The sequence below is a fragment of the Burkholderia pseudomultivorans genome, assembly GCF_001718415.1.
In the GTDB taxonomy this organism is placed as follows: Bacteria; Pseudomonadota; Gammaproteobacteria; order Burkholderiales; family Burkholderiaceae; genus Burkholderia; species Burkholderia pseudomultivorans_A.
Genome location: NZ_CP013378.1, coordinates 2,232,493 through 2,345,497, shown reverse-complemented (window position 1 = coordinate 2,345,497; position 113,005 = coordinate 2,232,493). Strand labels below are relative to the sequence as shown.

Annotated in this window: 108 protein-coding genes, 3 tRNA genes, 1 other RNA gene and 1 riboswitch (2 of these 113 running past the window's edge); of the genes, 54 read left to right on the top strand and 58 right to left on the bottom strand. The window is 68.1% G+C overall.

Annotation, left to right across the window (positions count from 1 at the left end):
• The 4 genes from WS57_RS23210 to WS57_RS23195 all read right to left on the bottom strand — a co-directional run.
• A protein-coding gene (locus tag WS57_RS23210; RefSeq protein WP_040126949.1) for a beta-ketoacyl-ACP synthase III crosses the window boundary here: on the bottom strand, positions 1-471 show its 5' end (the start). 519 nt of this gene lie to the left of the window's left edge; 471 of the gene's 990 nt are visible here — the first part of the coding sequence; the start codon lies at positions 469-471; its stop codon lies off the left edge, out of view.
• Positions 472-1,578: a phosphate acyltransferase PlsX gene (gene plsX, locus WS57_RS23205; RefSeq protein WP_059481549.1), complete on the bottom strand. Its 1,107-nt coding sequence runs from the start codon at positions 1,576-1,578 to the stop codon at positions 472-474.
• Positions 1,579-1,707: 129 nt separating this feature from the next.
• Positions 1,708-1,887: a 50S ribosomal protein L32 gene (rpmF, locus tag WS57_RS23200; protein ID WP_006051932.1), complete on the bottom strand. Its 180-nt coding sequence runs from the start codon at positions 1,885-1,887 to the stop codon at positions 1,708-1,710.
• Positions 1,888-1,985: 98 nt separating this feature from the next.
• Complete coding sequence (locus WS57_RS23195; RefSeq protein ID WP_009692232.1) at positions 1,986-2,621, bottom strand: DUF177 domain-containing protein; 636 nt, start codon at positions 2,619-2,621, stop codon at positions 1,986-1,988.
• A 194-nt stretch (positions 2,622-2,815) separates the two neighbouring features.
• Between WS57_RS23195 and WS57_RS23190 the strand changes: the two genes are divergently transcribed.
• Positions 2,816-3,445: a Maf-like protein gene (locus WS57_RS23190; RefSeq protein WP_069244897.1), complete on the top strand. Its 630-nt coding sequence runs from the start codon at positions 2,816-2,818 to the stop codon at positions 3,443-3,445.
• Positions 3,442-4,164 carry an SAM-dependent methyltransferase gene (locus tag WS57_RS23185; protein WP_040126946.1) on the top strand — a complete coding sequence of 241 codons (723 nt, stop codon included), beginning with the start codon at positions 3,442-3,444 and terminating at the stop codon, positions 4,162-4,164. The genes WS57_RS23190 and WS57_RS23185 overlap by 4 nt, the downstream gene beginning before the upstream one ends.
• Positions 4,165-4,249: 85 nt before the next feature.
• On the opposite strand, the gene WS57_RS23180 is transcribed toward WS57_RS23185, so the two are convergent.
• The 4 genes from WS57_RS23180 to WS57_RS23165 are packed head-to-tail and all read right to left on the bottom strand — an operon-like array spanning position 4,250 to position 7,319.
• A complete protein-coding gene (locus WS57_RS23180; RefSeq protein ID WP_040126945.1) occupies positions 4,250-5,242 on the bottom strand; it encodes a S49 family peptidase in 993 nt (330 codons plus the stop codon).
• A 12-nt stretch (positions 5,243-5,254) separates the two neighbouring features.
• On the bottom strand, positions 5,255-5,653 hold the full coding sequence (locus WS57_RS23175; protein ID WP_040126944.1) for a Rieske (2Fe-2S) protein: 399 nt from the start codon (positions 5,651-5,653) through the stop codon (positions 5,255-5,257).
• Positions 5,650-6,309: an HAD-IA family hydrolase gene (locus tag WS57_RS23170; RefSeq protein WP_040126943.1), complete on the bottom strand. Its 660-nt coding sequence runs from the start codon at positions 6,307-6,309 to the stop codon at positions 5,650-5,652. Before WS57_RS23170 ends, WS57_RS23175 begins: the two co-directional genes overlap by 4 nt.
• A gap of 5 nt (positions 6,310-6,314) precedes the next feature.
• Entirely contained in the window at positions 6,315-7,319 is a 1,005-nt protein-coding gene (locus WS57_RS23165) for an RluA family pseudouridine synthase (protein WP_040126942.1), read from the bottom strand.
• A gap of 722 nt (positions 7,320-8,041) precedes the next feature.
• On the opposite strand from WS57_RS23165, the gene WS57_RS23160 reads away from it, so the two are divergent.
• The 6 genes from WS57_RS23160 to WS57_RS23135 all read left to right on the top strand — a co-directional run bounded on the left by WS57_RS23160 (position 8,042) and on the right by WS57_RS23135 (position 15,273).
• Positions 8,042-11,182, top strand: a complete 3,141-nt coding sequence (locus tag WS57_RS23160) for an Rne/Rng family ribonuclease (RefSeq protein WP_069244896.1) — start codon at positions 8,042-8,044, stop codon at positions 11,180-11,182.
• Positions 11,183-11,316: 134 nt separating this feature from the next.
• Positions 11,317-12,429: a GTP 3',8-cyclase MoaA gene (gene moaA, locus WS57_RS23155; RefSeq protein ID WP_059515428.1), complete on the top strand. Its 1,113-nt coding sequence runs from the start codon at positions 11,317-11,319 to the stop codon at positions 12,427-12,429.
• Positions 12,430-12,448: 19 nt separating this feature from the next.
• On the top strand, positions 12,449-13,066 hold the full coding sequence (gene mobA, locus WS57_RS23150; RefSeq protein WP_059515426.1) for a molybdenum cofactor guanylyltransferase MobA: 618 nt from the start codon (positions 12,449-12,451) through the stop codon (positions 13,064-13,066).
• A gap of 111 nt (positions 13,067-13,177) precedes the next feature.
• On the top strand, positions 13,178-14,476 hold the full coding sequence (glp, locus tag WS57_RS23145) for a gephyrin-like molybdotransferase Glp (RefSeq protein ID WP_069244895.1): 1,299 nt from the start codon (positions 13,178-13,180) through the stop codon (positions 14,474-14,476).
• Between the two features lie 39 nt (positions 14,477-14,515).
• The gene (locus WS57_RS23140; RefSeq protein ID WP_006401288.1) at positions 14,516-14,791 is read left to right on the top strand and encodes a hypothetical protein; all 276 of its coding nucleotides are present in this window, start codon (positions 14,516-14,518) and stop codon (positions 14,789-14,791) included.
• Positions 14,788-15,273, top strand: coding sequence for a GNAT family N-acetyltransferase (locus WS57_RS23135; protein ID WP_009695171.1), 486 nt, complete (start codon positions 14,788-14,790; stop codon positions 15,271-15,273). The genes WS57_RS23140 and WS57_RS23135 overlap by 4 nt, the downstream gene beginning before the upstream one ends.
• 103 nt (positions 15,274-15,376) lie before the next feature.
• Here the strand turns inward: WS57_RS23135 and rmuC are convergent, their stop codons facing one another.
• The 5 genes from rmuC to pncB all read right to left on the bottom strand — a co-directional run bounded on the left by rmuC (position 15,377) and on the right by pncB (position 21,363).
• Entirely contained in the window at positions 15,377-16,864 is a 1,488-nt protein-coding gene (rmuC, locus tag WS57_RS23130) for a DNA recombination protein RmuC (protein WP_059605535.1), read from the bottom strand.
• A complete protein-coding gene (locus WS57_RS23125; RefSeq protein WP_059515477.1) occupies positions 16,861-17,850 on the bottom strand; it encodes a 2-hydroxyacid dehydrogenase in 990 nt (329 codons plus the stop codon). The genes rmuC and WS57_RS23125 overlap by 4 nt, the downstream gene beginning before the upstream one ends.
• Positions 17,851-17,931: 81 nt before the next feature.
• Positions 17,932-19,362 carry a sodium:proton antiporter gene (locus tag WS57_RS23120; RefSeq protein ID WP_009688969.1) on the bottom strand — a complete coding sequence of 477 codons (1,431 nt, stop codon included), beginning with the start codon at positions 19,360-19,362 and terminating at the stop codon, positions 17,932-17,934.
• A 50-nt stretch (positions 19,363-19,412) separates the two neighbouring features.
• Positions 19,413-20,075, bottom strand: a complete 663-nt coding sequence (locus tag WS57_RS23115) for a LutC/YkgG family protein (RefSeq protein WP_059481562.1) — start codon at positions 20,073-20,075, stop codon at positions 19,413-19,415.
• An 88-nt stretch (positions 20,076-20,163) separates the two neighbouring features.
• A complete protein-coding gene (gene pncB / locus WS57_RS23110) occupies positions 20,164-21,363 on the bottom strand; it encodes a nicotinate phosphoribosyltransferase (protein ID WP_009688971.1) in 1,200 nt (399 codons plus the stop codon).
• 308 nt (positions 21,364-21,671) lie between these two features.
• Between pncB and fdxA the strand changes: the two genes are divergently transcribed.
• The 8 genes from fdxA to WS57_RS23070 all read left to right on the top strand — a co-directional run bounded on the left by fdxA (position 21,672) and on the right by WS57_RS23070 (position 26,104).
• Positions 21,672-21,995, top strand: a complete 324-nt coding sequence (gene fdxA, locus WS57_RS23105; protein WP_009688972.1) for a ferredoxin FdxA — start codon at positions 21,672-21,674, stop codon at positions 21,993-21,995.
• Positions 21,996-22,100: 105 nt separating this feature from the next.
• A tRNA-Asn gene (locus tag WS57_RS23100) sits at positions 22,101-22,176 on the top strand.
• Positions 22,177-22,246: 70 nt separating this feature from the next.
• A tRNA-Asn gene (locus tag WS57_RS23095) sits at positions 22,247-22,322 on the top strand.
• Between the two features lie 111 nt (positions 22,323-22,433).
• Positions 22,434-22,916, top strand: a complete 483-nt coding sequence (locus WS57_RS23090) for a CreA family protein (protein ID WP_009688973.1) — start codon at positions 22,434-22,436, stop codon at positions 22,914-22,916.
• A gap of 55 nt (positions 22,917-22,971) precedes the next feature.
• Entirely contained in the window at positions 22,972-23,874 is a 903-nt protein-coding gene (locus tag WS57_RS23085) for an AraC family transcriptional regulator (protein ID WP_069244894.1), read from the top strand.
• Between the two features lie 282 nt (positions 23,875-24,156).
• Positions 24,157-24,834, top strand: a complete 678-nt coding sequence (locus tag WS57_RS23080; protein WP_419468991.1) for an AzlC family ABC transporter permease — start codon at positions 24,157-24,159, stop codon at positions 24,832-24,834.
• Entirely contained in the window at positions 24,831-25,169 is a 339-nt protein-coding gene (locus WS57_RS23075) for an AzlD domain-containing protein (RefSeq protein ID WP_069244893.1), read from the top strand. Before WS57_RS23080 ends, WS57_RS23075 begins: the two co-directional genes overlap by 4 nt.
• Positions 25,170-25,330: 161 nt before the next feature.
• On the top strand, positions 25,331-26,104 hold the full coding sequence (locus WS57_RS23070; protein WP_009689168.1) for a DUF4088 family protein: 774 nt from the start codon (positions 25,331-25,333) through the stop codon (positions 26,102-26,104).
• A gap of 117 nt (positions 26,105-26,221) precedes the next feature.
• On the opposite strand, the gene WS57_RS23065 is transcribed toward WS57_RS23070, so the two are convergent.
• Positions 26,222-26,623, bottom strand: a complete 402-nt coding sequence (locus WS57_RS23065; RefSeq protein ID WP_040126929.1) for a hypothetical protein — start codon at positions 26,621-26,623, stop codon at positions 26,222-26,224.
• Between the two features lie 269 nt (positions 26,624-26,892).
• Here WS57_RS23065 and WS57_RS23060 point away from each other — a divergent pair, with 269 nt between their 5' ends.
• From WS57_RS23060 to fumC, 3 genes are all read left to right on the top strand, one after another.
• Positions 26,893-27,111, top strand: coding sequence for an RNA-binding S4 domain-containing protein (locus tag WS57_RS23060; protein WP_009694644.1), 219 nt, complete (start codon positions 26,893-26,895; stop codon positions 27,109-27,111).
• 147 nt (positions 27,112-27,258) lie between these two features.
• Complete coding sequence (gene norM / locus WS57_RS23055) at positions 27,259-28,647, top strand: multidrug efflux MATE transporter NorM (protein WP_009694643.1); 1,389 nt, start codon at positions 27,259-27,261, stop codon at positions 28,645-28,647.
• Positions 28,648-28,788: 141 nt separating this feature from the next.
• Positions 28,789-30,183, top strand: coding sequence for a class II fumarate hydratase (gene fumC / locus WS57_RS23050; RefSeq protein ID WP_059515414.1), 1,395 nt, complete (start codon positions 28,789-28,791; stop codon positions 30,181-30,183).
• An 89-nt stretch (positions 30,184-30,272) separates the two neighbouring features.
• On the opposite strand, the gene WS57_RS23045 is transcribed toward fumC, so the two are convergent.
• Positions 30,273-30,785, bottom strand: coding sequence for an acyl-CoA thioesterase (locus tag WS57_RS23045; RefSeq protein ID WP_009694641.1), 513 nt, complete (start codon positions 30,783-30,785; stop codon positions 30,273-30,275).
• Positions 30,786-30,895: 110 nt separating this feature from the next.
• On the bottom strand, positions 30,896-31,036 hold the full coding sequence (locus tag WS57_RS37685; RefSeq protein WP_167361737.1) for a hypothetical protein: 141 nt from the start codon (positions 31,034-31,036) through the stop codon (positions 30,896-30,898).
• 212 nt (positions 31,037-31,248) lie between these two features.
• Here WS57_RS37685 and WS57_RS23035 point away from each other — a divergent pair, with 212 nt between their 5' ends.
• Together WS57_RS23035 and WS57_RS23030 are read left to right on the top strand one after the other, a co-directional pair.
• Positions 31,249-31,956: an ArsR/SmtB family transcription factor gene (locus tag WS57_RS23035; RefSeq protein WP_040128777.1), complete on the top strand. Its 708-nt coding sequence runs from the start codon at positions 31,249-31,251 to the stop codon at positions 31,954-31,956.
• 162 nt (positions 31,957-32,118) lie between these two features.
• Entirely contained in the window at positions 32,119-34,692 is a 2,574-nt protein-coding gene (locus WS57_RS23030) for a DUF6600 domain-containing protein (protein ID WP_069244892.1), read from the top strand.
• A gap of 82 nt (positions 34,693-34,774) precedes the next feature.
• Here the strand turns inward: WS57_RS23030 and WS57_RS23025 are convergent, their stop codons facing one another.
• Together WS57_RS23025 and WS57_RS23020 are read right to left on the bottom strand one after the other, a co-directional pair.
• The gene (locus WS57_RS23025; RefSeq protein ID WP_009692266.1) at positions 34,775-35,746 is read right to left on the bottom strand and encodes a thymidylate synthase; all 972 of its coding nucleotides are present in this window, start codon (positions 35,744-35,746) and stop codon (positions 34,775-34,777) included.
• 41 nt (positions 35,747-35,787) lie between these two features.
• On the bottom strand, positions 35,788-37,191 hold the full coding sequence (locus tag WS57_RS23020; RefSeq protein ID WP_059515408.1) for a sigma-54 dependent transcriptional regulator: 1,404 nt from the start codon (positions 37,189-37,191) through the stop codon (positions 35,788-35,790).
• 487 nt (positions 37,192-37,678) lie between these two features.
• Here WS57_RS23020 and WS57_RS23015 point away from each other — a divergent pair, with 487 nt between their 5' ends.
• Together WS57_RS23015 and WS57_RS23010 are read left to right on the top strand one after the other, a co-directional pair.
• On the top strand, positions 37,679-38,002 hold the full coding sequence (locus tag WS57_RS23015; protein ID WP_059515406.1) for a hypothetical protein: 324 nt from the start codon (positions 37,679-37,681) through the stop codon (positions 38,000-38,002).
• A gap of 214 nt (positions 38,003-38,216) precedes the next feature.
• On the top strand, positions 38,217-38,717 hold the full coding sequence (locus WS57_RS23010; RefSeq protein WP_009692262.1) for a dihydrofolate reductase: 501 nt from the start codon (positions 38,217-38,219) through the stop codon (positions 38,715-38,717).
• Between the two features lie 111 nt (positions 38,718-38,828).
• Here WS57_RS23010 and pmbA read toward each other — a convergent pair whose 3' ends face one another.
• The gene (pmbA, locus tag WS57_RS23005; protein WP_040126922.1) at positions 38,829-40,199 is read right to left on the bottom strand and encodes a metalloprotease PmbA; all 1,371 of its coding nucleotides are present in this window, start codon (positions 40,197-40,199) and stop codon (positions 38,829-38,831) included.
• Positions 40,200-40,326: 127 nt separating this feature from the next.
• On the opposite strand from pmbA, the gene yjgA reads away from it, so the two are divergent.
• The gene (gene yjgA, locus WS57_RS23000) at positions 40,327-40,929 is read left to right on the top strand and encodes a ribosome biogenesis factor YjgA (RefSeq protein WP_009691469.1); all 603 of its coding nucleotides are present in this window, start codon (positions 40,327-40,329) and stop codon (positions 40,927-40,929) included.
• Positions 40,913-41,530 (top strand): molybdopterin adenylyltransferase, encoded by a 618-nt coding sequence (gene mog / locus WS57_RS22995; RefSeq protein ID WP_009691468.1) that lies wholly within the window; start codon positions 40,913-40,915, stop codon positions 41,528-41,530. Before yjgA ends, mog begins: the two co-directional genes overlap by 17 nt.
• Positions 41,531-41,546: 16 nt before the next feature.
• Here the strand turns inward: mog and orn are convergent, their stop codons facing one another.
• On the bottom strand, positions 41,547-42,173 hold the full coding sequence (gene orn, locus WS57_RS22990) for an oligoribonuclease (protein WP_009691467.1): 627 nt from the start codon (positions 42,171-42,173) through the stop codon (positions 41,547-41,549).
• A gap of 117 nt (positions 42,174-42,290) precedes the next feature.
• Between orn and WS57_RS22985 the strand changes: the two genes are divergently transcribed.
• From WS57_RS22985 to WS57_RS22975, 3 genes are all read left to right on the top strand, one after another.
• A complete protein-coding gene (locus WS57_RS22985) occupies positions 42,291-43,553 on the top strand; it encodes a M48 family metallopeptidase (RefSeq protein ID WP_040126919.1) in 1,263 nt (420 codons plus the stop codon).
• Complete coding sequence (gene rsgA / locus WS57_RS22980; RefSeq protein ID WP_009691464.1) at positions 43,550-44,494, top strand: ribosome small subunit-dependent GTPase A; 945 nt, start codon at positions 43,550-43,552, stop codon at positions 44,492-44,494. The genes WS57_RS22985 and rsgA overlap by 4 nt, the downstream gene beginning before the upstream one ends.
• Positions 44,495-44,572: 78 nt before the next feature.
• A complete protein-coding gene (locus WS57_RS22975; RefSeq protein ID WP_009691463.1) occupies positions 44,573-44,890 on the top strand; it encodes a DUF2007 domain-containing protein in 318 nt (105 codons plus the stop codon).
• Between the two features lie 66 nt (positions 44,891-44,956).
• Here WS57_RS22975 and WS57_RS22970 read toward each other — a convergent pair whose 3' ends face one another.
• The 6 genes from WS57_RS22970 to rpsP form a co-directional block, all read right to left on the bottom strand.
• Positions 44,957-45,895 carry a CobD/CbiB family protein gene (locus WS57_RS22970; protein WP_009691462.1) on the bottom strand — a complete coding sequence of 313 codons (939 nt, stop codon included), beginning with the start codon at positions 45,893-45,895 and terminating at the stop codon, positions 44,957-44,959.
• A 120-nt stretch (positions 45,896-46,015) separates the two neighbouring features.
• Positions 46,016-46,702, bottom strand: a complete 687-nt coding sequence (locus tag WS57_RS22965; RefSeq protein ID WP_069244891.1) for a CoA pyrophosphatase — start codon at positions 46,700-46,702, stop codon at positions 46,016-46,018.
• A gap of 86 nt (positions 46,703-46,788) precedes the next feature.
• Positions 46,789-47,181, bottom strand: a complete 393-nt coding sequence (rplS, locus tag WS57_RS22960; RefSeq protein WP_040126915.1) for a 50S ribosomal protein L19 — start codon at positions 47,179-47,181, stop codon at positions 46,789-46,791.
• A 133-nt stretch (positions 47,182-47,314) separates the two neighbouring features.
• Positions 47,315-48,109, bottom strand: a complete 795-nt coding sequence (trmD, locus tag WS57_RS22955; RefSeq protein ID WP_040126914.1) for a tRNA (guanosine(37)-N1)-methyltransferase TrmD — start codon at positions 48,107-48,109, stop codon at positions 47,315-47,317.
• Between the two features lies 1 nt (position 48,110).
• Positions 48,111-48,788 (bottom strand): ribosome maturation factor RimM, encoded by a 678-nt coding sequence (gene rimM / locus WS57_RS22950; protein ID WP_009691458.1) that lies wholly within the window; start codon positions 48,786-48,788, stop codon positions 48,111-48,113.
• 42 nt (positions 48,789-48,830) lie between these two features.
• Positions 48,831-49,085 carry a 30S ribosomal protein S16 gene (gene rpsP / locus WS57_RS22945; RefSeq protein ID WP_006400702.1) on the bottom strand — a complete coding sequence of 85 codons (255 nt, stop codon included), beginning with the start codon at positions 49,083-49,085 and terminating at the stop codon, positions 48,831-48,833.
• A gap of 154 nt (positions 49,086-49,239) precedes the next feature.
• Here rpsP and WS57_RS22940 point away from each other — a divergent pair, with 154 nt between their 5' ends.
• Together WS57_RS22940 and WS57_RS22935 are read left to right on the top strand one after the other, a co-directional pair.
• Positions 49,240-50,379 carry a PQQ-dependent sugar dehydrogenase gene (locus WS57_RS22940; RefSeq protein ID WP_069244890.1) on the top strand — a complete coding sequence of 380 codons (1,140 nt, stop codon included), beginning with the start codon at positions 49,240-49,242 and terminating at the stop codon, positions 50,377-50,379.
• Positions 50,380-50,488: 109 nt separating this feature from the next.
• A complete protein-coding gene (locus WS57_RS22935; RefSeq protein WP_009691455.1) occupies positions 50,489-50,956 on the top strand; it encodes an NINE protein in 468 nt (155 codons plus the stop codon).
• Between the two features lie 12 nt (positions 50,957-50,968).
• On the opposite strand, the gene WS57_RS22930 is transcribed toward WS57_RS22935, so the two are convergent.
• The gene (locus WS57_RS22930) at positions 50,969-52,135 is read right to left on the bottom strand and encodes a PA0069 family radical SAM protein (RefSeq protein ID WP_069244889.1); all 1,167 of its coding nucleotides are present in this window, start codon (positions 52,133-52,135) and stop codon (positions 50,969-50,971) included.
• Between the two features lie 113 nt (positions 52,136-52,248).
• Entirely contained in the window at positions 52,249-52,737 is a 489-nt protein-coding gene (locus tag WS57_RS22925) for an Lrp/AsnC ligand binding domain-containing protein (protein WP_009691452.1), read from the bottom strand.
• A 145-nt stretch (positions 52,738-52,882) separates the two neighbouring features.
• Here WS57_RS22925 and WS57_RS22920 point away from each other — a divergent pair, with 145 nt between their 5' ends.
• Positions 52,883-54,169, top strand: a complete 1,287-nt coding sequence (locus tag WS57_RS22920; RefSeq protein ID WP_059515394.1) for a D-amino acid dehydrogenase — start codon at positions 52,883-52,885, stop codon at positions 54,167-54,169.
• Between the two features lie 247 nt (positions 54,170-54,416).
• On the opposite strand, the gene WS57_RS22915 is transcribed toward WS57_RS22920, so the two are convergent.
• From WS57_RS22915 to WS57_RS22895, 5 genes are all read right to left on the bottom strand, one after another.
• Positions 54,417-55,352: an electron transfer flavoprotein subunit alpha/FixB family protein gene (locus tag WS57_RS22915; protein ID WP_040126908.1), complete on the bottom strand. Its 936-nt coding sequence runs from the start codon at positions 55,350-55,352 to the stop codon at positions 54,417-54,419.
• Between the two features lie 15 nt (positions 55,353-55,367).
• Positions 55,368-56,117: an electron transfer flavoprotein subunit beta/FixA family protein gene (locus WS57_RS22910; protein WP_040126907.1), complete on the bottom strand. Its 750-nt coding sequence runs from the start codon at positions 56,115-56,117 to the stop codon at positions 55,368-55,370.
• A gap of 229 nt (positions 56,118-56,346) precedes the next feature.
• A complete protein-coding gene (locus tag WS57_RS22905) occupies positions 56,347-57,144 on the bottom strand; it encodes a MetQ/NlpA family ABC transporter substrate-binding protein (protein ID WP_059600598.1) in 798 nt (265 codons plus the stop codon).
• Positions 57,145-57,171: 27 nt separating this feature from the next.
• A complete protein-coding gene (locus WS57_RS22900) occupies positions 57,172-57,825 on the bottom strand; it encodes a methionine ABC transporter permease (protein ID WP_006414357.1) in 654 nt (217 codons plus the stop codon).
• A complete protein-coding gene (locus WS57_RS22895; RefSeq protein WP_040126905.1) occupies positions 57,815-58,849 on the bottom strand; it encodes a methionine ABC transporter ATP-binding protein in 1,035 nt (344 codons plus the stop codon). Before WS57_RS22895 ends, WS57_RS22900 begins: the two co-directional genes overlap by 11 nt.
• 214 nt (positions 58,850-59,063) lie before the next feature.
• Between WS57_RS22895 and WS57_RS22890 the strand changes: the two genes are divergently transcribed.
• Positions 59,064-59,972, top strand: a complete 909-nt coding sequence (locus WS57_RS22890) for an alpha/beta hydrolase (RefSeq protein ID WP_059516746.1) — start codon at positions 59,064-59,066, stop codon at positions 59,970-59,972.
• 37 nt (positions 59,973-60,009) lie between these two features.
• On the opposite strand, the gene WS57_RS22885 is transcribed toward WS57_RS22890, so the two are convergent.
• A complete protein-coding gene (locus WS57_RS22885) occupies positions 60,010-60,933 on the bottom strand; it encodes a histone deacetylase family protein (protein WP_009688954.1) in 924 nt (307 codons plus the stop codon).
• Positions 60,934-60,978: 45 nt separating this feature from the next.
• Here WS57_RS22885 and mltB point away from each other — a divergent pair, with 45 nt between their 5' ends.
• Complete coding sequence (gene mltB / locus WS57_RS22880) at positions 60,979-62,328, top strand: lytic murein transglycosylase B (RefSeq protein ID WP_081056803.1); 1,350 nt, start codon at positions 60,979-60,981, stop codon at positions 62,326-62,328.
• An 89-nt stretch (positions 62,329-62,417) separates the two neighbouring features.
• On the opposite strand, the gene cysM is transcribed toward mltB, so the two are convergent.
• The 16 genes from cysM to gyrA all read right to left on the bottom strand — a co-directional run bounded on the left by cysM (position 62,418) and on the right by gyrA (position 80,166).
• Positions 62,418-63,320, bottom strand: a complete 903-nt coding sequence (gene cysM, locus WS57_RS22875) for a cysteine synthase CysM (protein WP_040126902.1) — start codon at positions 63,318-63,320, stop codon at positions 62,418-62,420.
• A gap of 203 nt (positions 63,321-63,523) precedes the next feature.
• Positions 63,524-63,853: a ComEA family DNA-binding protein gene (locus WS57_RS22870; protein ID WP_009688958.1), complete on the bottom strand. Its 330-nt coding sequence runs from the start codon at positions 63,851-63,853 to the stop codon at positions 63,524-63,526.
• Between the two features lie 74 nt (positions 63,854-63,927).
• Positions 63,928-64,920 (bottom strand): ADP-glyceromanno-heptose 6-epimerase, encoded by a 993-nt coding sequence (gene rfaD / locus WS57_RS22865; protein ID WP_009688959.1) that lies wholly within the window; start codon positions 64,918-64,920, stop codon positions 63,928-63,930.
• 63 nt (positions 64,921-64,983) lie between these two features.
• Positions 64,984-65,934, bottom strand: a complete 951-nt coding sequence (rfaE1, locus tag WS57_RS22860) for a D-glycero-beta-D-manno-heptose-7-phosphate kinase (RefSeq protein WP_059516748.1) — start codon at positions 65,932-65,934, stop codon at positions 64,984-64,986.
• Between the two features lie 7 nt (positions 65,935-65,941).
• Positions 65,942-67,330, bottom strand: coding sequence for a UDP-glucose dehydrogenase family protein (locus WS57_RS22855; protein ID WP_059516750.1), 1,389 nt, complete (start codon positions 67,328-67,330; stop codon positions 65,942-65,944).
• Positions 67,331-67,420: 90 nt separating this feature from the next.
• Positions 67,421-68,593: a lipopolysaccharide assembly protein LapB gene (lapB, locus tag WS57_RS22850; protein ID WP_059516752.1), complete on the bottom strand. Its 1,173-nt coding sequence runs from the start codon at positions 68,591-68,593 to the stop codon at positions 67,421-67,423.
• A gap of 53 nt (positions 68,594-68,646) precedes the next feature.
• A complete protein-coding gene (locus WS57_RS22845; RefSeq protein WP_009694034.1) occupies positions 68,647-68,940 on the bottom strand; it encodes a lipopolysaccharide assembly protein LapA domain-containing protein in 294 nt (97 codons plus the stop codon).
• 218 nt (positions 68,941-69,158) lie between these two features.
• Entirely contained in the window at positions 69,159-69,482 is a 324-nt protein-coding gene (locus WS57_RS22840; RefSeq protein WP_006486894.1) for an integration host factor subunit beta, read from the bottom strand.
• Between the two features lie 22 nt (positions 69,483-69,504).
• Positions 69,505-71,217: a 30S ribosomal protein S1 gene (gene rpsA / locus WS57_RS22835; protein ID WP_009694035.1), complete on the bottom strand. Its 1,713-nt coding sequence runs from the start codon at positions 71,215-71,217 to the stop codon at positions 69,505-69,507.
• Positions 71,218-71,359: 142 nt separating this feature from the next.
• The gene (cmk, locus tag WS57_RS22830; protein ID WP_040126898.1) at positions 71,360-72,046 is read right to left on the bottom strand and encodes a (d)CMP kinase; all 687 of its coding nucleotides are present in this window, start codon (positions 72,044-72,046) and stop codon (positions 71,360-71,362) included.
• Between the two features lie 12 nt (positions 72,047-72,058).
• On the bottom strand, positions 72,059-73,363 hold the full coding sequence (gene aroA / locus WS57_RS22825; RefSeq protein WP_009694037.1) for a 3-phosphoshikimate 1-carboxyvinyltransferase: 1,305 nt from the start codon (positions 73,361-73,363) through the stop codon (positions 72,059-72,061).
• 13 nt (positions 73,364-73,376) lie between these two features.
• Positions 73,377-74,303, bottom strand: a complete 927-nt coding sequence (locus WS57_RS22820) for a prephenate dehydrogenase (RefSeq protein WP_069244888.1) — start codon at positions 74,301-74,303, stop codon at positions 73,377-73,379.
• Between the two features lie 186 nt (positions 74,304-74,489).
• Positions 74,490-75,572 (bottom strand): prephenate dehydratase, encoded by a 1,083-nt coding sequence (gene pheA, locus WS57_RS22815; RefSeq protein ID WP_009695476.1) that lies wholly within the window; start codon positions 75,570-75,572, stop codon positions 74,490-74,492.
• A gap of 33 nt (positions 75,573-75,605) precedes the next feature.
• Complete coding sequence (gene serC / locus WS57_RS22810; protein ID WP_009695475.1) at positions 75,606-76,688, bottom strand: 3-phosphoserine/phosphohydroxythreonine transaminase; 1,083 nt, start codon at positions 76,686-76,688, stop codon at positions 75,606-75,608.
• 171 nt (positions 76,689-76,859) lie between these two features.
• A complete protein-coding gene (locus tag WS57_RS22805) occupies positions 76,860-77,459 on the bottom strand; it encodes a DUF2059 domain-containing protein (RefSeq protein ID WP_009695474.1) in 600 nt (199 codons plus the stop codon).
• 103 nt (positions 77,460-77,562) lie between these two features.
• Entirely contained in the window at positions 77,563-80,166 is a 2,604-nt protein-coding gene (gyrA, locus tag WS57_RS22800) for a DNA gyrase subunit A (RefSeq protein ID WP_040126894.1), read from the bottom strand.
• A 527-nt stretch (positions 80,167-80,693) separates the two neighbouring features.
• Here gyrA and ompA point away from each other — a divergent pair.
• From ompA to ssrA, 4 genes are all read left to right on the top strand, one after another.
• On the top strand, positions 80,694-81,362 hold the full coding sequence (gene ompA, locus WS57_RS22795; protein WP_040126893.1) for an outer membrane protein OmpA: 669 nt from the start codon (positions 80,694-80,696) through the stop codon (positions 81,360-81,362).
• A 145-nt stretch (positions 81,363-81,507) separates the two neighbouring features.
• Positions 81,508-82,206, top strand: coding sequence for a bifunctional 2-polyprenyl-6-hydroxyphenol methylase/3-demethylubiquinol 3-O-methyltransferase UbiG (gene ubiG, locus WS57_RS22790; protein WP_009695471.1), 699 nt, complete (start codon positions 81,508-81,510; stop codon positions 82,204-82,206).
• A 13-nt stretch (positions 82,207-82,219) separates the two neighbouring features.
• Entirely contained in the window at positions 82,220-82,936 is a 717-nt protein-coding gene (gph, locus tag WS57_RS22785) for a phosphoglycolate phosphatase (protein ID WP_059600603.1), read from the top strand.
• 17 nt (positions 82,937-82,953) lie between these two features.
• Positions 82,954-83,323: a transfer-messenger RNA gene (gene ssrA / locus WS57_RS22780) on the top strand.
• 265 nt (positions 83,324-83,588) lie between these two features.
• Here the strand turns inward: ssrA and WS57_RS22775 are convergent.
• From WS57_RS22775 to WS57_RS22765, 3 genes are all read right to left on the bottom strand, one after another.
• Complete coding sequence (locus tag WS57_RS22775; protein WP_009691587.1) at positions 83,589-83,939, bottom strand: DUF4148 domain-containing protein; 351 nt, start codon at positions 83,937-83,939, stop codon at positions 83,589-83,591.
• A gap of 276 nt (positions 83,940-84,215) precedes the next feature.
• Positions 84,216-84,485, bottom strand: a complete 270-nt coding sequence (locus WS57_RS22770) for a hypothetical protein (protein WP_069244887.1) — start codon at positions 84,483-84,485, stop codon at positions 84,216-84,218.
• Between the two features lie 101 nt (positions 84,486-84,586).
• Positions 84,587-85,693, bottom strand: a complete 1,107-nt coding sequence (locus WS57_RS22765) for a substrate-binding domain-containing protein (protein WP_059516782.1) — start codon at positions 85,691-85,693, stop codon at positions 84,587-84,589.
• 131 nt (positions 85,694-85,824) lie between these two features.
• On the opposite strand from WS57_RS22765, the gene WS57_RS22760 reads away from it, so the two are divergent.
• The 4 genes from WS57_RS22760 to WS57_RS22745 are packed head-to-tail and all read left to right on the top strand — an operon-like array spanning position 85,825 to position 91,112.
• On the top strand, positions 85,825-86,313 hold the full coding sequence (locus WS57_RS22760; protein WP_069244886.1) for an NAD(P)H-dependent oxidoreductase subunit E: 489 nt from the start codon (positions 85,825-85,827) through the stop codon (positions 86,311-86,313).
• Complete coding sequence (locus WS57_RS22755) at positions 86,310-87,887, top strand: formate dehydrogenase beta subunit (RefSeq protein ID WP_069244885.1); 1,578 nt, start codon at positions 86,310-86,312, stop codon at positions 87,885-87,887. The genes WS57_RS22760 and WS57_RS22755 overlap by 4 nt, the downstream gene beginning before the upstream one ends.
• 17 nt (positions 87,888-87,904) lie before the next feature.
• A complete protein-coding gene (gene fdhF / locus WS57_RS22750; protein WP_069244884.1) occupies positions 87,905-90,853 on the top strand; it encodes a formate dehydrogenase subunit alpha in 2,949 nt (982 codons plus the stop codon).
• Positions 90,854-90,860: 7 nt separating this feature from the next.
• Positions 90,861-91,112, top strand: a complete 252-nt coding sequence (locus WS57_RS22745) for a formate dehydrogenase subunit delta (RefSeq protein ID WP_040126886.1) — start codon at positions 90,861-90,863, stop codon at positions 91,110-91,112.
• Positions 91,113-91,119: 7 nt separating this feature from the next.
• Here the strand turns inward: WS57_RS22745 and WS57_RS22740 are convergent, their stop codons facing one another.
• On the bottom strand, positions 91,120-92,766 hold the full coding sequence (locus WS57_RS22740; protein WP_059600608.1) for an FAD-dependent monooxygenase: 1,647 nt from the start codon (positions 92,764-92,766) through the stop codon (positions 91,120-91,122).
• 349 nt (positions 92,767-93,115) lie between these two features.
• On the opposite strand from WS57_RS22740, the gene WS57_RS22735 reads away from it, so the two are divergent.
• Positions 93,116-94,960: a tetratricopeptide repeat protein gene (locus tag WS57_RS22735; protein ID WP_419469143.1), complete on the top strand. Its 1,845-nt coding sequence runs from the start codon at positions 93,116-93,118 to the stop codon at positions 94,958-94,960.
• A 724-nt stretch (positions 94,961-95,684) separates the two neighbouring features.
• On the opposite strand, the gene WS57_RS22730 is transcribed toward WS57_RS22735, so the two are convergent.
• The 3 genes from WS57_RS22730 to WS57_RS22720 all read right to left on the bottom strand — a co-directional run bounded on the left by WS57_RS22730 (position 95,685) and on the right by WS57_RS22720 (position 99,305).
• A complete protein-coding gene (locus WS57_RS22730) occupies positions 95,685-96,980 on the bottom strand; it encodes an MFS transporter (protein WP_059518064.1) in 1,296 nt (431 codons plus the stop codon).
• 286 nt (positions 96,981-97,266) lie between these two features.
• On the bottom strand, positions 97,267-97,989 hold the full coding sequence (locus WS57_RS22725; RefSeq protein WP_069244882.1) for a DUF2968 domain-containing protein: 723 nt from the start codon (positions 97,987-97,989) through the stop codon (positions 97,267-97,269).
• A 116-nt stretch (positions 97,990-98,105) separates the two neighbouring features.
• Positions 98,106-99,305, bottom strand: coding sequence for a gamma-glutamyl-gamma-aminobutyrate hydrolase family protein (locus tag WS57_RS22720; RefSeq protein ID WP_059602597.1), 1,200 nt, complete (start codon positions 99,303-99,305; stop codon positions 98,106-98,108).
• Between the two features lie 281 nt (positions 99,306-99,586).
• Here WS57_RS22720 and WS57_RS22715 point away from each other — a divergent pair, with 281 nt between their 5' ends.
• The 8 genes from WS57_RS22715 (at position 99,587) to WS57_RS22680 (ending at position 107,539) form a co-directional block, all read left to right on the top strand.
• Positions 99,587-100,264: a GntR family transcriptional regulator gene (locus tag WS57_RS22715; RefSeq protein WP_059517951.1), complete on the top strand. Its 678-nt coding sequence runs from the start codon at positions 99,587-99,589 to the stop codon at positions 100,262-100,264.
• A 7-nt stretch (positions 100,265-100,271) separates the two neighbouring features.
• Positions 100,272-101,648, top strand: a complete 1,377-nt coding sequence (locus WS57_RS22710; RefSeq protein ID WP_069244881.1) for an amidase — start codon at positions 100,272-100,274, stop codon at positions 101,646-101,648.
• A 138-nt stretch (positions 101,649-101,786) separates the two neighbouring features.
• Positions 101,787-102,302 (top strand): disulfide bond formation protein B, encoded by a 516-nt coding sequence (locus WS57_RS22705; protein ID WP_069244880.1) that lies wholly within the window; start codon positions 101,787-101,789, stop codon positions 102,300-102,302.
• Positions 102,303-102,978: 676 nt separating this feature from the next.
• Positions 102,979-103,983: a xanthine dehydrogenase accessory protein XdhC gene (xdhC, locus tag WS57_RS22700; RefSeq protein WP_059517955.1), complete on the top strand. Its 1,005-nt coding sequence runs from the start codon at positions 102,979-102,981 to the stop codon at positions 103,981-103,983.
• Positions 103,984-104,001: 18 nt separating this feature from the next.
• Positions 104,002-105,027 (top strand): adenosine deaminase, encoded by a 1,026-nt coding sequence (locus WS57_RS22695; protein WP_009695155.1) that lies wholly within the window; start codon positions 104,002-104,004, stop codon positions 105,025-105,027.
• 26 nt (positions 105,028-105,053) lie between these two features.
• On the top strand, positions 105,054-105,353 hold the full coding sequence (locus tag WS57_RS22690; protein WP_059517958.1) for a hypothetical protein: 300 nt from the start codon (positions 105,054-105,056) through the stop codon (positions 105,351-105,353).
• Entirely contained in the window at positions 105,350-106,669 is a 1,320-nt protein-coding gene (guaD, locus tag WS57_RS22685; RefSeq protein ID WP_069244879.1) for a guanine deaminase, read from the top strand. Before WS57_RS22690 ends, guaD begins: the two co-directional genes overlap by 4 nt.
• 83 nt (positions 106,670-106,752) lie before the next feature.
• Positions 106,753-106,889: riboswitch (yybP-ykoY riboswitch) on the top strand.
• Between the two features lie 77 nt (positions 106,890-106,966).
• Positions 106,967-107,539, top strand: coding sequence for a TMEM165/GDT1 family protein (locus WS57_RS22680; RefSeq protein WP_009687442.1), 573 nt, complete (start codon positions 106,967-106,969; stop codon positions 107,537-107,539).
• Positions 107,540-107,584: 45 nt separating this feature from the next.
• Here WS57_RS22680 and WS57_RS22675 read toward each other — a convergent pair whose 3' ends face one another.
• Positions 107,585-108,286: a DUF4136 domain-containing protein gene (locus tag WS57_RS22675; protein ID WP_059481739.1), complete on the bottom strand. Its 702-nt coding sequence runs from the start codon at positions 108,284-108,286 to the stop codon at positions 107,585-107,587.
• A gap of 186 nt (positions 108,287-108,472) precedes the next feature.
• Here WS57_RS22675 and pepN point away from each other — a divergent pair, with 186 nt between their 5' ends.
• The 4 genes from pepN to WS57_RS22655 all read left to right on the top strand — a co-directional run.
• Positions 108,473-111,166, top strand: coding sequence for an aminopeptidase N (pepN, locus tag WS57_RS22670; RefSeq protein WP_059602596.1), 2,694 nt, complete (start codon positions 108,473-108,475; stop codon positions 111,164-111,166).
• A 263-nt stretch (positions 111,167-111,429) separates the two neighbouring features.
• The gene (locus WS57_RS22665) at positions 111,430-112,443 is read left to right on the top strand and encodes a class 1 fructose-bisphosphatase (protein WP_009690045.1); all 1,014 of its coding nucleotides are present in this window, start codon (positions 111,430-111,432) and stop codon (positions 112,441-112,443) included.
• Positions 112,444-112,652: 209 nt separating this feature from the next.
• A tRNA-Thr gene (locus WS57_RS22660) sits at positions 112,653-112,728 on the top strand.
• Between the two features lie 159 nt (positions 112,729-112,887).
• Positions 112,888-113,005, top strand: the 5' end (the start) of a protein-coding gene (locus WS57_RS22655) for a helix-turn-helix transcriptional regulator (RefSeq protein WP_009690046.1). The gene runs 692 nt beyond the window's last position; 118 of the gene's 810 nt are visible here — the first part of the coding sequence; it begins with the start codon at positions 112,888-112,890; its stop codon lies off the right edge, out of view.

Genomic DNA, 113,005 nt, shown 5'->3' with positions numbered 1-113,005 from the left:
GAGAATCCGGGAGAACGTCTCGGCGCCGATCACGAGCGCCGTGCGGTGCTGGCCGCTGCGGATGAAGCTGTCGGCCGTCGCCATCGCATACGCAAAACCCGAGCACACGGCCTGCACGTCGAATGCCGCGCCGCCGTTCTTGATGCCGAGCTTGTTCTGCAGCAGGCATGCGGTGCTCGGGAACACGAAATCGGGGGTCGAAGTCGCGACGATGATCAGGTCGATCGACTGCGGATCGATGCCGGCAGCCTCGATCGCGCGACGCGATGCCTCGAGCGCCAGATCGCTCGTCGTGACGTCCGGTGCGGCGAAATGGCGCGCGTGGATGCCGGTGCGCGCGACGATCCATTCATCGCTCGTCTCGATGCCTTCCTGCGCGAGACGATCGGTGAGCTGCTGGTTCGTGACACGGTCGGGCGGCAGGTAGCTGCCCGTGCCGAGCACGCGGGAATAGAGAGTCGATTGGGCCATTTATGCTTTAGAGGATTGCGCAGCGGAAGGTTCGGCGTGGTGGCCTGCGGCCGGGCTCGTCTGGCCCGCGCTGCCCGGGTCGGGCTCGCCGTCGCCGAGCGACGCCGAATTGTCCGCCATCGCGCGCGCGAGGCGCTCCAGCACGCCGTTTTTGACGGCATCATACCCGCGTTTGATTGCCCACTCAAACGCGTAGGCATCGGCGGAACCGTGGCTCTTGATCACGAGGCTCCTGAGCCCCAGCAGCGCCGCGCCATTGTACTGGCGGTGGTCGACGCGCTTCTTGAAACGCATCAGGACCGGCAGCGCGAGCAGCGCCATCAGCTTCGACAGCAGCGAGCGGCCGAACTCCTCGCGGATGATGTCGGACAGCATCTGCGCGAGCCCTTCCGACGTCTTCAGCGCGACGTTGCCGACGAAGCCGTCGCAGACGATCACGTCGACCGTGCCCTTGTAGATGTCGTTGCCTTCGACGTTGCCGCGGAAATTCAGCGTACTCGCGCGCAGCAGCTCGCCGGCGCGCTTGATCGTCTCGTTGCCCTTGATGACCTCTTCGCCGATGTTGAGCAGACCGATCGTCGGCCGCTCCTTGCCTTCGAGCGCGGCCACGAGCGCATGCCCCATCTCCGCGAACTGCAGCAGATGCTGCGGCTCGCAGTCGACGTTCGCGCCGAGGTCCAGCATCATCGTGTAGCCGGTCGGGTTCGGCAGCGCGAACGCGATCGCGGGCCGCTCGATGCCGGGCAGCGTCTTGAGTACGTAACGGGAAACGGCCATCAGCGCGCCGGTATTGCCGGCGGAGATGCAGGCCTGGGCCGCGCCGTCCTTCACGTGGTTCAGCGCGACGCGCATCGAAGAATCCTTCTTCTTGCGCAGCGCGACTTCGACAGGATCGTCCATCGCCACGACTTCGGTGGCGGGCACGATGGTCAGCGCGGGATCGTCGAGGGCTTTCAGCTTCTTGAGCTGGGCGCGAATCGCGCCTTCGATGCCGACGAGCATCAGGTGCGCATCGGGATGCGCACGAACGAACTTGACTGCCGCGGGAACGGTCACGGACGGGCCGTGGTCGCCTCCCATGCAATCGATTGTGAGCTTTACTGTCATGGAATGCGACGAATTTCAGGCACAAAAAAGCGGCAGTTGAATGCCGCCTTTTTGTTGCGCCAGGAAAGTGTCAAGCGAACCACTTGTCACGCGAACGAGCATCGTAGCGCGCAACGCGTGACTTGACGCTTAGTCGTTCTTCGTCTTGACGACTTTCTTGCCGCGGTAGTAGCCGTTCGGGCTGACGTGGTGACGCAGGTGCACTTCACCCGTGCTCGGCTCGACTGCCAGCGGCGCTGCCGTCAGGAAATCGTGCGAACGGTGCATGCCGCGCTTCGACGGCGACTTCTTGTTTTGCTGGACTGCCATGACTAACTCCTAAAAATTTTCCGGATTCTAACACAGCCCGATCCGGCGCTTGACTACCCTGGCCCCACGGCCCTTACGCCTTCCCGCGCCACAACTGCTTAGTGTTTCTTGCTGCCGTCCCCGTCCTTCTTCAACGCTTCCAGCGCTGCGAACGGATTCGGCCGTTTGCCTTCGTCCCCGGTTTCGCCGGATTCTTCATCCGCCTCCTCCGTGGGACCGCTCGCACCCGACACGAGGCTTTCGTGAACCGCCGGGCAAACCTCGTGCTTGGGCACGAGCGGCAGCGAAAGCAGCAACTCCTCCTCGATCAAGTCGACGAGATCGAACTGGCGCGAGCCCACGATCACATCGGCTTCATCGTCGTCGAGCGGAAATTCCTCGGCTTCTTCTTCGGTCGCAACGATCCGGTACACCATGTCGACGTCGAACGCCTGATCGTACGGGGCCATGCAGCGCTGGCACGTGAGCCATGCGTGGCCGTGCAGCGCGAGGCGCAGATACGGCTGCTGCCCTTCGGTGCCGTCGTCCTGCAGCTCCTTCTGGGTGAACCCTTCCGCCTGCCAGGTGAAGACCGTGTCGCGATCGGGCGCGTCCGCCGGCACTTCGTTCAACATGCGCGGCAGTTGCGAAAGGTGCACCGCGCCGGCGGCCTGCCGCCCGCTGCGAGCAAACTCGAACAGGTCGACCGCGTGCGGATCGAGCGATGCCGCAGGTTTGCCAGAAGAAGTGTTCATGTGCGCTCCTGCTTCAGGGTGACATCCGGATCCGGCCTGGCGCCGCATACTTCCGAAGACTCGACAGGCGCTTCAACAGAGCCTGCCGATGAAAAGCGGGAAAGCATACCTGTTTTACCTTTTTCAGTCAATCACTTAAGCTTGCGTCCGCGCAACCCCGCGCAAGCCCCGACGACTCACCGATCCAACCGACCATGCCGGATACCGTTTGCCGCCCGCCGCGGCTGATTCTCGCCTCCAGTTCCCGCTACCGCCGCGCGCTGCTCGAGCGCCTCGCCGTACCGTTCGACGTCGTGTCGCCCGACCTCGACGAAACCCCGCTCGACGGCGAAACGCCCGCCGCGACCGCGCTGCGCCTGGCCGGCGCGAAGGCGCGCGCCGTCGCCGCGACGGTCGACGCGCCGGACGGCGTGCTCGTGATCGGGTCGGACCAGGTCGCGACCTTCGACGGGCTGCAGATCGGCAAGCCCGGCACGCACGAACGCGCGCTCGCGCAGCTCGTGTCGATGCAGGGCCGCGAGGTCGAATTCCACAGCGCGCTCTGCCTGTACGACAGCCGCACCGGCGAAGCGCAGACCGAGGACGTCGTCACGCGCGTGCGCTTTCGCACGCTGCCCGAAGCCGAACTCGACGCCTACCTGCGCGCGGAAACCCCGTACGACGTCGCCGGCAGCGCGAAGTCCGAAGGGCTCGGCATCGCGCTGCTCGACGCGATCGACTCGAACGACCCGACCGCGCTGGTCGGCCTGCCGCTGATCGCGCTCACGCGGATGCTGCGCGCCGCGGGCTATCCGCTGTTTGCCGCCCCGGGAGCACGCGCATGACCGCCGGCACGCTGTACCTCGTCCCGAACACGCTCGGCGAAGGCGACGACGCGATGCTCGCCGCCGTGCTGCCGGCAGCCGTGCAGGCGCGCGCCGGCACGCTCGGCTACTACATCGGCGAGAATGCGAAGACGACCCGCGCGTTCCTGAAGAAGATCGGCACGACGCGGCCGATCCAGGAAATCGAGATCCGCGAGCTGAACGTGAACACGCCGGCCGGCGAGATCGACCGGCTGCTCGCGCCGGTGCTGGCCGGCGCGGATGCGGGGCTGGTGTCGGAGGCCGGCTGCCCGGCCGTCGCCGATCCCGGTGCGCTGCTGGTGCGCCGCGCGCACGAGCGCGGCGTGAAGGTCGTGCCGCTCGTCGGGCCGAGCTCGATCCTGCTGGCGCTGATGGCGTCGGGTCTGAACGGCCAGAGCTTCGCGTTCAACGGCTACCTGCCGGTCGACGCCGCCGCGCGCGCGAAGCGCCTGCGCGAGCTGGAGCAGCTGTCGCGCAAGGCACGCCAGACGCAGATCTTCATCGAGACGCCGTACCGGAACCAGGCAATGCTCGACACGCTCGTCGCGACCTGCGCGCCGTCGACGCAGATCTGCGTCGCGGCCGACCTGACGCTGGCGACCGAGACGATCGCGAGCCGCACGGCCGCAGAATGGAAAAAGGCGCCTGCGCCGAATCTGCACAAGCGCCCCGCGATCTTCCTGCTGCTCGCGAATTGACGGCGGCGCCGGCTTGCGGCGCGGGTTGCGCGCCCGTTTGCCGCGGCGCCGGCGTTCAGCCAGCGGCTCGCGGCCGCTCGGCCGTTCAACGCAGATGGATCGACGCGCCGGTCGCCGTCAGCGCCTTCATCGCCGCCCCGCCGACCGCTGCGCCGAACTTGCGCGCGACGCGATTGGTCAGGCTTTCCTTCACCGTATAGTCGACGAGGTCCGGCGCCTTCAGCACGTCGCGCGCGACCGTGTCGGTCGTGCCGTAGCCGTCGGCCAGGCCCAGCTCGACGCTCTTCTCGCCGGTCCAGAACAGGCCCGAGAACATGTCCGGCGTTTCGTGCAGCCGCTTGCCGCGGCCGTCCTTCACCGCCTTGATGAACTGCGCGTGGACCTGGTCGAGCAGTTCCTGCGCGTGCGCATCCATCTTCGGCGTCTCCGGCGAGAACGGGTCGTAGAAGCCCTTGTTTTCGCCCGACGTGTGCAGCCGGCGCTGGACGCCGAGCTTGTCCATCAGGCCCGTGAAGCCGAAGCCGTCCATCAGCACGCCGATCGAGCCGACGATGCTCGCCTTGTCCACGAAGATCTTGTCGGCCGCGGACGCGATGTAATAGCCGCCCGAGGCGCACATGTCGGTCACCACGACATACAGCGGCTTGTCCGGATACTTGGCGCGCAGCCGCCTGATCTCGTCGTACACCATGCCGGCCTGCACCGGGCTGCCGCCCGGGCTGTTGATCCGCAGCACGACGCCGGCCGTGCCGTCGTCGTCGAATGCGGCGTCGAGCGCGGTATTGATGTCGTCGGCGTTCGCGTTGGTGCCCGCCGCGATTTCACCGTCGATCGTCACGAGCGCCGTGTGGCGCCCGCTCGACGAGAACTTCGCGTCGCTCGAGAAATCGATCAGCGCAAACGCGAGCAGCACCAATACGGCCAGGAACGCGAAGCGGAAGAAGATCTTCCAGCGCCGCGCCGCACGCTGCTCCTTGACGGCGGCCAGCGCGACGCGTTCGAGCACCGCGCGCTCCCAGTTCGGCTCGCGGCTGTCGGGACGGGAAGAGGAATCGGGGAAATTCGGTTGGTCGGCCATGCGCAGTCGTGATCAGTCGTTCGTGGCGGGACGCAGGTCGGCGTCGGGCAGCCAGAATACCGCACGCCCGTCGGGCGTGTCGCGCTCGTCGACCTCGACCGGCCGCAGACGGCCGCCGCGGCACGGGCCGCCGACGCACCTGCCGGTGTTCGGCTCGTAGATCGCGCCGTGCGTCGCGCACATCAGGTAGAGCCCCGACGACTCGAAGAACTGCCCTTCGGCCCAGTCCAGCTCCATCGGCACGTGCGCGCAGCGGTTCAGGTAGCCGTATGCGCGGCCGTCGTAGCGGACGAAGAACACGACGGCCTGCTCGCCGCGCAGCGTCGCGTCGACCCGCACGCCGGCGCCGCCGTCGACCAGCGCATCGGACGCGCACACGCGCACCGCATCCGCGTCGGGCACCGCGCTCATGCGTGCTCCCGCAGCCATTCGGCCAGCGCGTTGACGTCCGGCGCGACGAAGCGCGGCGTCAGCGCGGCCAGCGCGTCAGCGGTGTGCGCGCCGTACGCGACGCCGATGCCGGCCGCCCCGGCGCTCGCGGCCATCTGCAGGTCGTGCGTCGTGTCGCCGATCATCACGGTCCGCTTCAGATCCTGCCCCAGTTCGCGGGACAATTCCTGCAGCATCGCCGGATGCGGCTTCGAGAAGGTCTCGTCCGCGCAGCGCGTGGCGTCGAACAGGCTCGTCAGCTTCGACTGGTCGAGCACGCGGTTCAGGCCGACGCGCCCCTTGCCGGTCGCGACCGCGAGCAGATAACCGGTGTCGCGCAATTCGGCGAGCAGTTCGCGCACGCCGGCGAACAGCTCGATGCGCTGATCGTCCAGCAGATAGTGATAGCGGTAGCGCTCGGCGAGCCGCGGGTAGTCGGACGGATCGAGGGTCGGAGCCGTGATCTGCAGCGCATCGCGCAGGCCGAGGCCGATCACGTAGCGGGCCGATTCGTCGGACGGCCTGGGCAGACCGAGATCGCGGCACGCGGCCTGGATGCTGTACGCGATATGCGCAGTCGAATCCATCAGCGTGCCGTCCCAGTCGAAGACGATCAGATCAAATTGCTGTCGGGCCATGCGGTTCAGGCGGTATCGCGCAAAGCGCTGAGTTGGTCAAGAAAACGCCGGCACTCGTCCGGCAACGGCGCATCGAACTGCAGCGGCTCGCCGGTCAGCGGATGGGCGAGCCGCAGCCGGTGCGCATGCAGGAACATGCGCTTGAGCGACGGTTGCGCGTTCGCGCGGGCCAGCGCCTTGTTCAGCGCGAAATCGCCGTACTTGGCGTCGCCGGCGATCGGCAGGCCGAGATGCGCGAGGTGTACGCGAATCTGATGGGTCCGACCCGTTTTGAGTTCCGCTTCGACGAGCGCATAGTCGGGCCAGCGCTCGACCAGGTTGAACACCGTATGCGAGGCGAGCCCGTCGTCCTGCACACGCACGCGCCGCTCGCCTTCGGGAGTCGTGTACTTGAACAGCGGCGCCTTCACCGCGCGGCGGCGGCCCCAGTCCGGCTGCCATTCGCCGTGCCCGCACGCGTAATAGCGCTTGTCCATCCGGTTTTCGCGGATCTGCTCGTGCAGGCCGACCAGCGCCGAGCGCTTTTTCGCGAGCATCAGCACGCCGGAGGTCTCGCGGTCGAGCCGGTGCACGAGTTCGAGGAATTTCGCGCGCGGGCGCGCCTGCCGGAGCTGCTCGATCACGCCGAACGCGACGCCGCTGCCGCCGTGCACGGCGACGCCGGCCGGCTTGTCGATCACGAGCATCGCGTCGTCTTCGTACAGCACGTCGAAATGCGCGGGCGGCACGACGGGCGCGTCGGCGCGCGCCAGATCGGCTGCCGCCACCCGCACCGGCGGCACGCGCACCAGATCACCGAACGCGAGCCGGTACTGCGCGTCGACCCGGCCCTTGTTCACGCGCACTTCGCCGCTGCGCAGGATCCGGTAGATATGGCTTTTCGGCACGCCTTTACAGACGCGCAACAGGAAATTGTCGATACGCTGACCGGCCGCACTTTCGTCGATCTCGATCATCGATACCTGGCCGCTTGCGACCGAATTCTGGGATATTTTGCCTAACTCATTCATACTGAATATAATTTTGCCCAGCCTGACGTTGCGGGCGGCCTGAAGGCCGACCCCGACCCAACCGGGCAAGGCGCAAGCGCAAACCGTCATTTTACTTGCGCCGGGGGTCTGCTGCTCGCCCCTTATCAAAGAGAGCAGCAAGTTGCACGCACGGCGCCGCCCGTCGGCAAGGATCGCGCCCACAGGCGGATTCGGTCGGCAAGGCGCCGCGGTAACGGAAAGTTGGTTGAAAAGAATTTGATTGGCAGCCCGACGGCGCGAAGTGCGTCCGAGCAGGCTGCCGTTTGCGAAAATTACGGCGTTGCGCCCGATTTGGCCCCGCGAAGCGTGCGGGGCTTGGCGACGTCAAACCAAGGAAGTACACCCCAGGCGGGAAAGTCGGGCTGGATTCGATACTCCCCGCTGCGGCCCAAGCCGCAGCATCTGCCGCCCGTCGGCGCGCGCGACGCATTGCGCGCGCCCGTGGCAATGCCGGTCTCAGGCTTAGCGCGCTTTCGCAGCGTGCGGTGTGTGGACGCCGTGCTTTGAAGCCGTGTTCGCAGGTGCCCTTTGGCCGCCGGTCCCGTCGTTCGGGGCCCAAGCGCCTCTTCAGGCAATTCTCCCCGCCATCGTTCCCGCTCCAGCGTGCTCGTGACAACACAACAAGGCGCGGCCTGCCGTCGTCCCCGTCTTCGCGACTGACAACCGCGAAGCGCCGCCGGTAGAGCCGCCTGGAGTCGTTCATGAAACGCATGCTGTTCAATGCGACGCAGCAGGAGGAGCTGCGCGTCGCCATCGTCGACGGGCAAAAGCTCATCGACATCGACATCGAGACAGCCGGGCGCGAACAGCGCAAAGGCAATATCTACAAAGGTGTCATCACCCGCATCGAGCCGTCGCTCGAAGCCTGCTTCGTCAACTACGGCGAAGACCGCCACGGCTTCCTGCCGTTCAAGGAAGTCGCCCGCCAGTACTTCAAGGAAGGCGTCGACATGCGCTCCGCGCGCATCCAGGACGCGCTGCGCGAAGGCCAGGAGCTGATCGTCCAGGTCGAGAAGGAGGAGCGCGGCAACAAGGGCGCGGCCCTCACGACCTTCATCTCGCTCGCCGGCCGCTACCTCGTGCTGATGCCGAACAATCCGCGCGGCGGCGGCGTGTCGCGCCGGATCGAAGGCGACGAGCGCCAGGAACTGCGCGAGACCATGGCGCAGCTGCAGATTCCCGACGGCATGAGCATGATCGCCCGCACCGCGGGCATCGGCCGCAGCGCCGAGGAACTGCAGTGGGACCTGAACTACCTGCTGCAACTGTGGCGCGCGATCGAAGCGGCATCGCAAAACGGTCATCCCGGCCAGCCGATGCTGATCTACCTGGAATCGAGCCTCGTGATCCGCGCGATCCGGGACTATTTCCAGCCCGACATCGGCGAAATCCTGATCGACACGACCGAGATCTACGACCAGGCCCGTGCATTCATGGATATCGTGATGCCGGACAATGTCAGCAAGGTGAAGCGCTACCACGACGACGTGCCGCTCTTCTCCCGCTTCCAGATCGAGCACCAGATCGAGACCGCGTACTCGCGCACGGTGCCGCTGCCCTCGGGCGGCGCGATCGTGATCGACCACACCGAAGCGCTCGTCGCGATCGACGTGAACTCGGCCCGCGCGACCAAGGGCGCGGACATCGAGGAAACGGCGACCCGCACCAACCTCGAAGCGGCCGACGAAGTCGCCCGCCAGCTGCGCCTGCGCGACCTCGGCGGCCTGATCGTGATCGATTTCATCGACATGGAATCGGCGAAGAGCCAGCGCGAGGTCGAGCAGCGCCTGAAGGACGCGCTCAAGCACGACCGTGCGCGCGTGCAGATGGGCAAGATCTCGCGCTTCGGCCTGATGGAGCTGTCGCGCCAGCGCCTGCGTCCGGCGCTGTCGGAAGGCAGCCACGTGACCTGCCCGCGCTGCAACGGCACGGGCCACATCCGCGACACCGAATCGTCCGCGCTGCAAGTGCTGCGGATCATTCAGGAAGAAGCGATGAAGGAAAACACCGCGGCGATCCACTGCCAGGTGCCGGTCGAGGTGACCGCCTTCCTGCTCAACGAAAAGCGCCAGGAAATCAACAAGATCGAGTCGCGCTTCAAGGTCGGCATCGTGCTGATCCCGAACAAGCACCTCGATACGCCGCACTACAAGCTCGAGCGCCTGCGCCACGATGACGCACGCCTCGACGATCCGCGCGCCTCGTGGAAGATGGCCGAGGAAGCGGCGCGCGAACTGGAGTCGGAAACCGGCTACAGCAAGCGCGCGGCCGACGTGAAGCCGAAGCAGGAAGCCGCGGTCAAGGGCATCACGCCCGAGCGTCCGGCCCCGAGCCCGGCGCCGCAACGCGCAGCCGAACCGGTTGCACCGGCCCCGGTGCCCGCACCCGCCCCGGTGGCGAGCGGCGGCTTCGTCGGCTGGCTGAAGGGGCTGTTCGGCCTGTCGCCGGCTCCGGCGCCCGCGCCGGTCGCACCGGCGCCGGCACCGGCGAAGGAGCAGGCTGCCCGTCCGGCCCGCGGCGAGCGTACCGAGAAGACCGAGCAGCGCGGTGAGCGCGGCGGCGATCGCAATCGCAACCGCCGTGGCGGCAACGCCCAGCAGGCGCAAGGCGGTCGCGACCAGGCCGCAGCCGGTCGCGGCCAGCCGCAGCGCCAGGAACGCGAAGGCAAGGAAGCGCGCGAGCCGCGTGAAAATCGCGAAGGTCGCGAAGGTCGGGAGGGCCGTGAAGGCCGCGAAGGCCGTGGCCAGCGCGAAGGTCGTGAAGGCCGCGAGCCGCGTGAAAACCGCGAGCCGCGCGAAGCCCGCGAGAACCGCGAACCGCGCGAGCGCGTCGAGCAGCCGGAAGCCGTCGAGGCAGCCGGCCGCGGCGAGCGCCAGGAGCGCGGTGAGCGTCGCGAACGCGGCGAGCGCCGCAAGCCGACCCAGCACGCGGCCACGCTCGAGACCGTCAACCGCGGCGAAAGCCATCCGGAACAGGACGAAGCCGACAAGGTCGCGGCAACCGCCCTGCCCGGCGCCGATGCGGCAGCCGACACCGAAGCCGCCGGCGAGGAACGCCGTCGTCGCCGTCGCGGCCGTCGCGGCGGCCGTCGCGAGCGCGAGGATGAAGGCGCAGTCGCCGGCGGTGCCGAAGGCACGGACGGCGAAGCCGCAGCGCAGGCGGTGACGCCGGCTGCCGAACCGGCGCATGCGGCCGCTCCGGCAGCCGTGGCCGCCGTGGCAGCAGCAGGCGCCGTCGTCGCGGAAGCGGTCGAACAGCACGCCGAGCCGGTGGCTCCGGTCGTTGCCGAGACCCAGCCGGTACCGGCTGCGGTCGAGGCGGCACCGGTCGCGGCGGCGGAACCCGCCGTCGTCGAAGCAGCGGCGCCGGCTGCACCGGCCGTCGAGGCCGAAGCCGGCCCCGCTCCGGTCGCGGTTTCGCCGACCGACGCGTTCGAAGTGCCGGCTGCACCGGCAGCCCCGGTAGCCCCGGCTGCAGTCGAAGCGCCGCAAGCCGCGCCGGTCGCCGCACCGGCACCGGCCGTCGCACCCGAAGCCGCACCGGCAGTTGTCGAGCCGGTTCGCGTCGAAGCGGTGCCGGTCGAGCCCGTCGCGGCCGCCGCTGCACCGGAGCCGGCACCGGCTCCGGCGCCCGCCATCGCCCCGGCGCCTGCTTCGGCAAGCCTCGAGGTCGTGCTCGAGCAGGCCGGCCTCGTGTGGGTGAACACGGACGCCGAGAAGTTCCGCGCGGCGCAGGAAGCCGCGGCGCGACTGCCGCGTCCGGTCCGCGCGCCGCGCGAACGCAAGCCGCTGCCGCCGGTCGATGCGACCCCGATGCAGCAGGTCGAAACGATGCATCGCTAAGCGGCGCATCGCATGACCCGGAAAAGCCCCGCCGCCGGCGGGGCTTTTTCATGTCCGGGGCCTGCGGGTTTCCGCCCCGGGCCTCGACGCGGGCAACCCGCTAAAATAGAAGCTTGGCTCGCACTTCTTTCGACATGTCCCGACGCATCATTCCCCTAGCCGACGTCAGCGGCGTACCCGACGTTTCCGGCGTTGCGCACGCGCCGGACGGCACGCTGGCCGACACGTTCGCCAGGCCGCTGCGCGACCTGCGCATCTCGGTGACGGACCGCTGTAACTTCCGTTGCGTGTACTGCATGCCGCGCGCGGTGTTCGACAAGGACTATCCGTTCCTGCCGCACAGCGCGCTGCTCACGCACGAGGAAATCGAGCGCGTCGCGCGGATCTTCGTCGCGCACGGCGTCGAGAAGATCCGCATCACGGGCGGCGAGCCGCTGCTGCGCAAGAACCTCGAATTCCTGATCGAGCGTCTCGCGCGCCTGACGACGCGCGACGGCCGTCCGCTCGACCTGACGCTGACGACCAACGGCTCGCTGCTGGCGCGCAAGGCGCGCGCACTGAAGGACGCCGGCCTCACGCGCGTGACGGTCAGCCTCGACGCGCTCGACGACACCCTGTTCCGGCGCATGAACGACGCCGATTTCGCGAGCGCCGACGTGCTCGACGGGATCTTCGCCGCGCAGGCCGCGGGCCTCGCCCCCGTCAAGGTGAACATGGTCGTCAAGCGCGGCACGAACGACGGCGAGATCCTGCCGATGGCCGAGCGTTTTCGCGGCACCGGCGTGATCCTGCGCTTCATCGAATACATGGACGTCGGCACCTCGAACGGCTGGAACATGACCGAGGTGCTGCCGTCCGCCGACGTCGTCGCGCGGATCGCCGAGCATTTCCCGCTCGTGCCGCTCGAGGCGCATACGGCGGCCGAGACCGCGCAGCGCTGGGGCTATGCGGACGGCAGCGGCGAGATCGGCGTGATCTCGAGCGTCACGCAGGCGTTCTGCGGAGACTGCACGCGCGCCCGGCTGTCGACCGAAGGCAAGCTGTACCTGTGCCTGTTCGCATCGGCCGGCCACGACCTGCGCGCGCTCGTGCGCGGCGGCGCGACCGACGCCGAGATCGCGACCGCGATCGCCCGCATCTGGCAGGCCCGCACCGACCGCTATTCGCAGCTGCGCGGCAGCGCAGCGGCGGCGGACGCGCCCGACGGCGAGCGCAAGCGCGTCGAAATGTCCTACATCGGCGGCTGACGCGCGCCGCCTTCGCCCGATGACCGCTTCCCGCGCCCCGTCGATCGCCGGCCTGCTGCTCGCCGGCGGGCGCGCGACGCGCATGGACGGCGTCGACAAGGGCCTGCAGCTGCTCGACGACACGCCGCTCGCACTGCATGTGCTGCGCCGGCTCGCGCCGCAGGTCGACGAACTGCTGATCAGCGCGAACCGCCATCCCGACCGCTATGCCGAGCTCGGCGCGCCGTTCGACGCGCGCGTCGTACCGGATCTGACGCCCGATTTCCCCGGCCCGCTCGCGGGGCTGCTCGCCGGCATGCGCGCGGCGCGCGCGCCGCTCGTCGCGTGCGCACCCTGCGATTCGCCGTTCCTGCCGGCCGACCTCGTCGCGCGGCTGCGCACGGCGCTCGACGCGCAGCACGCCGACATCGCGATGGCGGTGAGCGTCGATGCGCAGCACGCGCGCGCGCCGCAGCCGACTTTCGCGCTGCTGCGCACGTCGCTGGCCGACGATCTCGCCGCGCGCCTCACGGCCGGCGACCGCAAGGTGCGTGCGTGGTACGCACGCCACAAGACGGTCGAAGTCGAGTTTCGCGACGAGCGTGCGTTTTACAATGCCAACTCCTGGCAGGAACTGGCCGCGCTTGCCCGTCGCTGACGGCGCCGGCACCGTTCCCGCGCGCCGCCCGCCGCTCGCGACCCCGCGCTGATGCGCCCTTCTCGCGCCACCGGCCACGAACCCGATACGCCTTGCGGCGCAGTCCGACTGATGATCACGCAATCCTCGCCCGCCTCCCGCTCCGCACCCGATTCCGACGCACCGCTGTCGCTCGCGGACGCGCAGGCGCTCGCATGCCGCTTCGCGGTGCCGGTCGACGCGTGCGACACGGTGCCGCTGCGCGACGCGCTCGACCGCGTGCTTGCGACCGACGTGAACGCGCCGTTCGACATGCCCGCGTACGACAACTCGGCGATGGACGGCTATGCATTCGACGCGAGCGCCTGCCCGTCCGCACCGACGCAGCGCGAGATCGTGCTGGCCGTCGCCGGCACCGCGTTCGCCGGTCATCCGTTCGACGGCGCCGTGCCGGCCGGCGCATGCATCCGCATCATGACGGGCGCGCCGATGCCGGCCGGCTGCGACACGGTGATTCCGCAGGAGCGCGTGCGCGTCGACGGCGACACGATTCGCTTCGCCGCGCACGACGTCGCGCGCGGCGCGAACTGCCGCAAGGCCGGCGAGGATCTCGCGCGCGGCGCCTGCGCGCTCGCCGCGGGCCGCATCCTGCGCCCGTCCGACCTCGGCCTGCTCGCGTCGTTCGGCGTCACGCACGTCGCGGTGCGCCGCCGCGTGCGCGTCGCCGTATTCTCGACCGGCGACGAATTGCGCGAACCGGGCGCCACGCTCGAGCGCGGCACGCTGTATGACAGCAATCGCGGCATGCTGGTCGCGATGCTCGAACGGCGGCACGTCGACGTACTCGATCTCGGCATCGTGCGCGACGATCCGGCCGCGCTCGAAACCGCGCTGCGCGACGCCGTCGCCGCGCAGGCCGACGCGGTGATCACGTCGGGCGGCGTATCGGTCGGCGAAGCCGACTTCACGCGCGACGTGATGGCGCGGCTCGGCGACGTCAGGTTCGCGAGCCTCGCGCTGCGGCCCGGGCGGCCGCTCGCATGCGGCACGCTCGCGCGCCCGGCCGGCGCCGCGGGCCACGCGCTGTTCTTCGGGCTGCCCGGCAACCCGGTCGCCTCGGCCGTGACGTTCTACGCGATCGTGCGCCCCGCGCTGCTGACGCTGGCCGGCGCGCACGTACCGCCGCCGGCGATGTACACGGCGCTCAGCACGCAGGCGCTGAAGAAGCGCCCGGGCCGCACCGAATACCTGCGCGGCATCGCGACGCGCGCCGCCGACGGCGGCTGGCAGGTCGCGCCGGCCGGCTCGCAGAGCTCCGCGTCGCTGAGCGGGCTGGCGGCCGCCAACTGTTTCATCGTCCTGGGCCACGATACCGCGGCAGTCGACGCGGGCGCCCCGGTCGACATCCTGCCGCTCGACGGCCTGATCTGAATTCAACTATCGGCATCTCTCTACGGGGGCAATCCGCACATGAAAAAACAAATCTCGTCGATCGCCGCGGGGCAGACCGCGAAAGCGCTGATCCTCGTCTATCTGACGTTCAGCGTGCCGATCGTGCTGCTCGGCATCCTGGTCGCCTATGTCCGCTACGGGATGGTCGAACTGAGCACGATCCTGAGCGCGCTGCTGCTGAATGCGATCCTCGGCTTCGTGCTGCTGTGGATCGCGTGCCATGCGTACAACTGGGTCGCATCGCGCTTCGGCGGCATCGAAATCGTGCTGTCCGATCCGCCGGAGGAAGCGTGAGCGAGATGCCGCTGATCCGCGCGGCCGAAGCGCGCGACGTCGGCGCGATGCTCGCGCTGATGCGCGAGCTGGCCGAATTCGAGCAGCTCACGCACCTGTTCGTCGCGACCGAGGCCGATCTCGCCGACGCGCTGTTCGGCGCCCATCCCGCCGCCGAAGCGCTGGTGGCCGAGCGCGACGGCGCGCTCGTCGCGTACGCGCTGTTCTTCCACAACTATTCGACGTTCGTCGGCCGCCGCGGCCTGTATCTCGAGGACCTGTACGTGCAGCCGTCGCAGCGCGGCACGGGCCTCGGCACCGCGATGCTGAAGCGGCTCGCGGCGCTGGCCGTCGAGCGCCGCTGCGCACGCTTCGAATGGTCGGTGCTCGACTGGAACCAGCCGGCGATCGAGTTCTACGAGAAGATGGGCGCGACCGTGCTGCCCGAATGGCGCATCGTGCGCATGACGGGCGACGCGCTGGACACGCTCGCCGGACGTTGAGCGGCAGGCGCCGCCCTTCGGCCTCCGCAAACAGAAAAGCGCCCGATCGGCGCGAGCCGGTTCGGGCGCTTTCGGCCGGGCCGGCCTTGCGTCGCGGCGAGCATCAGGCTTCGTCCGCGTCGGCCCCTTCCGCTGCGTCGGCCGCTTCCGCGCCGAGCAAGCCGCCTGCCGCGTCGCCCGGCAGCGCCTCGACCTGCTTCAGCTTGCGGTTCATCACGCGCGTGCGCTGCTCGGCGGCTTCGATCGAGCGCGTGACCGTTTCGAGCTGCGACTTGGTGCGCGCGAGCACGTCGCCGAACTTGCCGAACTCCGTCTTCACCGCGCCGAGCACCTGCCACACCTCGCTCGAGCGCTTCTCGATCGCCAGCGTGCGGAACCCCATCTGCAGGCTGTTCAGCAGCGCGGTCAGCGTGGTCGGGCCGGCCACCGTCACGCGGTAGTCGCGCTGCAGCAGGTCGGTCAGCCCCGGACGACGTAGGATCTCCGCGTAAAGCCCTTCGGTCGGCAGGAACAGCAGCGCGAAATCGGTCGTGTGCGGTGGCGCGACGTACTTCTCGGCGATCGTGCGCGCCTCGAGCCGCACGCGCGCCTCGAGCGCGCGCGCCGCGTCTTCGACCGCCACCGCATCCGCGCGCTCCTGCGCATCGATCAGCCGCTCGTAATCCTCGCGCGGGAATTTCGCGTCGATCGGCAGCCACACCGGCGCCGCATCGCGCGCGCCGGCGTCGCGGCCCGGCAGCCGGATCGCGAATTCGACGCGCTCGCTGCTCTTCGGCACCGTCGCGACGTTCTTCGCATACTGGTCGGGCGTCAGCATCTGTTCGAGCAGCGCCTCGAGCTGCACTTCGCCCCAGGTGCCGCGCGTCTTCACGTTGGTCAGCACCTTCTTCAGGTCGCCGACGCCGGCCGCCAGCGTCTGCATCTCGCCGAGGCCGCGATGCACCTGTTCGAGCCGGTCCGACACGAGCTTGAACGATTCGCCGAGCCGCTGCTCGAGCGTCGCGTGCAGCTTCTCATCGACGGTGCGGCGCATTTCCTCGAGCTTCGCCGCGTTGTTCGTCTCGATTTCCTTCAGCCGCTGTTCGAGCGTCGCACGCACCTCGCCGATCCGGCGGTCGTTCGCCTCGGTCAGCTGCGTGAGCTGCCGGTGCAGCGTGTCGCCGAACAGCCGCAGCGCGGCCGTCTGCTCCTCGCGCGCCTGCTGCGCCTGGCGCTGCACGCTCTCGCGCATCGCGTCGAACTGCTGCGCGTTGCCCGCGACGAGCTTGCCGAGCTGCTGCGCGAAGCCCTCGATCTGGTTGTTCTGCACGGTCGCGACGCTCGTCAGCTGCGCGGCGAGCGTTTGCTGAAGCTGCGCGAAACTGCCGGCCAGCTCGGTGCGCGAACCGCGCGCGTTCTCGACGATCTCGCCGCGCAGCTCGCGTTCGAGCCGCTCGACCGCGCGCGCCTGCGCGTGCGCGGCGTCCTCGATCTGGTCGCCGAGCATGGCCGCGTCGTCGTGGCGGCCGCCGCCGCGCACGATCGCGACGATCGCCACCGCCAGCGCGACGGCCAGCACGACGAGCGTCGCCAGCAACAACGTGATCGTCATGCGCGCGGCTTCCCGATCACGTCAGGGTTGATCGGATTCGGCGGCTGCCCCGCGCGCGGCCCTTCGCCCAGCGCGGCGATCAGGTTGTCGGCGGCGAGATTGGCCATCGCGCGACGGGTCTTTTCGGTCGCGCTCGCGATGTGCGGCGTCAGCACGACGTTCGGCACTTCGAGCAGCGCCGGATGCACGGTCGGCTCGCCTTCGTACACGTCGAGGCCGGCCGCGGCGATCGTCCCGTCGCGCAGTGCGACGGCCAGCGCCGCGTCGTCGACGATCCCGCCGCGCGCGATGTTCGTCAGCGTCGCGGTGGGCTTCATCTTCGCGAGTTCGGCCGCGCCGATCGTGTGATGGTTCTCCTTCGTATACGGCAGCACGAGCACGACGTGATCGGCGCGCGCGAGCAGCGCGTCCTTCGACACGTATTCGGCGTTCAGTTCGGCCTCGATCTCCGGCGCGACGCGCGAGCGGTTGTGATAGAGCACCTGCATCCCGAAGCCGCGCGCACGCCGCGCGAGCGCCTGGCCGATGCGGCCCATGCCGATCACGCCGAGCGTCGAGCCGTAGATGTCGCTGCCGAGAAAGCCGTCGTACGCCCACTTCCGCCAGTGACCGGCGCGCAGCCAGTGCTCCGACTCGGCGATCCGGCGCGCGGCCGCCATCATCAGCGCCCAGCCGAAATCGGCCGTCGACTCGTTCAGCACGTCCGGCGTGTTGGTGCCGAGCACGTTCGCCGCGTTGAACGCCGCCATGTCGAAGTTGTTGTAGCCGACCGCCATGTTCGACACGACGCGCAGCCGCGGCGCCGCCGCGAGCGTCGCCGCGCCGACCGGATCGCCCGCCGTCAGCGCGCCGTCCTTGTCGGCCAGGCGCGCGGCGAGCGCGTCGGGTGCGAGGGCATCGCCATTGTTCCAATCGACCTCGAAATACTGCTCGAGCCGCTCGATCACGTCCGGAAAGATCGGACGTGCGACCAGAATCTTCTGCATCGCCATCTCCGCATGCCGCGGACCGCGCCCCGGCGCGCCATGCGCCGCCGGGACCGCCCGCGCGGGTTGAAATTTGTCAGCCTACGCCGTGAAGAAGATCCACGACGTCAGCACGAACACCGGTACCAATACGACGACCGCCCAGCCGAGATACGCGAAAAAGCTCGGCATCCTCACGCCGCGCGACTCCGCGATCGCCTTCACCATGAAGTTCGGCGCGTTGCCGATATAGCTGTTCGCGCCCATGAACACCGCGCCGGCGGAAATCGCCGCGAGCGTCGTCGCGCCGGTCGTCATCAGCGTCTGCGCGTCGCCGCCCGCGAGGTTGAAGAACACCAGGTAGGTCGGCGCGTTGTCGAGGAACGACGACAGCAGGCCCGTCGCCCAGAAGTACATCGCGTCGATCGGCCGGCCGTCCGGCCCGGTGACGAGATGGACGATCTGCGCGAACGCGCCGTCCGCGCCCGCGCGCAGGATCACGATCACCGGCGCGATCGTCACGAAGATCCCCGCGAACAGTTTCGCGACTTCCTCGATCGGCGCCCAGTTGAACGCGTTGCCCTCGCGCGCGGAGCGCGGCGTCAGCGCGAGCGACGCGAGCGTCACGCCGAGCAGCGCGACGTCGCGCACGAGATTCTGCAGCGCGACGTGCGTCCCCCACACGTCGAACGTGATGCCCGGCTTCCAGACGCCGCTCATCAGCACGAGACCGACCACGGCCGCGAGCAGCACGAAGTTGATCTTGCCGTCGATCGACAGCGCGACGCCGTCGGGCGTCGGGTCGAGCGCGGCCGGCCGCTCCTCGCCGCCCTTCCGGTAGAAATACGTGTCGAGCGCGAAGAACAGCGCCAGCAGCACCGCGCAGATGAACAGCATCGGCAGCGCGAGGTGGGTGGTCGTCCAGAAGAAGCTCACGCCGTTCAGGAAGCCGAGGAACAGCGGCGGATCGCCGAGCGGCGACAGCGAGCCGCCCGCGTTCGCGACGAGGAAGATGAAGAAGATCACGACATGCACGACGTGCTTGCGGTTGTCGTTCGCGCGCAGCAGCGGCCGGATCAGCAGCATCGCGGCGCCGGTCGTGCCCATCACGCTCGCGAGCAGCGTGCCGAGCGCGAGGATCGCGGTATTGAGCTTCGGCGTGCCGTGCAGGTTGCCGTTCACGCAGATGCCGCCCGCGACCGTATACAGCGCGGTCAGCAGCACGATGAACGGAATGTATTCCTCGAGCAGCGCGTGCACGAGCGTACCGAACGCGGTGCCCGCGCCGAACGCGAACGCGAACGGCACCAGGAACGCGACCGCCCACGCGGCGGCGATCTTGCCGAAATGGTGATGCCAGAACACCGGCGCGACGAGCGGGAACAGCGCGATGGACAGCAGGATCCCGGCGAACGGGATGCCCCAGAGTGCGGACAGCGTGGCGCCGTCGAGTGTAGCGGCCGATGCGAGCGCGGGAACCGCGCCGAGCGCGGCCCCCGACGCCATGCCCGCCCACGCGGCATGTCGTTTCATGCGGAGTCTTCCTTTGTTGTTGATGAGTGTCGGTGAAGGCGACGCGCGCTTCATGCGCCGCGCACGACGATCGCGTGCACGCGATACGGGCCGTGCGCACCCAGCACGATGGTCTGCTCGATGTCGCCCGTGCGCGACGGGCCGGATACGAAATTGACCGCACGCGGCAATTCGCCGCGCTCCGCGCGGATCAGCGCGAACGCGTCCTCGTGGCCGGCGACGATGCGCGATGCCGGCACGATCGCGATATGCGTTTCCGGCAGCAGGCCCGCGGATGCATAGGTGTCCGGACCGGACAACAGCACGAGCGAGCCGGTTTCCGCGGTCGCGCAAAAGCAACCGGTCAGGCCGACGAGATCGCCGTCGGCGGGCTTGCGGCATTCGACGGACAGCCCCGCGGCCGCCCAGTCCAGCTCGGCCAGCGTGCGCCACGCGACGGCGCGCGTCGGCAAGCCGTGCCCGGCCAGATAGCGGGCGACGGCAGCCGGCACGTCGGCGAGCGCCGCGACTTCGTCGACGGTGGTCGCCATGCGGGCCGCCTCCTGCGCGAATGCGGCGACGAGATCGGCCGGTGCGGGCGGACGCGGCCCCTGCGGATGTCGGGCGAGGTAGTCGGCGACGCCGTCGCGTTCCGCCGCATCCGGCTCGGCCGCGCGGCCCTGCGCCGCACGGATGCGCGCGAGGATGTTGCGACGGGCAGCGGAAGTGTCCATGAAGCGTCCTCGTGACGTTGGCGTTCGATACCCGCGGATTATACCGGCCGCCCCTTGCGTCACGCACTTCCGGCCGAACGGCCGGCGCCTACTTCGACGCGTCGTCGTCCACCGGCTGCGCGATGCCGAACACCTGGCGCAGGTACGCGAGATACGCCTTGTCGTCGCACATGCTCTTGCCCGGCGAATCCGACAGCTTCGCGACCGGCTGGCCGTTGCAGCGAACCATCTTGATCACGATCTGCAGCGGCACGTAGCCGAGGTCGTTGGTCAGGTTCGTGCCGACGCCGAACGCGAGCTTGCAGCGGCCGCGGAACCGTTCGTACAACTGCAGGACCTTCGGGATGTCGAGCGCGTCCGAGAACACCAGCACCTTGGTACGCGGGTCGCAGCGGTTCGCCTCGTAATGGCGGATCATCCGCTCGCCCCACTCGAACGGGTCGCCCGAGTCGTGGCGCGCGCCGTCGAACAGCTTGCAGAAGTACATGTCGAAGTCGTTCAGGAACGCGTCCATCCCGTAGACGTCCGACAGCGCGATCCCGAGATCGCCGCGGTATTCCTTCGCCCACATCTCGAAGCCGTAGGTCTGCGAATCGCGCAGCCGCGGGCCGAGCGCCTGGCAGGCCTGCAGGTATTCGTGCGCCATCGTGCCGAGCGGCGTGAGGCCGTGCTTCATCGCGTAGAACACGTTGCTGGTGCCCGCGAACTGCGGGCCGAGCCCGTCGCGCAGCGTCAGCGCGACCTCCTCGTGCCAGACCTTCGAGAAGCGCCGGCGCGTGCCGTAGTCGGCAATCTTGCAGTCGGCGAATTCGGGTTTCGCGCCGAGCAGCTTGATCTTCTCGCGCATCCGTTCGCGGCCTTCGCGATAGTCGGGCGTGCTCTGCGTGTTGCGGAAATAGACTTCGTTGACGATCGCGAGCACCGGAATCTCGAACAGGATCGTGTGCAGCCACGGGCCCTTGATCTCGATGTCGATCTCGCCGTTGCCCTTCGGCGAAGGCGTGATCGAAATGTACTTCTCGTTCAGGTGGAACAGCGCGAGGAAATCGATGAAGTCGCTCTTGATGAAGCGCATCCGCCGCAGGTAGTCGAGTTCGACGTCGGAGAACCGCAGCGCGCACAGCCCGCGCACCTCGTCGCGGATCTCGTCGATGTACGGCACGAGATCGACGCCGGGCGTGCGGCACTTGAAACGATATTCGACGCTTGCGGCCGGGAAGTGATGCAGGACGACCTGCATCATCGTGAATTTGTAGAGATCCGTGTCGAGCAGCGAAGTGATGATCATGATGACGGCACCGCCAGTAGCGTGACAGGGTCGGCGCACCGCGCGCCGCCCGGCCTGTCGGCCATGTTACCCGAATGCGTGCCCGACCATCGTGAAACCGCCTCCCCCCGTCGCGTCGCACGCGCGCGCCGCGCGCGGCGCCGGCGGTACCGGACACGCTTCCCGGGCGATGTTCCATAAACTAATCACGAAACGGTATAAGCCGGAAAGCCGACCAGCCCATGCGGGTTTTGCGCTTCAGTTACAATGCCGCTTTTGGCGCAAACGCCACCCCATATATACCGACACCGCCAAGCAGGAGCGTTTTAATGACTCACGTTGTGACCGAAGGCTGCATCAAGTGCAAATACACGGATTGCGTGGATGTGTGCCCGGTGGATTGCTTCCGTGAAGGTCCCAACTTTCTCGCCATCGATCCGGACGAGTGCATCGACTGCGCCGTGTGCGTGGCCGAGTGCCCGACCAATGCGATCTATGCCGAAGAAGACGTTCCGGGCGACCAGCAACAGTTCACCGCGCTGAATGCCGAGCTGGCGAAGAACTGGCCGTCGATCACGAAGACGAAGCCGGCGCCGGCCGACGCGGACGAGTGGAAGGACGTGCAGGACAAGCTGCACCTGCTCGAGCGCTGATCGAACGGCGGGCCTGCAAAAAATTTTTTGAGCATCGTCGCTCAAAAGTATTGACAGGTTAGCCAACGCTCCATACAATCTCGTTTCTCTGCTGTTGTTGTTTGTTCCCCGATAGCTCAGTCGGTAGAGCGCCGGACTGTTAATCCGTAGGTCCCTGGTTCGAGCCCAGGTCGGGGAGCCAAAAACACCAAGGCCCGTTGCAGGTAGACGGGTTTTTTAGTGACAACGCAACTGCAGATGTACCGATTTATTCCCCGATAGCTCAGTCGGTAGAGCGCCGGACTGTTAATCCGTAGGTCCCTGGTTCGAGCCCAGGTCGGGGAGCCAGACAGCGAAAGGCCCGTCATTCGACGGGCCTTTTGTTTTTCCGGTGCCGTTCCGCCGCCCGGTGTCGCGCATGCTAGAGTTTCTGTCCCGCATTCGCCTCCGGTTCCGTCGATGAAGCACCGTTTCCTTTCCGCCGCGTCCGCCCTCCTCGTCTCCGCCTTTGCCGCCGCGCCGCTCGCGCATGCGGAGGAAGTCGGCAGCGTCAACACTCATTTCCGCGTGACGGGCTCCGATCGGGTGGTCGTCGAAGCGTACGACGACCCGCTCGTGAGCGGCGTGACCTGCTACGTGTCGCGCGCGCGCACCGGCGGCATCAAGGGCACGCTCGGCGTCGCCGAGGATCCGAGCGAAGCGTCGATCGCGTGCCGCCAGGTCGGCCCGATCAGCTTCAAGGAACCGCTCAAACAGCAGACCGACGTGTTCAGCGAACGCATGTCGTTCATCTTCAAGACGCTGCATGTCGTGCGCGTGGTCGACAAGAAGCGCAACACGCTCGTCTACCTGACCTACAGCGACCGCATCGTCAGCGGCAGCCCGAAAAACTCGGTCACCGCGGTGCCGATGCCGGCCGGCACGACGATTCCGGTCAAGTAAGCCGCGCCTGCGCGCGAGCGATACACTGTCGGTTCGACCGCTCCCGCGCCCGACCATGCCCGCCTCCCGCCTTCGAGACGCCGCCCGCTACTGGCGCACGCCGCTGCTGCCCGACGCGGATCTGCTCACGGCCACCTATCGCGACCATGCGTTCGCGCCGCACTGGCACGACGCGTACACGATTCCCGTGATCCTCGAAGGCGCGGAGCGCTTCACCTATCGCGGCAACGGCTACGTCGCGGAAACGGGCAGCGTGCCCGTAATCAACCCCGGCGAAGTGCACACGGGCTCGCGTGCAGTCGACGAAGGCTGGTGCTATCGCGTCAGCTATGTGCCCGTCGAGTTCATCCGCGCGCTCGCCGACGCGATCGTCGGCCGTCCGCAGGATGCGCCGTGGTTCGCGCCCGGCGTGATCCGCGACGCCGATCTCGCGGCGCGGCTCGCGCTCGCGCACCGGATGATGGAAGCCGGCAGCGAACAGGTGCGGACCTCGCACGCGCACACGGAGCCGACCGACAGCGGGCCGCCGTCCGGCGCGCCGCGCATCTACGATCCGCTCGCCGCCGAAACCGCGATGCTCGACGCGCTGTCGACGCTGATCGTGCGTCATGCGGACGTGCGGCCGCAACCGGCACCGCTCGCGGCCGACGAGCCGCGCGTCGCAGCGATGCGCGAGCGGCTCGCCGCCGATCTCGCCGGCACGGTGACGCTCGCCGACGTCGCGCAGGCGGCCGGATTGTCGCCCTTCCACGCGGCCCGGCTGTTCACGCGCGAGACCGGCATGCCGCCGCATGCCTGGCGCAACCAGTTGCGGCTGCAGCGCGCGCTCGCGCCGCTACGTGCGGGCGCGCCGGTCGCCGAGGTCGCGGCGGCCAGCGGCTTCGTCGACCAGAGCCATTTCACGCGGCACTTCAAGCGGATGTTCGGCGTGCCGCCCGGACGCTGGCAGGCGCGCTGACGCGGCAACGCCGGCGTCACGACCGGCCGTGTCACCGCCCGCTCCGCAGCCCGTGTCGCAGCCCACCTCGCAACCCGCCGCGCAGCCGCTTCGCCCGCCCGCGCCCGACGCCGTCGGCGCCCCGTCGAAACACCGCCACCCCGCCGCAAGAACGTACAAGCCGCCCGCGCGCCCGCCCGCTATCCTTCCGCACATGGAGGAGGCATCTTGAATTCGATACCGCGACCACCCGCGCGGCGCCCGCTCGACGAATGGCTCGACGGCGCGCGCGACACGATTCCGATGATGGTCGGCGCCGCCCCGTTCGGCGTGATCTTCGGCACGCTCGTCGCCGGCGGCCCGCTCGCCGCGTGGCACGGCGTGCTGATGTCGCTCGCCGTGTTCGCGGGCTCCGCGCAGTTCATCGCGCTCGGCCTGATCGCCGGCAGCGCGAGCTTCATCGTCGTGCTCGCGACCACGCTGATCGTGAACCTGCGCCATCTGCTGTACAGCGCGACGCTCGCGCCGTACGTCGCGCACCTGCCGCTGCGCTGGCGCGCGACGCTCGGCGCGCTGATGACCGACGAGGTGTTCGCGGTCGCGTACGCGCACTACCGTCACTTCCCGCCCGGCACGATCGGCCCCCACTACTTCTTCGGCTCGGGGCTCGCGATGTACCTGAACTGGCAGGTCTGGACGCTCGCGGGCATCGGCTTCGGCGCGGCGTTCCCCGGGCTGCAGTCGCTCGGTCTCGACTTTGCGATGGCGGCGACCTTCATCGCGATCGTCGTCCCGCAGCTCGGCACGCTGCGCTATTTCGCGGCTGCCGCGACGGCCGGCACGCTCGCGTACTTCTGGCAGGGCTGGCCGTACAAGCTCGGGCTGCTCGGCGCGGTTGCGGCCGGCGTCGCGGTCGGCGTCGCGCTCACGCTGCTGCATGCGCGCACGCGCGCCGGTTCCCGCACGGAGACGGCATCGTGAGCTACGCGCTGCTGATCCTCGGCATGGCCGTCATCACCTACGCGATCCGCACGACGCTGTTCCTGTTCGGCGAACGGCTGGTCTTCCCGCCGCTCGTGCGGACCGCGCTCGGCTTCGTGCCCGTGACCGTACTGACCGCGATCATCGTGCCGATGGTCGTGTCGCCGCACGGCGGCGCGGCCGAACTGAGCTGGCGCAACCCGCAGCTGATCGGCGGGCTCGCCGCGGTGCTCGTGTCGGCGACGACGCGCCGCCCGCTCGTGACGATCGCGGTCGGGCTCGCGGTGTTCTTCCTGTGGCAGGGCCTCGTGCTGCCGCACTGGCCGGCGGCCTGAGCGCGCCGCACCGGCGCGCGCTCAAGTTTGCGGCCCGCGCGCCGATATAGGGAGAGAAGACCCGCCATCGGCCTCGGCGCGAACCGGCTCGTCGACGCGGCGCCCGGCCCCGGCGCGCCGCCTCGTCCGCCGCGCGCGCAGGCCCGCCATCGAGATGATTCATGGGCCAGATCACCCTATCCCTGAAGGACGACACCGTCGCGTCCCTGCGCAAGGACTACGACGCGTTCGTGCGCGTATCGCTGAAGCTCGACCCGCAGTTCGCGACGCCGTCGTTCGAGGACTTCCTGCGCGCCAAGCTGCTCGACAACATGGTGCCGCTGACCGAGCATGCGGTGCAGCGGATGCTCGAAGGCGGCCAGTACGCGTGGGCGAAGCGCACGCTCGACAAGGAATTCCCGGACGTCGTCGCGATCCTGATGCGGCAGGCCGGCGATTTCGGCTTCGGCTTCGCATCGCGCGCCGAATGGACGCCCGACGAGCTCGCGAAGGCGTGCCGCGACTGGGCGAAGGCGATCGTCGCCGAAGCGCAGGCGGATGCGTCGCTGGTCGACCCGCTCGCCGCGCAGATCAAGAGCGCGGTGCACGACATCCAGACGCTCGAGGAAATGATGCAGACGCCCGCGTGGCGCCTTGCCGAATCGCTGCGGCAGCGGATCTACGAGGCGAAGCTCGCGTGCGAGATGAGCGTGGGCAGCGCCGCGCGCGACAAGCTCGGCGAACTGCGCGGCCTGCTGCGGCTCGGGCTCTCGCACGGCTCGTTCCAGAAACAGGAAGCGCAGCAGATCATGGAATACCTGCGGCTGCTGAAACCCGAGATTTTCGTCGAGGAGCCGTACGACGTGTTCGCGCGGCTCGCCGCGTGGCTGCGCAGCGTGTTCGCGCCGGCCGCGCGTGCGCCGCAGGGCCAGGGATCCGGGCCGCGCCGGCCGTGACCGGCCGCGCGCGCCCATGAAAACGGCCCGGTTCGCGCGCAGGCGAACCGGGCCGTCCGGCAAGCGCCGTCACGACGCGCCGTCCGGGGCGGGCGTCGTGCGGCGTCCGGGCACCGCTTACTGCGTGGCGCCCGTGGCCGATGCGCCGCCCTGCACGCCGGCCGATGCATCGCCGTCCGCCGCCTCGCCAGCCTTCGTCTTCGCCGAACCGGCGTGATGCTTGGCCGACTTCGCGGCATGCTTCGCGTGCTTCTTGGTCGAGTGAACGGCCGACGCAGCCGTATCCTTTGCGCCGTCCGCCGCGGTGCCGACCGCGTCCGTCGCCGTGCCGGCGGCATTGCCCGACGCGTTCGCGCCGGCGCTGCCCTGCGCGCCCGCACCGACGCCCGCCGCAGGCGTCTGCGCCTGCATGCCGGCACCGGCCGAACCCTGCGCCGCCGCGCCCGTCTGTGCGAATGCGGCCGAAGTGGCGAACGCCGTCAGCGCGGCACCGATCAGCATCGTACGAATCTTGGACATGACAATCCTCCTCAAGAAGTTGTGGGCGCGAAGCGCGTCGCTGCGCTCCGTCGCGTCCCCTGCCGCAACACGCAGCAGGTACGCGAACAGACCCGCGGCTCGCACGGCCGGTTCTCGGATTTCTCAGACTGTTACCCACCGTTTCATTTGCTGACGAATCGCTCACAGTCTCTAACAACTGCCCGGCCGCGCTCGCGCGACGGCCCGCGGTGCCGTATGATGCGGGCGATTGCTTCCCTTCCTCGCGCGCGCCGCGCGCGTTCTTCGTCATGCCCAACCTGGATTTCACGCTGACCGGCGACTACGTCGAGCTGCACAGCCTTCTCAAGATCACCGGCCTCGCGGACAGCGGCGGCACCGCGAAAATGATCGTCGCGTCCGGCGCGGTGAAAGTCGACGGCGCGGTCGAGCTGCGCAAGACCTGCAAGATCCGCGCGGGCCAGGTCGTGCTGCTCGGCGACACGCGCATCGCGGTGCACGACGCGTAGCCGCGACCGCAGCCGGCCGCCGCCGCGCATCCCCCTGCGCGCGACGTGGCCATCGACGCAGGTTCGACAGGGTGTCAATAAAGCCGTAAGCTTGCTTTCTCACAAAATAGAACCACAAGCGCGGGCCCGCACCCGCGCGTCCACGCCATGTCGCATTCCGGTCTCACGCGGACGGCCGCCGCGCCGCCGTCCCTGTCCAGTCACGCCGCCGATACCGCTCGCCTCGCCGCGCCACTCGCGATCGCGCAGCTCTCGCAGATGGCGATGAGCGTCACCGACACGGTGCTGCTCGGCTCGCTCGGCCCCGATTCGCTCGCGGCGGGCGGGCTCGGCGCGAACTTCTTCTTCGTCATCGTGACGGTGCTGCAGGGCGTGCTGTCGTCGGTGAGCGTCAGCGTCGCGCACGCGCGCGGCGCGCAGGCCGATCACCGCGTGCCGCACATCTACTGGACCGGTTTCGTGCTGTCGGTGCTGCTCGCGATTCCGGCGATCGTCGCGCTGTCGCTGTCCGAACCGATCCTGCTGATGTTCCACGAGCCGCCGACGCTCGCCCATCATGTCGGCGAGTACACGGGCGTGCTGCGCTTCGCGGCGCTCGGCAGCCTGATCGGCGTCGGGCTGATGCGGGCGTTCCTGCCCGCGATCGGTGCGGCGCGGCGGCTGCTGTGGGTCTCGATCGGCGGGGTCGGCGTCAACGGCGTGCTGAACTACGGGCTGATCCACGGCGCATTCGGGCTGCCGCGCCTCGGCTTCCTCGGTTCGGCGGTCGCGACGACGATCACCATCTGGCTCACCGCGCTCGCGTTGATCTGGCTGCTGCACGGCCGGCAGCGCTTCCGTCACTTCGTGACCGCCGCGCGCCCGAAGCTGCCCGTGATGAGCGAGCTGATCGGCATCGGCTGGCCGGTCGCGATCACGTACGGGGTCGAATCGACGCTGTTTCTCGCCACCGGCCTGACCATCGGCGTGCTCGGCGCGACCTCGCTCGCCGCGCACCAGATCGCGCTGAACGTCGCGTCGGTCGCGTTCATGGTGCCGCTCGCGATCGGCCAGGCCGCCAACGTGCGGGTCGGCTACTGGGTCGGCGCGGGCGCGCCGGTCGCCGCGCGCCATGCGGGCTTCGTCGCGCTGGGGCTCGGCGTCGCGTTCATGTCGCTGTCGGGCCTCGTGCTGATCGTCGCGCCGCATGCGATCGTCGGCCTGTACCTGCATCTCGACGATCCGGCCAACGCGGCCACGGTGTCGCTCGCCGCGTCGCTGCTCGGCATCGCCGCGGTGTTCCAGATCGTCGACGGGATGCAGACCGTCGCGTCCGGCGCGCTGCGCGGGCTGAAAGACACACGCATCCCGATGCTCGCCGCGACCTTCGGCTACTGGGGCATCGGCTTTCCGACCGGCTACTGGCTCGCGTTCCATGCGGGCCTCGGCGCGCGCGGCCTGTGGTGGGGGCTCGCGGCCGGCCTCGCGAGCGTCGCCGTGCTGCTGGCGTGTCGCTTTCATCTGAAGAGCGCGTCGCTTGCCGCAGCGGTGCGCTGAGCCCGACGCGACGCGAAATCGCGACCGGCGCTATGCTTGTCGGTTGAAGCCCGAAGACGCCGCGCGTGCGGCGCGACCGCCCCACGATACGCCCGACGCCGCGCGCCGCGCGGCCTTTCCCCTTTCCAGGAGGAGTGCATCATGAACGAAGCAGTTCGGATGGAACGCGACACGTTCGGCGAAATCGCCGTGCCGGCCGACCGGCTCTGGGGCGCGCAGACCGAGCGCTCGCTGCAGAATTTCCGGATCTCGACCGAGAAGCAGTCGCCCGAGCTGATCCACGCGCTCGCGATCGTCAAGCGCGCGGCGGCCGCCGTGAACCAGTCGCTCGGCGTGCTGGCCGACGACAAGGCTCAGGCGATCATCGCCGCGGCCGACGAGATCATCGCCGGCAAGCATCCGCGCGAGTTCCCGCTCGCCGTCTGGCAGACCGGCTCCGGGACCCAGACCAACATGAACCTCAACGAGGTGATCGCGAACCGCGCCAGCGAACTGATGGGCGGCGAGCGCGGCGAAGCGCGCAAGGTCCATCCGAACGACGACGTGAACCGCGGCCAGTCGTCGAACGACGTGTTCCCGACCGCGATGCACGTCGCGGCCGCGTACGCGATCGTCAACCATCTGCTGCCCGCGCTGCGCACGCTGCGCGCGACGCTCGACGCGAAATCGAAGGCCTTCGCCGATATCGTGAAGATCGGCCGCACGCACCTGCAGGATGCGACGCCGCTCACGCTCGGCCAGGAATTCTCCGGCTACGTCGCGCAGCTCGACCAGGGCATCCGGCACGTCGAATCGGCGCTGCCGCACCTGTACGAGCTCGCGCTCGGCGGGACCGCGGTCGGCACCGGCCTGAACGCGCATCCGGAATTCGCGGTGCGCGTCGCCGACGAGATCGGCCGGCTGACGAAGCTGCCGTTCGCGACCGCGCCGAACAAGTTCGAGGTGATGGCGGCCGCCGACGCGCTGGTATTCGCGCACGGTGCGCTGAAGACCGTCGCGGCGAGCCTGATGAAGATCGCGAACGACGTGCGCTGGCTCGCGAGCGGGCCGCGCTGCGGGCTCGGCGAGCTGTCGATCCCGGAGAACGAGCCGGGCAGCTCGATCATGCCGGGCAAGGTGAACCCGACGCAGTCGGAAGCCGTGACGATGCTGTGCTGCCAGGTGTTCGGCAACGATGTCGCGGTGAACGTCGGCGGCGCGAGCGGCAATTTCGAGCTGAACGTGTTCCGGCCGATGATCGCGCACAACGTGCTGCAGTCGGTGCGGCTGCTCGCGGACGGCGCGCAGAGCTTCAACGATCATTGCGCGGTGGGCATCGAGCCGAACCGTGCGCGCATCGACCTGCTGCTGAACGAATCGCTGATGCTGGTGACGGCGCTCAACCCGCATATCGGCTACGACAAGGCCGCGCAGATCGCGAAGAAGGCGCACAAGGAAGGCACGACGCTGAAGGCCGCCGCGCTCGCGCTCGGCTACCTGACCGACGCGGAATTCGATGCGTGGGTGCGTCCCGAGCAGATGATCGGCACGCGCTGAACCGACGCCCTGACCCGCTGCACGCGTCGGCGGCGAGGTCCGGCGCGCGATACCTGCACGGCAGCGGGGGCGACGCCGCCCCCGAACCGTCAGATCTCGCCCTTCGCGACCTCTTCCGGCTTCATCTCGACGATCTTGTCGAGCGCCGCGCGCACGTCCATCGCATACTTCGCCAGGCGCTTCTCCTCGTCGGTCTGGGGCACGAACGTCGGGACCGGCAGCGGGTTGCCGTTCTCGTCGACCGCGACGAACACGACGAGACAGTCGGTCGTCTGGCGCAACACGCCGCCCTTCGGGTCGCCCGCATGCACGGACACGTGGATGTGCATGCTGGTACGCCCGGTCGCGACGACGCGCGCCTTCAACTCGACCAGGTTGCCGACCAGGATCGGGCGCTGGAAGCGGATGTTGCCGACGCTGACCGTCACGCAATAGCGGCTCGACCAGACTGCCGCGCATGCGTAAGCGACCTCGTCGATCCATTTCATCAGCGCGCCGCCATGCACCTTGCCGCCGAAGTTCACGGACGACGGCTCGGCGAGGAAGCGGAATACGGTTTCGGTGCGGTCGAGGGCGGCCGGCACGGGGGACGGTTGGGACATCTTGTTGGCTCCAGGCGGCATGGGCGCTGTAATCGGCGCATTATACGTTGCGCTGCGGCAACGCGTCGCGGCCCGGCCCCCGCGCGGCGGCCCGGCCCGACAGGCAGGGATCAGCGCCGCACCGTGATGCCCTGGTCGATCGTGCCGTACATCTCGAGGCTGCCGCCCCGCTCGCCGGCGGCACCCGTGCCGCCCTGCGCACAGGCCGCGCAAACGAGCGCGGCCGCCAACAGGCAGAAAAGCGTCTTCATCATCGCATCGTGTCGCGTGCGGCGGCCCCGTGCCGCCGCGTCCGCCCATTCTACGCGCGCCGCGCTACGCGCCCCGCTCGCCGCATGCGCGGCCCCCGCCGGCGCTGCATCCGACATTTCAGCCGAACGCGAAACATCGAATGCGGACAGCGCCTACACTGCTGATCATCCGCCGCGCATGGCGCGGGCCGCAGCTCCGACGAGGCACGACGATGACCGATCAAGACGACCACCACTTTCCGGGCCTCAGCCGCATCGGCGCGCTGATCGCCGACCCGGGGCGCGCCGCGATGCTATGGGCGCTGATGGACGGCAGCGCACGGCCGGCCGGCGAACTGACGATGATCGCCGGGCTGTCGCCGTCCGCGGCGAGCGCGCATCTCGCGCGCCTGACCGAAGGCGGCCTGCTCGCGCTCGACGTGCGCGGCCGGCACCGCTATTACCGGATCGCGTCGGTCGACATCGCGGCGTCGCTCGAGGCGCTTGCGAACGTCGCGCGCGCGGCCGCGCCGCACCGCCCGGTGCCGCCGCCGTCGCGCACGGTGCCGGCCGAGCTGCGCTACGCGCGCACCTGCTACGACCACATGGCCGGCGAACTCGCGGTACGCATCTTCGACGGGCTCACCGCGCGCGGCTGGCTGCAGGCCCACGGCGACGCGATCGAGACCACCGAGCTCGGCACGCAGGCACTCGCGCGCTGGGGCATCGACGTCGCGCAGCAGCGCACGCGCCGACGCCGCTTCGCGTGCGGCTGCCTCGACTGGAGCGAACGCCGCGCCCATCTCGGCGGCGCGCTCGGCGCGGCGCTGCTCGACAGCTTCTGCGAGCACGGCTGGATCGAACGCACCGCACGGCCGCGCGTGCTGCGCGTGACGGTGCCGGGACAGCAGGCTTTCGATGCGTGGCTTACGGCCGCTTGACGCCGGCATTGCACCGGCACGACAACGGGGCGCGCCGGACAGGTTTTGTTACATCGCGAGCCATCCGACTTACAAAACACCGCGCACTGAAACAGGCCGAGCGGATATTGTGAATTCAACGGCACGAATCGACGCGCCGCGATCACGACTACGACGTTCACCATGGCCACCTTGTTCGCGCTGAAACGCATCACCCGCGTCACGTTGCTCGCTGTCGCGGCGTTCGCCGCCTTCCCGCCCGCCTTTGCCCAATCGACGAGTGCCGCGCCCTACGCAGCCGCCGCGCAGCAGCCCGGCGGCGACCCGCCGGGGCGCGTCGCGCGCCTGAACTATCTGTCGGGCGCGGTGACGACCGAGCCGGCCGGCACCGACACGTGGTCGTATGCGGCCGTCAACCGGCCGCTGACGACCGGCGACCAGCTGTGGAACGATGCCGGCGCGCGCTCGGAGCTGCACATCGGTTCGACCGCAGTGCGGCTCGGCGAATCGACGAGCCTGTCGGTGCTGAATCTCGACGATTCGACCACGCAGCTGAAGGTCGGGCTCGGCACCGTGTCGACCCATGTGCGCGCGCTGCCGTCGGGCGGCTCGTACGAAATCGACACGCCGAATCTCGCGCTCGGCATCAACGGGCCCGGCGACTATCGCGTCGACGTCGCGCCGAACGGCGCGAGCACCACGGTCACCGTGCGCAGCGGCAGCGCCACCGTGTACGGCAACAACGGACAGTACCCGCTGTCGCCGGGGCAGCAGGTCGTGTTCACCGGCACCGGCCTGCAGGTCGCGCAGCAGGCGCCCGCCCCTGCCCCCGATGCGCTCGATCGCTGGGCCGACAGCCGCGACGCGGCCGAGGACCGCTCGGTCTCGGCCCGCTACGTGTCGCGCGACATCCCCGGTTACCAGGACCTCGACGCGAACGGCACATGGCGCGAAACGCCGAACTACGGCGAAGTCTGGGTGCCTAACGACACGCCGGCCGACTGGGCACCCTATCACGACGGTCACTGGATCTGGCAGGCGCCGTGGGGCTGGACCTGGGTCGACGATGCGCCGTGGGGCTTCGCGCCGTATCACTACGGTCGCTGGGCGTACGTGGACGACAGCTGGGCATGGGTGCCCGGGCCGATGGCCGTCAGCGAGCCGCCGGTCTACGCGCCGGCGCTCGTCGCGTTCGTCGGCGGTGGCGGCGGTCCCGACTGGAGCGTCGCGCTGACCGTCGGCGGCGTGGCCGCGGCCGGCTGCGCGTGGTTCGCGCTCGGCCCCGGCGAACCGTGGCATCCCGGCTGGGGCGGCTGGAGCCCGCATTACTACGATCGCGTGAACCGCAACATCGTGGTGAACAACGTCACGGTGAACAAGACCGTGAACGTGACGAACATCACCAACATCCACAACACCTATGTGAACTTCCGCGCGCCGCATGCGATCACGGCCGTGCCGGCCACCGCGTTCGTGCACGGCCAGCCCGTCGCGCACTTCTCGCAGCGCGTCGATCCGCAGCAATGGCGCAACGCGCACGTGATGCCGGGCACGCCGGGCATTGCACCAGTGCGCCAGAGCTTTACCGGCGGGCTGCGAACCGCCAGCTACCGGCCGCCTGCGGCGATCGCGCAGCACCCGTTCGTCGCGACGCGCAACCCGGCCGTGCCGCCCGCTTACCGCGACGCGGCCGCCGCGCATCTCGTCCGGCAAGGCGGCCGCGTGCCGGGCGCCGGCGTGCCCGTCGTGAAGACGAGCGTGCCGCCCGACTACACCGCGCGTCCGGTGCGCGTGCCGGGTAACCCGCAGGGCGGCGCGTGGGCGATGCGCAACGTGCAGCTCGTGAATCCGCACGGCCCGGTCGTGCAGCCCGCCCATGCGCCGCGCGAAGGACAGCCGGCGCAGGCCGGCCGCCCGGGCGCGCCGATGCAGGAGGCGCGCGCACCCGTCATGCCGAACGGCGTACGACCGATGAACGGTGAAAGCCCGAACGCGCCGCGCTTCGCGAACGGCGGCGCACCGCAGGCGCCCGGCAGCCCGGCGCCGCATCCGGCGTTCGCGCCCGGCAACGGCGTCCCGCACCCGCCGATCGCGTCCAACGGCCCGTCCGGCATCGGCGCCGCGCACGCCGCGGAAGCGCCGTCGCCGGCATGGATGCAACCGCATACGCCGATGGAACGGCAACGCCCGACGCCGCCGACCGCGCTCCACGGCGCAGGCCAGAACGCCCTGCCGCCGGTGCGCGGCGCGGCGCCGACCGTGCATCCGGACGGCATGCCGGCGGCGCCCGGCGTCCGCGAAGCGGCGCCGCGCGCGCTGCCGCAGCCGCCGATCGACCACACTGCGCAGATCCCGCAGCCGCGACCGCGCCCCGATTTCCAGCCGCCGACGCAGCCGCGGCCGGAGCGCTCCGCCCCGGCCCCGCGACCGAGCCCGGAATTCGCGCAGCCCGCGCCGCATCGCGATGTCGCGCCGTCGCGCGGCAACGAGTTCCGCGCTCCGTCCCCAGCACGCGACATGCCGCGACCGCAGCCGCAGGCGCCGCGTTTCGAGCCGCGGCCCGCGATGCCCGCGCCGCACGTCGAACCGCGTCCGCAGCCGGCACCGCGCATGGAGCCTCGACCGGCGATGCCGGCGCCGCACATGGAACCACGGCCCGCCATGCCGGCCCCCCGCATGGAACCGCGGCCGCAGCCGCAGCCGGCCCCGCATCCGAACAACCCGCCGCCGCACGGCGAAGAACGGCATCGCCAATAAGCGCGGAAACAACGAGGCCCGACCCGGCTTGCACCGGTCGGGCCTTCGTGCTTCGGAATGCGGCCCACGGGCCGCGCGCGGCTCAGACCGCCATCGGCGCGGTCAGCGGCTCATGATGCCGGTAGCCGACCAGCGAGAAATCCGACGGCTCGACGCGCTCGAGCCATTCGGGCGCATAGACGCCCGTCTTCGCATAATCGGGCACACGCTCGGCGATCTCGAGCCGCGGGCTTTCGTACGGCTCGCGCGTGAGCTGCTGCTGCAGCATGTCGAGCTGGTTCTCGTAGATATGCGCGTCGCCGATGAAATACGTGAACCAGCGCGGCGTATAGCCCGTCAGCCGGCCGACGAGCGACAGCAGCGCGGCGCCTTCGGTCAGGTTGAACGGCGTGCCGAGCCCGACGTCGTTGCTGCGGATGTACAGGCACAGCGAGATCTCGCGCTTCGCGGCGTTCGGCAGGAACTGATACAGCAGATGGCAGGCCGGCAGCGCGATCTGGTCGAGCACGGCCGGATTCCATGCATGAAACAGGATGCGCCGGTCGGACGGATTCTCGATGATCGTGTCGAGGCACTGGCGAAGCTGGTCGATCGCCTTGTACAGCAGCACCTTCGGCGCGCCGTCCTCGTCGAAGCGCGTGACGATCCGGAAGCCGCGGCGCGTCGCATCGGCGATCTGCGCGTCCGCGCCCGCGTCGAGCACCTTGTAGCCGGGCCACTGGCGCCATTGCACGCCGTACACGTCGCCGAGATCGTCGACGCCCTGCCGATACGGATTCGCGAGCCACTGCGCGTTCTCGTTCGCGTTCGCGTCCCACACCTTGCAGCCGAGCGCGCGGAAATCGGCCGCGCTGCGCGACGCGCGCAGGAAACCGACCAGTTCGCCGATCGCGGACTTGAACGCGAGCTTCTTCGTCGTCACGGCCGGGAAGCCTTGCTGCAGGTCGAAGCGCAGCATCGCGCCCGGCATGCTGATGGTGCGGATCCCGGTGCGGTTCTCCTGCCAGGTGCCGGTGTCGAGGATGGTGCGAACGAGATCGAGGTACTGTTTCATGCGGGTTCCTTCGGCCGCGAGGGCGGCCGTACCCGCCAATTTTAGCAAGCGTGGCGAGGATGCTCCGGCAACGGCGCCGAAAACCCTGCAAGCGTGTCGCCGCGATCGCGCATGCCGTGCGTGCACATCAGCCGGTACAGCGTGACGCGCGACACGCCCAGCTCGCGCGCCGCGTCGGCGAACCGGCCGCGATGGCGCAGCAGTGCCTGCTCGATCGCCTGCCGCTCGGCCGCCTCGCGCGCCTCGACGAGCGAGACGGGCGCGAGCGTCGCGTAGTCGTTCAGCTCGAGATCGGCCGCGGTGATCATCCGGCCCTCCGACATCACGATCGCGCGCCGCACGCGGTTGATCAGCTCGCGCACGTTGCCCGGCCACGAGTAGCCGTACAGCGCCGCGACCGCATCGGGCGAAAAGCCGCGCAGCCGGCGATGCGCATCGCCCTTGAAGCGCTCGAGCATGTGGCGCGCCAGCACCTCGATGTCCTTGCCGCGCGCGCGCAGCGGCGGCTCCTCGATCTTCAGCACGCACAGCCGGTGAAACAGGTCCTCGCGGAAGCGCCCTGCGCGCAGCGCGGTTTCCATGTCCACGTGCGTCGCGCAGATCACGCGCACGTCGACCGGCACCGACGCATGCGCGCCGAGCCGCTCGATCTTGCCTTCCTGCAGGAAACGCAGCAGGCTTGCCTGGCTCTCGAGCGGCAGGTCGCCGATCTCGTCGAGAAACAGCGTGCCGCCGTTCGCGGCCTCGACGCGCCCGACCTTGCGCTGGTTCGCACCGGTGAACGCGCCGCGCTCGTAGCCGAACAGTTCGGCCTGCAGCAGCGTCGGCGGAATCGCGCCGCAGTTGATTGCGACGAACGGCGCCTGCGCGCGCGACGAACGCTCGTGAATCGCGACGGCCGTCAGTTCCTTGCCCGTACCCGACTCGCCGGAAATGAAGACCGGCGCATCGGTCGTCGCGACGCGGCGGATCGTTCTGAACAGCGCGAGCATCGCCTCGCAGGTGCCGACCATTTCGCCTTCGCCGCGCCCGGCAGCGGCGCTCGCCGGCGGTGCGACCCGCTCGGTCAGCGCGACCATCCCGTGCGCATGGCCGACGGTCTCGACGATGCGCGACGTCTCGTACGGCATCGTCACGTAATCGAAGCAGTAGTCGCGAATCAGGTGGCGCAGCGCCGCATCCTGCAACTGGCCGCGCTGCGTCGCGGCGATCCAGCCGATATGCTGGATGCTCAGGCAGGCTTCCAGTTCGCGCAGATCGGAAGACTTGAAGCCCGACGAAAAATCGAGAAGTCCCGCGGTTGCGACACCCTGCTGCACGACCCGTCGCACGTCGCGCACCGTTCCCGCGAGATCGACGCTCCAGCCGCATTCGTCGAAATGGCCGCGCAACGCGTCGTTCGGTTCGCGCGAATAGTAGATCACATGCCGCTGCTCGGCTCCCATATGCTCACCCCGTTCATCAACCGTCTAACGATTGCCGCGCACGCAAGATCGCGTGCGAAAAGGATCGGATCGGGTCAGCCCGGTTCGTCCGGTGATGCTCGGCAATGACAAGCCTCGCATGGTGGCGCTTATCTCGCGTCCAGTCGTTCTTCTGGTGAAGGCCGCTTCCGTTATAAACGCCGAACAAGACAAGCCCGTTTCAGCGTATGCGGCGAGTGATCGCTCAGGAGGTCGATGCATGTCAATCGTCTGCACATAGCACGGGTGCAGCGCCGCTAACCTTGCCTCGACACACGCGACGATTTTCATCCTTGCGGCGTGGCCGTTGAATCAGCAGTATTCCCGACCCCCGTCGTTTCATGCCTGAAACATTTTCCGGCGTTTTCCAGCGTAATTCACAACGCGCATGCGCGAATCGCAGCCGCGACAACGCTCGCGCCCCGATGGCATGCATTTCGCTGATAGCGGAGGCATCGGAGAGGCGACCATGCGAACCCATCCTTTACTTTCTTTCGTATCGCTCGCGATTGTGCTCGCGGCGGCCTGTCTGCCCGCATCGGCGCGCGCGGACGATACCCTGCCGCCGAAGCAGGGCGTGATGCTTGCGTCCGACATGTCGGACATCCCGCACGACGGATTCGGCATCGTGACCGTGTCGGCGCCGCGCGCGCTGCCGGCCGGCAAGACATCGGTGACGCTGTGGGACGAAATCACGCCGCCGATGCCGCTGCCGGTCCCCGTACCGATTCCGCAACCGTCCGACGTGCAGCACGCGATGCAGGGCAATACGGAGAACGGCATGCGTCAGTGAGCGCCCATTCGATCAGGATTGCAGATCGAATCGATGCGAGCCGCACGCGGCCCGTCGATCGCACTGCCATCCGGAACGGTTTGGTGCCCCGTCCCCCGGCGGGCACTTCTTTTATCCGGCCGGTCGTCGTCGCGACGACCGGCGGCAATACCGGGCGCGCGCCGCCGTTCCGGTAGAATCGGCGCCATTCCGGCTCTTCTCTTCCCCGACCTCCATGACGACGTTGACCCTGATCGTCGCGCGCGCCCGCAACGGCATCATCGGCCGCGACAACCAGTTGCCCTGGAAACTTCCCGAAGATCTCGCGTTCTTCAAACGCACGACGATGGGCGCGCCGATCGTGATGGGCCGCAAGACCCACGAATCGATCGGGCGGCCGCTGCCGGGCCGCCGCAACATCGTCGTCACGCGCGATGCGTCGCGCCGCTTCGAGGGCTGCGACACCGTCACGTCGCTGGCCGATGCGCTGGCGCTCGCGGCACGCGACGGCGCCGCCGAGGCCTTTCTGATCGGCGGCGCGCAGCTCTATACGGAAGGCCTCGCGCTCGCGGACAAGCTGATCGTCACCGAGATCGACGCGGACTTCGACGGCGATGCCTCGTTCCCCGCGCCCGATCCCGCGCACTGGCGGGAAGTGTCGCGCGACGCGCACCAGGCCGCCGCGCCGAATACCTTCGGCTATGCGTTCGTCGTCTATACGCGCAAGCACGGCTGACGCGCTCGGCGCATAACGAAAAGCCCGACCGGCGCATGTGCGCCGGTCGGGCTTCTTTTTTCCGGAACCGATGCCGCGCCCGTCGTCGCGCGGGCCGACATCGCGCGCCGCTTACTGCCCGGCGATCGTCATCTGCTCGATCAGCACCGAGCCCGTTTCCTTCGTGCCGCGCACGATCGAATCCGCGCCGACCGCGACGATGTGCCGGAACATCTCCTGCAGCGTGCTGGCCACGGTGATCTCCTCGACCGGATACTGGATCACGCCGTTCTCGACCCAGAAGCCGGCCGCGCCGCGCGAATAGTCGCCCGTCACGTAGTTCACGCCCTGCCCCATCAGTTCGGTCAGCAGCAGGCCCGTGCCGAGCTTCTTCAGCATCGCGTCGAAGTCGTCGCCCGGCTGCGTGTTCGCGCTGCGCAGCGCGAGGTTGTGCGAGCCGCCGGCGTTGCCGGTCGTCTGCGTGCCGAGCTTGCGCGCGGAATAGGTCGACAGGAAGTAGCCTTCGACCACGCCGTCCTTGACGACGCTGCGCGCACGCGTGCGCACGCCTTCCTCGTCGAACGGCGCGCTGCCCATCGCGCGCGGCACGTGCGGATCCTCGACGATCTGGACGTGCGGTGCGAACACCGGCTTGCCGAGGCTGTCGACGAGGAACGACGTCTTGCGGTACAGCGCGCCGCCGCTGACTGCCTGCACGAATGCGCCGAGCAGGCCGGCCGCGAGCGGCGCCTCGAACAGCACCGGCACCTTGCGCGTGTCGAGGCGGCGCGCGCCCATCCGCGCGAGCGCGCGTTCGGCGGCATAGCGGCCGACCGCCTCGGGCGCCGCGAGATCGAGCGCGTTGCGCTTCGACGAATACCAGTCGTCGCGCTGCATGTGGCGGCCGCTGCCCGCGATCGGCGCGCACGCGACATAGTGGCGCGAATACGGATAGCCGGCCAGGAAGCCGCGCGAGGTCGCGAGCACGAACTGCGAGTGCTGCGCCGACACGCTTGCGCCTTCCGAGTTGCGGATCTGCGGGCTGACCGCGAATGCCGCGTCTTCCGCGCGGCGCGCGATCTCGACGGCCTCGTCGGCCGTCAGCGCCCACGGATGATAGAGATCGAGGTCGCGCGGATCGGTTTCGAGCAGCTCGGCCTCGGCGAGGCCGGCCGCGTCGTCCTCGGCCGTGAAGCGCGCGATGTTGTAGGCGGCGGCGACGGTGTCCTTGATCGCGGCCGGCGAGAAGTCCGACGTGCTCGCGTTGCCGCGCTTCTTGCCGATGAACACGGTCACGCCGACCATCTTGTCGCGGTTGTGCTCGATCGTCTCGACCTCGCCGCGGCGCACCGACACCGACAGGCCGTCGCCCTCGGAGATTTCGGTCGCGGCGTCCGTCGCGCCGAGGGCCTTCGCATGGCGAAGGATGTCCGAGGCGATTTCCTTGAGCTGGTCCTGCGTGTGCGGGAAATAGCGCGCTTGTACGTCGAGATTGGCTGCCATCGTCGTGATATCCGGTGGCGGGCGTGCTGCCCGCGTGTTCAAAATGTTGCGTATCCCGCGATCATAGCAAGGTCCGGGGCCGCGTACAGACAAGCTGGGGGGTCCCGGCCGCGATACAATGCCGCCCATGAACCGCAAAACCCGAATCCAGCCGATCGAGCATGCCGACGACGACGTCGACAACGGCTACGATCGCCCCAGCAAATCCCAGCTCAAGCGCGAGATGCACGCGCTGCAGGAACTTGGTCAGGCGCTCGTCGACCTGCCGAAAGACGCGCTCAAGCGCATGCCGATGCCCGAAGATCTCGCGGACGCCGTTCGCGAGGCGCGCCGCATCACCGATCACGAAGGCAAGCGACGCCAGCTCCAGTATGTCGGCCGCGTGATGCGCTCGCTGAGCGACGACGAGACGGCCGCGCTGCGCACGGCGCTCGACGCGCAGCGCGGCGTGAACAAGGCCGCGACGGCCCGTCTGCACTGGATCGAGCGCACGCGCGAGCAACTGCTCGCAAATGACGACGCGCTGACCGAATTCATCCGCCAGCACCCGGACGCCGACGTGCAGGAAGGCCGCACGCTGATTCGCAACGCGCGCAAGGAAGCGCAGCAAGGCCGGCCGCCGCGCTATTTCCGCGAGCTGTTCCAGTGGATCAAGACCGCGAGCGGCGCACCCGATACGGAAGACGAAGCATCCGACGATGCCGGAGACGACGATGACGACGAAGCGTAACCACCCGGACGAGCTCGTCGTCGGTCTCGTGTCGATCAGCGACCGCGCGAGCACCGGCGTCTACGAGGACAAGGGCATCCCGGCGCTGCAGGAATGGCTGGCGGGCGCGCTCACCTCGCCGTGGCGCGCCGAGACGCGGCTGATCCAGGACGATGCGCCGACGATCTCGGCCACGCTCGCCGAGCTGGTCGACGTCGCCGGTTGCGACCTCGTGCTGACGACGGGCGGCACCGGCCCCGCGCGCCGCGACGTGACGCCCGAGGCGACGCTCGCGGTCGCGACGAAGGAAATGCCGGGATTCGGCGAGCAGATGCGGCAGATCAGCCTGAATTTCGTGCCGACCGCGATCCTGTCGCGGCAGGTCGCGGTGATCCGCGAGACGGCCGACCACGCGGCGCTGATCATCAACCTGCCGGGCCAGCCGAAGTCGATCCGGGAAACGCTCGAAGGGCTGCGCGATGCCGACGGCAAGTCGACCGTGCCCGGCATCTTCGCCGCGGTGCCCTACTGCATCGACCTGATCGGCGGCCCTTATATCGAGACGAACGCCGCGGTGGTCGCGGCGTTCCGGCCGAAAAGCGCGCAGCGCGCGCCGCGCTGAACGCGTGCCGGCCCGCTCAGGCGGCCGGCGCCGATTCGCCCGCCGACGCGGGCGTCGAAGCGGCCGGAATCAGGAAATGCTCGCGGTAGTACTTCAGCTCGTCGATCGACTCGTGGATGTCCGCGAGCGCGGTGTGCATCGCGCGCTTCTGGAAGCCCTTGTAGATTGCCGGCTGCCAGCGCCGGCACAGCTCCTTGAGCGTACTGACGTCGAGGTTGCGGTAGTGGAAGAAACGCTCGAGCTCCGGCATCCAGCGCGCCATGAAGCGGCGGTCCTGGCAGATCGAGTTGCCGCACATCGGCGACTTGCCGGGCGACACGTACTGCATGAGGAACGCCTGGAGCTGCGCGGCGGCTTCCGCCTCTGTCACGGTCGACGCGCGCACGCGGTCGATCAGGCCCGAGCGGCCGTGCGTCGACTTGTTCCAGTCGTCCATCTTCGCGAGCGTCGCGTCGCTCTGGTGGATCGCGAACACCGGACCTTCGACGGCGATGTCGAGCGTCGAGTTGGTCACGACGACCGCGATCTCGATGATGCGGTCGTTATCCGGGTCGAGGCCCGTCATCTCCATGTCGAGCCAGACGAGGTTCAGCTCGTTGCGCACGAGCGCGGGCTGGCTGGTGGAAGCGGCGGTATCGGTCATGAGTCATCCTGGAAAATGGCGGACGGCGCGCGGCGCCGCCCCGGCGGCCGGCATCGCATCAGCGGGCCCGGTCCGCAAGAACATATAATTCTCGCATAGAACCCTTTGGCGCCCTCGATGTCACCCTTTTCGTTCACCCTGCTGTTCGCGCTCGCCGTGCTCGCGATGGTCGTCACCAAGCTGTGGCTGGCCTCCCGGCAGATCCGCTTCGTCGCCGCGCACCGCAACAGCGTGCCCGCGCAGTTCAGCGCGACCATCCCCCTCACCGCGCACCAGCGCGCGGCCGACTATACGGTCGAGCGCACGCGGCTGGCGATGCTCGAGATCGTCGTCAGCGCGGCCGTGCTGGTCGGCCTGACGCTGCTCGGCGGCGTCGGCGCGCTCGACGGGCTGCTGACCGGCTGGCTCGGCCGCGGCTACGGGCAGCAGGTCGCGCTCGTCGCCGCCGTGCTCGTGATCATGAGCGCGATCGACGTGCCGTTCGAGTACTACCGCCAGTTCGGGATCGAGCAGCGCTTCGGTTTCAACCGGATGTCGAAGCGGCTGTTCTTCACCGACATGCTGAAGAACACGCTGCTCGGCGCCGCGCTCGGCCTGCCGCTGCTGTTCGTCGTGCTGTGGCTGATGAACCAGGCCGGCAGCCTGTGGTGGCTGTGGACCTGGATCGTCTGGGTCGCGTTCCAGATGCTCGTGCTGCTGATCTACCCGACCTTCATCGCACCGCTCTTCAACAAGTTCGAGCCGCTGAAGGACGACACGCTGCGCGCGCGCATCGAAGCGCTGATGAAGCGCTGCGGCTTCGCCGCGAAGGGACTGTTCGTGATGGACGGCAGCCGCCGCTCCGCGCACGGCAACGCGTATTTCACCGGCTTCGGCGCGTCGAAGCGGATCGTGTTCTTCGACACGCTGCTCGCCCGCCTGTCCGGCCAGGAAATCGAGGCCGTGCTCGCGCACGAACTCGGCCATTTCAAGCGCCGCCACGTGATGAAGCGGATGCTCGTGTCGTTCGTGCTGAGCCTCGCGCTGCTCGCGCTGCTCGGCTGGCTCGCGCAGCGCACGTGGTTCTACACGGGGCTCGGCGTCGTGCCGTCGCTCGACACGAGCAACGCCGGCGCCGCGCTGGTGCTGTTCTTCCTCGCGATCCCGGTGTTCCTGTTCTTCGCGACGCCGGTCGGCAGCCTGACCTCGCGCAAGCACGAATTCGAAGCCGACGCGTTTGCGGCCAGCCAGACCGACGCGCAGGATCTCGTCAGCGCGCTCGTGAAGCTGTACGAGGACAACGCGTCGACGCTGACGCCCGACCCCGTCTACACGGCCTTCTACTACTCGCATCCGCCTGCGTCGCAGCGGATCGACCGCCTGCTGCAGCACGCTGCATGAGCCGGCCGACCTCCCGCAAGCCGGCCCCGCGCGCATCGGGCGCGGAACGCGTCGAAGGCCGCGTGATCGCGGCGCACGGCCGCCACTACATCGTCGCCCCCGACGACGGCGGCCCGATGCTGCAGTGTTTTCCGCGCGGCAAGAAAAGCGACATCGCAGTCGGCGACCGCGTCGTCTACGAACGCACGTCGGCCGACCAGGGCGTGATCGTCGAGATCGGCGAGCGGCGCAACCTGCTGTATCGTTCCGACCAGTTCAAGTCGAAGCTGTTTGCGGCCAACCTCGACCAGCTGCTGATCGTGCTCGCGACCGAGCCCTATTTCAGCGAGGACCTGCTCGGCCGCGCGCTGATCGCCGCCGAGGCGAACGAGCTGAAACCGCTCGTCGTGCTCAACAAGATCGACGTCGCGGCCGCACTGCCGGTCGCGCGCGAGCGTCTCGCGCCGTACCGCGCGCTTGGCTACGACGTGCTCGAGCTGTCGGTGAAGGGCGCGCCCGACGACGCGCGCGCGCAGCTGATGCCGCATCTCGCCGGGCATTCGACGATCCTGCTCGGCCAGTCGGGGATGGGCAAGTCGACGCTGGTGAACCTGCTCGTGCCGGACGCCGAGGCCGCGACGCGCGAAATCTCGGCTGCGCTGAACAGCGGCCGCCACACGACGACCTTCACGCGCCTCTACCCGCTGCCGGGCAGCGACGGCGCGCTGATCGACTCGCCGGGGTTCCAGGAATTCGGCCTCTACCATCTGACCGAAGGCCGGCTCGAGCGCGCGTTTCCGGAATTCCGCCCGCTGCTCGCGCACTGCCGTTTCTATAATTGCCATCATCTGCACGAACCGGGCTGCGCGATCCTCGAAGCGGTCGCCGACGGCCGCATCGCGCCGTCGCGGCATGCGCTGTATGCGCAGCTGGTGCACGAGGCCAGCCAGATCGTGCGTTGACGGCGGGTTGAACCGGCGGGGTGCCGGCCGCGGCTGCCCCCCCGCCCCCTCTCCCGGCCATTACCGACAGGAGCCGCGATGCGCTTCAAGGCACCCGATCTTGCGACCGCGCAGCACTGGGCCAACGTGCTCGAGGCGGCCGGGATCGGCTGCGAGCTGCACAACCGCTATGCGACGGGCGCGCTCGGCGGCATTCCGGTCGATGCGTGCGCACCCGAGGTCTGGCTCGACGACGAACGCGACGATGCGCTCGCCCGCCGCCTGCTCGACGCCGCGTCGCACGGGCCGGCGGCCGGCGCCGCGCCGTGGCGCTGCCGACAGTGCGGCGAGGTCCTGGAAGCGCAGTTCACCGCGTGCTGGCATTGCGGCACGATCCGCGATCCGCGCGACGACTGATCCGCGAAAAACAAAATGGCCGGCATCGAGCCGGCCATTTTTGCGTCGCAGGTCAGCGCACCTGCGTCAGGACACCCATACGGCGAGCGTCAGCATCAGCAGCAGGATCATCCACAGAATCACCGCGCGCCACACGAGGCCGACCGCCGACTGCAGCGTGCGCGGCGTGCAATCGTCACCGACCGTCAGCGGACCGCTGTCGCCGACCGCCAGCGCATCGAGGCTCGACGGCTCCGCGAGCGGCCCCGCGAGACGCGCACCGAGCGCACCGCTGCCGGCGGCAAGCAGCACGCCGTCGTTCGGGTCGGGCCACTGGCGCGTATGGTTGCGCCACGCATAGATCGCATCCTCGAAGTTGCCGACGATCGCGAAGCCGAGCGCGGTCAGTCGCGACGGAATCCAGTCGATCACGAAGAACGCGCGCTGCGCGAACGTGGAAAACGCGGCGGTACGGTCTTCGCCGGGCACCGACCAGCTGCGCGCGAGATATTCGGAGATCCGGTACAGCACGGCGCCGGCCGGGCCGATCGGCAGCACGTACCAGAAGAACACGCCGAACACGTGGCGGTGCGACGCGACGACCGCATGGATCAGCGTGTGGCGGACGATCTCGCCGACCGGCATGTCGACGGTGTCCATGCCCGTCCACTCGTGCAGGATTTCGCGCGCGCGCGGCACGTCGTCGTTGTTGAGCGCGAGATGGATATCGGTGAAGTAGTGGCTGAACTGGCGGAAGCCGAGCGTGAAGTACACGACGACGACGTTCCACAGGAACGCGAGCACGAAGCTCACCTTGTACAGCAGGAAGTAGATCAGCGCGACGGCCAGCACCCACGGCAGCACGACCGCGAGCCACGCGAGGATGCCGTGTTTCTGCTTGCCGGCATCGAGGCCATGCGCGACGGTTTCCGCGTGAAACTGGAACAGCGCGAACACCGGATTGTTCGGCGACAGCGCGCGGACCTGTTCAATGATGAGGGCGAGGAGAACCGAAAAGAAAGTCATGCGTGGCGCCGTCTTCGGAGTTATGTCATTTTTTGCATAACGATAGCACAGCGTAAGCCCGGCATGGCTGCCGGCGCGGTCGCGGCGCGCCCGGCCGCACGCGCGGCTTGCCGCGGCGCGTCACCCGGCGGCCAAGAAGCGATACAGATTGCGCAACATGCCCGCAGTTGCGCCCCAGATGAAGTAATGACCGCCCGCTTCGCCGTTCGGATAAGGCATCGCAAAAAAACGACGCTCGCCGCCTTCCCAGCGAAACACGCGCACCTGATGGTTCGCGGGATTCATCAGGAACGCGAGCGGCACCTCGAAAATCTCGGCGACTTCGAACGTATCGGCCCGCACCGTGAACGGCGGGTGCACGAGACCGACCACCGGCGTCACGCAGAAGCCGGTGCCCGTTAGGTAGTCGGGCAGCGCGCCGAGGATCTCGACGCGCTCCTGCGCGAGGCCGATCTCTTCCTTCGCCTCGCGCAGCGCAGTGGCCGTCGCATCGCGATCATAGGGCTCGCGGCGACCGCCGGGGAAGCTGATTTGGCCTGCGTGGTCGTTCAGGTGATCGGCGCGCTGCGTCAGCAGCACGGTGAGGCCCGTGTCGCGCGCAACGAGCGGCACGAGCACCGCGGCGCTGCGCGGATCGACGCCTTCCTGCAGCCGCGCCTCGACGGGCTCGACGCTCCATTCGAGCGTGCGGGCAAAGCGCTCGCGCAGGCCGGACGGCGTCAGCAGCGGCGGCTGGATCGGCGGCAGGCCGGCACCGGTGCCTTCGACCGGCAGCACTTCGGGATCGATGATGGGGCGGCGATTCAATGGAGCTCTCTGATTCGTGTCGTATCGAGATATTGTCGCGCCAGAATGAAAAAAGCACCCGGATGGGTGCTTTTTCCTTACAGCTCTTACTCTTGGGAAGCTGCTGCGGTGCGATCCTTCGACACCAGCTTTTCCTTGATTCGAGCCGACTTGCCCGAACGCTCGCGCAGGTAGTACAGCTTCGCGCGACGCACGTCGCCGCGGCGCTTCACGACGATGCTCGCCAGCAGCGGCGAGTACGTCTGGAACGTACGCTCGACGCCTTCGCCCGACGAGATCTTGCGGACGATGAACGACGAGTTCAGACCACGGTTGCGCTTCGCGATCACGACGCCTTCGTAAGCCTGAACGCGCTTGCGGTTACCTTCAACCACGTTCACGTTCACGATCACCGTGTCGCCCGGGGCGAACTCGGGGATCGACTTGCCTGCGAGCGCGCGCTCGATTTCTTCCTGCTCAAGCTTTGCAATCAGATTCATCACTGACTCCTAAAACCATCTTGTCGGCGTTTGTGCCCGCCCGATTCCAGGCATGGCCCCGATAGAGGATGGGTTCACATCAGGCGCCGCACACGCATGCACGGCACCGCCATTTCCCGCCCGCGACGCCGCCTCAGGAGGCGTTCTTCGCTTCGCGTGCGAGGTTCGCAAGCCATGCCTCGTCGGCACGGCTCAGCAACTTCTCGCGGCGCGCCCGGACGATCAGGTCCGGCCGCTTCCGCCACGTATTCCTCAATGCTTCCTGGCGCCGCCACTTCTCGATCTCGGCATGATGCCCGCCGAGCAGCACGTCCGGCACGCGCACGCCCTCGTATTCCTCGGGACGCGTGTAGTGCGGACAATCGAGCAGGCCGTCGACGAAGCTGTCCTGCACGGCCGACTGCGCATCGTTCAGCACGCCCGGCAACAGGCGCACGACGGCATCCATCATCGCCATCGCCGGCAACTCGCCGCCCGACAGCACGAAATCGCCGAGGCTGATCTCCTCGTCGACGCAGCGATCGAGCAGGCGCTGATCGATCGCTTCGTAGCGGCCGCACAGCACGACGACGCCGGGTTCCTGCGCCATCCGGACCGCACGTTCATGCGTGAACGGCGCGCCCTGCGGCGACATCATCACGACGCGCGTGCTCGCGATGCCCTGCTCCGCCTGCGCCGCTTTCGCGGCGTCGATCGCGGCCTCGAGCGGCCTGGCCAGCATCACCATGCCCGGACCGCCGCCGTACGGACGATCGTCGACCGTGCGGTAGTTGTCCGTCGTGAAATCACGCGGGTTCCAGGTACGCAGCCCGAAGCGCTCCTGCTTGATGGCCCGGCTGGTGATGCCCCAGTCGGTCAGCGCGCGAAACATTTCGGGAAAGAGCGAGACGACATCGAACTGCACCGCGCGCTCCGTAGCCTGGTTCATTTCAGTAATCGGCTTCCCAGTCGACGACAATGCGACGCGCCGCCTGGTCCACCGTCTTCACGTATACGCCGACGAACGGAATCAGCCGCTCGGCCGTGACGGGCCGACCATCCTTGCCGACCGCCGGATACTCGACGCGCATGATCGAATGCGCGCTGTTGTCGATCATCCCGGCCACCTTGCCGAGCGCCACCGATTGCTCGTTGACGACCTCAAGGCCGATCAGGTCGACCCAGTAGAATTCGTCCGCGGCCAGTGCCGGGAAATCTTCCCGGCGCACGAACACGCGAAAGCCGCGCAAAGCCAGCGCGGCATCGCGGTCGCTGACGCCCGCGGTTTGCGCGACGACCGTGTCGCCGTGCGTCTTCGACTGCATGATGCGAGCGGAAAACCGCTGCGCACCCTTTTCCAGCCACCAGCGGCGCGCCTTGAGCAGCGCGTCGCCGCCGCGACCGGCGTCGGCGTGAGCCGCCACCTTGAGCCAGCCTTTCAGGCCGTAGGCGTCGACCACCGCCCCCACCTCGACGGCGTCGTCGGGGAGGGTTTGCACCGCTTCGAGACTGCCTTGCCCGGCAGCCGCACCGGCGCTCGCGGCATCGCCGCGCTCGACCGGCTTGCGGACGAATGCGCCGAACGACGCTCGCCCGCGCCTTGCGTTACCGGAATCGTGATCCGACATCAATACACCTCACAGCCGGCACGACCGGCACACCGCGCCATGTCAGGCAGCCGGCTGCGCCTTTTGCGCTTCCTTCACGAGACGCTGGACGGTCGGCGACAGTTGCGCGCCAACACCTTGCCAGTACGTCAGGCGATCCTGGGCGATACGCAGGGCTTCGCCCTTCGTCGCGACCGGGTTGTAGAAGCCGACGCGCTCGATGAAGCGGCCGTCACGACGGTTGCGCGAATCGGTAGCGACGATGTTGTAGAACGGGCGCTTCTTCGAGCCGCCGCGAGCCAGACGGATGATAACCATATGAAATCCTTCGGGAAAACCGGGTTCGAAACTACTGAAACACGCGATTATAGCTGGAAACTGGAGGTACAACAAACACTTACGCGCAAAAAATCCGCGGGCGACCTGCGGGCCGGGCATACAATCGTCGTGTTCGCGACCGTTTCCCGCCGCCATGCCGCTCCTTCGCGCCGCCCTCCCGCGCCGCGCGCAGCACCGCCTCGCGGGGCTGCTTGCCGGCCTTGCCTGCCTCGCATCCGCCACGTGCGCCGCCGCGCCGCTGCCGGTCGGCGAACTCGTCGTGCCGCCCGGCTTCCACGTGGACGTGCTGACCGATGCGGTGCCGAGCGCGCGCGAAATGGCCTGGTCGCCGCGCGGCATTCTGTATGTCGGCAGCCGCGAAGGACGCGTGCATGCATTCGTGATGCACGAGGGCCGGATCAGCGCCCACCACGTGATCGCATCCGGGCTCGACATGCCGGTCGGCGTCGCGTACCGCAACGGCGCGCTCTATCTATCCGCGGTGTCGCGCATCCTGCGCATCGACCACGTCGACGACCGCCTCGCCAACCCGCCCGCGCCGGCGGTCGTGACCGACGCGCTGCCGACCGAGCACCACCACGGCTGGAAATTCATTGCGTTCGGCCCGGACGGCAAGCTCTACGTGCCGACCGGCGCGCCGTGCAACGTCTGCCTCGCCGATCGGAGCCGCTACGCGATCATCGCACGCATGAACGCCGACGGCAGCGGACGCGAGGTGTTCGCGCGCGGTGTGCGCAATACGGTTGGCTTCGCATGGCACCCCGATTCGCGCGAGCTGTGGTTTACCGATAACGGTCGCGACATGATGGGCGACGACGTGCCCGACGACAAGCTCAACCGTGCGCCGCACGCGGGCCTTGATTTCGGCTTTCCGTATTGTCATGGCGGCGACACGCCCGACCCCGAATTCGGCAGCGCCGACGCGTGCCGCCGCTATGCGCCGCCCGTGCTGAAGCTCGGCGCACACGTCGCGGCGCTGGGGATGCGCTTCTATACGGGGCCGATGTTCCCTGCGTCGTACCGCAACAACGTGTTCATCGCCGAGCACGGCTCGTGGAACCGCAGCACGAAGGTCGGTTATCGCGTGGTGCGCGCGGTGGTGTCCGCGGACGGCAGCCACGCCCGGCAGACACCGTTCGTCACCGGCTGGCTGCGCGCCGACGGCACCGTATGGGGACGCCCCGCCGACGTGCTGCCGCTGCCGGACGGCTCGCTGCTCATCAGCGACGATTACGCCGGCGCCATCTACCGCGTCACCTATGCGGCACCTTGACGCAGGCCAGGGGTGACCGGGCCCGACCGGGCATCGTAGAATGCGTGCCGGGCCGCGCGCCCGCGCCGGCCCGCCGGCTGCCCATGCCAACGACAATACGCCGCCATCCATGTCCAGCAGCACCGCCCCTTCCCGCCGTTTCCGCTCCAAGACGCTCACCGCCGCCCTCGCGTTCCTGCTCGGCTCGCTCGGCGCGCACCGCTTCTATCTGTACGGCTTTCGGGACGTATACGGCTGGGCGCACCTGCTCGCGACGCTGGTCGGCATCCCCGGCTTCCTGCTGCTCGCGGCGACCCAGCGCAGCGCCGGCCTCGGCTGGTGGCTCGCGGTGCCCGGCGCGATCTCGCTGCTCGCCGCGTTCCTGGCCGCGCTCGTCTACGGGCTGCGCCCCGACGAGAAGTGGGATGCGCAGTTCAATGCCGACACCGGCAAGCACAGCCGCTCCGGCTGGACGGTGATCTTCATCGTCATCTTCTCGCTGCTGATCGGCGCATTCCTGCTGATGACCGCGCTCGCGCTGTCGTTCCAGACGTATTTCGAGTCGCAGGTCGAAGCGGCGAAGCAGCTTTCGCAATAAGCGCCGCGCCGCTCAGAACAGGCTCAGCTGCATGTCGTCGCGCGACTTCGCGACGGCCGCCCGGACGGGGCTACGCGGCGCTGCCGCGACACTCGCCGATGCGCCGCGAAACTGCGACAGATCGAGGATGCCGTGGCGGCGCTCGTTCAAGCCGAGCCGCTTGACCGCCTGGCGGAAGCGCTGCCTCAGCAGGTCGGCCCAGATCCCCTCGCCCTTCATCCGCTTCGAGAAATCCGAGTCGTAGTCCTTGCCGCCGCGCATGTCGCGCACGCGATTCATCACGCGCTCCGCGCGATCGGGGAAATGCGCGGCCAGCCAGTTCTTGAACAGCGGCGCGACCTCCCACGGCAGCCGCAGGATGATGTAGCTCGCATGCGTCGCGCCGGCTTCCGCACACGCCTCGAGCACGCGCTCCATATCGGGCTCGGTGACGAACGGAATCATCGGCGCGATGCTCACGCCGACCGGCACGCCCGCGTCGCGCAGCGCGCGGATCGTGCGCAGCCGCCGTGCCGGCGTCGCCGCGCGCGGCTCCAGCGTGCGGGCAAGATCGGCGTCGAGCGTCGTGATCGTGACGGCGGCCATCACCTGCCCGCGCTCGGCCATCGGCGCGATCAGGTCGAGATCGCGCTCGATCAGCGACGATTTCGTGATCGCCGCAAACGGCAGCCCGTGGTCGTGCATCACCTGGATCACGCCGCGCGTGATGCGCAGGTCGCGCTCGACCGGCTGGTACGCGTCGGTATTGACGCCCAGCGCGATCGGCTCCGGGACGTAGCGCTTGCGTGAAATCTCGCGCTCGAGCAGTTCGGCCGCGTTGATCTTCGCGTAGATCCGGCTTTCGAAATCGAGCCCCGGCGACAGGCCGAGATAGCTGTGCGTCGGCCGCGCGAAACAGTAGATGCAACCGTGCTCGCAGCCGCGATACGGATTGAGCGACACGCTGAACGGAATGTCCGGCGACTGGTTGTGCGTGAGTATGCTCTTCGCGCGCTCCTCGAACACCTGCGTGCGCAGCGGCGCGGGAAGGTCAGCATCGTCCGACTCGTGCGTCCAGCCGTCGTCGACGGCTTCGCGCAGCGCCGTCTCGTACCGTCCCTGCAGATTGTCGACCGCACCGCGCCCCTTGCGGGGCTCGGGCGGCGCTATCGGAAATTCGTTGTCGGACCGATCGTCCATATGCCCACCCGTTCGCCTGCGCCCAATACTGGATATTTATACAGTATTGGGCGCAGCATGCCAAGCACGGGATAAGGGGTCCGACGCGGGGCCCGGCGTACGCCGTCAGGCGCTCATTCGCCGACGGAGATCGTCAGCGTCTCCTTGATTTCCTCCATCACCACATAGCTCTTCGACTGCACGGCGCCGGGCAGCTGCAGCAGGATGTCGCCGAGCAGCTTCCGGTAGTCGGCCATCTCGCCGATGCGCGCCTTGATCAGATAGTCGAAATCGCCCGACACGAGATGGCATTCCAGCACCTCGTCGATCTTCATCACCTCGCGGCGGAACTGCTCGAACATGTTGCCGCCCTTGTGGCCAAGCGTGATCTCGACGAACACGAGCAGCGCCGCGCCGAGCTGGGCCGGATCGACGCGCGCGTGATAGCCGGTGATCACGCCGTCGCGCTCCATCCGCCGCACGCGCTCGATGCACGGCGTGACAGTCAGTCCGACCTGTTCCGCGAGGTCCTTCATCGCCATCCGGCCGTCGTTCTGGAGCAGCTTGAGGATGCGCCGGTCGAGCTTGTCGAGCGTGCGTACGGGCTGACGTTGCGTTCTCATTTGTTTCTGCTGAAAACCTAAAAAATACGATAACAAAACCTACACATTCGACAATACCATAGCGCAAAAAACTAGATCAGATAGAGGTTACACGGAGACGCAGGTGCGCCCGGCCTCGACCTGATTCCTTCCATCTGGAGCAGCTATGCGAGTCGTCATTCTGGGCAGCGGTGTGGTGGGCGTGGCGAGCGCGTATTACCTCGCACGCGCCGGTCATGAAGTCACGGTGATCGACCGGGAAGCCGGCCCGGCGCTCGAGACGAGCTTCGCGAACGCCGGCCAGATCTCGCCGGGTTATGCGGCGCCGTGGGCTGCGCCCGGCGTGCCGCTCAAGGCCGTCAAGTGGATGTTCGAAAAGCATGCGCCGCTCGCGATCCGCCTCGACGGCACGCGCTTCCAGCTCCAGTGGATGTGGCAGATGCTGCGCAACTGCACGGCCGAGCGCTATGCCGTGAACAAGGGCCGCATGGTCCGTCTCGCCGAATACAGCCGCGACTGCCTGCAGGCGCTGCGCGCCGACACCGGCATCCAGTACGAAGGCCGCACGGGCGGCACGCTGCAACTGTTCCGCACGCAGCAGCAGCTCGACGGCGCGGCGAAGGACATCGCCGTGCTGCAGGAAGCGAACGTGCCGTTCGAACTGCTGTCGCCGGCCGAGCTGAAGAACGCCGAACCGGCGCTCGCCGCCGTGTCGCACAAGCTGACGGGCGGCCTGCGCCTGCCGGGCGACGAAACGGGCGACTGCCAGCTGTTCACGACGCGCCTCGCCGCGCTCGCCGAATCGCTGGGCGTGAAATTCCGCTACAACACGCCGATCGACGCACTCGCAATCGCGGGCGGCAGGATCGCCGGCGTGCAGTGCGGCAGCGAGACGGTGCGCGCTGACGCGTACGTCGTCGCGCTCGGCTCGTACTCGACGAACTTCATCGCGAACCTGATGAAGATCCCCGTCTATCCGCTGAAGGGCTATTCGATCACCGCGCCGATCGTCGATGCGGCGGCCGCGCCGGTGTCGACCGTGCTCGACGAGACCTACAAGATCGCGATCACGCGCTTCGATCAGCGGATCCGCGTCGGCGGCATGGCGGAGATCGTCGGCTTCGACAAGACCCTGCGCGCGGCACGCCGCGAGACGCTCGAAATGTGCGTGAACGACCTGTTCCCGGGCGGCGGCGACACGTCGAAGGCGACGTTCTGGACGGGCCTGCGCCCGATGACGCCGGACGGCACGCCGATCGTCGGCCGCACGCCGGTGTCGAACCTGTTCCTGAACACCGGCCACGGCACGCTCGGCTGGACGATGTCGTGCGGTTCGGGCCAGCTGCTCGCGGATCTGATCTCGGGCAAGAAGCCGGCGATCCAGGCCGACGACCTGTCGGTGCACCGCTACCTGAAGGATGTCGCGGGCCAGACGCGTCCGGCCTACGCATAAGCCGCGACGGCCCGCATGCGGGCCGGTCGGTGCGACAAACCAGGCGCCCTCGCGGGCGCTTTTTCGTTTTTGCGGCCTGCCTGCTGCCGATCGGCGGCGGAACGAAGTTTTCATCGACGCGCGCCGCTGGCGCACTCGCGCGTGACGCGTCTCGTTCTTTTGTCTTCTGCCGATGCCGATGGCACAAAAAAAGGGGCGCTCGTCGCGCCCCTTGTTTCGTGTGCTTACCGCTGCAGCGTCAGGCCGCTCAGCCGAGTTCGCTCACGAGTTCCGGCACGAGCGTGAACAGATCGCCGACGAGGCCATAGTCGGCCACGCTAAAGATCGGTGCTTCGGGATCCTTGTTGATCGCGACGATCACCTTCGAATCCTTCATGCCGGCCAAATGCTGGATCGCACCCGAGATGCCGACCGCGATGTACAGCTGCGGTGCGACGATCTTGCCGGTCTGGCCTACCTGATAGTCGTTCGGCACGTAGCCCGCGTCCACTGCCGCGCGCGAAGCGCCGAGTGCGGCCGACAGCTTGTCCGCCAGCGGCTCCAGCACCTTCGTGTAGTTCTCGCCGCTGCCCAGACCGCGGCCGCCCGACACGATGATGCTCGCGCTGGTGAGTTCAGGACGGTCCAGCTTCGTCACCTCACGGCTCACGAACTGCGACTTGCCTGCGTCTGCCGCGGCTTCGATCTTCTCGACCGATGCGCTGCCGCCTTCGGCCGCGACCGGATCGAAACCCGTCGCACGCACCGTGATGACCTTGATCGGGTCGCTCGACTGCACCGTCGCGATCGCGTTGCCGGCGTAGATCGGGCGCTCGAACGTGTCGGCCGAATCGACCGCCGTAATGTCGGAGATCTGCGCGACGTCGAGCTTCGCGGCGATACGCGGCGCGATGTTTTTACCGTACGCGGTTGCCGGCGCGAGGATGTGCGAATAGTCCTTCGCGATGTTCAGCGCGGTTGCTTCGACGTTTTCCGCGAGGCCCGCTTCGAGCTGCGGCGCGTCGGCCAGCAGCACCTTCGCCACGCCGGCGATCTTCGCGGCCGCATCGGCTGCGCCCTGCGCGTTGTGACCCGCGACCAGCACGTGAATGTCGCCGCCGATCTTCTGCGCCGCCGCCACCGTGTTCAGCGTCGCGGCCTTGATCGACGCGTTGTCGTGTTCTGCAATTACCAGAATCGTCATTTCTATCCGCTCCCTTTACAGCACCTTGGCTTCGGTCTTCAGCTTCTCGACCAGCGTCTTCACGTCCGGCACCTTCACGCCGGCCGCGCGCTTCGGCGGCTCGGCCACCTTCAGCGTCTTCAGACGCGGCGCGACGTCCACGCCGAGGTCTTCGGGCTTCACCGTTTCCAGCGGCTTCTTCTTCGCCTTCATGATGTTCGGCAGCGTCACGTAGCGCGGCTCGTTCAGGCGCAGGTCGGTGGTGACGACTGCGGGCAGTTGAAGCGACAGCGTTTCCGCGCCGCCGTCGACTTCACGTGCCACCGTCGCCTTGCCGTCGGCGATCGTCACCTTCGAGGCGAACGTCGCCTGCGGCAGGCCTGCCAGCGCGGCGAGCATCTGGCCGGTCTGGTTCGAATCGTCGTCGATCGCCTGCTTGCCGAGGATCACGAGCTGCGGCTGCTCCTTGTCGACCAGCGCCTTCAGGATCTTCGCCACAGCCAGCGGCTCGACGCCGTCGTTCGACTCGACGAGGATCGCGCGATCCGCACCGATCGCCAGCGCCGTGCGCAGCGTTTCCTGCGCTTGCGCGACGCCAACCGACACGGCCACCACTTCGGTCGCGACGCCCGCTTCCTTCAGGCGCACCGCTTCTTCAACGGCGATTTCGTCGAACGGGTTCATCGACATCTTCACGTTCGCGATATCGACGCCCGTGTTGTCCGACTTCACGCGGACCTTCACGTTGTAATCGACCACTCTTTTCACTGGCACCAGGATTTTCATGCACACGCTCCAAAGTTACGAATACGACCAGAGGCCATTCTATAGCGAGGCCTCGTGACTGCGCGGCCCAGCGGACCAATCCTTCGCGGCTATCGAGGATAGCGCCTTTTTGCAGCGCGTCAGCAATAGCGAACGGTCGTTCTATTTTAAAAGAGAAAAAACCCGGACGCAAAGCCCGGGTTTTCGATCATCGACTCTAATCACCATCGGGCGTACCGGAGATTGCGGGTTACCAGGCAGCGATGACCGCGCCGCCGAATTTCCCGTCGATGAACTGCTTCACTTCCGGGGAATGATAGGCCGCCACGAGCTTCGCGACCCACGGCTTGGCGCGGTCGGCTTCGCGGATCGCGATGATGTTGGCGTACGGCCCGTTCGGACCCTCGATCGCGATCGCGTCCTGCTTCGGTTTCAACCCCGCTTCCATCGCGTAGTTCGTGTTGATCGCGGCCGCGTCGACGTCGCCGAGCGAGCGCGGGATTTGCGCCGCATCGAGTTCGACGATCTTCAGCTTGCGCGGATTGTCGACGATATCGATCGGCGTCGCCTTCAGCCCGGCATCCGCACGCAGCTTCAGCACGCCCTGTTTCTGCAGCAACAGCAGCGCGCGGCCGCCGTTGGTCGGATCGTTCGGAATCGCGACGCGCGCGCCGGGCTTCAGTTCGGCCAGCGATTTCACGCGCTTCGAATAAATGCCCATCGGGAACGTCACGGTCTCGGCGACCTTGATCAGCTTGTAGCCGCGATCCTTTACCTGCGCCTGCAGATACGGATCGTGCTGGTAGCTGTTCGCGTCGAGATCGCCGGACGCGAGCGCGGCGTTCGGCTGCACGTAGTCGGAGAATTCGACGATGCGGATGTCGAGCCCGCTCTTCGCGGCGACCTTCTTCACCGCTTCCATGATCTGCGCGTGCGGGCCGCCCGTCACGCCCACCTTGATGGTTTCGGCCTGCGCGGCGTGCGCACCCGCGAACAGCGCGGCCGCGCCAAGCACCGCCGCGAATTTCAGCATGAAGCGTCGTTGCATCGTCTCCCCCGACGAATGAAGGTCTTTTTACTTGTGGCTCAGCCGGCGAACCAGCCAGTCGCCGAACGACTGCACGATCTGCACGAACACGATCAGGATCGCGACCACCGTCCACATCACTTCCGGCAGATAGCGCTGGTAGCCGTAGCGGATCCCGAGATCGCCGAGGCCGCCGCCGCCGATCGCGCCCGCCATCGCCGAATAGCCGACCAGCGACACGAACGTGATCGTCAGCCCCGCGACGATGCCCGGCAGCGATTCGGGCAGCAGCACCTTGAAGACGATCTGCGAGGTCGTCGCGCCCATCGACTGCGCGGCTTCGATCAGCCCGCGATCGACTTCGCGCAGCGCCGTCTCGACGAGCCGCGCGATGAACGGCGCGGCCGCGAGCGTCAACGGCACGACCGCGGCGGCGGTGCCGATCGACGAGCCCGTGACGAGCCGCGTAAACGGAATCACCGCAACCAGCAGGATGATGAACGGCGTCGAGCGCACCGCGTTCACGATACCGCCGAGTACGCGATTGACGGCGAGGTTCTGCAGCACGCCCTGCCGGTCGGTCAGATAGAGCAGCACGCCGAGCGGCAGCCCGACGAGCGCGCCGACCGCCCCGGAGATGCCGACCATGATCAGCGTCTCCCAGAACGACTGCACGAACATATCGAACATCTCACTCAACATACGAAAGCTCCTCGACCACCACACCTTGCTCGCGCAGGAACGCGAGCGCCTGTCCGACCTTGCCCGGCTCGCCGCCGGCGAGCACCGCGAGCGAGCCGAACGCCTGCCCCTGGATCTCGTCGATCTGGCCGTGCAGGATATTGAAATCGAGTTCGTAGCGGCGAATCGTCTCCGACAGGATCGGCTGGTCGACGCCCGAGCCCGTAAACGCGAGCCGCAGCAGGTGGCCGCTGCCCGTCTTCAGCCGCTCGGCGACGCGCGCCTTCAGCGCGGGCGGCAGTTCCTGCGCGATCACGTCGCCGATCAGCGCGCGCGTCACTTCGTGGTGCGGCTGCAGGAACACGTCGATCACGCGGCCCTCTTCGACCACGCGTCCCGCGTCGAGCACCGCGACGCGGTCGCAGACCTGCTTGATCACTTCCATCTGGTGCGTGATCAGCACGATCGTCAGGCCCAGCTCGCGGTTGATGCGCTTCAGCAGGTCGAGGATCGAACGCGTCGTCTCGGGGTCGAGCGCGGACGTGGCTTCGTCCGACAGCAGCACCTTCGGCTGGCTCGCGAGCGCGCGCGCAATGCCGACGCGCTGCTTCTGCCCGCCGCTGATCTGCGCCGGGTAGCGGTCTTTCTGCGCGGACAGCCCGACGAGGTCGAGCAGCGGCAGCACCGCGGCCTCGATGTCCGCGCGGCTCGCGCCGGCCAGTTCGAGCGGCAGCGCGACGTTGTCGAACACGGTGCGCGACGACAGCAGGTTGAAGTGCTGGAAGATCATGCCGATCTCGCGGCGCGCTTCGCGCAGCGCACCGGCCGGCAGCAGCGTGAGGTCACGGCCACCGACCACGACATTGCCTTCGCTCGGCCGCGTGAGCAGGTTGATGGTGCGCACGAGCGTGCTCTTGCCGGCGCCGCTTCGGCCGATGATGCCGAACACCTCGCCCTGCGGGATCGTCAGGTTGACGTTGTGCAACGCGTCGACCCAGCCGTTCGGGCCAGGGAAGCGCTGCGACAGATTGCGTAATTCGATCATGTAAACAAAACGGCGGCCGGCTGGCGAGGCCCGCCAGTCGGCCACCGATGCATCTGGAATAGCCGCCGATTTTACCGCAAACGCCTCATTCCCCTTAATAATCGATTTCGATCTTTTCATAACCGGACGATATTAGAGGAGCGCCGCGGGCGCGCCGCCCGGGCCCACCGACTATGATCCGGAACACATGCACACCAACAGGGGACACGCCAGGATGACCGCCACGACTACACCGGCCGCCACGCCCGCCCACGCACCGACGATGCGGGCGCCGCACATGGGCCGGCTGCGCACCGCGGACGGGCTGGAACTGGCGTCGTACCGCTGGCCGGCCGGCGACGGCGCGAGCACGCCGCGCGCGACGGTCGCGCTGGTGCACGGCCTCGCCGAGCATGCGGGGCGCTATGCGGCGCTGGCGGCCCGGCTGAACGCGGCCGGCATCGCCGTGCTCGCCGTCGACCTGCGCGGGCACGGTCAGTCGCCCGGCAAGCGGGCCTGGGTCGAGCGCTTCGACGGCTATCTCGACGACGCCGACGCGCTCGTCGCCGAAGCGGCACGCGACAATACGCCGCTGTTCCTGATGGGGCACAGCATGGGCGGTGCGATCGCGGCGCTGTACGCGATCGAACGCGCGCCGGCCCGCGGCCACGCGTTCGCGGGCCTCGTGCTTTCGAGCCCCGCGCTCGCGCCGGGGCGCGACGTGCCGCGCTGGATGCTTGCGCTGAGCCGCTTCATCAGCCGCGTGTGGCCGACCTTCCCCGCGATCAGGATCGACGCGGCGCTGCTGTCGCGCGATCCGGCCGTCGTCGCGGCCAATCGCGCCGATCCGCTCGTGCATCACGGCGCGGTGCCCGCGCGCACCGGCGCGGAAATTCTCGACGCGATGGCGCGCATCGAGCGCGGCCGCGACACGCTGCGCGTGCCGGTGCTCGTCTATCACGGCACCGAGGACAAGCTGACCGAGCCCGACGGCAGCCGCGCGTTCGGCGCGGGTGTCGGTTCGCCAGACCGCACGCTGACGCTATACGAAGGCGGTTTCCACGAAACGATGAACGATCTCGAGCGCGACCGCGTGATCGATGCGCTGATCGCGTGGCTTCACGCGCACGCACCGGCCCACTGAGCTCGGGACGCTGAGCGGCGCGGCGGTCGCGGCCCGGTCAGATGCCGGCCAGCACGCGCAGGTGCGCGACGACGCTGCGCCCGAGCGCCGACAGGTTGTAGCCGCCTTCGAGGCAGCTCACGATGCGCCCCTGCGCATGACGGCGCGCGACGTCGACGATCTGCGCGGTCAGCCACTCGAAATCGGCCTCGACGAGACCGAGGTTGCCGATATCGTCCTCGCGATGCGCGTCGAAGCCGGCCGACACGAACAGCATCTGCGGCTTGAAAGCGTCGAGGCGCGGCAGCCAGAACATGTCGACCGCTTCGCGAATCGCCATGCCGTTGCTGCGCGCAGGCATCGGCAGATTGACCATGTTCGGCGCCTGGTGATCGGCGCCCGAGAACGGATACAGCGGATGCTGGAAGAAGCTGCACATCAGCACGCGCTCGTCGTTCGCGAATGCGGCCTCGGTGCCGTTGCCGTGATGCACGTCGAAATCGATGATCGCGACGCGCTCGAGGCCGTGCACGTCGAGCGCATGCCGCGCCGCAACCGCGACGTTGTTGAAGAAGCAGAAGCCCATCGCGCGCGCCGGTTCCGCATGATGGCCGGGCGGCCGCACGCTGCAGAACGCATTCGCGTAGCGACCTTCGATCACCGCATCGGTCGCCGCGACCGCCGCGCCGGCCGCGCGCAGCGCCGCGCGCCACGTGTCGCGGTTCATCAGCGTGTCGGGGTCGATCTCGACGTAGCCGTCGACGGGCGTCATGCCGCGCAGATAGTCGATGTGCGCCTGCGTATGCACGCGGCCGAGCGCGACCTCGCTCGCGAACGGCGCGGTCTCGTGCACGATCAGGTCGTCGATGCGGCTCGCGATCAGCTGGTCCTGGATCGCCGACAGCCGGGCCGGACACTCCGGATGCCATTCCCCCATCTCGTGCAGCATGCAGTCGGGGTGCGTATAGAAGGCGGTTGCCATAAGCTGTGTCATCCGCGACGCACGATGCGCCGCAGGTCTCCATCAATGATGTCCATCGTCTGCCGCGAATTCGCCGCTAACTTACCACATCGGACGCCCGCTTCGCCCCGAAGGGCCGGATGCGTCGGGTATACTGCGCCGAACCCAATCGCCCTGCCAGAGCGCTTCGACATGAATTTCAGCAAGCCTGCCGCCCTTTTCTCCGCGCTGCTCCGCGTTCGCGTTCCGCTTGCCGCCGTTGCCGCCGCCGTCGCCACGCTGGCCGCCGCGCCGGCGATTGCGCAGACGAAACCCGCCGGCACGCTCGTCGCGCAATCGCAGCCGCAGCAGCCGGTGCAGCAAGGCCAGACCTTCGAAGAGGAAATCGTCCCGCAGCGTTACGCGAGCAATCCGCAGGTCGACGCGTTCATCGACGAAATGGTGAGCCGCAACGGCTTCGATGCCGCGAGTCTGCATGCGCTGTTCGCGCGCGTCAGCTATTCGGCGACGGCCGTCAAGCTGGTGCGACCGGCACCGACGCCGTCGGTGAAGAACTGGCGCGTCTATCGCTCGCGCTTCATCGAGCCGATCCGCATCAACGCCGGCGTGAAATTCTGGAAGGCGAACCAGGCGACCCTGCAGCGTGCGTCCGAGGAATTCGGCGTGCCGCCCGAGGTGATCGTCGGCATCATCGGCGTCGAGACGATCTACGGCCGCTACATGGGCAACTTCCGCGTGCTCGACGCGCTGACGACGCTCACGTTCGACTATCCGGACACACCGAACCGCGACAGCCGCCAGGCGACGTTCCGCAAGAACCTCGAGGACTTCCTCGTGTGGACGCGCGACAACCAGCTCGACCCGACCAGCGTGCTCGGCTCGTACACGGGCGCGATCGGCATCCCGCAGTTCCTGCCGAGCAGCATCCGCGAATACGCGGTCGACTACGACGGCACGGGCCATGTCGATCTGCGCAGCAGTCCTGCCGATGCGATCGGCAGCGTCGCGAACTACCTGAAGCAGCACGGCTGGGAAACCGACCGCCCGGTGGTCTGGCAGATCACGCCCGACACGGGCAGCCTCGGCATCGCACAGGCCGCCGCCGACGGTCAGCCCGAGCCGCACTGGGCGCTGTCGCAGTTGCTGCGCGCCGGCATGACGCTGAACGAGCCGACGGTCAATATCACGACCGAAGCCGGTACGCCCGTCACCGTGGTCGACCTGCCGTCGCCGGGACGCGCGACGGAATACATGCTCGGCCTCAAGAATTTCTACGTGCTGACGCGCTACAACCGCAGCTTCTTCTATGCGCTCGCCGTGTACCAGCTCGGCGAAGCCGTGAAGGCGCAAATGGAAGCGAGCGGCGCGCTGAACCCGCCGGCCACCGACGCAACCATGCAGACCGCGCCGCAGTAAGCCGCCGCCTACGCGCCGCGCACCAGCAAAAAACGCCGCGAATGCGGCGTTTTTTATCGCTGGGCACCGGCCGATGCAGGCCGGCCGGCTCAGGCCGGGAACACGCCGGTCGACAGATAGCGGTCGCCGCGATCGCAGACGATGAACACGATCGTCGCGTTCTCGACCTGGCGTGCGACGCGCATCGCGACTTCGCACGCACCGCCCGACGAAATGCCCGCGAAAATGCCTTCGACGGCCGCCAGCCGGCGCGCCATCGTTTCGGAGGCAGCCTGGCTCACGTTCTCGACGCGATCGACGCGGCTGCGATCGAAGATCGTCGGCATGTACGCTTCCGGCCACTTGCGGATGCCCGGGATGCGCGAGCCGTCTTCCGGCTGCGCGCCGATGATCTCGATCGCCGGATTCTGCTCCTTCAGATACCGCGACGTGCCCATGATCGTGCCGGTCGTGCCCATCGCCGACACGAAATGCGTGACGCGCCCGTCGGTGTCGCGCCAGATTTCCGGGCCGGTCCCTTCGTAGTGCGCGATCGGATTGTCGGGATTCCCGAACTGATCGAGGATCACGCCCTTGCCTTCGCGCTGCATCTGCTCCGCGAGGTCGCGCGCCAGTTCCATGCCGCCCTTCACCGGCGTCAGGATGATTTCCGCGCCATACGCCGCCATGCTTTGCCGGCGCTCGACCGACAGGTCCTCCGGCATGATCAGCACCATCTTGTAGCCGCGGATCGCGGCGGCCATCGCGAGCGCGATGCCCGTGTTGCCGCTGGTCGCCTCGATCAGCGTATCGCCCGGCTTGATACGCCCGCGCGCCTCGGCCTTGCTGATCATCGACAGCGCCGGCCGATCCTTCACGGATCCGGCCGGATTGTTGCCCTCCAGCTTCGCGAGAATCACGTTGTTGCGCGCGCGAATCTCGTCGTCGGGCAGGCGGACCAGTTGGACGAGCGGCGTATTGCCGATCGTGTCTTCGATAGTTTTGTAAGCCATGGAGATACCGTGTGAGTACGAGGCCGATCAATCGAACGATTGTAAACCAGCACCGCAGTACCCGCCGGCAATCCCCTTTGCGGCGGTGGAATAGCGCGGCGGCATGAAGCGCAATGTCGACCCGCCCACGCAAAAAGCCCGCGGCATGCCGCGGGAAACCGTCGCAGGGACGGCGGCTGAAGGAACCTGTCGTTTCGCGTACGTTATTTCTGCGCGGTGCGGGTGGACGCCGCGGTGGACTTCGCCGCAGCGGGCGCAGCCGCGCCTGAGCCGGCCGCACCTATCGTCAGCCCCTCCTTCTGCAGGCGCTCGACCGTCTGGCCGCCCATTCCCTTCACGCGCGCGGCGAGATCGTCCGCGTTCTTGAACGGACCGCGTGCGCCGCGCTCGTCGAGGATCGCCTTCGCGCGCGCGGGCCCGATGCCCTTGATGCCGACGAGCGCATCCTCGCTCGCGGTGTTGACGTCGACGGCCGCCCATGCCGACGCGATCGCGCCGAACAGGGCCGCTGCTGCAAACCATTTCCTGATCATCTGCTGGATCTCCCGATGAAAGCGGCCGGCGGCTGCCGACCGTGAGACCCAGTCTAGCGACGCAGCGCCGCCGATTAAACCTGGCCGGACAGCCAGCGGACGTAGCGGTCGACACCTTCCTGCACGGTCAGGAACGGCGCATCGTAGCCGGCCGCGCGCAGCTTCGTCTGGTCGGCCTGCGTGAAGCACTGGTACTTGCCGCGCAGCGCGTCGGGGAACGGCACGTACTCGATCAGTCCCTGCTCGACCTGCTGCGCGAGCGTCAGCGGCGGCAGGTTGTCGAGTGCGCGCAGCGTGTTGACGACCGTCGACGCGATGTCGTTGAACGGCTGCGCGCGGCCCGTGCCGAGATTGAAGATGCCCGACTTCTCCGGATGGTCGAAGAAGAACAGATTCACCTTCGCGACGTCCTCGACCGACACGAAGTCGCGCGTCTGCTCGCCCGGCGCATAGCCGTTGTACTCGCCGAACAGCTTCACCTTGCCTTCCGCCCGGAACTGGTTGAAGTTGTGGAACGCGACCGACGCCATGCGGCCCTTGTGCGTCTCGCGCGGGCCGTACACGTTGAAATAGCGGAAGCCCGCGATCTGGCTTTGCGCGCTCGGCAGCACGCGGCGGATCACCTGGTCGAACAGGAACTTCGAATAGCCGTACACGTTCAGCGGCGCCTCGACGCTGCGCTCTTCGACGAATCGCGTCGAGCCGCCGTAGATCGCGGCCGACGACGCGTACAGGAACTGCGCGCGCTGCGCGAGGCATGCATCGAGCACCGCGCGGCTGTAGCGGAAGTTGTTGTCCATCATGTAGCGGCCGTCGGTTTCCATCGTGTCCGAACAGGCGCCTTCGTGGAATACCGCGCGCACCTTGCCGAAATCGCCGCGCGCAAAGCGTTCGACGAATTCGGTCTTGTCGAGATAGTCGTCGATCTCGCAATCGACGAGGTTTTTGAACTTGTCCGCGCGCGTCAGGTTGTCGACCGCGATGATGCGCGTCTCGCCGCGCTCGTTGAGCGCCTTGACGATGTTTGCGCCGATAAAACCGGCTGCGCCGGTGACGATGAGGGTCATGATCGTCCTTGCCTGAAAAGTGCGAGCCCTTCGCGCGGCGCGCTCGTCGCGCCGCCGCAGGGCTCAGTGAAACAGTTCGTCGTAATCGACCGTGGCCGTGCCGAGCTTGCCGACCACGATACCGGCCGCGCGGTTCGCGAGCACGACCGCGTCGACGAGCGGCACACCCGCGCCGAGCATCGTCGCGACCGTCGCGATCACGGTGTCTCCCGCGCCCGACACGTCGAACACCTCGCGCGCGAGCGCCGGCGCATGCAGTTCGCCGGTCGCGGAAAAGAGCGTCATCCCTTCTTCCGAGCGCGTCAGCAGCAGCGCGTCGATGCCGAGTTCCGCGCGCAGCTTCGCCACGCGCGCGCGCAGGTCCTCTTCCGATTTCCACTGGCCGACGACTTCACGCAGCTCGGCGCGATTCGGCGTGATCAGCGAAGCGCCGCGATAACGCGCCCAGTCGTCGCCCTTCGGATCGACGAGCACCGGCTTGCCGGCCGCGCGCGCCTTCTCGATCATCGTCGTCACGTGCGTGAGGCCGCCCTTTGCATAGTCAGACATCAGCACGACGTCGTGCTGCGGCAGCAGCGTGTCGAAGCGCGCGAGGCCCGCGAGCAGCACCTCGTGCGTCGGCGTCGACTCGAAGTCGACGCGCAGCAGCTGCTGCTGGCGCGCGAGCACGCGCAGCTTGATCGTCGTCGGCAGCGCCGGATCGCGCTCGAGATGAGGCGTCACGCCGCTGCTGCCGAGCAGCTCGACGATCCGCTCGCCCGGCTCGTCACAGCCGACCACGCACAACAATCCTGCCTGGCCGCCGAGCGTCACCGCGTTGCGCGCGACGTTGGCCGCGCCGCCGAGCCGCTCTTCATGACGCTGCACGTGCACGACCGGCACCGGCGCCTCGGGCGAGATGCGGTCGACGTTGCCGAACCAGTAGCGGTCGAGCATCACGTCGCCGACGACGAGCACGCGCGATTGCGCGATCTGCGCGCGCGGCACGGGAACGACTTCGCGGAGCGTGGTCATGGTGCGCTCATTCACGGGAGTTGGCTTGCGGGTCGACATGGGGGCGTCCGATCGCGTAATAGTCGATGCCGAGCTCGGCCATCGCGTCCGGCTCGTACAGGTTGCGCCCGTCGAAAATCACCGGCGCCTTCAGTTCGGCCTTCAGGCGCGTGAAATCCGGGCTCCTGAATTCCTTCCATTCGGTGACGATCACGAGCGCGTCCGCACCCGTCACGGCCGCGTCCTGCGTATCGACGAACTGCAGGCGCGCAAGCGCGTCCGCGTCCTCGGCGAGATCCAGCGCGAACACGCGCCGCGCCTCGTCGATCGCGACCGGATCGTATGCGCGCACGGTCGCGCCGCGCGCCAGCAGCGCGGCGATCAGGCGACGGCTCGGCGCCTCGCGCATGTCGTCGGTGTTCGGCTTGAACGCGAGGCCCCAGACCGCGAATTCGCGACCGTCGAGGTCCGCACCGAAGCGCTGTTCGATCTTGCCGATCAGCACGTCCTTCTGCGCGTGGTTGGCCGCTTCGACCGCTTCCAGGATGCGCAGCGGCTGGCCGTTCTCGCCGGCCGTGCGGATCAGCGCCTGCACGTCCTTCGGGAAGCACGAGCCGCCATAGCCGACGCCCGCGTACAGGAAGTGATAGCCGATGCGCGGATCCGAGCCGATCCCGCGCCGCACGGCCTCGATGTCGGCGCCGACCTTGTCGGCGAGATTCGACATCTCGTTCATGAACGAGATGCGCGTCGCGAGCATCGCGTTCGCCGCGTACTTCGCGAATTCCGCCGAACGCACGTCCATGTAGATCGTGCGCTCGTGGTTGCGGTTGAACGGCGCATACAGCTTCTTCATCTTCTCGCGCGCAATCGCGCCCGTCTCGTCGTCGTCGACGCCGATGATGATGCGGTCCGGACGCATGAAGTCCTCGACCGCCGCGCCTTCCTTCAGGAACTCGGGATTCGACACGATCGAGAAGCGATGCGCGGCGCCGCGAGCGGCCAGCGCCTCGTCGACCACGGCCCGCACGCGTTGCGCGGTGCCGACCGGCACCGTCGACTTGTCGACGATCACCTTGAAACCCGTCATGTGACGGCCGATGTTGCGCGCGGCCTCGAGCACGTATTGCAGGTCGGCCGAACCGTCCTCGTCGGGCGGCGTGCCGACCGCGATGAACTGGATCTCGCCGTGCGCGACGCTGGCCTCGATATCGGTCGAGAAGCGCAGGCGCCCCGCCGCGCGATTGCGCGCGATGATTTCCAGCAGCCCCGGTTCGTGGATCGGCACGCCGCCGTTGTTCAGGATCTCGATCTTGCGCGGATCGACGTCGAGGCAGAAGACGTCGTGGCCGATCTCCGCGAGGCACGCGCCGGTGACGAGACCGACGTAGCCGGTGCCGATGATGGTGATTTTCATAGATGTTCCGGTGCTTCCCGGTAATAGACTAACTGGGTCGCCGGGCCGGGCCCGGCGACTGCCGCGATGCGTTCGTCCCGCGTACCGGGATCAGCCCGGCATCGCCGGTTCGACGCGGCGCGGCGCATAGGTTTCCCACCCGCTGCATCCGGGGCACTGCCAGTAGAAGAGCCGTGCCCGGAAACCGCAATTCTGGCACGTATACCGTGGCAGATTTTTGGTGCGCTGCTTGATCAGCGCACGCATCATTTCAAGTTCCTTACGCCGCGGCTCGTCGGCCGCCGCGATCTGCGCGTCGAGCAGGTGCAGCATGCCCGACAGGTTCGGCGACTTCTCCATCTGCGCACGCGCGAGCGTGTGCGCGGCGTCCTGGCCGCGCAGGCCCGCGATGTGCTGGTAGGCGATGTCGAGCAGGTCGTTCGACGGATAGCGGTCGATATAGCCCATCAGCAGCTCGGCGCCTTCGGCGCCCTTGCCGAGCGCCGCGTACGCCTTCATCAGCTTGTCGGCGACCAGCGGCAGATAGGCCGGATTCTGCCCCTCGACGCGCTTCCAGTGATCGATCGCAGCCGCCGGATCGCCCGCCGCCGCCGCCGCGTCGCCGGACAGGATCGTTGCGCGCACGTTCTGCGGATTCGCAACCAGCGCCAGCCGAAGCTGCTCGGCGGCAGCCGCCGCATTCTTGCGCTGCAGCGCTTCCTGTGCGAGTTCGCAATGGAACTGCGCGATTTCGGTGCCGAGCGGCTTGTCGCTCATCGATTCGATGCGCTTCGCGGTCTCGATCGACTTGTTCCAGTCCTTCTCGATCTCGTAGATCGTCAGCAGCGCCCGCTGCGCGCCGAGCGCGTAGTCGCCGTCGGCAAGCATGTGGAAGGTTTCCTCCGCGCGATCGAGCAGGCCGGCCTTCAGGAAGTCCTGGCCCAGCTCGTAGAGCGCGTGGTCGCGCTCGTTGACCGGCAGATCGGTGCGGCTCAACAGGTTCTGGTGCACGCGGATCGCCCGATCGGTTTCGCCGCGGCGGCGAAACAGGTTGCCGAGCGCGAAGTGCAGCTCGACCGTTTCGGGATCGAGCTTCGCGACTTCGATGAACGCATCGATCGCCTTGTCGGGTTGTTCGTTCAGCAGAAAATTCAGGCCGCGAAAATACGATCGCGGCAGGTTCGCGCTCTCCGACAGGAGATTCTTCAGGTCATAGCGAGACGCTGCCCAGCCGAGCGCGAAAGCCACCGGAATCGCGAGCAACCACCAGAAATCCAGATCCATGCGAAATATCGAAGCAGAGACGAAAACCGCGCGAAACTCGCGCGGCGTCCGTATTAAATGACGGGCGGCATCGGCGGTTGGTCGACGACGACGGGCGTTTCGCGCGCCGCACGCAGATCGCGCTTCAGGCGCCCATTCTCGACACGCAGCCGGAAGATCGCGGGCAGCGCGGACAGCAGGCCGGCCAGCAGCCCCACGCCGAAGAACGCCAGCCCGATCAGGATCAGCGGCGCCTGCCATGTGTAGCCAGCAAGGAAATTCAGCGTCGCGGTTTGTGTATTGGCCAGTGCGAGCACCAGCAGCAGCACGAACACCAATACCCGAATCAGCCAGACGATAAATTTCATGAAGCCCTCTCTTTGTTGAGAATTGCCGCGGCGCGCGACTCCCCTTCGTCACGCCGAATCGACCCGTATTGTAAAGGAAGCGTTTCCACGTCAGCGCATCATGCGCGCGCGTGGTGCGTTCGCGCCATGCGGCGCCGGCCGGAAATAAAAAAAGCGCCCGCAAGGGGCGCTTTTTTTTCAGCCTTCGCCGGACAGGTTCCGGGCAGACCGCACGACGCTCAACGCTCGTCGTCCGGATCGTCAGCCTTCAGCGGCTCGCCCGCGCGACCGTCGACGCGTTCACGCAATTCCTTGCCGGGCTTGAAGTGCGGCACGAACTTCTCGGGCACCTGCACTTTTTCCCCCGACTTCGGGTTGCGTCCGACGCGTGCCGGACGACGGTTGAGGCCGAAGCTGCCGAAACCCCGAATTTCGATGCGATGCCCTTTCGCCAAAGCGTCGGACATCGCGTCGAGCATCGTTTTCACCGCGAAATCCGCATCCTTGAGGACAAGTTGCGGAAATCGCGATGCCAGCTGCGCGACCAACTCGGATTTGGTCATACTTCAGCAGACCTCGTGAGGCTTACTGGTTCTGGCCGTCGAGCTTCGCCTTCAGCAGCGCGCCGAGGTTGGTCGTGCCGGTTGCGGCAGCGCTGGTGTCGGACTGCAGGCCGCGGATCGCTTCCTGCTGCTCGGCCGAATCCTTCGCCTTGATCGACAGGTTGATGCCACGCGACTTGCGATCGATGTTGATCACCATCGCGTTGACCTTGTCGCCTTCCTTCAGCACGTTGCGTGCATCTTCGACGCGATCCTGCGAGATTTCCGACGCACGCAGGTAGCCTTCGATGTCGCCCGTCAGCGTGATGACCGCGCCCTTCGCATCGACCGACTTCACGACGCCGTCGACGATCGAGCCCTTGTCGTTCATTGCAACGTAGTTGCTGAACGGGTCGCCTTCGAGCTGCTTGATGCCGAGCGAAATGCGCTCCTTCTCGACGTCGATGCCGAGCACGATCGCTTCGACTTCGTCGCCCTTCTTGTACTTGCGAACGGCTTCTTCGCCGGCTTCGCTCCACGACAGGTCCGACAGGTGGACCAGGCCGTCGATGCCGCCCGGCAGACCGATGAACACGCCGAAGTCGGTGATCGACTTGATTGCGCCCGTGATCTTGTCGCCCTTCTTGAAGTTGCGGCTGAAGTCATCCCACGGATTCGGCTTGCACTGCTTCATGCCGAGGCTGATACGACGACGGTCTTCGTCGATCTCGAGGACCATGACTTCGACTTCGTCGCCCAGCTGGACAACCTTCGACGGCGCAACGTTCTTGTTGGTCCAGTCCATTTCCGACACGTGGACCAGGCCTTCGATGCCCGATTCCACTTCGACGAATGCGCCGTAGTCGGTGATGTTCGTGACCTTGCCGAACAGGCGCGTGCCCGACGGGTAACGGCGCGAGATGCCTTCCCACGGATCGTCGCCCAGCTGCTTGATGCCCAGCGACACGCGGTTCTTCTCTTGGTCGAACTTGAGGATCTTCGCGGTGACTTCCTGGCCAACCGACAGGACTTCGCTCGGGTGACGCACACGACGCCATGCGATGTCGGTGATGTGCAGCAGGCCGTCGATGCCGCCGAGGTCGACGAACGCGCCGTAGTCGGTGATGTTCTTGACCACGCCGTTGACGATCGCGCCTTCCTTCAGCGTCTCGAGCAGCTTCGCGCGCTCTTCGCCTTGCGTGGCTTCGATCACTGCGCGGCGCGACAGCACGACGTTGTTACGCTTGCGGTCGAGCTTGATCACGCGGAACTCGAGCGTCTTGCCTTCGTACGGCGTCGTGTCCTTGACCGGACGCGTATCGACCAGCGAACCTGGCAGGAACGCGCGGATGCCGTTGACCATCACGGTCATGCCGCCCTTCACCTTGCCGGTGATCGTGCCGGTGACGAGTTCGTTGTTGTCGAGTGCCTTTTCCAGCGACAGCCACGATGCAAGGCGCTTCGCCTTGTCGCGCGACAGGATCGTGTCGCCGTAGCCGTTTTCGAGTGCGTCGATCGCGACGGACACGAAATCGCCCGACTGCACCTCAACCTCGCCCTGATCGTTCAGGAATTCCTCGATCGGAATGTAAGCCTCGGACTTCAGGCCTGCATTGACGACCACGAAGTTGTGGTCGACGCGCACGACTTCGGCGGAAATCACTTCGCCGGCGCGCATGTCTTGGCGGGTCAGCGACTCTTCGAACAGAGCCGCAAAGGATTCGGTATTCGGGTTGGAGGTTTGCAGGTCGGACATAAAAATCTGATTGTGCATGGATCGCTGTGCCACGCCGGCCGGAATGGCAGGCTGAAAGGGCCAGATCGAAGTCCACACGGGGTTAAGGGTTCAAAACACGCTTCGCGCTTGCGACGCGGAGCACCTACCGCTGCCCGCCTTCTCAGGCAGGCTGGCCAAGCGCCCGGTACCACTGCAGCACCTGGTCGACCGCCTGATCGACCGAAAGCGCCGACGTATCGAGCAGCCTCGCATCTGCCGCAGGCTTCAGCGGCGCGGCCGCGCGATTGCTGTCGCGCGCGTCACGTTCACGAAGATCCCGGAGCAAGTCATCTATATTAGCAGAAAAACCTTTTTGCATCAATTGCTTATGCCGTCTGGCCGCGCGCGCCTCCGCGCTGGCCGTCAGGAACACCTTCAGCCCGGCGTCCGGGAAGATCACCGTGCCCATGTCGCGGCCGTCGGCGACGAGGCCCGGCGTCTTGCGAAACGCGCGCTGGCGCGCGACCAGCGCGGCGCGCACGGGGCCGTGCACCGCGATCGCCGACGCGCGGTTGCCGATCGCCTCCGCGCGGATCTCGTTCGACACGTCGACGCCGTCGAGCTGCGCGCAGCCTTCGCGAAACGTGATATGGAGATCGTCGATCAGCTTCACAAGGGCGTCGATGTCTTCCGCCGCGATGTCGTAGCGCACGCTCGCGAGCGCCGCGAGACGGTACAGCGCGCCGCTGTCGAGCAGGTGGAAGCCGAGGTGCGCGGCGACGAGCGCCGCGACGGTGCCCTTGCCGGAGGCGGTGGGGCCGTCGATCGTGATGACGGGAGTCGGGTGAAAGGGTCGGGTCGATTTCATCAGGTCAGTCGGTCAGGCCTTCGCGAGCGCGGCGAAGCGGTCGAAATAGTCGGGGAACGTCTTGCCGACGCACTTCGGATCGTTGATGCGCACGGGCACGCCGCCCAGGCTGACAAGCGAGAAGCACATCGCCATCCGGTGATCGTCGTAGGTGTCGATCGCCGCGTTCGGCGTGAGCGCCGGCGGCGGCGTGACGACGAGATAGTCGGGCCCCTCCTCGACGGTCGCGCCGACCTTGCGCAGCTCGGTCGCCATCGCGGCGATGCGGTCGGTCTCCTTCACGCGCCAGCTCGCGATATTGCGCAGCGTGCTGGTGCCGCTCGCGAACAGCGCCGCGACCGCGATCGTCATCGCCGCGTCGGGGATCAGGTTGAAATCCATGTCGATCGGTTCGAGCTTGCCGTGGTCGTGGCCGATACCGCGCACCTCGATCCAGTCGTCGCCCATCGTCACGTTCGCGCCCATCTGCATCAGCGCGTTCGCGAAGCCGACATCGCCCTGGATGCTCGCGCGCCCGACGCCCTCGACGCGCAGCGGGCCGCCGCCGAGCGCGCCCGCGGCGAGGAAGTACGACGCGGATGACGCATCGCCCTCGACCATGATCCGCCCCGGCGAGCGGTAGCGCACGCCGGCCGGCACGACGAAGCGCTGCCAGCCGTCGCGCTCGACGTTCACGCCGAAGCGCTCCATCAGCCGGATCGTGATGTCGATGTACGGCTTCGAGATCAGCTCGCCGTCGATCTCGACGACGCTGCGGCCGTCCTTCGCCTTCACGAGCGGCAGCGTCATCAGGAGTGCCGTGAGGAACTGGCTCGACACGTCGCCGCGCACGCGGATCGGCGCGTCGACCGAGATCGTCGCGGGCTTGATCCGCAGCGGCGGATAGCCTTCGTTCTGCTCGTAGTCGATCTGTGCGCCGATCTGGCGCAACCCGTCGACGAGGTCGCCGATCGGCCGCTCGTGCATGCGCGGCACGCCATGCACGCGATAATCGCCGCCGTTCACCGCGAGCGCGGCCGTCAGCGGACGCACGGCGGTGCCCGCGTTGCCGAGGAACAGGTCGGCCGTCTTCGCGGTAAACGCGCCGCGCGTGCCGGTGACGACGCAGGTGTCGCCGTCGCGCGCGAGCTTCACGCCGAGCTTGCCGAGCGCGTCGAGCATCACGCGCGTGTCGTCGGAGTCGAGCAGGTTCGTGATCGTCGTGTCGCCTTCGGAAAGCGCCGCGAGCAGCAGCACGCGGTTCGAGATGCTCTTCGAACCGGGCAGGCGCACGGTGCCCGATGCGCTGGAGTACGGGCCGAGATCGAGATAGTCCATGGGAATCGTCCTGTTATTTCTTGACGGGTTCGGCAGCGGGCTGGCCGCCGCGCTCCTGCCACGCCTTGCGGGCCGCGCGCGAGCGCGCGAACACGGCTTCGAGCGCCGCGCCGTCGCCGGCGTCGATCGCGGCGCGCAGGCGCGCGAGCACGCGCGTGTAGCCGTCGAGTTCGTCGAGCAGCGCCGCGCGGTTCGCGACGCACACGTCGCGCCACATTTCCGGGCTCGACGCCGCGATGCGCGTGAAGTCGCGGAAACCGCCCGCCGCATACGAGAACTTCAGTTCGGCATCGGCCTCGCCGAGGATCTGCTCGACGAGCGCGAACGACAGCACGTGCGGCAGATGGCTGACCGACGCGAACACGCGGTCGTGCTGCTCTGTGCTCATCGTGCGCACGTCGGCGCCCGTGGCGCGCCACATCGCGTCGATCCGCGCGACCGACTCGGGCGCGTTCTCCGGCAGCGGGCACAGCACGACGTTGCGACCGACGTACAGATCCGGCAGCGCGGCCTCGACGCCGCTCGATTCGCGCCCGGCGATCGGATGCCCCGGCACGAACTGCGCGATGCGCGCGCCAAGCGCGGCGCGCGCCGCCGCGACGACGTCGGATTTGGTGCTGCCCGCATCGGTGACGATCGTCGCGTCGTCGAGCCACGGCACGATGCGCGCGAGCAGCGGCCCCGTCTGCGCGACCGGCGCGGCCAGCAGTACGAGGTCGGCGCCGGCGAGCGCGGTGCGCAACTGCGCGTCGTCGTCGAGCGCCGCCGCGCGATCGATCACGCCGAGCGCGAGCGCATGCTCGATCGACGCGCGCGAACGGCCGACGCCGACGATCTCGCCCGCGCCGCCCGGCGCGCGCTCGCGCAGCGCGCGGGCCAGCGATCCGCCGATCAGGCCGACGCCGAAAATCACCAGTTTGTTGAATGCAAAGCCTGACACGACAAGAGCCAAGTTACGCGCGCGGGCCGAAGCCGCACGCACGGAATTCCAGATCCCGGGCCTCGGGCCCGCATCCCGCGCGCTGCGCCGGATGCCGCCCGAACCCGCCTCAGGCAGCGCCGACCGAGCGACCGGCCGAGCTGCCCTGCCCGCGTCACCGTACTGCGCGATGACGCCGTCGCGCGGTCAGCGCGCGCGCGGATACGAACCGAGTATCTTCAGGAACGCGGCCTTCTGGCCGAGCTCCGCGAGCGCAGCCGCGACCGACGCATCGTCCCGGTGCCCCTCGATGTCGATGTAGAAGTAGTACTCCCACGTGCCGACGCGCGCCGGACGCGACTCGAAGCGCGTCATCGACACGCCGTGCCGCGCGAGCGGCTCGAGCAGCTTGAACACCGCGCCCGGCTCGTTCTTCACCGACACGATCAGCGACGTCTGGTCGTTGCCGCTCGGTCCGGCCGGCTGCTTGCCGATGATCACGAAGCGCGTGCGGTTGTGCGGATCGTCCTGGATCAGCGAGAACGCGATCTGCAGCCCGTAGTGCGCGGCCGCGCGGTCGCCGGCGATCGCCGCGACGGATGGATCGGCCGCCGCGAGGCGCGCGGCCTCGGCATTGCTCGACACGGCCTGCCGCTCGAGCTGCGGCGCGTTCGCCGCGAGCCACTGCTGGCACTGCGCGAGCGCCTGCGCATGCGCGCAGACGCGCGTCACGCCGTCGAGCGAGCCGTTCAGCGTCAGCAGGTTGTGATGGATCGGCAGCGCGAATTCGCCGCTGATCAGCAGCTGCGTCTGCAACAGCAGGTCGAGCGTGCGCGACACCGCGCCCTCGGTCGAATTCTCGACCGGCGCGACGCCGAACGTGGCGGCGCCGGCCTCGACCGAGCGGAACACCTCGTCGATCGACGGACACGGCAGCCCCTCGATCGACTGGCCGAAATACTCGAACATCGCCTGTTCGCTGTACGTGCCGACCGGCCCGAGGAACGCGACGTGGATCGTCTGCTCGAGCGCGCGGCTCGCGGCCATGATCTCGCGCCAGATCGCGCTGATGTGCTCGCCCGCGAGCGGGCCCGCGCTCATGTCCTGCAGGCGCGCGATCACCTGCAGCTCGCGCTCCGGCCGGAACACCGGCGCGTTGAAATGCTTCTTGACCTCGCCCACTTCCAGCGCCACCGCGGCGCGCTGGTTCAGCAGCGAGATCAGCTGCGCGTCGATCGCATCGATGCGGTCGCGCAGCGGTTTGAGGCGGGAATTCAGTTCGTCGTCCATGCGTTTTGCCGTGCTGTTTGAACAGCGCCGCCGTCAGGCGCCGCGCTGCTCGAAGTCCTTCATGTACTCGACGAGCGCCTTCACGCCCTCGAGCGGCACCGCGTTGTAGATCGACGCCCGCATGCCGCCGACGGACTTGTGGCCCTTCAGCTGCAGCAGCCCGCGCGCCTTTGCGCCGGCAAGGAAGTCTTCGTTGCGCGTTTCGTCGGCCAGGAAAAAGGGCACGTTCATCCGCGAACGCGCCGCCGGCTCGACCTTGTTCAGATAGAAGCTGCTCGCGTCGATCGTGTCGTAGAGCAGCTTCGCCTTTTCGATGTTGCGGGCCTCGATCGCTTCGAGCCCGCCCTGCCGCTTCAGCCACTGGAACACGAGGCCCGCGATGTAGATCGCATAGGTGGGCGGCGTGTTGTACAGCGAGTTGTTGGCGGCGATGGTCTTCCATTCGAACGCCGACGGACAGATCGACAGCGCGCGGTCGAGCAGGTCCTCGCGGACGATCACGAGCGTCACGCCGGCCATCCCGATGTTCTTCTGCGCGCCACCGAACAGCACGCCGTACTTCGCGACGTCCATCGGGCGCGACAGGATGTGCGACGACACGTCCGCGACGAGCGGCACGTCGCCGAGGTCGGGAATCTCGAACGTCTCGACGCCGTCGATCGTCTCGTTGGTGCACAGATGCACGTAGGCCGGATCGTCGGACAACTGCCATTCGGCGCGCGCCGGCGCGCGCGTGAAGCCGTCCTGCGTCTTGCCGGTCGCGGCCAGATGCGGCGTGCCGTACTTCTTCGCCTCGTTGAACGACTTCTGCGACCACGAGCCCGTGACGACGAAGTCGGCCGTCTTGCGCGAGCCGAGCAGGTTCATCGGCACGATCGCGTTCTCGGCGATGCCGCCGCCCTGCAGGAACAGGATCCGGTGGCTGGCCGGCACGCCGAGCAGATCGCGCAGGTCGGTCAGCGCCGCCTCGTGGATCGACATGAATTCCTTGCCGCGATGGCTCATCTCCATCACGCTCATGCCGCTGCCGTGCCAGTCGAGCATTTCGTCGGCCGCTTGCCGCAGCACTTCTTCCGGCATCGCCGCGGGACCGGCGGAGAAATTAAAGACGCGCATCGTGAAAACCTCGGGAGGGACGCGACCGGCAACGTGCCGCCGCCTGTCATTGCAAATGAGCCGCGCCAGAAAGGAAATGGCCGCTTGCGCTCGCGCGCAAACGGCCATTATCGCACTGTCATCAGGCTCCCGCCAAACCCGGCCGAACGGCCGGGGGCGTGCCCGGACGGCTTACTTGCCCGGCTTGACTGCCGCGACTTCCTTGTCGGCCTGGGCGCGCGTTGCCTGGATCGCTTGCGGCATGTACTTCTGCATCAGGCCGTTGACCACGTCGCGACCGACCTGATCCTGAACCTGGATGAACTTGCGGCCCGTCGGGCTCTTGTAGAACGTCGTCAGATCCTTGATCTCCGACGTGCTGTAGTACTTCGCGTACGCGTCGTACTGAGCCTGCATCGCGTCGTTGCTGAACGCCTGCGTGCCGAACACCTTGCCTGCGCCGTCGACCAGCTTCGGCACCGCGTTCTTCTGCAGCGTCGGCACGGCGGCCTGCTTCTGCTTGTCGTTCAGCGTCTTGTTCTCCGACAGCGCGTCCGACAGGATCGCCGGCACGAGCTGCTTGGCCTGCATCTCGGCGCTGTTGCCGATTGCCGACACGAGCTTCGGCGCGTCGATCGCGTCGAGCAGATCCTTGATCGCTGCCTTCTTGTCGGCGTCGATCGGCGCAGCTGCCGCGGGCGCAGCCGGTGCGGAATTCGACAGCGCCTGCGCCATCGCGAACGTCGGCACCAGTGCGGCCAGCAGGACCAGTTGCTTGAATTGCTTTTGCATCATCACTCCCTTTGGAAATATGAATGGGTTTCTCGCCGGCCGCATCGCGCCGCGCTCAAACCTTCGCGCGGCACGCCTGCGGCGGCTCGATAGTCTCATCCGTTCAGGCTTCGCCGTCCGACGCCTCGTCGGCCTCGCCGTCGCCCTCCTCGGCCTCCGCGATCTGCTGCAGGCCAGAGAGCTTGGTACCCTCATCGAGACTGATGAGTGTAACACCTTGCGTCGCGCGTCCCATCTCGCGGATCTCCGACACGCGCGTACGGATCAACACGCCGGCCGTCGTGATCAGCATGATCTGATCCTCGGCGTCGACGAGCGTCGCGGCGACGACCTTGCCGTTGCGCTCGGACGTCTGGATCGCGATCATACCCTTCGTGCCGCGGCCATGACGCGTGTATTCGGTGATCGGCGTGCGCTTGCCGAAGCCGTTCTCGGTCGCGGTGAGCACCGACTGCTCTTCGCTGCCGGCCACCAGCAGCGCGATGACCTGCTGGCCATCCTCGAGCTGCATGCCGCGCACGCCGCGCGCCTCGCGCCCCATCGGCCGCACGTCGTTCTCGTCGAAGCGCACGGCCTTGCCGGCGTCGGAGAACAGCATCACGTCGTGCGCGCCGTCGGTGATCGACGCGCCGATCAGGTAGTCGCCGTCGTCGAGGCCGACCGCGATGATGCCCTTCTTCATCGGACGGCTGAATGCCTCGAGCGGCGTCTTCTTCACGGTGCCGAGCGAGGTCGCCATGAACACGAACTTGTCGGCCGAGAATTCCTTGACCGGCAGCACCACGTTGATCTTCTCGCCGTCCTGCAGCGGGAACATGTTGACGATCGGACGGCCGCGCGAGTTGCGCGAGCCCTGCGGCACCTCGTACACCTTGATCCAGTACACGCGGCCGCGGTTCGAGAAGCAGAGCATGTAATCGTGCGTGTTCGCAATGAACAGCGTCTCGATCCAGTCGTCTTCCTTCATCTGCGTCGCCTGCTTGCCGCGGCCGCCGCGCTTCTGCGCGCGGTACTCGGACAGCGGCTGCGACTTCACGTAGCCCGCGTGCGACATCGTGACGACCATGTCCTGCGGCGTGATCAGGTCCTCGGTGTTCAGCTCGGTCGCGTTCAGCTCGATCCGCGAGCGGCGCGCGTCGCCGAACTCGGCCTTCACCGACGTCAGCTCGTCGCCGATCATCGTCGTGATCCGCTCGGGGCGCGCGAGGATGTCCAGCAAGTCGGCGATCTGCGCCATCACGTCGCGGTATTCGCCGATGATCTTGTCCTGCTCGAGGCCGGTCAGGCGCTGCAGACGCATCTGCAGGATTTCCTGCGCCTGCGTGTCGGACAGCTTGTACAGCCCGTCGCCCTGCATGCCGAACGCCGGGTTCAGCCCTTCCGGACGGTACGCGTCGCGCCCGCCGGCCGCGGCGTTCTCGGATTCGGCGCGCGTCAGCATCTCGCGCACGAGCGACGAATCCCACGCCTTCGCCATCAGCTCCTGCTTCGCGATCGGCGGCGTCGGCGCGGCCTTGATGATCGCGATGAACTCGTCGATGTTCGCGAGCGCGACCGCGAGGCCTTCGAGCACGTGGCCGCGTTCGCGCGCCTTGCGCAGTTCGTAGACCGTGCGGCGCGTCAGCACTTCGCGACGATGCGACAGGAAGCACTGAAGGATTTCCTTCAGGTTCAGCAGCTTCGGCTGGCCGTCGACGAGCGCGACCATGTTCATGCCGAACGTGTCCTGCAGCTGGGTCGCCTTGTACAGGTTGTTCAGCACCACTTCCGGCACTTCGCCGCGCTTGAGCTCGATCACGACGCGCATGCCGCTCTTGTCGGACTCGTCGCGGATGTCGGAGATGCCCTCGAGCTTCTTCTCGTTGACGAGCTCGGCGATGCGCTCGAGCAGCGAACGCTTGTTGACCTGGTACGGCAGCTCGTCGACGATGATCGCCATGCGCTGGCCGCGGTCGATTTCCTCGAAGTGCGTGGCCGCGCGCATCACGACGCGGCCGCGCCCGGTGCGGTAGCCGTCGCGCACGCCGGCGACGCCGTAGATGATGCCGGCCGTCGGGAAGTCCGGCGCCGGGATGATCTCGATCAGCTCGTCGATCGTCGCTTCGGGATTGTTCAGCAGATGCTGGCACGCATCGACGACTTCGTTCAGGTTGTGCGGCGGGATGTTGGTCGCCATGCCGACCGCGATGCCCGACGAGCCGTTGATCAGCAGGTTCGGGATCCGCGCCGGCAGGATCAGCGGCTGCATCTCGCTGCCGTCGTAGTTCGGCCCGAAGTCGACCGTTTCCTTGTCGATGTCCGACAGCAGCTCGTGACCGATCTTCGCCATGCGAATTTCGGTGTAACGCATCGCGGCGGCGTTGTCGCCGTCGATCGAGCCGAAGTTGCCTTGCCCGTCGACCAGCATGTAGCGCAGCGAGAAGTCCTGCGCCATCCGCACGATCGTTTCATAGACCGCGCTGTCGCCGTGAGGGTGGTACTTACCGATCACGTCGCCGACGATACGCGCCGACTTCTTGTACGCCCGGTTCCAGTCGTTGTTCAGTTCGTGCATCGCGAACAGCACACGCCGGTGCACGGGCTTCAGGCCATCGCGGACATCCGGGAGGGCACGTCCGACGATCACGCTCATCGCGTAATCGAGATACGAACGGCGCATTTCCTCCTCGAGGGAGGTGGGCAGGGTCTCTTTGGCGAATTGATCCATGTATCCGTATCTTTTCGGAGCGAAGACGGGAACGCCTTTCGCGTGAGCGATGCATGCGCAACGCAACGCGAGATTCTAACATGCGCCCATCAGCCGCCAATTCGGGGCCCCTCTATATATATAAGGCGGAAATTGCGGCACCCCCGCGCCGCCGCCGGACCTTCGCTGTCGCAGCGCCGCAGGCCGCGTCGTCGCATCCGCTTCATGCCCTCGAATGGACACTCCTCGCTTCCCGCGCAATTTCCCCGTCACACTCTTGACAATTTCTGAAAGTTGCGGCAAGCCGGTGTTGCGCATGCACCACAATCGTCAAGGCGATCTTGGGGTGGGGAGGATTTTTTTTCGTAGGAAGGGAACGATATGGCAAAATGCCAACGCACTGAAAGTTAGACGCTGCTCGAAGTCTACACAGAGCGGCGCCGCGTTTTTTGTGCCGCACCAATGTTATACTTCGAGCAATGTATGACTTGTCACCGTCAACAGGCTCGCAGTAAACCTGCGGTAATCTCAATTTCGAGAGGAGAAATATGAATAAACTTTCAAAGCTCGCGTTCATTGCAGCTACCGCAGTTATGGCTGCATCCGCTTCGGCACAGTCGGTGCCGGCGTCGCGTCAAGCCGTCAATGACAACTGGGTGAACGGCACGGGCGAATGGGTGTGGATGAACGGCACGAACGAGCTCTGCTGGCGCGACGCATTCTGGACGCCGGCCACCGCCAACGCGAAGTGCGATGGCGCACTGGTCGCCCAGGCACCGCAGCCGCCGGTCGCCCCGGTTGCTCCGGCCATCACGAGCCAGAAGATCACGTATCAGGCTGACGCACTGTTCGACTTCGACAAGGCAACGCTCAAGCCGCTGGGCAAGCAGAAGCTGGACGAACTGGCTTCGAAGATCGAAGGCATGAACACGGAAGTGGTCGTCGCAACGGGCTACACGGACCGCATCGGTTCAGACAAGTACAACGACCGTCTGTCGCTGCGCCGTGCGCAAGCCGTGAAGTCGTACCTGGTCAGCAAGGGTGTCCCGGCCAACAAGATCTACACGGAAGGCAAGGGCAAGCGCAACCCGGTCACGACGGGCTGCAACCAGAAGAACCGCAAGCAACTGATCGCCTGCCTCGCACCGGATCGCCGCGTGGAAGTCGAAGTGGTCGGTACGCAAGAAGTGCAGAAGACGACCGTTCCGGCGCAGTAAGCCGCGGTTTTCGACTGCCTCAAAGCCCCGCTCCGGCGGGGCTTTTTCTTTGACGCCCGTCCTCGCTTCGTCGCTCGCCCGCTTCTTATATACTCGGGGCTGATGCATCGTTGCACCGCCCTCCTCCCGTAGCCCGTTTGCCGACATGACCAACGCCGATCCGCACGAACTCCAGAAATTCAGCGACCTCGCCCATCGGTGGTGGGATCCGAACGCCGAATTCAAGCCGCTGCACGACCTGAACCCGGTCCGGCTCGGCTGGATCGACTCGCATGCGCATCTGGCCGGCAAGCGCGCGCTCGACATCGGCTGCGGCGGCGGCATCCTGTCCGAATCGATGGCCGGGCTCGGCGCGCAGGTCAAGGGCATCGACCTGTCGACCGAAGCCCTCGGCGTCGCCGACCTGCACAGCCTTGAGAGCGGTATCTCGGTCGATTACGAGGCCATCGCCGCCGAAGCGATCGCCGCGCGCGAGCCGGGCAGCTACGACGTCGTCACCTGCATGGAAATGCTCGAGCACGTGCCGTCGCCGGCCGACATCGTCGCCGCCTGCGCGACGCTCGTGAAACCGGGCGGCTGGGTGTTCTTCTCGACGCTGAACCGCAACCTGAAGTCCTACCTGTTCGCCGTGATCGGCGCGGAGTACATCGCGCAGATGCTGCCGAAGGGCACGCACGACTACGCGCGCTTCATCCGCCCGTCGGAACTGGCCGCCTTCGTGCGCGCGACCGACCTGCACATCGTCGAGCTCAAGGGCATCACCTATCACCCGCTCGGCAAGCGCTTCGCGCTGTCGAACGACACCGACATCAACTACCTCGTCGCGTGCCGCCGCGGCGCGTGACCTTCCGACCGGCATGACGACTTCCCTCTCGCCCGCGCGGGCCGTGCTCGACGAGCCGCGCCTGCAGCACTGCGCCGCGGTGCTGTTCGACCTCGACGGCACGCTCGCCGACACGGCGCCCGACCTCGCGGCCGCCGTCAACAAGATGCAGCGCGTGCGCGGCCTGCCCGAAACGCCGCTCGACGCGTTGCGGCGGCTCGCGTCGGCCGGCGCGCGCGGCCTGCTCGGCGGCGCGTTCGGCATCGACCCGCAATCGCCCGGCTACGAAGCGATGCGCGACGAATTCCTGGCGAACTACGCGGCCGACCTGTGCGTGCACACGACGCTGTTCCCGGGCATCGGCGAGGTGCTCGACGAGCTCGATGCGCGCGGCGTGCGCTGGGGCATCGTGACGAACAAGGCGATGCGGCTGACCGCACCGCTCGTCGACTTGCTCGGCCTCGCGCCGCGCGCGGCCTGCATCGTCGGGGGCGACACGACGCCGCACCCGAAGCCGCACCCGGCCCCGCTGCTGCACGCGGCCGCCGAGCTGACGCTGGCGCCCGAGCGCATCGTCTATGTCGGCGACGATCTGCGCGACATCCAGGCCGGCAGCGCAGCCGGGATGGCGACGGTCGCCGCCGCGTACGGTTACTGCGGCGATGGCGCCACGCCGGGCGAATGGCAGGCGCAGCACCTCGTCGACACGACGCAGCAGTTGCGCGAACTGCTGCGCGATGTTGGGCTATAATGCTAGATCTTATCCGCGGGGGCGACCTGGTTTCGACAGGGGTTGTGAAGCGGCTAGGGCATGTCGAGGACCCGTCACCTCGTTAATCAATGGGAAAATCGTAACTGCAAACGACGATACGTTCGCACTGGCAGCCTAAGGGCCGCCGTCCTCTGCCTAGTTCACTGACGGGCTAGAGTCGCAAGACCGGTAGCAATACCGCCAGAGGTCATATACGTCAGTTAAGCCCTGTCGGCGTCGCGACGCCAGGGTCGAAAACCTAGCGAATCGCCGTAGTGCAGCGTGTTCGTCCGCGTCGCTGCGGTTAAATCAAAAGACAGAACTAAACATGTAGAACTAGTCGTGGAGCGCTTCTGGACGCGGGTTCGATTCCCGCCGCCTCCACCAAATTCCGCGCAAGACGCACGAACCCCGCACGACGCCAGTCTGCGGGGTTTTTTGTTGCCGGCCGAACGCACACCCCTGCCTCTCGAAAAAGCGCCCAGCCCGGACGGGCCAGGCGGAATGTCGCCGGTATCCCGGCGACAGGAGGTGACGGATATTCGACCGCCGCTGCGCGCGCATCGCTCGCCGCGACGGCCCGCCCGGCGCCGCAGCCTCGGCGCGACCCATCGTCGCACCCGGCGCATGGCCGAACCGGGCGATGCGCCGCTTAGCTGCCGCGATACAGCGACTTCATTTCCTCATCGCTCGCCGGACGCACGCCGATCGCGCGCGAACCCGACGCCGAAGCGCCCTGCGCCTGGGCGCCGTAGCCGCTGGCATCGACGCCTTGCGCCTGCGCCAGCGCACGCTGCTGTTCCGCAACGCGGGCCGTTGCAGCCTGGATCGCTTCCGGATAGTGCGGATCTTCACCGCGGGCCGAGTTGTAACCGGCCTGCTGCAGTTGAACCAGTTCGGCGCGGACCTGCGCACGGGTGATCGTCGAGCCCGACTGCGCGAACGACACGACCGGGGCGACGAGAGCGGCGGCAACGACAACAGCTTGAACGAGCGACTTCATGATACTGACCTCCAGATTTGTCCGTTTTTCGCGATGAACACCTGCTCATCGCTGACAAACCGAAGTTTATGTAGGCAGCTGCTTAAGAATAAGGCAGGTTTCAGGAACACATACTTCCTGGGATTCGGGTTAACCCTAGTCGATGAGCGACCCCGGTCGCCGCCCTGCCCGCGGTCGATTCATTCGACAGACAAAAAACGCGAGCCCCGCGAAACGGCGACGCTTCGCGGGGCTCGGAGACAACGGCAATCGTCGGCGCGCTGGTCGGTCAGCGCGTCACTGTTCGTCCATCGGGCACTTCAGGTTGCAACCGTTCGGGTCGCCCATGTCGCCCTTGCGGCGCAACGCCGATTTCTTGCCGGTCTGGTACTTCTTCGACGGCGCCGACGCCGCGAACGGCATCTGCGGATGTTCGTTCAGGCGAAACTGGTCGGTCAGGATGCCGCCGGGCACGCCCGGCGAATTCTGCGCGAGCGCAAGCGGCGAGACAGCGACCAGAAGCCCCGCGGTCAACGCTGCCGCGGAGAGGGAAACGGAAAGTTTCATGGCGGAATGACGCCTGAACGGCGTGCTTGTTGGAACGTTGATCAAGCGGCAAGCGTAGCGCAAATCCCCCGCTGCTGCAGCGCGCGTCGATCGCGCACCCGTTACCGCGCATTGCCGTGCGACGCCGCCGCGCCGTCGTCGCCGGCCAGCCCCGCCGCAACGCTTTCCAGCGTCCCGCACGCGGCGGGATCGTAGCCGTCGAGATGCGCGACGCGCTCGACGAAGCGCGCGTCGCGCAGCAGCGCCAGCACGCCGGCGAGCGGCCGCGCCTCGAGCCGCCCGCGCTCGCACGCGAAGTAATAGTCCTCGTCGACGACCGGGATGAAATCGAGCCCGAAGTGATGCGCGGCCGGCTCGACGCCGAAGCCAAGATCGGCCATCCCGCTCGCGACGAAGGCCGCGATCGCCGAGTGCGTGAGCTCGGCCGACGCATAGCCGTCGATGCGCTCCGGGTCGATGCCGATCGCGCGCAGCGCGAGGTCGAGCAGCATGCGCGTGCCCGAGCCCGGCTGCCGGTTGACGAAGCGGATGTCGTTGCGCGCCAGGTCCGCGAGCCCGCGCACCTGCTTCGGATTGCCGCGCGGAATGAACAGCCCCTGCTGGCGGCGCGTCAGATGAATCAGCACGTGACGCGTGTCGTCGAGCCACGGCCGGTAGATCTGCGCGCACTGCGCCCGAAACGCGCCGCGCGGCAGATGGAAGCCGGCCAGTTCGCACTCGCCGCGCGCCAGCGCCTGCACGGCCTCGACGCTCTCGCGATACTTGATGTCGACCGCGGCGTGCGCGTCGACCAGCGCCGATACGAGCGTCGCGACCGCATAGCCGTGCGAAGCGTGGATGCGCACCGCGCCGTCCCGCTGCGCGAGCCGCCGGTTCAGGTCGCTCGCCACTTCCGCCGCCAGCGCGCGCAGGTTGCCGTCGAGGCGGCTGCGCGCGAGGCGCTGCGCATCGACGACCGCCTGTCCGAGTTCCGACAGCGTCGAGCCCTTGCCGCGCGCGGTTTCGATCAGTTCTCCGCCGACGCACGCCTCCAGCGCGCGCAGCAGGCCCCACGCATGCCGATAGGACAGCCCCTTCGCCTGTGCGGCCTGCGCGATGCTGCCCGTGTCGGCCACGAGTTCCAGCAGCGGCGCGACCTCCGACAGACTCGCGGTGCGCCCTTCCGTGTCGCGTACGGTCAGATACGCGTCGCATTCGATTCGAATCAATTATGTACTCCGATTTCCTATTGCGACCGTCAAATCTTCCGCTTATCGTTGACCAAAATCCATCAGAACGAAGTCGCCATGCGCATTATATGAATTCACAGCGCATATGAGACTTTGGAGGAGCATAAGCGATGTCCCCGAATTCCCCCGCGCCCGACGCCCTCGTCGAGCGCCACGTGCGCCCCGGCCGGTCGCTCGTCGCGATCCTGCATGCCATCCAGGACGATGCGGGCTACGTGCCGCCGGGCTGCGTCGCGCCGCTCGCGAAGGCGCTGAACCTGTCGCGCGCCGAAGTGCATGGCGTGCTGACCTACTACCACCATTTCCGCACCGTGCCGCCCGCACGCGTGACGATCCAGATGTGCCGCGCCGAAGCGTGCCGCAGCATGGGCTGCGAGGCGCTTGCCGAACACGCGGAGGCGCGCACGGGGTGCCGGTTCGACGCCGCGCACGACGCTTCGGATGCGCAGGCCGTCGCGCTCGAATCGGTCTACTGCCTCGGCTTGTGTGCGCAGTCGCCGTCGATGACGGTCAACGGCGTGCTGCACGCGAAGGTCACGCCGCAGAAATTCGATGCGCTGCTGGCCGATGCGGTCGCGCACACCGAGGAGGCCGCATGACGACCCGCATCTACGTCCCGCGCGATTCCTCCGCGCTGGCGCTCGGCGCCGATGCGCTCGCCGCCGCGATCGTCGCGGAAGCCGAACGGCGCGGCGCCGCGATCGAACTGGTCCGCAACGGCTCGCGCGGGCTGCTGTGGCTCGAACCGCTGGTCGAGGTCGGCACGGCCGCCGGCCGCGTCGGCTACGCGAACCTGTCGGCCGCCGACGTGCCGGCACTGTTCGACGCGGGCTGGCTCGAAGGCGGCGCGCATCCGAGCGGCGTCGGCCTCGTCGACGCGCTGCCCTATCTCGCGCGCCAGCAGCGCCTGACGTTCGCACGGATCGGGCTGACCGATCCGCTGTCGATCGACGACTACCTGCGGCACGACGGCCTCGCCGGCCTGAAGAACGCACTCGCGCTCGATGGCGACGCCGCGTGCGAGCTGCTGATCGAATCGGGGCTGCGCGGCCGCGGCGGCGCGGCGTTCCCGGCCGGCATCAAATGGCGCACGGTCCGGCAGGCGCGCGCCAGGCAGAAATACATCGTCTGCAACGCGGACGAAGGCGATTCGGGCACGTTCTCCGATCGCCTGATCATGGAAAGCGATCCGTACTGCCTGATCGAAGGGATGATCATCGCGGGCATCGCGACGGGCGCGACGGTCGGCCATATCTACGTGCGCAGCGAATACCCGGACGCAATCGCGACGCTCGAAGCCGCGATCGAACGGGCGCGCGAGGCCGGCTGGCTCGGCGAGCACGTGCTCGGTTCCGCGCATGCGTTCGAGCTGCATGTCGCGAAAGGCGCGGGCTCGTACGTATGCGGCGAGGAAACCGCGCTGCTCGAATCGCTCGAAGGCAAGCGCGGCGTCGTGCGCGCGAAGCCGCCGCTGCCCGCGCTCGCCGGCCTGTTCGGCCAGCCGACCGTGATCAACAACGTGATCACGCTCGCCACCGCGCCGGTGATCTTCGCGCGCGGCGCCGCGTTCTATCGCGATTACGGGATGGGCCGCTCGCGCGGCACGCTGCCGTTCCAGCTCGCGGGCAATATCCGCCACGGCGGCCTCGTCGAGCTCGCGTTCGGCGTCACGCTGCGCGAGCTGCTGTTCGAGTTCGGCGGCGGCACGGCCAGCGGCCGGCCCGCGCGTGCGGCGCAGGTCGGCGGCCCGCTCGGCACCTACCTGCCCGAGCATCAGTGGGACGTGCCGCTCGACTATGAAGCGTACGCGGCGATCGGCGCGGTGGTCGGCCACGGCGGCATCGTGCTGCACGACGACACGTCGAACCTCGCGGCGCTCGCCGAATACGCGATGAAGTTCTGCGCGATCGAATCGTGCGGCAAGTGCACGCCATGCCGGATCGGTTCGACGCGCGGCGTCGAGACGATCGCGCGCATCCGCCAGGGCGATACGTCGGAGCGGCAGGTCACGCTGCTGCGCGACCTGTGCGACACGATGCTCGCCGGCTCGCTGTGCGCGATGGGCGGGATGACGCCGTATCCGGTGCTGTCCGCCCTCGATCACTTCCCCGAAGATTTCGGGCTCGCCGCCGGCAAGGATGCCGCGTCGGGTCCCGTCAAGGCCGCGGCCTGACCCAGAAGGAGCCCTGCATGTCACTCGACACGAACAACGTCCGCCAAGGCGGCTGCGGCTCGGGCCAATGCGCGTGCAAGAGCGCCGCACAGGCGCGTGTGCGCGACCCGTTCGACGATACCGACTACGGCACGCCGCAGCGCCACGCGGACACCGATGTCACGCTCGAAATCGACGGCCAGGCCGTCACCGTGCCGGCCGGCACGTCCGTGATGCGCGCCGCGATCGAAGCCGGCGTCAACGTGCCGAAGCTCTGCGCGACCGATTCGCTCGAGCCGTTCGGCTCGTGCCGCCTGTGCCTCGTCGAGATCGAGGGCCGCCGCGGCTATCCGGCCTCGTGCACGACGCCCGCCGAAGCCGGGATGAAGGTGCGCACGCAGTCGGACCGGCTGCAGGCGCTGCGCCGCAACGTGATGGAACTGTACATCTCCGATCACCCGCTCGACTGCCTCACCTGCCCCGCCAACGGCGACTGCGAGCTGCAGGACATGGCGGGCGTGGTCGGCCTGCGCGAGGTGCGCTACGGCTTCGACGGCGCGAATCATCTGCGCGAGGCGAAGGATGAGTCGAATCCGTACTTCACGTACGACCCGTCGAAGTGCATCGTCTGCAATCGCTGCGTGCGCGCCTGCGAGGAAACGCAGGGCACGTTCGCGCTGACGATCGCCGCGCGCGGCTTCGAATCGCGCGTCGCCGCCGGCGAGAGCGAATCGTTCATGGCGTCGGAATGCGTGTCCTGCGGCGCGTGCGTCGCGGCCTGCCCGACGGCCACGCTGCAGGAGAAGTCGGTCGTCCAGCTCGGGCAGGCCGAGCATTCGGTGATCACCACCTGCGCATACTGCGGCGTCGGCTGCTCGTTCAAGGCCGAGATGAAGGGCACGCAGGTCGTGCGAATGACGCCGCACAAGAACGGGCTCGCGAACGAAGGCCATGCGTGCGTGAAGGGACGCTTCGCGTGGGGCTACGCGACGCACAAGGACCGCATCACGAAGCCGATGATCCGCGAGAAGATCACCGACCCGTGGCGCGAAGTGAGCTGGGACGAGGCGCTCAGCTATGCGGCGACGCAGTTCCGCAAGCTGCAGGACAAGTACGGCCGCGATTCGATCGGCGGCATCACGTCGTCGCGCTGCACGAACGAGGAAACCTACCTCGTGCAGAAGCTGGTGCGCGCCGCGTTCGGCAACAACAACGTCGACACCTGCGCGCGCGTCTGTCACTCGCCGACCGGCTATGGCCTGAAGACGACGCTCGGCGAATCGGCCGGCACGCAGACCTTCGCGTCGGTCGGCAAGGCCGACGTGATCGTCGTGATGGGCGCGAACCCGACCGACGGCCACCCGGTGTTCGGCTCGCGGCTGAAGCGCCGCGTGCGCGAAGGCGCGAAGCTGATCGTCATCGATCCGCGTCGCATCGACGTGGTCGACGGCCCGCACGTGAAGGCCACCCACCACCTGCAGCTTCGCCCCGGCACCAACGTCGCGATGGTCAACGCGCTCGCGCACGTGATCGTCACCGAAGGGCTCGTCGCCGACGCGTTCGTCGCCGAGCGCTGCGACACGCGCGCGTTCGAGCAGTGGCGCGAGTTCGTGTCGCGTGCCGAGAATTCGCCCGAGGCAAGCGCCGAGGTGACGGGCGTGCCGGCCGAACAGGTGCGCGCCGCCGCGCGGCTCTACGCGACGGGCGGCAACGCCGCGATCTACTACGGGCTCGGCGTGACCGAGCACGCGCAAGGCTCGACCACCGTGATGGGCATCGCGAACCTCGCGATGGCGACCGGGAACGTCGGGCGCGAAGGCGTCGGCGTCAATCCGCTGCGCGGCCAGAACAACGTGCAGGGCTCGTGCGACATGGGCTCGTTCCCGCACGAACTGCCCGGCTACCGGCATATCGGCGACGCGAGCGTGCGCGCGCTGTTCGAGGAGGCATGGTCGGCGACGCTGCAGCCGGAACCGGGCCTGCGCATCCCGAACATGTTCGATGCGGCGCTCGACGGCAGCTTCAAGGGGCTCTACTGCCAGGGCGAGGACATCGTCCAGTCGGATCCGAACACGCAGCATGTCGCGGCCGCGCTGTCGGCGATGGAATGCATCGTCGTGCAGGACATCTTCCTGAATGAAACCGCGAAGTACGCGCACGTGCTGCTGCCCGGCTCGTCGTTCCTCGAGAAGGACGGCACCTTCACGAACGCGGAACGCCGCATCTCGCGCGTGCGCAAGGTGATGCCGCCGCTGGCCGGCTATGCGGACTGGGAAGTGACGCTGATGCTGTCGCGCGCGCTCGGCTACGAGATGGATTACGCGCATCCGTCGGAAATCATGGACGAGATCGCGCGGCTCACGCCGACCTTCTCGGGCGTGTCGTACGCGAAGCTCGACGCGCTCGGCAGCATCCAGTGGCCGTGCAACGAGGCCGCGCCGGAAGGCACGCCGACGATGCACATCGACACGTTCGTGCGCGGCAAGGGCAAGTTCGTGATCACGCAGTTCATTGCGTCGCCGGAGAAGGTCACGCAGCGCTATCCGCTGATCCTGACCACGGGCCGCATCCTGTCGCAATACAACGTCGGCGCGCAGACGCGCCGCACCGAGAACGTGCAGTGGCATCAAGAGGATCGTCTCGAAATCCATCCGCACGACGCGCAGGATCGCGGCATCCGGAGCGGCGACTGGGTCGGCATCGAATCGCGTGCCGGGCAGACGGTGCTGCGCGCGCTCGTGACCGAACGCATGCAGCCGGGCGTCGTATACACGACGTTCCACTTCCCCGAATCGGGCGCGAACGTGATCACGACGGACAGTTCGGACTGGGCGACGAACTGCCCCGAGTACAAGGTGACGGCCGTGCAGGTGATGCCCGTCGCGCAGCCGTCCGACTGGCAGCGTGCGTATGCGCGTTTCAACGCCGAGCAGCTCGACCTGCTCGAGCGTCGCGCGGCGCCGACTCCCGTGACGACAGGCAAGTGAGGCCACGATGAACCAGCAACACCTGATCGACATGGCCAACCAGATCGGCGCGTTTTTCGAATCGATGCCCGATCGCGACGAAGCGCTGGCCGGCATCGCCGACCATATCCGGCGCTTCTGGGAGCCGCGGATGCGCCGCGCACTGCTCGCCGCGCTCGACGACCCGGCGGGCGAAGGCGGCCGGCGCGCGCTGCCGATCGTGCGCGACGCGATCGCCGCGCACCGCGCCTCGCTCGTGCCGGCCGCGACGCCGGCCTGAGCCGCCTCTACGCGGGCAGCGGCGTGCCCGCGAACCAGGTCTCGCAATGGCGCAGCAGCGCGTTGGCATCGGACGCCGCGCGACCGCGCGCGGCGACGTAGCCGTCGGGCCGCAGCAGATAGAACGACGGCCGCGACCGGCCATAGGCTTGCGCCAGTCCGGCCGCGCCGTCGCCTTCGGCATCGGCGACGCGCCATACGCGCACCGCGTCCGGCATGATGCGCTCGAGCCCCTGCACGAGCGACTGCACATCCGCCGCCAACGGCGGCGCGTCTTCCGTTTCGTCGGCCGGCTGCTCCTCGAGCAGCAGCAGCGTGAAGCTCGCCGGATCGTGCAGATCGTAGAGCCGCGCCGTACCGGGCGCCTGACCGAGCGGCCCGTCGATCACATGCACGACCGCGTCGGGCGCACGCTCGCCCGCACGCGGGCCGCCGTCGAGCACGCGCTCGAGCGTCAGCGGACTCTTGCGGTACTGCACGCCGAGCTCGCTGACCGAGCGCCGCACCGCGTCGCGCATCGGCCCGAACGACGACAGCAGCGGCAGCACATGGTCGCGCAGCAGCTTCATCGCGCCATGATCGGCTTCGGCGATCTGCGTGACGAAGCTCGTCTGCCGCAGCACGTCGCGCTCGATCGGATGACGCTCCGCGTGATAGGTATCGAGCAGCCGCTCGGGCGCGCCTGCGCCGAGCACGCGCGCGAGCTTCCAGCCGAGATTGAGCGCTTCCTGGATGCCGGTGTTCATGCCCTGCGCGCCGGCCGGGCTGTGAATATGCGCGGCATCGCCCGCGAAGAACACGCGCCCGCGCCGCAGGTGCCCGACCATTCGGCTGTGCAGATGAAAATACGACGACCACGCCAGATCGCTCGTCGCGATCGACGCGCCGATACGCGCGTGCACGATCGCTTCGCATTCGGCGAGCGACGGAGCGGACGCGTCGGGCGACGTATCGCCGCCGGGCGGCCGGTCGGCGACCAGCCGATAACGGCCGTCGCCCATCGGGAACAGGCCGGCGATGCCGCCGGGCGTCGTGAACAGATGAATCTCGTCGTCCGGCCAGTCGGGGATCGCCGCGAGATCGGCGAGCAGGAAAGTCTGCTCGAACGCGTGCCCGGCAAAACCGACGCCGAGCAGGTGACGCACCGTGCTGTGCGCGCCGTCGGCGGCGATCAGGTACGACGGCGTGCAGCGCGTGTCGTGCCCGTCGGCATCGCGGATCGTCACGTCGAGCGAGGTGCCGCCGTTGTCGCATGCGACCAGCGTCGCGCCGCGCTCGACCGTCACGCCGAGCCCGGCCAGATGCTCGGTCAGCAGCCGCTCGGTGACGCTCTGGTCGAGCAGCAGCAGATACGGATAGCGCGTTTGCAGCGGATCGAAATCGAGCCGCGCGATCACGCGGCCTTCGGCATGCAGCGCGGCCGCATGCGCGCGATGGCCGAGTGCGAGAAACGGCTCGACCGCGCGATGCTGCTCCAGCAGTTCGAGCGTGCGCGCCTGGATGCCGATCGCGCGCGAATACGGCGCCGGCGCGGCCAGCCTGTCGATGATGCGCACCGGCACGCGGGCGCGCGCGAGACTCATCGCCGCGGCAAGGCCGGTCGGCCCCGCGCCGACGATCAGCACGGGCGGAATATCGAGAAGGGTGTCAGCCATGAGCACCTCGATGACACACGATCTTGCCGGGACCGGTTTGCGCCACGACAAGCTTGTCGTGCCAATCGGCCCGAGGGTTTGCTTGCACCGGGAACGCGCTGGCACTGCCGCGACAGCGGCCGCGCGCGACACGTGCCCGATCCGTTCGCCGCGCCCCATCCCGGAAAACTCGAGTCGCGGGAAGGCGCGAAATCGCGACGAGCGATTTCGGGCGCTCGGATCGGCGTTCCCGATGTCAACAGGCCCTAGTCTACGCCGCTCGGCGTGACGGGGCCATATGCCGTCCGGCCAATGCGCGGCCGGCGTGCGCGGTGTGGGAAAATACGCGCTTTCCGTCAGTTTTCGCGTCATGGATTCCGCATTCGACCGAGCGTACGCCGCGCATCGCGCGGGCCGCCTCGCCGAGGCCGAGCACGGCTATCGCGCCGCGCTCGCCACCAATCCCGCCGACGCCGACGCGCTGCATCTGTTCGGCGTGCTGCGGCATCAGCAGGGCCAGCATGCCGAGGCGGCCGATCTCGTCGGCCGCGCGGTCGCGCTGCGTCCCGACGACGCCGCGCTGCAGCTCAACCTCGGCAACGCGCTGAAGGCGCTCGGCCGGCTCGACGAGGCGATCGAGCGCTTTCGCAATGCGCTGACGCTCGCGCCCGAATTTCCGCTCGCGCACTACAACCTCGGCAACGCGTATGCGGCGCTGCAGCGCCACGAGGACGCGGTCGACGCCTTCGGCCGCGCGCTGCGGCTCACGCCCGACGACGCGTCGATCTACAACAACCTCGGCAACGCGCTGAACGCGCTCGGCCGCCACGACGACGCGCTCGCCGCGTTCCGCCGCGCGCTCGAACTGCGCCCCGGCCATGCGGGCGCACACAACAATCTCGCGATGGCGTTGAGCGCGATGGGCCGCGCCGACGACGCGATCGCGCATTTCCAGGCCGCGATCGCCGCGCAGCCGCGCTTCGTCGCCGCGCACTTCAACCTCGGCAACACGTTCGACGCGGTGGGCCGTCACGCGGAAGCCGCCGCCGCGTTCGAGGCCGCGCTCGCGCTGCACCCGCCGTTTCCGCTCGCGCTGTTCGGGCTCGCGAACGCGCTCTGCGCGCAGTCGCGGCATCGCGACGCGCTGCCCTACTACGAACGCGCGGTCGGTCTCGACCCGTCGTTCAGTCTCGCATGGCTGAATCTCGGCAACGCGCATCACGCGCTCGGCGCGCACGAGATGGCGCTGCGCGCGTTCGACCAGGCGCTGCGCGTCGCGCCCGATCTCACGCTCGCGCAACTGCACCGCGCGGTCACGCTGCTGACGCTCGGCGATTTCACGCGCGGCCTGCCCGCCTACGAAGCGCGTCACGACACGCCCGGCGCCACGCCGATCGGTGCGCTGCCGCGCTGGCGCGGCGAACCGATCGCGTCGAAGACGCTGCTGATCCGTGCGGAACAGGGATTCGGCGACACGCTGCAGTTCGTGCGCTTCGTGCCGCGCGCGCGCGAACGCTGCGCGCGCGTCGTGCTCGAGGTGCAGCCGGAACTCGTCGCGCTGCTCGCGCCGGCCGCGACGCGCTGGCGCGTGACGCTCGTCGCGCAGGGCTCGGCGAAGCCGCCTGCGGCGGACTTCGCCTGCACGCTGATGAGCCTGCCGTTCGCACTCGGGCTGCAACCGGCCGACATCGTGGCCGGCGCGCGCTATCTCGGCGCGCCCGACAGCGCACGCCGGCGTTTTCGCGGCTCGCTCGGCGGGCAGGCGAAGCGCAAGTTCGGCCTCGCATGGTCGGGGCGCCGGCAGGCGCAGGAAAACCGCTCGATGCCGTTCGACACGCTCGCGCCGCTGCTCGCGCTGCCGGACATCGACTGGATCGTGCTGCAGCCGGCGCTCGACGACGACGAACGCGCACGCATCGATGCGCACCCGCGCGTGCATCGGCTCGACGGCCGGCTCAATGATTTCGCCGATACGGCCGCGCTGATCGAGCGGCTCGACGGCGTCGTGACGATCGATACGGCCGTCGCGCACCTCGCGGGCGCACTCGGCAAGCCGCTGTGGATGATGCTGCCGTTCGCGGCCGACTGGCGCTGGTTCACCGGCGACGACTGCCCGTGGTATCCGCAGGCCCGGATCGTCCGCCAGCGCACGCCGGGCGCATGGCACGACGTCGCGGCGGCCGTCGCCGATGCGCTGCGCGACAACCGGGCGTAATCGGGATAGGGGCGGTCAGTTAACCTGACCGATCCCCTCCCACACCACCCGGCATGCGGGTCCGCACCGGGCGGTTGGAATGGTTGAGGTTGCCGGGCTTGTGTTGCTCCCGACCCGACACCCAGGTTCGCTGTTGTCTGCTTCACCGAAACTGATTCCTCGCTGCCTGGGCCTGTCGGGCTTCACCCTATCCACCGTTCGGCGAGCTTCACTTACGCGAACATCTGAGGCTATTCACTTCCGAGAACCAGAGGGCTTGCCCTCCCATTCCTTCGGCCCTTCGCTGGCAGCTTTAGCCTTCCCGGCCACACCACCTCACTACTACGGCCTCTGCTGACTTCTCGCTCCGGTCTGCACCGTCGCCCTTTCAGGCACAAGGCGAGATCTCCCCAGGTAAGAACGCACTCCTTCATCGCACAACCGCCGTATTTACGCCGCTTCGCTTTGGTCACGAGAGCTTTGCGGTTTGTTGCCCGCTCGCCCTGCTCGGCAGCGCCTTCTATACGGTTCTTGTCCATCGGCTCGCGATTTACGCTCCACGCTTCCTCCCCACACTCGGTCGCCCTCATGCAGTTGCGCTTCACTTCATTCGCCATGACCAGCTTATGGCGGGACTTTCACCCGCAGGAGTGCGCCCATGCTGGGCGCACAACAAAAAAAGGGAGCGCGATTGCGCTCCTCCGCTACGAGACCGGCGGCCGCAGCCGCCGCGTTGCGTGGCGTGTCAGGCCGCCTTGTACTGATTGCGCGCCTCGGGCGTGCGATACAGCACCAGCGTCGCGATCAGCCCGCAAATCGCCGCGACGCAGAGCCACAGCCCCGGCGCGGCCTTGTTGCCGGTCTCGTGGATCAGCAGCGTCGAGATCGCGGGCGTGAAGCCGCCGATCGTCGTCGCGAGGCTGTACGCGAGCGAGAAGCCGGCCGTGCGGACGTCGGCCGGCATCACTTCGGTCAGCGCGACGACCATCGCGCCGTTGTACGACCCGTACAGGAACGACAGCCACAGCTCGACCGCGAGCAGCCGCAGGAACGACGGCTCGCCGACGAGCCACAGCACGGCCGGGTACGCCGTCACGAGCGTGAGCACCGTGAAGGCGATCAGCACCGGACGACGGCCGATGCGGTCCGACAGCGCGCCCGACAGCGGCAGCCAGACGAGGTTGGAGACGCCCACGCACACGGTCACGACCAGCGCGTCGAGCGACGACAGGTGCAGCACTTCCTTGCCGAAGGTCGGCGTATAGGCGGTGATCATGTAGAACGACACCGTCGTCATGATCACCATCCCCATGCCGGCGATCACGACACCCCAGTTGTCGAGCATCGAGCGCATGATCTCGCCCATCGTCGGGCGATGATGCTTCGCGAGAAACTCGTCGGTCTCCTTCAGCGAACGCCGGATCAGGAACAGGAACGGCACGATCAGGCAGCCGATCAGGAACGGAATGCGCCAGCCCCACGCGGTCATGTCCTCGGCCGGCAGCGCGCGGTTCAGCAGCACGCCGACGAACGCGGCGAACACGACGGCCACCTGCTGGCTGCCCGACTGCCACGACGTATAGAACCCCTTGTGCCCCTTCGTCGCGATCTCGGACAGATAGACCGACACGCCGCCGAGCTCGACGCCCGCCGAGAAGCCCTGCAGCAGCCGGCCGAGCAGCACGAGCGCGGGCGCGAGCGCGCCGATCGTCGCGTAGCCGGGCACCGCGGCCACCGTGAGCGTGCCGAGCGCCATCAGCCCGAGCGTCAGGATCAGCCCCTTGCGTCGCCCGTGATGGTCGATATACGCGCCGAGCACGATCGCGCCGACCGGCCGCATCAGGAAGCCCGCGCCGAACACGGACAGCGACAGCATCAGCGACGCGAACGCGTTGCCGCTCGGAAAGTAGGTTTTGGCGATGGCCGACGCGTAATAGCCATAGACCATGAAGTCGTACATTTCCAGGAAGTTGCCGCTGACGACCCGGAACACGGTGCGGACTTTCGATTCCTGTGCGACCGCGTGTGACGCTGTGGACATGTTTTTCTCGCTCTGCTCGGATGGCGCAAATCCGCGCCGCGTGGATCCGACGATGCACGCCGCGCCGGAGCCGGCGCGCACGGGCATCGCTGCCCGCCGGCGGCGCCGCGCAAGGACGCACCTGCCGACAGGGTTCGCAAATGATGCCACGGCAAGCCGACATTTGCCTTGTGCCGCCGCTGCGCCGGCCGTCGCCGCATCCGGCTCGCCGCCCGCCTGAAAAAAACCGGCGACGCATGCGTCGCCGGGTTTCATCCTTGCGTCGGCCGATCGGCTCGACGAATCGTCACTTGCGCGCAGGCAATCCCGTTTCGGCCTGCCGCTCCAGTTGCCGCACCTGCTCCTGCAGGTCGCGCAACTGCACCTGCGCTGCGTGCTTCTCGACCTGCAACGCGCGCGCCTGCGCCTGCGCCGACTGCTGCCGCTGCGCGACTTCGGCCTGCTGGCTGCGCGCGACGCCCAGGTCGGCTTCGAGCCGCTGCGCGCGGTTCGCCTGCAGCGCAATCGCGCGTTCGAGAAACGCCTTCTGCGCCTGCAGCTCGGTGCGAAGGATCTCGACGTCGGCCAGCTGCGCGGTCTGCTGGACGAAATTCGCATACACCGCCTCCGCCCGCGGCTTCTCCTGCGACTTGATCACGCGCCACAAATGCTTGTCCTGGAACAGCGCGGCGTAATAGGTCATCTCGCGCGGATCGAACATCAGGCTCGCGCCGTAGCTGCCGTTGTAGGTGGTGCGCATCTCGACGATGCGGCCGTCGTGCAGCATCTGCGCCAGCTCGGCGACATTGCCTTGCGCGGCGGCATCGGCCGCGGGCGCTGCGGCAGCCGCGGGCCGCGCATCGCCGCTCAGGCTCGTCACCGCCGGGCGCGTGCCCGCGGCCGGCGCGGTCGCGTCCACCGACGCAGGCAACGACGCAGCCGTGCCCGTCTGCGCGCAACCGGCAACGCAGACGGCCATCGCAGCGATCCACGTTGCACATCGGACAGAGGAAAAGGTTCGGAAGGCCAACTTCAACTCCGGCGAACGAATCGGGAGCCGCGATTATCATTCAAATCGCCGCGGCCGTATCTCGAATTGGTCGAGACGCGGCCGGGGCCTTCGCGCGAGGTGAAGAAGCCCGCCGGCTACAGGCGCGTTTCGCGCGCCGAACGCAGGAACGCGTCGAGCAGCGGCGTGCAGTCGAGCAGTTCGGCGCCGCCCGCGCGGTGAAACTCGGGGTGCCACTGCACGCCGACGACGAACGGCGCCCGCCGGTAGCGGATCGCCTCGATGATCCCGTCGCCGGCCGACACGGCCTCGATGTTCAGGTCGCGGCCGAGATCGCGGATCGCCTGATGGTGGATCGAGTTGACGATCGCCTCGCTGCGCCCGGGAAACATGCTCGCGAGCGTCGACGAATCGGGAAAGCGGATCGCGTGGCGATGCTGGTCGTAATGCTCGCTCACGTGCGCATTCGCGGTCGGCACGTCGGTCGCGATGTCCTGGTACAGCGAGCCGCCGAACGCGACGTTGATCAACTGGCAGCCGCGACACACGCCGAGCACCGGCTTGCCGGACTCGACGAATTCATGCAGCAGCTCCAGCTCGTACATGTCGCGCACGCGATCGCCCGGCCATTCGGGGCGCGCATCCGACGCCGCGTAGGTTTGCGGCGACACGTCGGCGCCGCCCTGCAGCAGCAGGCCGTCGAGGCACTTCGCGTAGTCGCGCAGGCGGATGTTGCTCGGATGCAGCATCCCCTGATGACCGACGGTCGGGATCATGAACACGATCACGTCGCGCGACATCACCCAGTGTGCGATCGATTCCTCGAGATACTGCAGCGTCTTGCCGCGCAGCCCCTTCGCGCCGGGTTCCGGATGGAAGATCCGCGCCGACACGCCGATGCGCAGCGTGCGCTGCGTGATGCGCTGGCCAGCGCGGTCGAACAGCCGGCGCGCACGCGCGGCGATGATCCGGCCGAACACCGACCACGGCGTGTCGCTCTGCCGCAGATAGGCAGGCGGCGCGGTCGGTGCGTTCGCGGGCGGCGGGCGCGGCGTATCGAAATCGGGCGCCGCGCCGAAGCCGGGCGGCGGCGAGCCGGGCCGCGGCGCCGCCGCAGCGGCGGCCGCGCCTTCGCCGGCCGCTGCCGCCGTCGCGCCGGGCGCGCCCGGCTCGGACGCCGCCGTGACGGGCGACGCGCCGTCGGCGGCGACGTTCTGTGCGGCAGCGGATGAGGTCACTGAGGCATCCGGCGCGTGCGCCGGAGCGGGACGGGGGGAATCGGAAGAGGCTGACGAGGTGCCGGGCAGACCGGCCAGGGAAGGCGTGTTTTCGCTCATGACGATGGTCTGGTACGTCGCTCACGCGTATGGATAGACGAGGATTCATTATGCGTCAGTGCACGATCGCGCGGCAAACCTGCAACATCCTGTCGATATTGTTGCAAGTTCGTCGCAAGGTACGCCCGATGGCATCCTTTCCTGCACGAACCGACATCGACCTTCCTTCGCCCGGCACACTGGACATCGGTGATATATCACAATAATATCGTCGCATTGTCCACGCTTGCCGGGGTCGTCCGCGCGCCTGACCGCGTCCCGGCCCCCGCGCCGTCGCTTGCATGAACACCCTGACCGACCTGTCGCACGCCCGGCCCGCCGCCGCGTCCAGCCTCGCCGACCGCGCATACGCGCTGATCCAGCGCGACATCATCACGATGCGCCTGAAGCCCGGCGCCGCGCTCAACGAGGCCGACCTCGTCGCGCGCACCGGCATCGGCCGCACGCCCGTGCACCAGGCCGTGCACCGGCTCGTGCTCGAAGGGCTGCTGTCCGTGATGCCGCGCAAGGGGCTGATGGTGCAGCCGCTGTCGCTCGACGACATCGTCGCGGTAATCGAGGTGCGCCGCATCAACGAGGCGCACTGCGCCGAACTGGCCGCGCGCCACGCGACGCCCGACGATCTCGCGCGGCTGGCCGCGCTGCTCGACGACGGCCACGCGTGCGTCGACGCGCACGACGTCGAAGGCATGATGGAGATCGACCGCGCGTTCCATCAGGCGATTGCCGCGGCCGCCCGCAATCCGGTCCTCGCCGACGTCCTGCGCGCGCTGCACGAGCGCTCGCTGCGCTTCTGGTTCGTCACGCTGTCCGAGCCGCGTCATCTCGCCGACGTCCAGGGCGAGCACCGCGACCTGTTCGAACGGCTGTCCGCGCGCGATGCCGCCGGCGCACGCGCGGCCGTCGAACGCCATATCGATTCGTTTCGCTCCACGCTTGTCCAACATCTTCGTCCCTGAGCCGCCCATGACCACCTTCACCCCGTTCCCCCCGCTCGCCCAGCTCGCCGCCGATCTCGCCGCCGGCACGACCACCAGCCGCGCGCTCGTCGACGCCGCGCTCGAGCGCATCGCCGATCCGTCCGGCCAGGGCGCCGTCGTGTTCACCGAGGTCGACGCCGACAACGCGCGCGCTGCGGCCGACGCGCACGACCGCCTGCGCGCCGCCGGCACCGTGCTGTCGCCGCTCGCGGGCATCCCGGTGTCGGTCAAGGACCTGTTCGACGTCGCCGGCCAGGTCACGCGCGCGGGTTCGCGCGTGCTCGACGGCGCGCCGCCCGCGCAGGCCGACGCGGTCGCCGTCGCGCGGCTCAAGCGCGCGGGCGCGGTGCTGGTCGGTCGCACCAACATGAGCGAATTCGCGTTCTCGGGCCTCGGGCTGAATCCGCACTTCGGCACGCCGGCGTCGCCGTACCGGCGCGGCGTGCCGGGCGATGCGCGAATTGCCGGCGGCTCGTCGTCGGGCGCGGCGGCTTCCGTCGCGGACGGGATGGCGGCCGTCGCGCTCGGCACCGACACCGGCGGCTCGATCCGCATTCCCGCCGCGCTGTGCGGACTGACCGGCTTCAAGCCGACCGCGAGCCGGATCCCGACGCAAGGCGGCGTGCCGCTGTCGACCACGCTCGATTCGTTCGGCCCGATCGGCCTGACGGTCGCGTGCTGCGCGCTGGTCGACCGGACGCTCGCAGGCCTCGAGCCACACGTGCCGGCCGCACGGCCGCTCGAAGGCGTGCGGCTCGGCGTGCTGACGAACCATGTGACGGACGGCGTCGATGCCGACGTCGCGGCCGCGCTCGATACCGCGCTCAAGCATCTGGAAGCCGCCGGCGCGATCGTCACCGAAGTGCGCTTCGCCGCGCTCGACCGGCTGCCGGACATCAACCGCTTCGGCTTCTCGCCGATCGAGGCCTACGCGTGGCATCGCCCGCTGCTCGCGCAGCATCGCGACCGCTACGACCCGCGCGTGCTGACGCGCATCCTGAAGGGCGAGCCCGCGAGCGCAGCCGACTATCTCGACCTGCTCGCCGCGCGCCGCGCGATGCTCGACGAAGCCGCTCACACGGTCTGGTCGCGCTTCGATGCGCTCGTCGCGCCGACGGTGCCGGTCGTGCCGCCGCGCATCGCGGACCTCGAAGCGGACGACGCCGCGTTCACGCGCACCAACGCGCTGATCCTGCGCAATCCGAGCGCGTTCAACTTCCTCGACGCGTGCGCGCTGTCGCTGCCGTGCCATCCGCGCGACGCGGCGCCGGTCGGCCTGATGCTGGCGGCCGCACCGCATCGCGACGATGCGCTGCTCGCGATCGGCCAGTCGGTCGAGGCCGTGCTGAACACGATCCGCTGACCGCTCGCGCGACGTGACGGCGGGCGGCGCACGGGGTGCGGCGGGACGCCGCAGGTGCGCCGTCAGTTTCGTGCCAGTTCGTTCGCGCTAAAATCGCGCGATTGTTTTCCGGACCGACCGACGAGGAACCCCGCCGACATGAACGACTCCACGCTTGCGCTACGCCGCGAACGCCGCCTGCTGATGCTGCTCGGATGGGTCTGCATCGCCCTGCTGGCCGGCGCGCTGTACCTGCAGTACGTGAAGAACGAAGACCCCTGCCCGCTGTGCATCATCCAGCGCTACTTCTTCGCGGCGATCGGGATCTTCGCGTTCCTCGCCGCCGGGATCCGCAGCTGGCGCGGCGTCTGGGTGCTCGAGCTGCTGATCGCGATCGCCGCGGCCGGCGGCGTGGGCACCGCCGCGCGGCACCTGTCGATCCAGCTGAACCCTGGCTTCAGCTGCGGCTTCGACACGCTGCAGCCGATCGTCGACAGCCTGCCGCCCGCGCACTGGTTCCCCGGCATGTTCAAGGTCGCCGGCCTGTGCGAAACGGTCTACCCGCCGATCTTCGGGATCCTGCTGCCCGGCTGGTCGCTGACCGGCTTCGCGGCGATCCTGCTTCCGGTCGTCGCGAGCCTCTGGCGTCACCGGCGCAAGCTGGCGTCGGCCTGAGCCGAACCGGGGCGCCGCCGCGGCCGGCGATACGGCCGACCGCCGTGGCGCCGGCCGGGGACCTCCGCGACCGTGCGTGCGGCCGGGCCGGCTTGTTTCCCTGTCGCCGGCCCGTTTCCACGCTCCGGCCGGACGCGACCAGGCGCACTTTGCCGGCGGCACCTCGCCGGCCGCGCGTAAACACCTACCCCGCCGTCCCCCGAATTTCCGCCGCCGCGCGCATCGCACCGCCCGCGCGCCCGCGCCTTGTCCCGCCGGTGTTTCGGCCCGATGTACACGCATCGGCGCCCCGATACCGCACGACGGGCCTATGATCGACATGATCGCCGTCTGATAGCCCGGATCAGCGCCTGACGATGTTCGCGTCGTCCCGCGGTGCTATCTTCGCGACTGGATGGCGATCTACGTGCGCGAGGCCAGGCGGTCTCCCCTCCTGCGTAACGCGCGCCTGATCCGCAATGTCGACTGGATTCATCATGACAACGCAAACCATCCGCATCCGTCACCCTCATGGCGTCCGCTCGTCCGGCCGCCCCGTTCGCGCGTCCCGTCCGGGCGCCGTCGCCGCGCGTTCGACACGCGTGCAGCGCGCCCCGCTCCCGTCCGCTTCCGTTGCCGCCGCGCCCGCCAGCCCGCGCCGCGCGTCGTGCCACGTCGTTTCGCACGGAGCCCGCTGATGGAAGCCTGGCTCGGCGATCTGCAGCAACTGCTCGCGCACGGCGAGGCAGCCGTGCTCGTGACGGTCGCGCATACCGACGGCTCCGCGCCGCGCGAGGCGGGCACCAAGATGCTCGTCACGCGCGACACGGCGCGCCATACGATCGGCGGCGGTCATCTGGAATGGAAGGCGATCGAAATCGCCCGGCACCTGCTGAAGGACGGTGCGCACGTGCCCCACGCGCGCCGGCTCGAGCGGCTAGCGCTCGGCCCGAGCCTCGGCCAGTGCTGCGGCGGCGCCGTCGTGCTCGCGTTCGAGCGGCTCGACGTCGGCGATCTCGGCTGGATCATGTCGCTCGCGAAACGCGTCGCGGCCGGCGCCGCGACCGTGCGTAGCGTATCATTCGGCCCCTCGCCGGGTGCGCCGCTGCTCAGCGAACCCGAATCGGCCGCCGCGCGCGCCGACTGCCTGCTGTGGGAAACCGGCGGCGTGTCGCTGATGACCGAGACGATCGCGCCGTATGCGTTCCCCGTCGCGCTGTTCGGCGCCGGGCACGTCGGCGCCGCGCTCGTCAAGGTGCTGGCGACGCTGCCGTGCCACGTGCGCTGGATCGACCGGCGCGACGCGGCGTTCCCGCCGGCCGATGCGCTCGCGGGCATCGGCAATCTCGCGATCGATGCGCGCGACGAGCCGGCCGACGCCGTCGACGCCGCGCCGCCGCATACGTACTTCGTCGTGATGACGCACGACCACGCACTCGATTTCGTGCTGGCCGAGCGCATCCTGCGGCGCGGCGACTATGCGTACTTCGGGATGATCGGCTCGCACGCGAAACGCGTGCAGTTCGACCATCGCCTCGCGGCGATCGGCATCGACCCGGCCCAGGTCGCGCGGATGCGCTGCCCGATCGGCGTCGAAGGCATCGTCGACAAGGCGCCCGAAGTGATCGCGATCTCGGTGGCCGCGCAGTTGCTGCAGGCCGTCGAGGCGAACGCGCCCGCGCAGGCTTCCCCCATTCTCTGACCGACCAAGAACGACGCCATGACCCCGACATTCAAGAACAAGATCGCCCGTGCGCCGAAAGCGGAGCTGCACATCCACATCGAAGGCTCGCTGGAGCCCGAACTGATCTTCGCGCTCGCGCAGCGCAACGGCGTGAAGCTCGCATACGACTCGATCGACGCACTGCGCGCCGCCTACGCGTTCACCGACCTGCAGTCGTTCCTCGACATCTACTACGCCGGCGCGAGCGTGCTGCTGACCGAGCAGGATTTCTACGACATGACGGCCGCGTACTGCGAGCGCGCGCTCGCGGACAATGTCGTGCACACCGAACTGTTCTTCGATCCGCAGACGCATACCGAACGCGGCGTGCCGATCGAAACGGTCGTCGCCGGCATCGAGCGTGCGCTTGCCGATGCCGAAAAGCGCGGGCTGTCGAGCCGGCTGATCCTGTGCTTCCTGCGCCATCTGCCGGAAGAGGACGCGCTCGCGACGTTCGAATCCGCGCTGCCGCTGTTCGAGCGCTACCGTCACCGCCTGATCGGCGTCGGCCTCGACTCGTCCGAGCTCGGCCATCCGCCGACCAAGTTCGCGCGCGTGTTCGAGCAGGCGCGCGCGCTCGGGCTGAAGCTCGTCGCGCATGCAGGCGAGGAAGGCCCGCCGGCCTACATCTACGAAGCGCTCGACGTGCTGAAGGTCGACCGGATCGATCACGGCGTGCGCAGCATCGAGGATGCGGCGCTCGTCGAGCGGCTCGCGAAGACGCGCACGGCGCTTACCGTGTGCCCGCTGTCGAACCTGAAGCTGTGCGTGTTCGACGACATGGCGAAGCACACGCTGAAGGCGCTGCTCGAGCGCGGCGTCGCCGTGACGATCAACTCCGACGATCCGGCCTATTTCGGCGGCTACGTCAACGACAACTATTTCGCGACCGTCGACGGGCTGCAGCTCACCGACGCCGAAGTCCATGCGGTGATCCGCAACGGCTTCGAGGCGTCGTTCGTCGACGCCGCGCAGCGCGACGCGCTGATCGCGCGCCTCGACGCGTACTGGCAGTCCGCGTGACGGCCGGCATCGAGGTGCGCTGACAGATGAAACACGGCAACGGCATCCGCTTCGCGACGACCGGCCCGGCCTGGCGCCAAGTCGGCCGCATGCGCGTGCATCGCCCGACCGCGGGCGGCGCGGCGGTCGCGATGCCGCCGATTGTCGTGGTTCGCGAGCGCGCGCCGTTGCGGACCGTCGCAGCCGCATCGGCCGCGATCGCGCCCCGCTCCCGCGCAATCCACCGTCCCGCCCGCGCGTGGGGGGCGCGCGCCATGCCATCGCCCGCGCGGCGCCGGCTGTCTTCTTCTGTTCGCCTTACCTTGATGCAGGACCATTCGTCATGACGCAAACCGCTTTTCGATCCCAGCTGCTGACTTTCAACGGCGACCCGGCACAGTCGAGCCAGGCCGCGAACCACGAGACCGACGGCCTGCTGATCGTCGACGACGGCAAGGTCGTCGCGGCCGGCGCGTATGCGCAGCTCGCGCCGACGCTCGCGCGCGATGCGGTCGTGCACGATCTGCGCGACAAGCTGATCGTGCCCGGCTTCATCGACACGCACATCCACTATCCGCAGACGGACATGATCGCGTCGCCGGCGCCGGGCCTGCTGCCGTGGCTCGACAAGTACACGTTCCCGACCGAGCGCCGCTTCGGCGATCCCGAGCATGCGCGCGAGGTCGCCGAGTTCTTCGTCGACGAACTGCTCGCGTGCGGCACGACGAGCGCCCTCGTCTACTGCACGGTGCACAAGCAGTCGGCCGACGCGCTGTTCGCGGCGAGCGACGCGCGCGACCTGCGGATGATCGCCGGCAAGGTGCTGATGGACCGCAACTGCCCCGAGTTCCTGCGCGACACCGCGCAGTCGGGCTACGACGACAGCGCCGAGCTGATCGGCCGCTGGCACGGCCGCGGGCGCCAGATGTACGCGCTGACGCCGCGCTTCGCGCCGACCTCGACCGAAGCGCAGCTCGAAGCGTGCGCCGAGCTCGCGCGCCGTCATCCGGACGTGTTCGTGCAGAGCCACGTCGCGGAGAACGTCGACGAGGTGAAATGGGTGGCCGAGCTGTTCCCGGGCCATCGCAGCTATCTCGACATCTACGACCGCTACGGGCTGCTGCGTCCGCGTGCGGTGTACGGCCACTGCATCCACCTCGACGACGAGGACCGCCGCCGGATGGCCGAGACGCGCACTGTGGTCGCGCACTGCCCGACGTCGAACTTCTTCCTCGGCAGCGGGCTGTTCGATTTCGACAAGGCCGGCGAATACGACGTGCCCGTCACGCTCGCGACGGACGTCGGCGGCGGCACGTCGTTCTCGATGCTGCAGACGATGAACGAGGCGCACAAGGTCGCACGGCTGTCGGGGCATCATCTGACGGCGACGCGGATGTTCTGGCTCGCGACGGCCGGCGCCGCGCGGGCGCTCGATCTCGCGGACACGGTCGGCACGCTCGCGCCGCGCACCGAAGCCGACTTCGTCGTGCTCGACCCGGCCGCGACGCCGCTGCTCGCGCGCCGCACGAAGCACGCGGAATCGCTGGAGGAGCTGCTGTTCGCATTCGCGCTGCTCGGCGACGATCGCGCGGTCTATCGCACCTACGCGGCCGGCCGGCTGGTGCACGAGCGCGGCGCGGCCCGACGCCCCGCCGCCGCGTGACGGCCGGCATGCGCGCCCTCCCGGGGCGGGCGCGCATGCACCTTGCAACCGGCTTTCCCGCGCGCGGCGCGGCATGCTAGAATCCGCCACTCATTGGGGAGTAGCCGCTCCGCTCGATGTCCGCGCCCACGGCGCGCATCGTGACGGGGGCGTCCGTCAACAGACTTGGCCGTTCGGCCATGGCGGACGCAGCCACCGAGGCCTGGCGAGACCGATGGTTCATGGCGCGCCGCATCTGGGCCCGGCGCGCCGTGGATCGTCGCTCGCACGCATAACAAGGCCCGTGGAATCCCGTACGTGTCCCAAGCTTTCCTGATCTCCACCGGCGCCGTCGCCCTCGCTGAAATCGGCGACAAAACCCAGCTGCTGTCCCTCGTACTGGCCGCGCGCTATCGCAAGCCCGTTCCGATCATTCTCGGCGTGCTCGTCGCGACGCTCGTCAACCACGGTTGCGCAGGCGCGCTCGGCGAATGGCTCGGCGCGCTCGTCACGCCGTCGATCATGCGCTGGGCGCTCGCGGCGTCGTTCATCGGGATGGGGCTGTGGATTCTCGTGCCGGACAAGCTCGACGCCGACGAAGCCAACGCGAACCGCTCGAGGCTCGGCGTGTTCGGCGCGACCTTCGTCGCGTTCTTCCTCGCGGAAATGGGCGACAAGACGCAGCTCGCGACCGTCGCGCTCGCCGCGCGCTTCCAGGACTATATCGGCGTCGTGGCCGGCACCACGCTCGGGATGATGCTCGCGAACGTGCCGGCGATCCTGCTCGGCGACCGCTTCGCGCACCGCCTGCCGACCAGGCTCGTGCATGCGATCGCGGCCGTGCTGTTCGTCGTGCTCGGCGCGCTGGCGCTGCTGGGCGTCGGACTCTGATCGCTCACGCGCAGCGGCGCGACCGGGTGGCCGCGCCGCTGTAAGCTACTTCGCGACGGCCGCGCCCGATGCCGGCGCGGCCGGCACCGCGCGTTCGTTGGAGGCCGGCGCTGCCGGCCCGCCGTGCTTGTCGACCGGCAGCCGCACCGTGCGGATCGCGCCGTTCGCGAGCGGGAAGTCGGCAAGCGCGCTGCGCGCGAGAAACGGCATCGCATACAGCAGTGCGCCGTTGTCGCCGGTCGTGCGCGCGGTCACGTTGTAGACCTCCTTGCCGGTCGCGCGCTCGGTGATGCGGATGCCGAGCGTGTAATCGAAGACCTGGTACGTCTGCGCGACATAGCCGGCGGGCATCGGTCCCCAGGGACCCCACGGGCCCCACGGCCCGCGTCGCCAGTACGGCCCCGGCCCGACGAACCACGGATCGTAGTAGACGGGCTGCGGCACCGTCACGAGATCGCTGCCGACGCCGTAGCTTAGCCCGACGAGGTAGCGCGCCTGCGCCGGCGGCACCTGGCGGAACGCGTACGCGGACAGTTCGTTCGCGACGATCGGCTCGTACGTCGACTGCTCGATGCTGTTCTTCTGCGCGTCGGTACGCGCAAAGGCATAGGTGCGGGTCGCGTCGCTGCCGCTCCAGTCGGAGAAGGCGGTGACCTGCGTCGTCACGTAGCTGGTGCAGCCGGTCAGCAGCATCACGCCGAGCGCCGCGAGCCAGCCCGCGCTGCGATGAATCCATTCGCGTTTCATGTTCGTCCTCGTCGATCCGTCACCCGTTCGTCGCACCGCGCGAGCCGGACGGGATGCCGATAATACGCGGACTGTCCGGACCGGTAAAAAGTTCGCGCGGCACGCGGCCGCAAGCCTTTGTACAATGGGCCGGTTCGCCCGGCCCGCGTCGCGGGCCCGATCCCCATTCCACCGATCTCGACGACCATGTCCGACAACGCCTCCTCCACCGTGATCCGCCGCGCCGACTATACGCCGCCGGCCTTCCTCATCGATTCCGTCGCGCTCGAATTCGATCTCGCGCCGGCCCGCACGATCGTCAGGAATACGATGCGCGTGCGCCGCAATCCGGATGCCGCGCCCGTCCCGCACCTGGAACTGATGGGCGAGGCGCTCGAATTCCTCGGCGCGCAGCTGGACGGCGCGCCGCACGGCGCCGTGCGCGCGCACGAGCACGGGCTGAGCGTCGAGAACGTGCCCGACGCGTTCGAGCTGACGCTCGAAAGCGCGTGCGCGCCCGACCAGAACACGACGCTGTCGGGCCTGTACGTGTCGAGCGGCAATTTCTTCACGCAGTGCGAGGCCGAGGGCTTTCGCCGCATCACCTACTTCCTCGACCGCCCGGACGTGATGGCGTCGTACACGGTCACGCTGCGCGCCGACAAGGCCGCTTACCCGGTGCTGCTGTCGAACGGCAACCTCGTCGATTCGGGCGAGCTGCCCGACGGCCGTCACTTCGCGAAGTGGGAAGACCCGTTCCGCAAGCCGAGCTACCTGTTCGCGCTGGTCGCCGGCAAGCTCGTCGCGATCGAGGAAAAGATCACCACCGGCTCCGGCAGGGAAAAGCTGCTGCAGGTGTGGGTCGAGCCGGCCGATCTCGACAAGACCCGCCATGCGATGGACTCGCTGATCCACTCGATCCGCTGGGACGAAAAGCGCTTCGGCCTCGAGCTCGATCTCGACCGCTTCATGATCGTCGCGGTCGGCGACTTCAACATGGGTGCGATGGAGAACAAGGGGCTCAACATCTTCAACACGAAGTACGTGCTGGCGAACCCCGAGACCGCGACCGACGTCGATTTCGCGAACATCGAATCGGTGGTCGGCCACGAGTACTTCCACAACTGGACCGGCAACCGCGTGACCTGCCGCGACTGGTTCCAGCTGAGCCTGAAGGAAGGCCTGACGGTGTTCCGCGATCAGGAGTTCTCGGCCGACATGGCCGCGGGCGACGACCTCGAATCGGCGGCCCGCGCGGTCAAGCGCATCGAGGACGTGCGCGTGCTGCGCCAGCTGCAGTTCGCCGAGGACGCGGGCCCGATGGCGCACCCGGTGCGCCCGGAAAGCTACGTCGAGATCAACAACTTCTACACGATGACCGTCTACGAGAAAGGCTCGGAAGTCGTGCGGATGTACCAGACGCTGTTCGGCCGCGACGGTTTCCGCAAGGGGATGGACCTCTACTTCAAGCGCCACGACGGCCATGCGGTGACCTGCGACGACTTCCGTCACGCGATGGCCGACGCGAACGGCCGCGACCTCGCGCAGTTCGAGCGCTGGTACAGCCAGGCCGGCACGCCGCGCGTGACGGTGCGCACCGCCTACGACGCCGCCGCGCGCCGCTATACGGTCACGCTCGCGCAGGGTTACGGCGATGCGTCGGCAGCCGCGCGCGAAACGCAGCAGGGCCCGCTGCTGATCCCGTTCGCGATCGGCCTGATCGGCCGCGACGGCCGCGACCTGCCGCTGCGGCTCGACGGCGAGGCTGCCGCAGCCGGCACGACGCGCGTGCTCGAGTTCACCGAAACCGAGCAGACCTTCACGTTCGTCGACGTGCCGGAAGCGCCGCTGCCGTCGCTGCTGCGCAATTTCTCGGCGCCGGTGATCGTCGAGTACGACTACAGCGACGACGACCTCGCGTTCCTGCTCGCGCACGACAGCGATCCGTTCAACCGCTGGGAAGCCGGCCAGCGCCTCGCGACGCGCGCGCTGCTGACGCTCGCCGCCCGCGCCGCGGCGAACGAGCCGCTCGCGCTCGGCGAGAACTTCGTCGCCGCGTTCCGCCGCGTGCTGACCGATGCGAAGCTGTCGCCGGCGTTCCGCGAACTCGCGCTGACGCTCCCGTCGGAAACCTACCTCGCCGACCAGATGGCCGAGGCCGATCCGGCTGCCGTGCATCGCGCGCGCCAGTTCGTGCGCCGCCAGCTCGCGACCGCGCTGCGCGCCGACTGGCTCGCCGCTTACGAGCATCACCAGACGCCGGGCGCATACGAACCGACGCCCGAAGCGTCCGGCCGCCGCGCGCTGAAGAACCTCGCGCTCGCCTACCTCGCCGAACTCGAGGATCCGGCCGACGCGGTACGCATCGCGACCGCGCAGTACGACGCGGCGAACAACATGACCGATCGCGCGGCCGCGCTCGGCGCGCTGCTGTCGGCTGCGGCGGCCGGCGCGAACGAACCGGCCGAGCGCGCACTCGACGACTTCTACCGGCGCTTCGAGAAGGAAGCGCTGGTGATCGACAAGTGGTTCTCGATGCAGGCCGCGCAGCGCGGCACGCCCGCGCAGCCGACGCTCGCAAAGGTCCGCAAGCTGATGGCGCATCCCGCGTTCAACCTGAAGAACCCGAATCGCGCGCGTTCGCTGATCTTCAGCTTCTGCGCGGCCAACCCCGCGCAGTTCCACGCGGCGGACGGTTCGGGCTATGCGTTCTGGGCCGAGCAGGTGCTCGCGCTCGATGCGATCAATCCGCAGGTCGCCGCGCGCCTCGCGCGCTCGCTCGAACTGTGGCGCCGCTTCACGCCTGCGCTGCGCGACAGGATGCGCGACGCGCTCGAAAAGGTCGCGGCCGGCGCGAAATCGCGCGACGTGCGCGAGATCGTCGAGAAGGCGCTCGCGTAACGCCATCGCTGCATCGCCCCGCGCGCTCGGGGCGCGAAGGCCGGCGCTGCCCGCTGCGGCGCCGGCTTTTTTATTTGTCGGACGGTCGCCAGCGCCCGCATTCCGGCCGCCGCATCGCGGGCGCGCCCCGCGTTCCCTCTGCAGAAAACCGGGCCGGTTCGGCCGCCGGCCCTTGTAACCGGACGAAAAAAGGCGGCGGCGCCCGAAGCGCGACAGGTAAAATTGCGGCAATTCAAGGATTCTTTGGCCTTTCGGAGTCTGTCATGTCCATTGCCCGCCGCACCACGCTGTCCAAGTTCCTGATCGAACAGCAGCGCGAGACCAACAACCTCCCCGCCGACCTGCGCCTGCTGATCGAAGTCGTCGCCCGCGCCTGCAAGGCGATCAGCTACAACGTGTCGAAGGGTGCGCTCGGCGACGCGCTCGGCACCGCCGGCAGCGAGAACGTCCAGGGCGAGGTGCAGAAGAAGCTCGACATCCTGTCGAACGAGATCCTGCTCGACGCGAACGAATGGGGCGGCAACCTCGCCGCGATGGCGTCGGAGGAAATGGAAACGTTCTTCCCGATCCCCGCGAACTATCCGCGCGGCGAATACCTGCTCGTGTTCGATCCGCTCGACGGCTCGTCGAACATCGACGTGAACGTGTCGATCGGCACGATCTTCTCGGTGCTGCGCTGCCCGGACGGCAAGCAGGCCACCGAAGAATCGTTCCTGCAGCCCGGCACGCAGCAGGTCGCCGCCGGTTACGCGGTCTACGGCCCGCAGACGGTGTTCGTGCTGACGACCGGCAACGGCGTGAACTGCTTCACGCTCGATCGCGAAGTCGGTTCGTGGGTGCTCACGCAAAGCAACATGCAGATCCCGGCCGATACGCGCGAATACGCGATCAACGCCTCGAACGCGCGTCACTGGTACGACCCGGTCAAGCGCTACGTCGACGAGCTGAACGCCGGCAAGGACGGCCCGCGCGGCGACAACTTCAACATGCGCTGGATCGCATCGATGGTCGCCGACGTGCACCGGATCCTGAACCGCGGCGGCGTGTTCATGTACCCGGCCGACAAGCGCACGCCGGACCGTCCGGGCAAGCTGCGCCTGATGTACGAGGCGAACCCGATGGCGTTCATCGTCGAGCAGGCGGGCGGCGCCGCGACCACGGGCACGCAGCGCATCATGGAAGTGCAGCCGACCGGCCTGCACCAGCGCGTGCCGGTGTTCCTCGGCTCGAAGAACGAAGTCGAGCGCGTGACGAGCTATCACAACGAAAGCCATTAATTTGCGCTGCAGCACTAGACGGGTGCGGATGACGCAAGTACAATCGCGCCTCGCGATGTGGCCCTCACGGGCTGCATCGCAGTGAAGTGAAAGCGGGGGAAGTCCGCCGGATCGATGGTTTCGCGAAACAGCAGCAGCAAGCTGAAAAAATTTTCGAAAAACCTATTGCCAAGACTTCAGAATTCACCCTATAATTTCATTTCTCTGCTGCCGGTGTAGCTCAGTTGGTAGAGCAGCGCATTCGTAATGCGAAGGTCGTAGGTTCGACTCCTATCTCCGGCACCAAGATATAAAGGCCTGACAAGCATCGCTTGTCAGGCCTTTTCTCTTTTCCGCGCGCGCAATCGTGCACGCCCTCTCCCGCTCCGCTTGCGGGCATCCCCCGACTCACGCGCCGCATCCGGCCGATTACAATCGCCGGATCCCCTGCCCTTCTCCTGCATCATGCGCACCTGGCGTCTCGAGCGACCGAACCTCACCGGGCAGCTGCACGTGTCCCGCGCAACGAGCCTCGTCGCCGCGATCGGCAGCAGCGAGCCGAACGCGTTCGCGACCGAAGTGC

Coding starts and splice junctions, on each gene's coding strand:
- plsX (WP_059481549.1), bottom strand. CDS start 1,578: ATGACAGTAAAGCTCACAATCGATTGCATGGGAGGCGACCACGGCCCG.
- rpmF (WP_006051932.1), bottom strand. CDS start 1,887: ATGGCAGTCCAGCAAAACAAGAAGTCGCCGTCGAAGCGCGGCATGCAC.
- WS57_RS23195 (WP_009692232.1), bottom strand. CDS start 2,621: ATGAACACTTCTTCTGGCAAACCTGCGGCATCGCTCGATCCGCACGCG.
- WS57_RS23190 (WP_069244897.1), top strand. CDS start 2,816: ATGCCGGATACCGTTTGCCGCCCGCCGCGGCTGATTCTCGCCTCCAGT.
- WS57_RS23185 (WP_040126946.1), top strand. CDS start 3,442: ATGACCGCCGGCACGCTGTACCTCGTCCCGAACACGCTCGGCGAAGGC.
- WS57_RS23180 (WP_040126945.1), bottom strand. CDS start 5,242: ATGGCCGACCAACCGAATTTCCCCGATTCCTCTTCCCGTCCCGACAGC.
- WS57_RS23175 (WP_040126944.1), bottom strand. CDS start 5,653: ATGAGCGCGGTGCCCGACGCGGATGCGGTGCGCGTGTGCGCGTCCGAT.
- WS57_RS23170 (WP_040126943.1), bottom strand. CDS start 6,309: ATGGCCCGACAGCAATTTGATCTGATCGTCTTCGACTGGGACGGCACG.
- WS57_RS23165 (WP_040126942.1), bottom strand. CDS start 7,319: ATGAATGAGTTAGGCAAAATATCCCAGAATTCGGTCGCAAGCGGCCAG.
- WS57_RS23160 (WP_069244896.1), top strand. CDS start 8,042: ATGAAACGCATGCTGTTCAATGCGACGCAGCAGGAGGAGCTGCGCGTC.
- moaA (WP_059515428.1), top strand. CDS start 11,317: ATGTCCCGACGCATCATTCCCCTAGCCGACGTCAGCGGCGTACCCGAC.
- mobA (WP_059515426.1), top strand. CDS start 12,449: ATGACCGCTTCCCGCGCCCCGTCGATCGCCGGCCTGCTGCTCGCCGGC.
- glp (WP_069244895.1), top strand. CDS start 13,178: ATGATCACGCAATCCTCGCCCGCCTCCCGCTCCGCACCCGATTCCGAC.
- WS57_RS23140 (WP_006401288.1), top strand. CDS start 14,516: ATGAAAAAACAAATCTCGTCGATCGCCGCGGGGCAGACCGCGAAAGCG.
- rmuC (WP_059605535.1), bottom strand. CDS start 16,864: ATGACGATCACGTTGTTGCTGGCGACGCTCGTCGTGCTGGCCGTCGCG.
- WS57_RS23125 (WP_059515477.1), bottom strand. CDS start 17,850: ATGCAGAAGATTCTGGTCGCACGTCCGATCTTTCCGGACGTGATCGAG.
- WS57_RS23120 (WP_009688969.1), bottom strand. CDS start 19,362: ATGAAACGACATGCCGCGTGGGCGGGCATGGCGTCGGGGGCCGCGCTC.
- WS57_RS23115 (WP_059481562.1), bottom strand. CDS start 20,075: ATGGACACTTCCGCTGCCCGTCGCAACATCCTCGCGCGCATCCGTGCG.
- pncB (WP_009688971.1), bottom strand. CDS start 21,363: ATGATCATCACTTCGCTGCTCGACACGGATCTCTACAAATTCACGATG.
- fdxA (WP_009688972.1), top strand. CDS start 21,672: ATGACTCACGTTGTGACCGAAGGCTGCATCAAGTGCAAATACACGGAT.
- WS57_RS23090 (WP_009688973.1), top strand. CDS start 22,434: ATGAAGCACCGTTTCCTTTCCGCCGCGTCCGCCCTCCTCGTCTCCGCC.
- WS57_RS23085 (WP_069244894.1), top strand. CDS start 22,972: ATGCCCGCCTCCCGCCTTCGAGACGCCGCCCGCTACTGGCGCACGCCG.
- WS57_RS23080 (WP_419468991.1), top strand. CDS start 24,157: ATGATGGTCGGCGCCGCCCCGTTCGGCGTGATCTTCGGCACGCTCGTC.
- WS57_RS23070 (WP_009689168.1), top strand. CDS start 25,331: ATGGGCCAGATCACCCTATCCCTGAAGGACGACACCGTCGCGTCCCTG.
- WS57_RS23065 (WP_040126929.1), bottom strand. CDS start 26,623: ATGTCCAAGATTCGTACGATGCTGATCGGTGCCGCGCTGACGGCGTTC.
- WS57_RS23060 (WP_009694644.1), top strand. CDS start 26,893: ATGCCCAACCTGGATTTCACGCTGACCGGCGACTACGTCGAGCTGCAC.
- norM (WP_009694643.1), top strand. CDS start 27,259: ATGTCGCATTCCGGTCTCACGCGGACGGCCGCCGCGCCGCCGTCCCTG.
- fumC (WP_059515414.1), top strand. CDS start 28,789: ATGAACGAAGCAGTTCGGATGGAACGCGACACGTTCGGCGAAATCGCC.
- WS57_RS23045 (WP_009694641.1), bottom strand. CDS start 30,785: ATGTCCCAACCGTCCCCCGTGCCGGCCGCCCTCGACCGCACCGAAACC.
- WS57_RS37685 (WP_167361737.1), bottom strand. CDS start 31,036: ATGAAGACGCTTTTCTGCCTGTTGGCGGCCGCGCTCGTTTGCGCGGCC.
- WS57_RS23035 (WP_040128777.1), top strand. CDS start 31,249: ATGACCGATCAAGACGACCACCACTTTCCGGGCCTCAGCCGCATCGGC.
- WS57_RS23030 (WP_069244892.1), top strand. CDS start 32,119: ATGGCCACCTTGTTCGCGCTGAAACGCATCACCCGCGTCACGTTGCTC.
- WS57_RS23025 (WP_009692266.1), bottom strand. CDS start 35,746: ATGAAACAGTACCTCGATCTCGTTCGCACCATCCTCGACACCGGCACC.
- WS57_RS23020 (WP_059515408.1), bottom strand. CDS start 37,191: ATGGGAGCCGAGCAGCGGCATGTGATCTACTATTCGCGCGAACCGAAC.
- WS57_RS23015 (WP_059515406.1), top strand. CDS start 37,679: ATGCGAACCCATCCTTTACTTTCTTTCGTATCGCTCGCGATTGTGCTC.
- WS57_RS23010 (WP_009692262.1), top strand. CDS start 38,217: ATGACGACGTTGACCCTGATCGTCGCGCGCGCCCGCAACGGCATCATC.
- pmbA (WP_040126922.1), bottom strand. CDS start 40,199: ATGGCAGCCAATCTCGACGTACAAGCGCGCTATTTCCCGCACACGCAG.
- yjgA (WP_009691469.1), top strand. CDS start 40,327: ATGAACCGCAAAACCCGAATCCAGCCGATCGAGCATGCCGACGACGAC.
- mog (WP_009691468.1), top strand. CDS start 40,913: ATGACGACGAAGCGTAACCACCCGGACGAGCTCGTCGTCGGTCTCGTG.
- orn (WP_009691467.1), bottom strand. CDS start 42,173: ATGACCGATACCGCCGCTTCCACCAGCCAGCCCGCGCTCGTGCGCAAC.
- WS57_RS22985 (WP_040126919.1), top strand. CDS start 42,291: ATGTCACCCTTTTCGTTCACCCTGCTGTTCGCGCTCGCCGTGCTCGCG.
- rsgA (WP_009691464.1), top strand. CDS start 43,550: ATGAGCCGGCCGACCTCCCGCAAGCCGGCCCCGCGCGCATCGGGCGCG.
- WS57_RS22975 (WP_009691463.1), top strand. CDS start 44,573: ATGCGCTTCAAGGCACCCGATCTTGCGACCGCGCAGCACTGGGCCAAC.
- WS57_RS22970 (WP_009691462.1), bottom strand. CDS start 45,895: ATGACTTTCTTTTCGGTTCTCCTCGCCCTCATCATTGAACAGGTCCGC.
- rplS (WP_040126915.1), bottom strand. CDS start 47,181: ATGAATCTGATTGCAAAGCTTGAGCAGGAAGAAATCGAGCGCGCGCTC.
- trmD (WP_040126914.1), bottom strand. CDS start 48,109: ATGAACCAGGCTACGGAGCGCGCGGTGCAGTTCGATGTCGTCTCGCTC.
- rimM (WP_009691458.1), bottom strand. CDS start 48,788: ATGTCGGATCACGATTCCGGTAACGCAAGGCGCGGGCGAGCGTCGTTC.
- rpsP (WP_006400702.1), bottom strand. CDS start 49,085: ATGGTTATCATCCGTCTGGCTCGCGGCGGCTCGAAGAAGCGCCCGTTC.
- WS57_RS22940 (WP_069244890.1), top strand. CDS start 49,240: ATGCCGCTCCTTCGCGCCGCCCTCCCGCGCCGCGCGCAGCACCGCCTC.
- WS57_RS22935 (WP_009691455.1), top strand. CDS start 50,489: ATGTCCAGCAGCACCGCCCCTTCCCGCCGTTTCCGCTCCAAGACGCTC.
- WS57_RS22930 (WP_069244889.1), bottom strand. CDS start 52,135: ATGGACGATCGGTCCGACAACGAATTTCCGATAGCGCCGCCCGAGCCC.
- WS57_RS22925 (WP_009691452.1), bottom strand. CDS start 52,737: ATGAGAACGCAACGTCAGCCCGTACGCACGCTCGACAAGCTCGACCGG.
- WS57_RS22920 (WP_059515394.1), top strand. CDS start 52,883: ATGCGAGTCGTCATTCTGGGCAGCGGTGTGGTGGGCGTGGCGAGCGCG.
- WS57_RS22915 (WP_040126908.1), bottom strand. CDS start 55,352: ATGACGATTCTGGTAATTGCAGAACACGACAACGCGTCGATCAAGGCC.
- WS57_RS22910 (WP_040126907.1), bottom strand. CDS start 56,117: ATGAAAATCCTGGTGCCAGTGAAAAGAGTGGTCGATTACAACGTGAAG.
- WS57_RS22905 (WP_059600598.1), bottom strand. CDS start 57,144: ATGCAACGACGCTTCATGCTGAAATTCGCGGCGGTGCTTGGCGCGGCC.
- WS57_RS22900 (WP_006414357.1), bottom strand. CDS start 57,825: ATGTTGAGTGAGATGTTCGATATGTTCGTGCAGTCGTTCTGGGAGACG.
- WS57_RS22895 (WP_040126905.1), bottom strand. CDS start 58,849: ATGATCGAATTACGCAATCTGTCGCAGCGCTTCCCTGGCCCGAACGGC.
- WS57_RS22890 (WP_059516746.1), top strand. CDS start 59,064: ATGACCGCCACGACTACACCGGCCGCCACGCCCGCCCACGCACCGACG.
- WS57_RS22885 (WP_009688954.1), bottom strand. CDS start 60,933: ATGGCAACCGCCTTCTATACGCACCCCGACTGCATGCTGCACGAGATG.
- mltB (WP_081056803.1), top strand. CDS start 60,979: ATGATGTCCATCGTCTGCCGCGAATTCGCCGCTAACTTACCACATCGG.
- cysM (WP_040126902.1), bottom strand. CDS start 63,320: ATGGCTTACAAAACTATCGAAGACACGATCGGCAATACGCCGCTCGTC.
- WS57_RS22870 (WP_009688958.1), bottom strand. CDS start 63,853: ATGATCAGGAAATGGTTTGCAGCAGCGGCCCTGTTCGGCGCGATCGCG.
- rfaD (WP_009688959.1), bottom strand. CDS start 64,920: ATGACCCTCATCGTCACCGGCGCAGCCGGTTTTATCGGCGCAAACATC.
- rfaE1 (WP_059516748.1), bottom strand. CDS start 65,934: ATGACCACGCTCCGCGAAGTCGTTCCCGTGCCGCGCGCGCAGATCGCG.
- WS57_RS22855 (WP_059516750.1), bottom strand. CDS start 67,330: ATGAAAATCACCATCATCGGCACCGGCTACGTCGGTCTCGTCACCGGC.
- lapB (WP_059516752.1), bottom strand. CDS start 68,593: ATGGATCTGGATTTCTGGTGGTTGCTCGCGATTCCGGTGGCTTTCGCG.
- WS57_RS22845 (WP_009694034.1), bottom strand. CDS start 68,940: ATGAAATTTATCGTCTGGCTGATTCGGGTATTGGTGTTCGTGCTGCTG.
- WS57_RS22840 (WP_006486894.1), bottom strand. CDS start 69,482: ATGACCAAATCCGAGTTGGTCGCGCAGCTGGCATCGCGATTTCCGCAA.
- rpsA (WP_009694035.1), bottom strand. CDS start 71,217: ATGTCCGACCTGCAAACCTCCAACCCGAATACCGAATCCTTTGCGGCT.
- cmk (WP_040126898.1), bottom strand. CDS start 72,046: ATGAAATCGACCCGACCCTTTCACCCGACTCCCGTCATCACGATCGAC.
- aroA (WP_009694037.1), bottom strand. CDS start 73,363: ATGGACTATCTCGATCTCGGCCCGTACTCCAGCGCATCGGGCACCGTG.
- pheA (WP_009695476.1), bottom strand. CDS start 75,572: ATGGACGACGAACTGAATTCCCGCCTCAAACCGCTGCGCGACCGCATC.
- serC (WP_009695475.1), bottom strand. CDS start 76,688: ATGCGCGTCTTTAATTTCTCCGCCGGTCCCGCGGCGATGCCGGAAGAA.
- WS57_RS22805 (WP_009695474.1), bottom strand. CDS start 77,459: ATGCAAAAGCAATTCAAGCAACTGGTCCTGCTGGCCGCACTGGTGCCG.
- gyrA (WP_040126894.1), bottom strand. CDS start 80,166: ATGGATCAATTCGCCAAAGAGACCCTGCCCACCTCCCTCGAGGAGGAA.
- ompA (WP_040126893.1), top strand. CDS start 80,694: ATGAATAAACTTTCAAAGCTCGCGTTCATTGCAGCTACCGCAGTTATG.
- ubiG (WP_009695471.1), top strand. CDS start 81,508: ATGACCAACGCCGATCCGCACGAACTCCAGAAATTCAGCGACCTCGCC.
- gph (WP_059600603.1), top strand. CDS start 82,220: ATGACGACTTCCCTCTCGCCCGCGCGGGCCGTGCTCGACGAGCCGCGC.
- WS57_RS22775 (WP_009691587.1), bottom strand. CDS start 83,939: ATGAAGTCGCTCGTTCAAGCTGTTGTCGTTGCCGCCGCTCTCGTCGCC.
- WS57_RS22770 (WP_069244887.1), bottom strand. CDS start 84,485: ATGAAACTTTCCGTTTCCCTCTCCGCGGCAGCGTTGACCGCGGGGCTT.
- WS57_RS22760 (WP_069244886.1), top strand. CDS start 85,825: ATGTCCCCGAATTCCCCCGCGCCCGACGCCCTCGTCGAGCGCCACGTG.
- WS57_RS22755 (WP_069244885.1), top strand. CDS start 86,310: ATGACGACCCGCATCTACGTCCCGCGCGATTCCTCCGCGCTGGCGCTC.
- fdhF (WP_069244884.1), top strand. CDS start 87,905: ATGTCACTCGACACGAACAACGTCCGCCAAGGCGGCTGCGGCTCGGGC.
- WS57_RS22745 (WP_040126886.1), top strand. CDS start 90,861: ATGAACCAGCAACACCTGATCGACATGGCCAACCAGATCGGCGCGTTT.
- WS57_RS22740 (WP_059600608.1), bottom strand. CDS start 92,766: ATGGCTGACACCCTTCTCGATATTCCGCCCGTGCTGATCGTCGGCGCG.
- WS57_RS22735 (WP_419469143.1), top strand. CDS start 93,116: ATGGATTCCGCATTCGACCGAGCGTACGCCGCGCATCGCGCGGGCCGC.
- WS57_RS22730 (WP_059518064.1), bottom strand. CDS start 96,980: ATGTCCACAGCGTCACACGCGGTCGCACAGGAATCGAAAGTCCGCACC.
- WS57_RS22720 (WP_059602597.1), bottom strand. CDS start 99,305: ATGAGCGAAAACACGCCTTCCCTGGCCGGTCTGCCCGGCACCTCGTCA.
- WS57_RS22715 (WP_059517951.1), top strand. CDS start 99,587: ATGAACACCCTGACCGACCTGTCGCACGCCCGGCCCGCCGCCGCGTCC.
- WS57_RS22710 (WP_069244881.1), top strand. CDS start 100,272: ATGACCACCTTCACCCCGTTCCCCCCGCTCGCCCAGCTCGCCGCCGAT.
- WS57_RS22705 (WP_069244880.1), top strand. CDS start 101,787: ATGAACGACTCCACGCTTGCGCTACGCCGCGAACGCCGCCTGCTGATG.
- xdhC (WP_059517955.1), top strand. CDS start 102,979: ATGGAAGCCTGGCTCGGCGATCTGCAGCAACTGCTCGCGCACGGCGAG.
- WS57_RS22695 (WP_009695155.1), top strand. CDS start 104,002: ATGACCCCGACATTCAAGAACAAGATCGCCCGTGCGCCGAAAGCGGAG.
- WS57_RS22690 (WP_059517958.1), top strand. CDS start 105,054: ATGAAACACGGCAACGGCATCCGCTTCGCGACGACCGGCCCGGCCTGG.
- guaD (WP_069244879.1), top strand. CDS start 105,350: ATGACGCAAACCGCTTTTCGATCCCAGCTGCTGACTTTCAACGGCGAC.
- WS57_RS22675 (WP_059481739.1), bottom strand. CDS start 108,286: ATGAAACGCGAATGGATTCATCGCAGCGCGGGCTGGCTCGCGGCGCTC.
- pepN (WP_059602596.1), top strand. CDS start 108,473: ATGTCCGACAACGCCTCCTCCACCGTGATCCGCCGCGCCGACTATACG.
- WS57_RS22665 (WP_009690045.1), top strand. CDS start 111,430: ATGTCCATTGCCCGCCGCACCACGCTGTCCAAGTTCCTGATCGAACAG.